Annotated in this window: 95 protein-coding genes and 1 tRNA gene (1 of these 96 running past the window's edge); 35 read left to right on the top strand and 61 right to left on the bottom strand. The window is 59.1% G+C overall.

Annotated elements, in window-relative coordinates; all coding sequences use genetic code 11:
• On the top strand, positions 1-908 hold the 3' portion of the coding sequence (locus tag BUB72_RS18570; protein WP_073138811.1) for an FAD-dependent monooxygenase. It extends 283 nt beyond the left edge of the window; the window shows 908 of its 1,191 coding nt (coding positions 284-1,191); the start codon falls outside the window, past its left edge; its stop codon occupies positions 906-908.
• A 10-nt stretch (positions 909-918) separates the two neighbouring features.
• Here the strand turns inward: BUB72_RS18570 and BUB72_RS00470 are convergent, their stop codons facing one another.
• The 23 genes from BUB72_RS00470 to BUB72_RS00360 all read right to left on the bottom strand — a co-directional run bounded on the left by BUB72_RS00470 (position 919) and on the right by BUB72_RS00360 (position 32,822).
• The gene (locus tag BUB72_RS00470; protein WP_073138808.1) at positions 919-2,550 is read right to left on the bottom strand and encodes a ComEC/Rec2 family competence protein; all 1,632 of its coding nucleotides are present in this window, start codon (positions 2,548-2,550) and stop codon (positions 919-921) included.
• Positions 2,547-4,760: a gluzincin family metallopeptidase gene (locus BUB72_RS00465; protein WP_073138805.1), complete on the bottom strand. Its 2,214-nt coding sequence runs from the start codon at positions 4,758-4,760 to the stop codon at positions 2,547-2,549. Before BUB72_RS00465 ends, BUB72_RS00470 begins: the two co-directional genes overlap by 4 nt.
• Positions 4,757-5,923 (bottom strand): patatin-like phospholipase family protein, encoded by a 1,167-nt coding sequence (locus BUB72_RS00460; RefSeq protein WP_073138802.1) that lies wholly within the window; start codon positions 5,921-5,923, stop codon positions 4,757-4,759. Before BUB72_RS00460 ends, BUB72_RS00465 begins: the two co-directional genes overlap by 4 nt.
• A 24-nt stretch (positions 5,924-5,947) precedes the next feature.
• Positions 5,948-9,841, bottom strand: a complete 3,894-nt coding sequence (locus tag BUB72_RS00455; RefSeq protein WP_073138798.1) for an eCIS core domain-containing protein — start codon at positions 9,839-9,841, stop codon at positions 5,948-5,950.
• 15 nt (positions 9,842-9,856) lie between these two features.
• Positions 9,857-13,279, bottom strand: coding sequence for a hypothetical protein (locus tag BUB72_RS00450; RefSeq protein WP_073138795.1), 3,423 nt, complete (start codon positions 13,277-13,279; stop codon positions 9,857-9,859).
• 13 nt (positions 13,280-13,292) lie between these two features.
• Positions 13,293-14,927, bottom strand: coding sequence for a hypothetical protein (locus BUB72_RS00445; RefSeq protein WP_073138791.1), 1,635 nt, complete (start codon positions 14,925-14,927; stop codon positions 13,293-13,295).
• Entirely contained in the window at positions 14,920-17,913 is a 2,994-nt protein-coding gene (locus BUB72_RS00440) for a baseplate J/gp47 family protein (RefSeq protein ID WP_073138788.1), read from the bottom strand. The genes BUB72_RS00445 and BUB72_RS00440 overlap by 8 nt, the downstream gene beginning before the upstream one ends.
• Positions 17,910-19,118, bottom strand: coding sequence for a baseplate J/gp47 family protein (locus BUB72_RS00435; protein ID WP_073138784.1), 1,209 nt, complete (start codon positions 19,116-19,118; stop codon positions 17,910-17,912). The genes BUB72_RS00440 and BUB72_RS00435 overlap by 4 nt, the downstream gene beginning before the upstream one ends.
• Positions 19,118-19,516, bottom strand: a complete 399-nt coding sequence (locus BUB72_RS00430; RefSeq protein ID WP_073138780.1) for a GPW/gp25 family protein — start codon at positions 19,514-19,516, stop codon at positions 19,118-19,120. Before BUB72_RS00430 ends, BUB72_RS00435 begins: the two co-directional genes overlap by 1 nt.
• On the bottom strand, positions 19,516-20,340 hold the full coding sequence (locus tag BUB72_RS00425) for a phage baseplate assembly protein V (RefSeq protein ID WP_073138776.1): 825 nt from the start codon (positions 20,338-20,340) through the stop codon (positions 19,516-19,518). The genes BUB72_RS00430 and BUB72_RS00425 overlap by 1 nt, the downstream gene beginning before the upstream one ends.
• 10 nt (positions 20,341-20,350) lie before the next feature.
• Positions 20,351-21,520, bottom strand: coding sequence for a phage late control D family protein (locus BUB72_RS00420; protein WP_073138773.1), 1,170 nt, complete (start codon positions 21,518-21,520; stop codon positions 20,351-20,353).
• On the bottom strand, positions 21,520-21,855 hold the full coding sequence (locus tag BUB72_RS00415) for a hypothetical protein (protein ID WP_073138770.1): 336 nt from the start codon (positions 21,853-21,855) through the stop codon (positions 21,520-21,522). The genes BUB72_RS00420 and BUB72_RS00415 overlap by 1 nt, the downstream gene beginning before the upstream one ends.
• A gap of 4 nt (positions 21,856-21,859) precedes the next feature.
• Positions 21,860-22,489, bottom strand: coding sequence for a hypothetical protein (locus tag BUB72_RS00410; RefSeq protein WP_073138766.1), 630 nt, complete (start codon positions 22,487-22,489; stop codon positions 21,860-21,862).
• A complete protein-coding gene (locus BUB72_RS00405; protein WP_073138763.1) occupies positions 22,479-22,691 on the bottom strand; it encodes a hypothetical protein in 213 nt (70 codons plus the stop codon). The genes BUB72_RS00410 and BUB72_RS00405 overlap by 11 nt, the downstream gene beginning before the upstream one ends.
• Positions 22,688-24,073 carry an ATP-binding protein gene (locus BUB72_RS00400; protein ID WP_073138760.1) on the bottom strand — a complete coding sequence of 462 codons (1,386 nt, stop codon included), beginning with the start codon at positions 24,071-24,073 and terminating at the stop codon, positions 22,688-22,690. Before BUB72_RS00400 ends, BUB72_RS00405 begins: the two co-directional genes overlap by 4 nt.
• Positions 24,070-25,029 carry a Pvc16 family protein gene (locus tag BUB72_RS00395; RefSeq protein ID WP_073138755.1) on the bottom strand — a complete coding sequence of 320 codons (960 nt, stop codon included), beginning with the start codon at positions 25,027-25,029 and terminating at the stop codon, positions 24,070-24,072. The genes BUB72_RS00400 and BUB72_RS00395 overlap by 4 nt, the downstream gene beginning before the upstream one ends.
• 1 nt (position 25,030) lies before the next feature.
• Complete coding sequence (locus BUB72_RS00390; protein WP_073138752.1) at positions 25,031-26,017, bottom strand: hypothetical protein; 987 nt, start codon at positions 26,015-26,017, stop codon at positions 25,031-25,033.
• Complete coding sequence (locus BUB72_RS00385) at positions 26,014-26,802, bottom strand: hypothetical protein (RefSeq protein ID WP_073138748.1); 789 nt, start codon at positions 26,800-26,802, stop codon at positions 26,014-26,016. Before BUB72_RS00385 ends, BUB72_RS00390 begins: the two co-directional genes overlap by 4 nt.
• On the bottom strand, positions 26,802-27,314 hold the full coding sequence (locus BUB72_RS00380; protein WP_073138745.1) for a phage tail protein: 513 nt from the start codon (positions 27,312-27,314) through the stop codon (positions 26,802-26,804). Before BUB72_RS00380 ends, BUB72_RS00385 begins: the two co-directional genes overlap by 1 nt.
• Positions 27,315-27,369: 55 nt before the next feature.
• Complete coding sequence (locus tag BUB72_RS00375; protein ID WP_073138741.1) at positions 27,370-28,965, bottom strand: phage tail sheath family protein; 1,596 nt, start codon at positions 28,963-28,965, stop codon at positions 27,370-27,372.
• A 527-nt stretch (positions 28,966-29,492) separates the two neighbouring features.
• Positions 29,493-30,464, bottom strand: coding sequence for a glucokinase (locus tag BUB72_RS00370; protein ID WP_073138737.1), 972 nt, complete (start codon positions 30,462-30,464; stop codon positions 29,493-29,495).
• A 5-nt stretch (positions 30,465-30,469) separates the two neighbouring features.
• The gene (locus BUB72_RS00365) at positions 30,470-31,783 is read right to left on the bottom strand and encodes a GH1 family beta-glucosidase (protein ID WP_073138733.1); all 1,314 of its coding nucleotides are present in this window, start codon (positions 31,781-31,783) and stop codon (positions 30,470-30,472) included.
• A gap of 10 nt (positions 31,784-31,793) precedes the next feature.
• Complete coding sequence (locus BUB72_RS00360) at positions 31,794-32,822, bottom strand: substrate-binding domain-containing protein (protein WP_073138730.1); 1,029 nt, start codon at positions 32,820-32,822, stop codon at positions 31,794-31,796.
• Between the two features lie 277 nt (positions 32,823-33,099).
• Between BUB72_RS00360 and BUB72_RS00355 the strand changes: the two genes are divergently transcribed.
• The 10 genes from BUB72_RS00355 to BUB72_RS00310 all read left to right on the top strand — a co-directional run bounded on the left by BUB72_RS00355 (position 33,100) and on the right by BUB72_RS00310 (position 44,297).
• A complete protein-coding gene (locus BUB72_RS00355) occupies positions 33,100-34,455 on the top strand; it encodes an ABC transporter substrate-binding protein (protein WP_073138727.1) in 1,356 nt (451 codons plus the stop codon).
• Between the two features lie 155 nt (positions 34,456-34,610).
• Positions 34,611-35,849 carry a carbohydrate ABC transporter permease gene (locus BUB72_RS00350; protein ID WP_245814677.1) on the top strand — a complete coding sequence of 413 codons (1,239 nt, stop codon included), beginning with the start codon at positions 34,611-34,613 and terminating at the stop codon, positions 35,847-35,849.
• 27 nt (positions 35,850-35,876) lie between these two features.
• Positions 35,877-37,001, top strand: a complete 1,125-nt coding sequence (locus BUB72_RS00345) for a carbohydrate ABC transporter permease (RefSeq protein ID WP_073138723.1) — start codon at positions 35,877-35,879, stop codon at positions 36,999-37,001.
• Between the two features lie 12 nt (positions 37,002-37,013).
• Positions 37,014-38,666 carry a beta-galactosidase BglA gene (bglA, locus tag BUB72_RS00340; RefSeq protein WP_073138718.1) on the top strand — a complete coding sequence of 551 codons (1,653 nt, stop codon included), beginning with the start codon at positions 37,014-37,016 and terminating at the stop codon, positions 38,664-38,666.
• A gap of 16 nt (positions 38,667-38,682) precedes the next feature.
• A complete protein-coding gene (locus BUB72_RS00335) occupies positions 38,683-39,780 on the top strand; it encodes an ABC transporter ATP-binding protein (protein ID WP_073138715.1) in 1,098 nt (365 codons plus the stop codon).
• A gap of 205 nt (positions 39,781-39,985) precedes the next feature.
• Positions 39,986-40,288: a hypothetical protein gene (locus BUB72_RS00330; RefSeq protein ID WP_073138711.1), complete on the top strand. Its 303-nt coding sequence runs from the start codon at positions 39,986-39,988 to the stop codon at positions 40,286-40,288.
• A 128-nt stretch (positions 40,289-40,416) separates the two neighbouring features.
• Complete coding sequence (locus BUB72_RS00325; RefSeq protein WP_083588508.1) at positions 40,417-40,959, top strand: peptide-methionine (R)-S-oxide reductase; 543 nt, start codon at positions 40,417-40,419, stop codon at positions 40,957-40,959.
• A gap of 73 nt (positions 40,960-41,032) precedes the next feature.
• Positions 41,033-42,838 (top strand): phosphogluconate dehydratase, encoded by a 1,806-nt coding sequence (edd, locus tag BUB72_RS00320; protein WP_073138708.1) that lies wholly within the window; start codon positions 41,033-41,035, stop codon positions 42,836-42,838.
• A gap of 66 nt (positions 42,839-42,904) precedes the next feature.
• The gene (locus tag BUB72_RS00315; RefSeq protein ID WP_073138705.1) at positions 42,905-43,546 is read left to right on the top strand and encodes a bifunctional 4-hydroxy-2-oxoglutarate aldolase/2-dehydro-3-deoxy-phosphogluconate aldolase; all 642 of its coding nucleotides are present in this window, start codon (positions 42,905-42,907) and stop codon (positions 43,544-43,546) included.
• Positions 43,547-43,592: 46 nt separating this feature from the next.
• Positions 43,593-44,297 carry an SOS response-associated peptidase gene (locus tag BUB72_RS00310; protein ID WP_073138701.1) on the top strand — a complete coding sequence of 235 codons (705 nt, stop codon included), beginning with the start codon at positions 43,593-43,595 and terminating at the stop codon, positions 44,295-44,297.
• An 80-nt stretch (positions 44,298-44,377) separates the two neighbouring features.
• On the opposite strand, the gene BUB72_RS00305 is transcribed toward BUB72_RS00310, so the two are convergent.
• The 5 genes from BUB72_RS00305 to BUB72_RS00285 form a co-directional block, all read right to left on the bottom strand.
• Positions 44,378-45,373: a hypothetical protein gene (locus BUB72_RS00305; protein WP_073138698.1), complete on the bottom strand. Its 996-nt coding sequence runs from the start codon at positions 45,371-45,373 to the stop codon at positions 44,378-44,380.
• Between the two features lie 91 nt (positions 45,374-45,464).
• Complete coding sequence (locus tag BUB72_RS00300; RefSeq protein WP_073140397.1) at positions 45,465-47,027, bottom strand: trimethylamine methyltransferase family protein; 1,563 nt, start codon at positions 47,025-47,027, stop codon at positions 45,465-45,467.
• Positions 47,028-47,248: 221 nt separating this feature from the next.
• Positions 47,249-48,400 carry a TPM domain-containing protein gene (locus BUB72_RS00295; RefSeq protein ID WP_073138695.1) on the bottom strand — a complete coding sequence of 384 codons (1,152 nt, stop codon included), beginning with the start codon at positions 48,398-48,400 and terminating at the stop codon, positions 47,249-47,251.
• 42 nt (positions 48,401-48,442) lie between these two features.
• Positions 48,443-49,237, bottom strand: a complete 795-nt coding sequence (locus tag BUB72_RS00290) for an isocitrate lyase/PEP mutase family protein (protein WP_073138692.1) — start codon at positions 49,235-49,237, stop codon at positions 48,443-48,445.
• Entirely contained in the window at positions 49,234-50,406 is a 1,173-nt protein-coding gene (locus BUB72_RS00285; protein WP_073138688.1) for a pyridoxal phosphate-dependent aminotransferase, read from the bottom strand. Before BUB72_RS00285 ends, BUB72_RS00290 begins: the two co-directional genes overlap by 4 nt.
• A gap of 246 nt (positions 50,407-50,652) precedes the next feature.
• Here BUB72_RS00285 and cysS point away from each other — a divergent pair, with 246 nt between their 5' ends.
• The 3 genes from cysS to BUB72_RS00270 are packed head-to-tail and all read left to right on the top strand — an operon-like array spanning position 50,653 to position 54,417.
• Positions 50,653-52,059 (top strand): cysteine--tRNA ligase, encoded by a 1,407-nt coding sequence (gene cysS / locus BUB72_RS00280; protein WP_073138686.1) that lies wholly within the window; start codon positions 50,653-50,655, stop codon positions 52,057-52,059.
• A complete protein-coding gene (cimA, locus tag BUB72_RS00275; RefSeq protein WP_073138681.1) occupies positions 52,056-53,675 on the top strand; it encodes a citramalate synthase in 1,620 nt (539 codons plus the stop codon). The genes cysS and cimA overlap by 4 nt, the downstream gene beginning before the upstream one ends.
• Positions 53,665-54,417, top strand: a complete 753-nt coding sequence (locus BUB72_RS00270; protein ID WP_073138678.1) for a squalene/phytoene synthase family protein — start codon at positions 53,665-53,667, stop codon at positions 54,415-54,417. The genes cimA and BUB72_RS00270 overlap by 11 nt, the downstream gene beginning before the upstream one ends.
• Here the strand turns inward: BUB72_RS00270 and BUB72_RS00265 are convergent.
• The 3 genes from BUB72_RS00265 to cobA are packed head-to-tail and all read right to left on the bottom strand — an operon-like array spanning position 54,414 to position 57,794.
• A complete protein-coding gene (locus BUB72_RS00265; RefSeq protein WP_073138674.1) occupies positions 54,414-55,646 on the bottom strand; it encodes an MFS transporter in 1,233 nt (410 codons plus the stop codon). The genes BUB72_RS00270 and BUB72_RS00265 overlap by 4 nt on opposite strands.
• Positions 55,647-55,662: 16 nt before the next feature.
• Positions 55,663-56,946: a cobyrinic acid a,c-diamide synthase CobB gene (locus BUB72_RS00260; protein ID WP_073138671.1), complete on the bottom strand. Its 1,284-nt coding sequence runs from the start codon at positions 56,944-56,946 to the stop codon at positions 55,663-55,665.
• Positions 56,943-57,794 (bottom strand): uroporphyrinogen-III C-methyltransferase, encoded by an 852-nt coding sequence (gene cobA / locus BUB72_RS00255; RefSeq protein WP_073140394.1) that lies wholly within the window; start codon positions 57,792-57,794, stop codon positions 56,943-56,945. The genes BUB72_RS00260 and cobA overlap by 4 nt, the downstream gene beginning before the upstream one ends.
• Positions 57,795-57,891: 97 nt before the next feature.
• Between cobA and BUB72_RS00250 the strand changes: the two genes are divergently transcribed.
• The 4 genes from BUB72_RS00250 to BUB72_RS00235 are packed head-to-tail and all read left to right on the top strand — an operon-like array spanning position 57,892 to position 60,941.
• On the top strand, positions 57,892-58,935 hold the full coding sequence (locus BUB72_RS00250) for a cobalt-precorrin-5B (C(1))-methyltransferase (RefSeq protein ID WP_073138668.1): 1,044 nt from the start codon (positions 57,892-57,894) through the stop codon (positions 58,933-58,935).
• Positions 58,932-59,669 carry a cobalt-precorrin-6A reductase gene (locus BUB72_RS00245; RefSeq protein WP_073138665.1) on the top strand — a complete coding sequence of 246 codons (738 nt, stop codon included), beginning with the start codon at positions 58,932-58,934 and terminating at the stop codon, positions 59,667-59,669. Before BUB72_RS00250 ends, BUB72_RS00245 begins: the two co-directional genes overlap by 4 nt.
• On the top strand, positions 59,650-60,273 hold the full coding sequence (locus tag BUB72_RS00240; RefSeq protein ID WP_073138662.1) for a DNA-3-methyladenine glycosylase family protein: 624 nt from the start codon (positions 59,650-59,652) through the stop codon (positions 60,271-60,273). The genes BUB72_RS00245 and BUB72_RS00240 overlap by 20 nt, the downstream gene beginning before the upstream one ends.
• Positions 60,270-60,941 (top strand): alpha/beta hydrolase, encoded by a 672-nt coding sequence (locus BUB72_RS00235; RefSeq protein ID WP_073138659.1) that lies wholly within the window; start codon positions 60,270-60,272, stop codon positions 60,939-60,941. Before BUB72_RS00240 ends, BUB72_RS00235 begins: the two co-directional genes overlap by 4 nt.
• Here BUB72_RS00235 and BUB72_RS00230 read toward each other — a convergent pair.
• Positions 60,907-61,422, bottom strand: a complete 516-nt coding sequence (locus tag BUB72_RS00230) for a hypothetical protein (protein WP_073138655.1) — start codon at positions 61,420-61,422, stop codon at positions 60,907-60,909. The two genes, BUB72_RS00235 and BUB72_RS00230, sit on opposite strands and share 35 nt — an antisense overlap.
• 229 nt (positions 61,423-61,651) lie before the next feature.
• Here BUB72_RS00230 and BUB72_RS00225 point away from each other — a divergent pair, with 229 nt between their 5' ends.
• Positions 61,652-62,236 (top strand): HNH endonuclease, encoded by a 585-nt coding sequence (locus BUB72_RS00225; protein ID WP_073138652.1) that lies wholly within the window; start codon positions 61,652-61,654, stop codon positions 62,234-62,236.
• Here BUB72_RS00225 and BUB72_RS00220 read toward each other — a convergent pair.
• Both BUB72_RS00220 and BUB72_RS00215 read right to left on the bottom strand, forming a co-directional pair.
• Complete coding sequence (locus BUB72_RS00220) at positions 62,233-63,135, bottom strand: cation diffusion facilitator family transporter (protein WP_073138649.1); 903 nt, start codon at positions 63,133-63,135, stop codon at positions 62,233-62,235. The two genes, BUB72_RS00225 and BUB72_RS00220, sit on opposite strands and share 4 nt — an antisense overlap.
• A gap of 9 nt (positions 63,136-63,144) precedes the next feature.
• Positions 63,145-64,104 (bottom strand): radical SAM protein, encoded by a 960-nt coding sequence (locus BUB72_RS00215; protein ID WP_073138646.1) that lies wholly within the window; start codon positions 64,102-64,104, stop codon positions 63,145-63,147.
• Between the two features lie 192 nt (positions 64,105-64,296).
• Here BUB72_RS00215 and zwf point away from each other — a divergent pair, with 192 nt between their 5' ends.
• Genes zwf through pgi form a run of 3 tightly spaced genes read left to right on the top strand, consistent with a single transcriptional unit; the run spans position 64,297 to position 67,993 of the window.
• Positions 64,297-65,748 carry a glucose-6-phosphate dehydrogenase gene (gene zwf, locus BUB72_RS00210; RefSeq protein ID WP_073138643.1) on the top strand — a complete coding sequence of 484 codons (1,452 nt, stop codon included), beginning with the start codon at positions 64,297-64,299 and terminating at the stop codon, positions 65,746-65,748.
• Positions 65,748-66,395, top strand: coding sequence for a 6-phosphogluconolactonase (gene pgl, locus BUB72_RS00205; RefSeq protein WP_073138640.1), 648 nt, complete (start codon positions 65,748-65,750; stop codon positions 66,393-66,395). Before zwf ends, pgl begins: the two co-directional genes overlap by 1 nt.
• Entirely contained in the window at positions 66,395-67,993 is a 1,599-nt protein-coding gene (pgi, locus tag BUB72_RS00200) for a glucose-6-phosphate isomerase (RefSeq protein WP_073138637.1), read from the top strand. The genes pgl and pgi overlap by 1 nt, the downstream gene beginning before the upstream one ends.
• On the opposite strand, the gene BUB72_RS00195 is transcribed toward pgi, so the two are convergent.
• The 7 genes from BUB72_RS00195 to BUB72_RS00165 form a co-directional block, all read right to left on the bottom strand.
• Positions 67,990-68,463: an acyl-CoA thioesterase gene (locus BUB72_RS00195; protein ID WP_073138633.1), complete on the bottom strand. Its 474-nt coding sequence runs from the start codon at positions 68,461-68,463 to the stop codon at positions 67,990-67,992. The genes pgi and BUB72_RS00195 overlap by 4 nt on opposite strands.
• A gap of 6 nt (positions 68,464-68,469) precedes the next feature.
• Positions 68,470-68,543: transfer RNA gene (locus BUB72_RS00190), tRNA-Gly, on the bottom strand.
• Between the two features lie 35 nt (positions 68,544-68,578).
• Positions 68,579-70,612, bottom strand: a complete 2,034-nt coding sequence (locus BUB72_RS00185) for an ASKHA domain-containing protein (RefSeq protein WP_073138630.1) — start codon at positions 70,610-70,612, stop codon at positions 68,579-68,581.
• A gap of 124 nt (positions 70,613-70,736) precedes the next feature.
• Positions 70,737-71,879, bottom strand: a complete 1,143-nt coding sequence (locus tag BUB72_RS00180) for a sterol desaturase family protein (RefSeq protein WP_073138627.1) — start codon at positions 71,877-71,879, stop codon at positions 70,737-70,739.
• 94 nt (positions 71,880-71,973) lie between these two features.
• Positions 71,974-73,056 (bottom strand): methyltetrahydrofolate cobalamin methyltransferase, encoded by a 1,083-nt coding sequence (locus BUB72_RS00175; protein WP_073138624.1) that lies wholly within the window; start codon positions 73,054-73,056, stop codon positions 71,974-71,976.
• Positions 73,057-73,069: 13 nt separating this feature from the next.
• Positions 73,070-73,993, bottom strand: a complete 924-nt coding sequence (locus BUB72_RS00170; protein ID WP_073138620.1) for a methylenetetrahydrofolate reductase — start codon at positions 73,991-73,993, stop codon at positions 73,070-73,072.
• A gap of 31 nt (positions 73,994-74,024) precedes the next feature.
• Positions 74,025-74,324: a virulence factor gene (locus tag BUB72_RS00165; protein WP_073138617.1), complete on the bottom strand. Its 300-nt coding sequence runs from the start codon at positions 74,322-74,324 to the stop codon at positions 74,025-74,027.
• A gap of 265 nt (positions 74,325-74,589) precedes the next feature.
• On the opposite strand from BUB72_RS00165, the gene BUB72_RS00160 reads away from it, so the two are divergent.
• Positions 74,590-75,732: a Ppx/GppA phosphatase family protein gene (locus BUB72_RS00160; protein ID WP_073138614.1), complete on the top strand. Its 1,143-nt coding sequence runs from the start codon at positions 74,590-74,592 to the stop codon at positions 75,730-75,732.
• A 73-nt stretch (positions 75,733-75,805) separates the two neighbouring features.
• Complete coding sequence (locus BUB72_RS00155; RefSeq protein ID WP_073138611.1) at positions 75,806-76,549, top strand: RlmE family RNA methyltransferase; 744 nt, start codon at positions 75,806-75,808, stop codon at positions 76,547-76,549.
• Here the strand turns inward: BUB72_RS00155 and BUB72_RS00150 are convergent.
• Positions 76,546-77,001, bottom strand: a complete 456-nt coding sequence (locus BUB72_RS00150) for a YaiI/YqxD family protein (RefSeq protein ID WP_073140389.1) — start codon at positions 76,999-77,001, stop codon at positions 76,546-76,548. The two genes, BUB72_RS00155 and BUB72_RS00150, sit on opposite strands and share 4 nt — an antisense overlap.
• A gap of 113 nt (positions 77,002-77,114) precedes the next feature.
• On the opposite strand from BUB72_RS00150, the gene guaB reads away from it, so the two are divergent.
• The 3 genes from guaB (at position 77,115) to BUB72_RS00135 (ending at position 82,136) form a co-directional block, all read left to right on the top strand.
• Positions 77,115-78,563: an IMP dehydrogenase gene (guaB, locus tag BUB72_RS00145; protein ID WP_073138608.1), complete on the top strand. Its 1,449-nt coding sequence runs from the start codon at positions 77,115-77,117 to the stop codon at positions 78,561-78,563.
• Positions 78,564-79,745, top strand: coding sequence for an RsmB/NOP family class I SAM-dependent RNA methyltransferase (locus BUB72_RS00140; protein ID WP_073138604.1), 1,182 nt, complete (start codon positions 78,564-78,566; stop codon positions 79,743-79,745).
• 84 nt (positions 79,746-79,829) lie between these two features.
• Positions 79,830-82,136, top strand: coding sequence for an ATP-binding protein (locus tag BUB72_RS00135; RefSeq protein WP_073140386.1), 2,307 nt, complete (start codon positions 79,830-79,832; stop codon positions 82,134-82,136).
• A 14-nt stretch (positions 82,137-82,150) separates the two neighbouring features.
• Here the strand turns inward: BUB72_RS00135 and BUB72_RS00130 are convergent, their stop codons facing one another.
• Complete coding sequence (locus tag BUB72_RS00130) at positions 82,151-82,765, bottom strand: hypothetical protein (RefSeq protein ID WP_073138582.1); 615 nt, start codon at positions 82,763-82,765, stop codon at positions 82,151-82,153.
• 179 nt (positions 82,766-82,944) lie between these two features.
• Between BUB72_RS00130 and recA the strand changes: the two genes are divergently transcribed.
• From recA to BUB72_RS00115, 3 genes are all read left to right on the top strand, one after another.
• Positions 82,945-84,057: a recombinase RecA gene (gene recA, locus BUB72_RS00125; RefSeq protein ID WP_073138579.1), complete on the top strand. Its 1,113-nt coding sequence runs from the start codon at positions 82,945-82,947 to the stop codon at positions 84,055-84,057.
• Positions 84,058-84,213: 156 nt separating this feature from the next.
• Complete coding sequence (gene alaS, locus BUB72_RS00120) at positions 84,214-86,862, top strand: alanine--tRNA ligase (RefSeq protein ID WP_073138577.1); 2,649 nt, start codon at positions 84,214-84,216, stop codon at positions 86,860-86,862.
• A 1-nt stretch (position 86,863) separates the two neighbouring features.
• On the top strand, positions 86,864-87,154 hold the full coding sequence (locus BUB72_RS00115) for a DUF1330 domain-containing protein (protein ID WP_073138574.1): 291 nt from the start codon (positions 86,864-86,866) through the stop codon (positions 87,152-87,154).
• Between the two features lie 72 nt (positions 87,155-87,226).
• On the opposite strand, the gene BUB72_RS00110 is transcribed toward BUB72_RS00115, so the two are convergent.
• Positions 87,227-89,635: a GcvT family protein gene (locus tag BUB72_RS00110; protein ID WP_073138570.1), complete on the bottom strand. Its 2,409-nt coding sequence runs from the start codon at positions 89,633-89,635 to the stop codon at positions 87,227-87,229.
• A gap of 100 nt (positions 89,636-89,735) precedes the next feature.
• Here BUB72_RS00110 and BUB72_RS00105 point away from each other — a divergent pair, with 100 nt between their 5' ends.
• Positions 89,736-91,067, top strand: a complete 1,332-nt coding sequence (locus BUB72_RS00105) for a DUF2254 domain-containing protein (RefSeq protein ID WP_073138568.1) — start codon at positions 89,736-89,738, stop codon at positions 91,065-91,067.
• 112 nt (positions 91,068-91,179) lie between these two features.
• On the top strand, positions 91,180-93,591 hold the full coding sequence (locus BUB72_RS00100) for a GcvT family protein (protein ID WP_073138565.1): 2,412 nt from the start codon (positions 91,180-91,182) through the stop codon (positions 93,589-93,591).
• 105 nt (positions 93,592-93,696) lie between these two features.
• Here BUB72_RS00100 and BUB72_RS00095 read toward each other — a convergent pair whose 3' ends face one another.
• The 6 genes from BUB72_RS00095 to BUB72_RS00070 form a co-directional block, all read right to left on the bottom strand.
• A complete protein-coding gene (locus tag BUB72_RS00095) occupies positions 93,697-95,001 on the bottom strand; it encodes a branched-chain amino acid ABC transporter permease (protein WP_073138562.1) in 1,305 nt (434 codons plus the stop codon).
• On the bottom strand, positions 94,998-96,008 hold the full coding sequence (locus BUB72_RS00090; RefSeq protein ID WP_073138559.1) for a branched-chain amino acid ABC transporter permease: 1,011 nt from the start codon (positions 96,006-96,008) through the stop codon (positions 94,998-95,000). The genes BUB72_RS00095 and BUB72_RS00090 overlap by 4 nt, the downstream gene beginning before the upstream one ends.
• On the bottom strand, positions 96,008-96,358 hold the full coding sequence (locus BUB72_RS00085; protein ID WP_073138556.1) for a hypothetical protein: 351 nt from the start codon (positions 96,356-96,358) through the stop codon (positions 96,008-96,010). The genes BUB72_RS00090 and BUB72_RS00085 overlap by 1 nt, the downstream gene beginning before the upstream one ends.
• A gap of 1 nt (position 96,359) precedes the next feature.
• Positions 96,360-97,043: an ABC transporter ATP-binding protein gene (locus tag BUB72_RS00080; RefSeq protein WP_425435144.1), complete on the bottom strand. Its 684-nt coding sequence runs from the start codon at positions 97,041-97,043 to the stop codon at positions 96,360-96,362.
• 149 nt (positions 97,044-97,192) lie between these two features.
• Positions 97,193-97,972, bottom strand: coding sequence for an ABC transporter ATP-binding protein (locus tag BUB72_RS00075; protein WP_073138549.1), 780 nt, complete (start codon positions 97,970-97,972; stop codon positions 97,193-97,195).
• A gap of 68 nt (positions 97,973-98,040) precedes the next feature.
• Complete coding sequence (locus tag BUB72_RS00070) at positions 98,041-99,234, bottom strand: ABC transporter substrate-binding protein (RefSeq protein ID WP_073138546.1); 1,194 nt, start codon at positions 99,232-99,234, stop codon at positions 98,041-98,043.
• 196 nt (positions 99,235-99,430) lie between these two features.
• Between BUB72_RS00070 and BUB72_RS00065 the strand changes: the two genes are divergently transcribed.
• Positions 99,431-100,519, top strand: coding sequence for a PQQ-dependent sugar dehydrogenase (locus BUB72_RS00065; protein ID WP_073138544.1), 1,089 nt, complete (start codon positions 99,431-99,433; stop codon positions 100,517-100,519).
• A 64-nt stretch (positions 100,520-100,583) separates the two neighbouring features.
• Here the strand turns inward: BUB72_RS00065 and BUB72_RS00060 are convergent, their stop codons facing one another.
• From BUB72_RS00060 to BUB72_RS00050, 3 genes are read right to left on the bottom strand one after another with little or no spacing between them, the layout of a single operon-like run.
• Positions 100,584-101,984, bottom strand: a complete 1,401-nt coding sequence (locus BUB72_RS00060; RefSeq protein WP_073138541.1) for a TRAP transporter large permease — start codon at positions 101,982-101,984, stop codon at positions 100,584-100,586.
• Positions 101,984-102,613 (bottom strand): TRAP transporter small permease subunit, encoded by a 630-nt coding sequence (locus BUB72_RS00055; protein WP_073138538.1) that lies wholly within the window; start codon positions 102,611-102,613, stop codon positions 101,984-101,986. The genes BUB72_RS00060 and BUB72_RS00055 overlap by 1 nt, the downstream gene beginning before the upstream one ends.
• Positions 102,614-102,667: 54 nt before the next feature.
• Positions 102,668-103,681, bottom strand: coding sequence for a C4-dicarboxylate TRAP transporter substrate-binding protein (locus tag BUB72_RS00050; protein WP_073138535.1), 1,014 nt, complete (start codon positions 103,679-103,681; stop codon positions 102,668-102,670).
• Positions 103,682-103,783: 102 nt separating this feature from the next.
• On the opposite strand from BUB72_RS00050, the gene BUB72_RS00045 reads away from it, so the two are divergent.
• Together BUB72_RS00045 and gloB are read left to right on the top strand one after the other, a co-directional pair.
• Positions 103,784-104,542, top strand: coding sequence for an HpcH/HpaI aldolase family protein (locus BUB72_RS00045; RefSeq protein WP_073138532.1), 759 nt, complete (start codon positions 103,784-103,786; stop codon positions 104,540-104,542).
• Positions 104,543-104,571: 29 nt separating this feature from the next.
• A complete protein-coding gene (gloB, locus tag BUB72_RS00040) occupies positions 104,572-105,327 on the top strand; it encodes a hydroxyacylglutathione hydrolase (RefSeq protein ID WP_073138530.1) in 756 nt (251 codons plus the stop codon).
• A gap of 392 nt (positions 105,328-105,719) precedes the next feature.
• Here gloB and BUB72_RS00035 read toward each other — a convergent pair whose 3' ends face one another.
• From BUB72_RS00035 to BUB72_RS18975, 8 genes are all read right to left on the bottom strand, one after another.
• Positions 105,720-108,986, bottom strand: a complete 3,267-nt coding sequence (locus tag BUB72_RS00035) for a DEAD/DEAH box helicase family protein (RefSeq protein WP_245814675.1) — start codon at positions 108,984-108,986, stop codon at positions 105,720-105,722.
• A gap of 225 nt (positions 108,987-109,211) precedes the next feature.
• A complete protein-coding gene (locus BUB72_RS00030; RefSeq protein ID WP_073138527.1) occupies positions 109,212-110,087 on the bottom strand; it encodes a GIY-YIG nuclease family protein in 876 nt (291 codons plus the stop codon).
• Positions 110,084-110,917, bottom strand: coding sequence for a hypothetical protein (locus tag BUB72_RS00025; RefSeq protein WP_073138524.1), 834 nt, complete (start codon positions 110,915-110,917; stop codon positions 110,084-110,086). The genes BUB72_RS00030 and BUB72_RS00025 overlap by 4 nt, the downstream gene beginning before the upstream one ends.
• 2 nt (positions 110,918-110,919) lie before the next feature.
• Positions 110,920-112,032: a restriction endonuclease subunit S gene (locus BUB72_RS00020; protein WP_073138522.1), complete on the bottom strand. Its 1,113-nt coding sequence runs from the start codon at positions 112,030-112,032 to the stop codon at positions 110,920-110,922.
• Complete coding sequence (locus BUB72_RS00015) at positions 112,029-113,561, bottom strand: type I restriction-modification system subunit M (RefSeq protein ID WP_073138519.1); 1,533 nt, start codon at positions 113,559-113,561, stop codon at positions 112,029-112,031. Before BUB72_RS00015 ends, BUB72_RS00020 begins: the two co-directional genes overlap by 4 nt.
• A 159-nt stretch (positions 113,562-113,720) precedes the next feature.
• Entirely contained in the window at positions 113,721-113,867 is a 147-nt protein-coding gene (locus BUB72_RS18725) for a hypothetical protein (RefSeq protein WP_175549099.1), read from the bottom strand.
• A gap of 39 nt (positions 113,868-113,906) precedes the next feature.
• The gene (locus BUB72_RS00010; RefSeq protein ID WP_073138516.1) at positions 113,907-114,311 is read right to left on the bottom strand and encodes a hypothetical protein; all 405 of its coding nucleotides are present in this window, start codon (positions 114,309-114,311) and stop codon (positions 113,907-113,909) included.
• A 278-nt stretch (positions 114,312-114,589) separates the two neighbouring features.
• Positions 114,590-115,255 carry a recombinase zinc ribbon domain-containing protein gene (locus BUB72_RS18975; RefSeq protein WP_073138512.1) on the bottom strand — a complete coding sequence of 222 codons (666 nt, stop codon included), beginning with the start codon at positions 115,253-115,255 and terminating at the stop codon, positions 114,590-114,592.
• Between the last annotated feature and the right edge of the window lie 88 nt (positions 115,256-115,343).

The following is a 115,343-nucleotide window of genomic DNA, read 5'->3' as shown; positions in this document are numbered from 1 at the left end:
AGGCACGTTGGGGAAACCGGTTTATCCAGATCCACCGTGCGGACCTGCATGACGCGCTGGCGCAAGCGCTGCGTGCGCAGCCCTCCGCGCAATTGCGCACCAACGCGAAAATCACCGGATATGTGCGCGAACGGGGCGGGGCCTCGGTTTATCTGGAGCGCGGTGATCGTGTGTTTGGCGACGTTCTGATCGGCGCAGACGGGGTGCGCTCGGAGATACGCCAGCAAATCTGCGGTGCGGACCGTGCGCGGTTCACCGGCAATGTTGCGTGGCGTGCGGTGGTGCCGGTCGATGCGTTGGGCGACAACGCCCCGCCACCGTTCGGTGTGATCTGGGCAGGTCGCGGCAAACACGCGGTGACCACGCGGGTAAAAGGCGGCACCCATGTCAATTTTGTGGGCATCGTGGAGCAGGACAGCTGGACCGAAGAAGGCTGGTCGATCCCCGGTCGCATCGAGGACGCTTTGGCGGATTTCGGCGAATGGCAGCCCTGCCTGCGCGCGGTGCTGGAGGCCTCCAGCGGGCTGTTTCGCTGGGCCTTATACGGGCGGCCGCCATTGGCCAAATGGTGCGACGGGCCGGTCACCTTGCTGGGCGACGCGGCGCACCCGATGTTGCCCTCCATGGCGCAAGGCGCGGTGATGGCGCTGGAGGATGCGGTGGTGCTGGCCGAAGTGCTGGATCAAGACAGTGACTGCGTGCGGGCGCTGCAAACCTATGAGGCACAGCGCAAGCCGCGTGTGACCAAGATCCAGCAACGCTCGGCGGCGAATGCGAGCATGTTTCACCGCCATACCGGGTTGGCACAGCTGGCGACCTACGGTCCGATGGCCGTGGCCTCGCGGCTTTCAGTGGGGGCTATCCACCGCCAGCAAGACTGGATTTATAGTTTTGATGCAGGGGCTTGAGAGATGTTCTTCAAGTTTCACCAGAGGCAGGTTCGGTATCCTCAACAAGATGCTCAATCGCGAATTCTTCGGCCTTTGTTGCTTTCGTAAACGCGGCCCACATCGCATCGAATTCTGCCCCTGAATGGGCGTCGTGGCGCTCCGGCTCATGCGGCTCGATCATCAACACCCGGGATTTTGTCTTGTTGATCAGCGCGTGCTCGATCGCCTTCATCGGGTGACGCCACGGGCGCGACTTGCCCCAAGCCCATGTTTTGTTCGACGGCACCATGGCGACGAAATCCTGCGCGTAAGCCCCTTGCGCCATCCAGTTGAGGTTGGCGTGCGGGCTATCCAACGTACCATTGAGCGTTGCGTTGTGAGAGCCGTGATGCCCGGCCTTGTAGAACGTGCAGCGCGCCAGCAGGTCTTTGGCGGTGACGGTGGAGCCATCAACTTGCCATGACAGGTCGGACCAAGACATCCATGATCCGCGTTGCGCGTCGCCCGTAAACAGCAGGGTGCGACCGCTCTTTTCCAGTTCAAAAGCAAGCACTAACGAGGTGTTGTTCACCTCGGAATTCAACCGCAACGCCAAGGCTTCGGCTTCGCCCATCCAGTCCCCGTCGATGCGTTGGTCCGCGTCGTCTTCTGCCAGATAGGTCCGTGAAAGGTAGGCCAGTTCCGGTGGCGCGTCTTCGGCCACACTGTCGGATATCTGGTCTTGCCGTATTACGAAACGCGGAGCAAAAGGCGATGATGTGGCGCCTTCTGTGCCACTGGCAAAGGCGGCGAACAGCCCTGCGCCAGCCTCGCCCATGGCGAAAGGCCCGATGTGGAATTCCTCGGATTGGTGCGGGTTCAGGCTGGTTAACAGCTTTTGATCGCGCGGCGGACCGAACGGATAGACCCGCACGCCTTTTACGCCTTTCAGGGGGAGCGGCGGGTCACCGGGGGACAGGAACTTGATCTCGCCTTTCACCATCGAGCGCAGCCCCGCAAGGCGTTCCTTGTAACGCTTGCCGCGGATTTTGGTGCTGCGCGCGGCGGCGAAGGCCTGTTCCGGCCCTGCGCTGATGTCGCGCGGGGCGACGCCCATTTCGATGCACGCTTCTTTTAGTACCTCCGCGCCGGTGCGGTGGCCGGTTTCCAGTTCCAGAAATTCGGCTATCTCGTCGGCCACACCGTCCGGTGCGCCCACGCCTTGCAACGCCCGCAGCTTTTCATGCGCCAGCGCCAAGGTTAACAGCTTGTCGCCATAAAGCTCGCGGTAGCGGTTGGCGTCCGCATCGGTGCCGTCCTCGGTCCATGCAAGCCACAGATCCTCGACATGGAACTTGGAGAACGGGTGGCTGTCGTCGCCCGCTTTGGGAAAGCCAGAAACGTGGTCTTCGTGTTCATGGGTAACCACGACCACGTCCAGCTTGCCGCCTGTGTCGACCCACAGCGCCTCGATCACCGCATCCATGTCGATGTCTTTGTCCTTCAGGTCGGCAGGGGTGCTGCCTTTCTTGCGCCCGCAGTCGATCAACATAAAGAACGGCTTGGCCCCTCGACTGCGTCGGAAAGTCAGCAGGAAGCAGTCGCCGTGTCCTTGGCGATACATGCGCACGCGGACGCCGGATTTCGGGGCTTTGATGCGGGGGGTGGGGGGCTTGGTCATCGGAAACCGTCCTTGATATGGGGCGGATGGTGCAGATCGGCGAACGCTGCCGCACGAGAGGAACGACCGGAGTAAAACGCATTGGCCGCCTGCGCGTCGGTGCCATCCACATAGGCGCGGCACGCAGTCAACCCGTCGGGATCGTCAACCGCATAGGTGGAGCGGATCAAGCGGCGGATTTTGAAGCTGCGGGCATCCACCAGAAAGGTCGTTCCGGCACGAAATTTGAAATCGCTGGCGCGGTCGGAATCTTTGGGGTCAATGGGCCGCGCATCCTCATGGGCTTGACGATCGGGATCAAAGTAGCCGCGCCGTGTCTGGATCACCTCGATGACATATTCGCGTTCCGGCTGGCCGCGCTGGCCCTGCCTGCGGGCAATGCGCACCGCCGAGACATGAAGCGAGGGCAGCAATGTTGTGCGGGACCTGCGTACGGTGGCAGGTGCGTCAGGTGAAAAAGTCAGGCCGGTCAGTTCGGCAAACCGAGGAGAGCTGGCAGAGTTCATCAGCAACCAGAGCAACCGCTGGTAATGGCTGGAAGCGTGGTAGACAATCTCGCGGTCGCGGCTGTCATCGACCTCCAACAGGTTCACATCCAGCTGCAACGCCCGTGCCGGTACCTTTTCCTTCACGGTCATGGTGGTGCTGGCATCATTGAAGCGGGTCAGGCGGTCATGGATCAGAATGCCGACCTGCTGGGCTTCGACTTGCGCGCGCTTCACCTCTTCTTGGTAACGGGCGCGGCGATCTTCGCCGTCAATGCTCATCGGGCTGGCGAAATGCGACAGCATCTTGCGGGGCTGGGACAGCATCAACCCCAGATTGGAGTGGATTTTGTCGAGCCAGCTCATGTCTTCCGAGATGCCACGCAGCGCCTGACGGTCGGCCTCGGCAATGTCCAGCGTTGGCCAGCACAAGGCCGGCTCTGAGATCGAGGCGATGCCTTCGGGCAGGATGCCCCAACTTGCGAACGCCTCGATAAACGCCGCGCGGTAACCTTGCGCGTCTTCGGGGAACAGGTCGCGGTCGGCGGTGATGATGGCGCGCAGATAGTCGCCGAAACTGACATTCACGGGCGGTGTATAGTCCATCGCGCGGATGCAAATGCGCATGACGCGGCGCGCGCATTGCGCGGCCTCGGAGGCGAGGCGGCGTTTCAGGTCAGGATCGATCGCCCCGTCACGCAACACGCCGGAGCCGTTCGAGGCGATGCGGAACAGATCGCCTACGCGGGTTTTGTAGATCGTCAGGAAGGCGCGGAAGACAGCCGCGACCAGCACCGCGCCACGGTCATGCGGACCTGTGGCGTCGCGCAGTTTGGTCGGGTCGGGTTCCTGCGCTTCCCAGACGCCATGTTCGTTCACGCTGCCCAGAAAATCGCGGAGCGAGCAGCCGCGCCCGACCGCTTGGCCGAATTCTTGGGCAAGCTCACCCAACAGGTTCTGGCGGCTCAGATCGCCTCGCGTTTTGGCGATTTGCTCCTCCAGCACCGAAGGGAACGAGAAAAGTTGGAACAGCGCGATGATGTCGGCGAAGGCTTCATGCAGCGCGCGCATGTCAGGATTGGCGTCCTCGGCGAAGGTCGGATGCAGCCCGTCGAGGATGGCATGCACCGTTTCGTGCACGATGATGTCGTGGCTCAGGCAGGTGAACACTGTGGTGCCTGACGGCGCGCTGGTGCTGTCTGGGCCTGCGGTGAAATAGCCGAACAGCAGCGCTTTCTTTGCGGGATGGTAATAAGCGTTGGCCTCGCGCAATGCGTGCGGATAGATGCGCAGACGGCGGGTGAAATCATAGGTCCATTCGGGGTCTTTGCCTTTGCGCTCGATCTTCTTCTCGGTGGGCGCCCATTGGACGACGCGGCCCAACGCCTCCTCGAAGGCGGCGATGGTGTTCATTGACACCGCATAGACCATTTGCTGATGAAATTGCGGGTTCTCGGGCGAGGGCGGCAGCCCGTCATTGAACATCACCGCATCATCATTGAGGTTCACCGGCGCATAGAACGCCCCGCTTGCGGGGTCGAAATCCACCACCTCCACATATTTACCTTTCGGCCCGTAGAAGGGTTTGCCCAGATCAGGCGGGTCCAGCTCGTAGGGCAGGGTAATCTTAACGGTGCGCGCGTTGCAGTTGGCAAAGCTGCGCGCGGTGGAGGGATCGAACGCGAAGACGTTCAGCCTGCGTGGCGGGCGGAACTCCGGCGTCATGGAAGCACCGGAGCCGCTGTTGGTGCGGGCGCATCGGGCAGAACGAACTGGCGGATCGTGCCATCCGCGTAGGAATAGCCTGCCAGCACCGCCGCGCGTTGGGTTTCGACCGGAAACTTTTTCAGTCGTGTCGCCATGTCGCCTGCCGTTTTCAACTGCGCAGGGCTGGCCTTGAAACCGTCCCAAGCAAGGTTATGCGTCGGTGTTTTGATGGTCCAGAACGCGCCGTTGCGTTCTTTCAGCCCGTCAGCCAACTGGTTGCGGAACATGTTGACCAGCATCCGCTCGCGCCAGTTCACCGACACATCAAGGAAGGTGTTGACCACGCGCATCATCATGCCCAGCCGGAATTGCGATACCATGGCGGGGTTGTTGGACCCTGCGTTGGAGGCAATCAGGATGCCGCAGCGCTTCCAGATCGGCTCCAACCCGATATTGTCATACACACCGCCATCGACCAGCACGGGGTTCTTGCGCAGCGCTTCGTTGTCATACATTGCCCCTGCGGGCGCGGTGACGGTCTCGCCGCTCAGATCAAGGCGCAGGGGGGCCAGAATGGGCGGAAAGCCGGACGATGCGGCGACTGCCTCGCTGAGTTTGATGTTGTGGGTGGTCGAGAAGAACGCCTTCCAGTCAGCCACATATTCCTTGGTGAACCGCACCAACCCGCCGGTTTGCAAATTCGCCGCGCAAAACAGGAAGCGGCGGCTGCCTGTGATGGTGTTCAGCTTTTTGTTGTGAAAGATATGCTTGTCATAGCTGCGGGCCAACTGGTTGCCCCCCGAGATGCCCGGCACAAATCCGAGGATCGAGACGCCCACGTCGATGTTGAGCGCCGTGGCGTCCATCAGTGGCTTGATGAAATGTTCGGTCATCGCCTCGTGGGTGGCGACGCCTTCGGACTTGCCGTTCCAGTCGATCTTGTCCCAGTTCATTGCCAAGATGCCCGTGGTGATCGAGCCGCCGGAGACCGAGGCAATGCGGGACGCCTTGGACAGAATGCCCAACTCGTTAAGCCGGATCACCGCGCCCGCATGAAACAGGGATGCACGGTAGCCACCGCCGGAAAACGCAAGACCGATGGCGGCGGGGTCATATTTGCTGTCGCGGCTCTCGGAGGAGCGGAAGAAGCCAAGGTCGGAGGAGGCGGGGGCTAGGGGCATGTTATTCTCCAAATTAATTTTGTTTTATTGGAAGAGCTTAACGGTCTCGGATTCCGCTTTTCTCAGGGAAACATAGAGGTTCTTTAATACAACTTTCATCTTGCGGTCGGCGCCGTCGGCGTCGGTATTGATCGCTTTCACCTTCGCGACCTCTGGCAAATACACCTCCCGCACGGCATCGGCGTGGGTGGTGGTGCGCGCTTCCAAAACACGCTGGATCGCGACACGCTTCTTGGCGACAAAATCAAGCCGGGCTTGCGGGACGCCCGATCTGACATACTCCGCCGCGTCGTTGGTAAAGCCCTTGGTGTCCACCGGTGCTGTTTGTGTGTCGGCGGGGTGCTTGACTGCCAAGGTCACCTCGGTCGCCAAGGGGCGGTAAATCGGCACGGCAAAGCCGTCATCATCTTTATAACCCAAAATCTTCGGCTTGTCGGCAAATAGCGGCGTCGCCTCGAGTTCCGCCAAGCGATCCAGACGCGATTGCAGCTTTGTTGTGGCGTTCTTGTCCGAGGCCAGTTTGACCGTCTGCTTCTCGTTTGGGTCGACGATTTTGTGGGATTTGGCCGCATGAACGAAGGACTTATCAAGGATGTGGTCATACTCGATAAAATCGCCCAAGCCTGCGGTGCGTGATCCGTATTTTTTGCCGATACCTTCGATTTTGATCAGGTTGTCGCCACCGGCCTGACCGCCCTCGAAATAGATGTCGCTGCCGTCTTTGGTGGCGACCTCGTCGATCTTGTGTTCGGGGCGTTTGGGCTGGATGCGGTCAAGCCCGTAAAGTGCGATGTTCTGCGCCTTCAGGTTGGCGAGACCTTTGCTTACTTTCGCCTTAACCGTCTCGGTCGCGGTGGGGTCGGAATTGTATATCTTCTGAACCTCCGCAGCCTCGGCGTTCAGCTGCGCCCTGATCGCGGATTTAACGTCGTTGATCCTTTCGGGGACGGTCTTCTTTTTCATCGCGCTGGCGACGATGGCGGCTGCGTTCGGCAGACCTTTGCCTTTAAGATTGATGTGGTTGCGGTGATAGAGCGCGATGGCAGGAAAGCCGCCCGCATCCGGCCCGATTTTATCACCGGTGGCTTTGCTGTTGAGCAAACCAAGCACAGGGGCGGCCCCTTTTTGAACGCTGGCATCCAGACTGGTGCCGGGCAACGGGTTCACACCGGATTTTTCAGCCTTGGCTTTGCGAGACGCGCGCAGGAATTGGGTATCGGGTTGCGGTGTGGCGGACAGATCGTTGAGCGTGTGCAGTTGCTCGAACACGCCCAAGGGGAAGCGCTTTTCGATGGTGTGGTCCAACTCGTAGAACCGCGACAGGTGAAAGCCTTTTATGGGGTCCTTATTCGAGGCGGCAAAAGTCAACTTGCTATAGGTGTCAACCTCACCCTCAAAGGTCTCCGAACGCGGCTCTTGCGCGCGCAGCAGCGCTTGGCCGTCTCCGTCGGTGTCAAGGAACGGGTCGGTTTCGATGTCGCGCCCCAACAATTCGAATTCCGCTGCTGCCTCTTCAAGTTCAGCGTGTAGGGCCGCAAATTTGGTTTTGTTGTTCTGCTTTTCGGATTGCGGGTCGAGCCCTTTGGTTTCCGCGGTCGTTTCCTCGGTGGATTCGTTGCTGGATTTCTCCAGCTTGTTGGATCGCTCGGTGGCGGTTTTGTCGTCGATATCCTTGGTCGCGTCGTTGGTGGCGGGGCCTTTGCCTTTCAGCGGTCCTTCCTCGCTGGCCATGTAGACCTCAATCTTGCGGCCAACTTTCTTGCCAAAGATCGTGTGAGGCGTGCGCCCGATCTTGAACGCTTTGGACGGCAGCTTGCGCTTGCCGTTCAGCTTGCCGATCAGTTTAGAGAACAGCGCCTTGGCCTTCTTGATCACGAAGGCGATCATCTTGCCCATCGCCTTTTTAACAGGCGCTTGCAGCTTGGTGATCACCGCCTTGATCTTCGACGAAATACCTCCAAGCCCCAAGGCTGCGGCGAGGAAAGCAATCACCACTGGCACCGTGCGCCCGATGGTTTGCTCGACAAAGTTGGCCGCCGCCTCGGTCTGGCCGCGCGCAATGGCCCCGACAGACGAGAAGATAGACTGCGCCACATCCATGATCTGTTGCAGCCGCTCGATGAAGGCCACGATCAGATCGTAGATGCCCAAGACCACCTTCACCACGGCCCCCACGGGATTGGACAAGCCTGCCAGCCATGAAATCCCCGCTTTGATCACCGTCGTGATCACCATGGTGGAGATGCCGCCGATCAGGGTGGCTTTGAAGTTCTCGATCATCTCCAGCATTTTCTGCCAGATGCCCGCGAAGCCTTCTTTCAACAGGACCCGCACGATCTCGACCGATTTTTCAATCAGCGCCACTTTGCGTTCCCCTGACGGGCCCAGTTGCTTGACCAGTTGCGCGCGGAAGGTGGCGTAGGTCAGGCCGAGGATTTGCATGACCAGCGACATCAGCCCTTTGAAGTCGAACTTGGCGGGCAGGGTGATCCCTGCGCCCGCAATGGCCCCGAACAACCAACCAAGCAGACCTTTCTTCAGGTGCTGCAAAATGTTGGTCCCGAATTTCATGAAGCCGCCGACGACGGCCTTGATCAGGTTTTTGGCAAAAGCGAGCGGGTTCTCGACGATCAGATCCAGAACGTCACCGGCTTGCTGGATGATCGCCCAAACCTTGTCGGCGTAAGGCCCCGCCAGTTTCAATGCGCCGCGCACGGTGAATTCCAACACCTTCTTGCCCACATCCACCGCGAAAGTGCCGATGTCACGGACAAGGGGCAGGAACTGCTCCATGATGAACTCTTTCGCGCCCAAAAGCGGCGGGCTGAGGGCTTTGGCGATCACCCCCTTGAGGCGTGACCATGTCAGGTTCAAATCGCCGAGGCGGGTTTGCACCCATTGGAACGCTTCCTCGACCATACGGGTCTCGCGCAACTTGTCGAACAGGACGGTGCCAAGCGGGTGCAGACCAAAGAGGCCACCCAGCAGGTTGGTGGCGGTTTTCAGCACCTTTTTGCCCGAGAACAGCGTGCGGCCCATGATTACCGTGATCAGCGTATAGCCCGGAACGTAGCGGGCGAGCGCCTCGATGGCGCCGCTGCCGAAGCCGCCAGCTTCAGGGGCTTCTTCGCGCCGGACGGGCTCGCAGCGCAGGGGCAGGGCCTCGGCCCCTTTGGTTTGTTGCACCACATGGGTCAACTCATGCGCCATCAGACGGGTATTGGTGGGGCTTTCCCCACGGCCAAGCCAGATACGGTTCTTATGGGCAAAGGCGCGCGCGCCGATGCGGGCGGCGGCGTCTTGGTCAGCGGGGCTATCATGCAGCCGCACATCTTCGAAACTGGTGCCGAAATGCGGCTCGATCCGCGCGCGCACGCCGCTGGGCAGCGGGCGGCCAGGGCCGGGATTGGCAACCAGCCGCGACACATCGGACGGGGCAGGGCCGCCCATGCGCCCGACGACCGCAGTGGGCGATGCGGAAGCCTGAAGTTCGCCCTCCGCCGCGCCGCCGGTGTCAACGGGCGCGCCGCTTTCGAGTTCCCCCATATCGGCGGCGTCCAGCCCTTCGGTCGCTACGTCATTTTCGGCGGGGAGGTCGAAATCCTGTTGGTCCGCAGGGGCCGGAACGTGGGTTAACTCGTCAAGGTTCGGCTGGGCCTCGGCGTCGCGCCGGAGGGCTGCGGCCGTTGCGGGGGCTGCGACGGCAACAGGGGCTACGCGCGCAGGTGTTGCACCGACAACGCGCGCAGCCATGGTTTCGGCTTCCCGCTCTGCCGGATCATTGACCGCGCCCACCGTCAGGCTGGGGCTCAACACAGGCGGCGCAGGGCGCAGGATCGCAGGTTGAGGTCTGCGTACAGGCACCACGGACCGCGAGGGCCGGGCCGTTCTTGTGACTGTGCGCGCCTTGGTTTTCATGACCCTGCCAGCACCCTACTTTTTCGGCTGACGCGGTTTGCGGGTGACCCCGCGCGGTTTGCGTGTGCCAATTCCCTTGCGCGTTGTGGTGGTCTGGCGCGTCGGCTGGGTGCGCGTTTTGACGGTTTTCTCTTTCGCCGCAGCCTCGTCCTTAGACGTCGGTGTTTTGGTCTCCATCTTCAGACGCGCCGGATTTTTGGCGAGGATATCCAGCTTGCCTTTGAGGACCTTGTCGGTTGCTTGTTTGATAATGACCGGCTCTTTTTCGACCACCTTTTTCTTGTCGACCTCTTTGATGCCGGAGATATCCAGATCACGCCCTTTCGGTAGGTCTTTGGTTCCCTTGGCGGGTTGCTTCTTGCCACCTTTGACATCCGTCAGCTTGCCGCCCTTTTCCCCAATATCAAGGATGAGCCGGTCTTGGTCCTTCGAGAGTATACCCAAGTCGCCCTTCAGCTTGTCGGCCAGTTTGCTTGTGTCGACCTTGAGCAGGCCTCCAAATTCGGCGAACCGGTTTTTGAACAGAGGGGGAGTTTGCTCAATCACCACGAACTCGACCGCGACGCCTTCGCGTTCCAGCAGCACGACCCGATCCCCCGGGCCAGGACGGCGGTTGAGCAGTGGGCGGCGTCCGTCGGCCATTTCGACCAACTGCGCCACATTGCCGATATCAAGCTTCTCGGCGAGTTCGAAACCCGCCTCCTTGAGCTCTTTCATCGCCTCGTCGTTTTTCATTCCCGTGACATTGAGGATGGGCGGGTTGAAGCCGCGTTGCCATTCGTTCAGCACCGCAGCGCCACCTCCACCTCCACCTCCAAGGAACGGTCCGCCAATCTGGTAATTGGTCGCGCCATAGGTTGGCTTGATCGGCCAGAGCGGCGTTTTCTGCGGCGGATCCCACGGGGCGGGACCAGCGGCGGCGAGCCACGCGCGCAAACGTCCCGACGGGCCATTGTCGGCGCGCAGGACTTCCTCGGTACACAGGTCCTTGAAGCCGGACAGGATCGTGCCGATCAAGTCACCGTTGTAGTAGCGCTGACTGCGCGGCGTGTTGGCTTGCTTGCGGCAACACATCATGCAGACCTCGCTGGCGACGATGCTGCCGGGTTTGTAGTTCGACAGCTCCACGCAGGCCAGGGGGATCAGGGTCCAGCCTTCGACCATGTCCGGACAGGCTGGCACCACGCGGTCGCAGAGGCATTCAAGGCGGAATTCCTCGTCCTTTTTCATAATTGCGGCATAGGCCAGTGTTTTGCTGACCAGAGCCAGTTGGCCGGACGTGCCTTGCAGCGGGCCGTTCGACAATTCCTTGTCCAAAGCGGCGTTGATCTCGCGCAGCTCTTCGGCTTTGCGTTTGGCCAAGGGGTCGCCTGCCTCCGACAGCCGTTTTTGGTATTCCTCGATCAACTCGTCGAGGATTTTCTGGGCGACGTTGATGGTTGATTTGTTCAACTCCGCGCCGGGCAGGGGGCGGATGTTGTTGCGCAGGCAGACGTGCAGCAGGGTCAGCACTTCCACGGCGTCTTTCCTGTCCGGCAGTTTCTCGAACAATTCGCTTTGGGTCAGGCTGCCACGCCCCTCAAGGCAATTGCGCACCTGATCCGACAGGGTCAGATCGGACGTGCGGTAAGCCAGTGCGGCGGGGGACAGGAAATACTTGGTCCGGCCGTCGCGCACGCCCAAAGACAGACAGATTTCGACGTTGCGCTTTTGGAGGTCCACGAAAGACTTGGCGTCTGGCAGAAACTGGCTTTCGTCAAACTTTGACAGCTGTAGCTGGTCGCGCTGGCGTTCGTGCAGGATGCCGTTGCGGTCAAGGGCAACTCCGCCGCTGATCTCGATCGTGCCGTCGCCCAGCTCGACCGACAGGCCGCAGACAACGCCCCAATCCATCATCGTGCGCATCATCAGTTGCAGCTGCTTGTTGTCGTCGGCACGGCACAGCGCGTTCAGCGCCTCGTCAACCGAGCGCGCGCTGCCCAAGGTTTCGCATTCCTCATCGGACGGATTGAAAGCAACATGGGTGGCGTTAATGTCGCAGACGCGGTCCAGCGCCTCTTGAACGGTTTGCGTCTCGCCCAGAAGGTCGCAATTCGGGTCCGCGTCATAGCTGATATGGCTGGCCGGCAGATCGGCGAGGGTGGGAAAGGACAAGCGGCGGCGCAGGGCGTCCGGCAACGGCTCCAAGGTTTCGCCATTCGAGAAGGCAATCGGGCAGAAGTGGTGCATCGGGCCAAGCGGCGGTTGCGCGCGGCCCAAGGGCGCGCCGTTCAGCAGCGCCTGCGCGTCTTCGGGGGCGTAACGGCGCAATTCGGCCAGCCAATAGTCGCCTGCAACCAGTTCGCGACCCTGATGCGTCAGGGTCAGGGTGAAGAACTCTGTGGTCAGGGTAATATCACGGGTGCTGACACGCGGTTTGGCGCTGGCGGCACTGGGGCCGGAGGGCCGCGTGCTGGTGTCCAGTGGCAGACGCACCATGCCGTCCCAGCGGCGCACATGGGTATAGCCCAGCTCGGAGGTGTCCTTGGGAAGCGTTGCATCGCTAGGGGTGTCAGAGCGTAAATCGGCGGTAAACGCCCCGCGCGCAGCAACATGGTCACTGGCGAAGTAGCCAAGTTGCGCCTCGGTCGTCTCGGAGAAATACTCATAGACCGCGTTGTCACGCTCTAGCGCGGAGCGGGTTTCCAGCGGCTCCACTGCTTCGGCATTCTCGGAGGACCAAGCCAGCCGGATGGCGGTCATCTCGCCGCGCTGATCGCGTTCCACCGAGACGACCTCGATGCGGACCAGTGCGTTCGGCAGCACCTTGTCGATGCTGATCAGATCGGCGCAGGGATCGCAGGCGTCCAGCTCGGTCGAGGCTTGAGCCAACTCCAGCGACATCACCGCAGTGCCGCGCGCCTTGAAGGCCGGATGTTGGTCAAGCGCTTTGGGCAGGTCTTCGAGGCTGCCCAGTTCGGGCAGGCATTTCAGCTGGACCATTGTGCGGGTCCGATACGACGTCTCCGCCCCGTGCAGGCCCGCATCGGCCAGATACAGGTCCTCATGCGCCATAATTGGCCGCTCCCACAGGTCGACATAGACCAAACCTTTGGTGGGGGGCGGGCCGTTGGGCAGGTCGGCTTGTGCCGCAAAGGCCGAGAACAGGTCGACGCCCTCTTTCTCGACATCCCCAAGGCGGAAATGACCTTGCTTGCCTTGCGCGAAGACGGTGCCGGATTGGAGCATTACCTCGTCTTCCTTGCCCAACGCGACCATTCCACCGACCGCAGGTACGCCGGAGCCTGCGAACGCAGCCCCTTGTGCTTCGTCGCGGTCCTGGTGGATTTGTCCGGCTTCGGTCAAATCGGCATCGGTGATCATCGCCCCTTGGACATGGGCGATGTTGGAATAGCGGTGCTCCTCGCGGAAGCTGAGCCTTGAATGAGAACCCTTCATCTGAAATCCCTCTCTATATGTCGCTGTCGGCGGAGCCCGAAATGGGTGGACTCAGGGCCAGCATGGGGTCGTAAAAAATGGCGATCTCCTGCCCGAGCGGCAGGAATTGTTCGAGCTTGTTCTTGAGCGCGCGCAGACTGGCGGCGTGGTACAGACCGTGGCCCGCGCCCATCTCGCCCTCATCCTCCGCGCCAGTGGTGATGGCGGCGGTGGTGTCGGTGTCGAGCACGGCGTATCCGGCCTCGCCATAGCGGGCGATGCGTTTGACGCAGTCCTTGTCGTCCATGTGCCAGCGATCGATGAACTGCGGCAGGGCGGTGGTGTTCGACCCACCGCGCGCATCCAGACAACGCCGCGACTTTTTGCGGCCTTCATCGCGTTGGGCAAACCGCGAATAGCGGATGCAACTGGGCGGAGTTTCCGCATCGGCGCAGATCAGCGTATCGGCGAGCGAGACGAACAGGCAGTCCGACGCATCCAGCCGCGCAAAATCAGCGCCTTCCATGACGGTGCAGTATTCCATCTGCCCGTGACGCCCGTCAGCGAGGATCAACTCGAATACCGAATTGACCGCGCGAAAACTCACGCCCCGCACCTTGGGAAGCGCCAATTGCACCGTGTGCGCGGCGCAATCAATGAACGTCACATTGGTATTGGCCGCGCCCTTGAGCGTGACGTCGCCCTTGTCGCTGACAAAGCGGATGCCTTCGAATGTCACCGCGCGGTTCGGAAGGTTCAGCTTGGCGGGTGTCTTGGCAATGACAGCAGGGCCGGTGATGCCGTCGCCCAATTGCGCCATGGGCAACAGGTCCTCCGCCCGCACGACAGAACCTTCCCTGAGCAATGCGTTGAGCTTCTTCTGCCCCAAAACCACCTCTGGCAACGCTTTGTGGAATATCCCCTGCGGCGGGCGCACATGGATCAAGGTGCGGCGCGGGTGTGGGCCGATGCGGCGCACGCGGTCTGGATCACGCAAGTCAGGGCTGCGCGCGGTGCTGTCATCATAGGCGCGCGGAAAGCACGAGACACCGTTCGGTGCCAGCGGGCGCCAGTAACTGTCGCGCGCATCGGGGTCGTGGCGGTCGGCCTTGAGCCGGTGGAGCGGGTTCGATCCGCCCTCATCCACGACCGCGCGGTCAAGTTTGCGGAAATCCGGCGTGACGACGTTGGACGGCTGCGCCGCGTCGGGGTGTTGCGTGAACGGCGGTAAATCCATGCGCGGCGTCTGCGCGGTCATGCGCCAGCCTTCTTTGGCAACGGTTTCGGTGCGGGCCACCACATCGCCAATATTGTCAATGGACGACAGCGTTCCTTTCGATTTGAACCACGCGACGGAGTTGTTCAGCTCGTCGGCGCGCGCCACAGGGTCGGGTGCTGTCAACTCTGCGCCCAAAAGCTCCGCCAGATAGGGCACAACCCATGGCTGGATTGCTCGCCCGTCATCCAAGGGTTCGGCAAAGCTGTCGGCATGGGCTTGTTCGGTTGTCATGCGGATCTGGTCGAGCAGGTGGCCAAAGCCGTGCAACATCGCTTCCAGATCGCCGAAATCGCCTTCGGTACCAGTGTCGCGATACCGGTATTCTTCGGGCAACTCGCGATAGAGGATGCGTCCGGCCCGTGAGCGGAGGTCATTGATGTTCTCAGTCATGGAGGCCTCGCACATTTACGGAAATCGAAGGTGCGCCGGAGAGGGTCGCCGCGGCGGAGTTTTCGCCGATATGGGCCACCTCGTTGGCGCGTGGAAAGATCGTGACGATCTGGTCGTCACGCACCATCACGCGCGGCAGGTCGCGGGGCGTGTTCGGGCCGTAATCGAAACGGGTGACGATGCTTGTGGCGACACCGGGGACGGCTTCGAGCGCGGCAATCGCCTCGGAGATATAGGCAGGCTGGCCAAAGTCGCGCTGTTTCAACGCGAAACGGGAACGCAGGGCGGCATCACACGCACCTGCAATGTCCGTGGCGTCATAGGAGGTGAGATCGGCGCGAATGTCGGCCCAGATACGCAAGTATAGCGGTGTGTAAGGTTCAAACGCCAGCGTGACCCCGGGCAAGACCCGACCGCCAAGCGCCTCTTGCAGGTCCAGTTTGAGCTGTTCGTTCAACTCTGCACCGCCTGCGGGCACGACATGGAGCCGCACCAGACGGGTGCGCCGCGCCGTGGCCACTTCATGCGCACGGGCACGCCAGATGGCGGCATGGCGGTTGCACAGCATTTCAGTGTCGCGCAGGGAGACCGCGCGCCCGTTTGACGACAGACGCGCAGGGGCGGAGGTGCGCAGGCTTTCCACCGGCTCGCGGTCGGCACCGCCCGAGGACGCGAAGGGCTGATAAACCGCCTTCACGGCGGCGTGCTTCTTCGAGGGCTCGACCAAGGAAAAGGGCGGCATTCCGGACCCGCGCGCACCGGTTCCGACACGGTGCCGCAACAAGGTGACGTTGTTGCTGCCGGTTGGCAGACGCCTGCGGAAATGGATGGTCAGAAATCCGTCCTCGCCCAAGGTGGAGGACCAACTGCGGGTCCCGTCAGCTGCCGGATTGATGTAATCCGCATAAGGCCAAACCTCGCCCTCCACGGCGACATCCAAGGCGGGCATGACGCCGCTTTCGGGCACGGGGGATGCGATGTGGCTGATATCGGCGAGTTGCAGCAGAAAGCTTTGGCGCATCTGTTCGCCATCGCCGGAGCCCAGCGTCTTTGGCCCTTTGCTTTCACCATGACCCGCAGTGATCGCGTTCAGTTGGAACACAGTATCACCACGGGTCATCGGCGCGATGGAGCCTGCAATTTCCAGACTGATTTCCACGCGCCCGCTGCCCAGCGGCTTGATCGTGGCAAGGCTGGCCTGCACGTCGGTCACGGCATCACTGATGATAAGCGGACGGCCGGGGCGCAAAATGTCCAACGCCGCGTCGGAGATGCTTTCGAGCGTGAGCAGAGCAAGATTACCAAAAGGCGCAGGGTTGTAGTCATGGCCGTCGGGGTGCAGGGACTTGCGCAGCGGGCCGATGAACTCGGATTGGTGCGGGGCAGGGATGTTCGCGTCGAACTCGACGTGGAACTGCCCCTTGTCCTGACGTAATCCGCGCACGCGCAGCGCTTGCATCGCCCCGTCGCGGCGATTGCGGCGAATAAAATATACGCCACGGCTCAAACCCTTGGGCAAGGCCCCTTGAAACGACGCGACGCGCGCGCTGTCTTCGCCCGTCACTTTCGGATCTTTCACCACTTTGGCCGATACGGATTTTTCGCCCTGCAATCGCATGTAGACGACATCGGGGCTATGGGGCGGTTTGAAGGTGTAGCCCACGAGCGGTGCACCGCTTTTGTCCGAACGGACCTCGCCCACGCCCTCACGGATAATCTCTAGCCCTTCCAGATCGTCCGTGTCGTCGCCCCAGACCTGTGCCACCACGTCACCGCCATTGATATAGAAGACGCGGTCGATCTTCGGGGTCGGACTTTGAAACACTCCCGGCTTGACGCTGGCCAGCGGTGTCAGCGGGACCAGCTCGAACGCGTCAGGCAGCTCCATGTCCTTGGGTATCGCTAGGGTCACGCGGCTTTCATTACGGTCCACGACGCGCAGGATGCGCGAGGCATTCCCGTCGCGCAGCTCCACAAGGTCGCTTTTCTGCAAGGCGTTTGGACGCTCTAATTCGACGACGCTGGTGTCTTCCGTGCTGCGGGGCAAGGCGCGCAGCACATCCGCCGGATCGCGCCAAAGCATCGCCCGCGACGTCTCCGGGCGGCGCGCCAAGCCTTGCGCGAAGGTCAGCGTCAGCACGCTGTCATCGCTTTGGTCACTGACATCTGAGAGGGTTACCACCTGACCCCTGCCATGACCCGCGACGATTGCCAGCTCTCCGGGGCTGATCGCGTCCGCGTCGGGGTTAAGCCAGTCGGCGTTCTGCGCGGGCAGGGGTGTGGTGTTCACGTCCCAACCGACCACGCGGGCGGCATTCAGGTCGGGATGCGCAAGCAGTTTGGAGAGGGTTTCGAAGATCAGCGGCTTTCCCGTGGCGGGCGTGTGCTTCATGGCCAGTCCTGCGGCGATTTCGGTGCTGTCAGCGTCGGGCTTCAACTCCAACGCGACCAGCGTGCTGGCAGAGGCGGCGGGCGTTGGTTGGTAGTTCACCAAGGCGGCCAGACGGCGCAGGTTGTCCCATTGCGTGGCGGTGCGCAGATAGCCTTCGTTGGCATAGGCGTTCAGATGGCCCAGCGTGACATGGCTGGCCCGCGCGAAGGCGCGCAAAATGTCCCAGGCGTAGTCGCCGTCGCTTCCGGCTTCATATTGCGCCCGAATACGCAGCCCGCGCTGGCCGCGGCTTTCCAGTTTTACGCCATCCTCGGTAGTGGGTGGCAAGGCTTGCGCCAACCGTTGCCAGACGAGCGCACTGCGCAAGGCATCAACATCGACCTCCGAGCGCGCCAGATCGGAGGTTTCGGTCAGGAACAGATCGCGCAAGGCCTCGGGCTGGCGCATCTCGACCGGAACGCCTTTGGCGTAAAGCCCCGTCAAAATCTCGCGCAGGCGTTCCAGCCAGATGGCGGCGTCGCCGTCGACATAGTCGAACCGGCTCATGCCAGCGCGGTTCCAGCGGGTCAGGTCGGTGGGCATCAGGTGGCTCATCCGGTTTCCCCTCCTTGGACGGTGATGCGGAACGCACCGCGTTCTGGGGCATGCGCGTCGCCGGCACACAGCAAATAGGTGTCTGGATCGACGGCGATGAAGCCTTCGGCGCTGCGATCCTCGAAGCTGCGCCCGACACGGCGGAAGCGGTTCAGGCAGGCCACGGCCACGCCTTCGATCTGCATTGCGGCCTCGATGATGTCGGAGGCATAAAGCGCCTCGCCAAACCCCAAGCGACCCGGCTCGAAGAAACCGCCCTGGTCGGAGGTGAAGACTTCGGCAACCGCTTGGCGCAATTCGGAGCGGAAGAAGCCGGGTTTTGCACGCACGGACAGGGTGACGTTGATCGGCGCTGCGCGGGCAGGTTCCAAGAACACCTCGGAGCCAATCATCCGGTAGGCGTCGATCAACACGCGCAGGATGGTCCGGCCCGTGAGTTTAGGTCCGATTGGGGGCAGGGCCAGATTGCGGTTGGAGTGGAATGTCACGATCTGCTCCCAAAGCTCCGCACGCAGGCAGTTGGGACGGGGTGCGTTCGCAGCCCCGTCATGCAGGGGCGCATCCATCGGCAAATCGTCCTCCAGCAAGGTGGCGATCAGGATCGAGTTCCACGCCCCCGACCAAACCAGCCGCGCTTGTGCCAGCGCCACCAGCGGGTGGCTTTGCACGGTCGCGCTGTGGTCGTCCAAGGTGACCATCCGGTGTTGCGCTGCGATCTGGCTGGGACCGTCTTGGCGCGCACGCTCCATCGCGGACGGCACCCGCAGCCAGTACTGCTCCAACGCTTGCGCGTCGGTGGGGTCTGCGTTCGCGGGGCGGTAAAGGCGATGTGCTTCTGCCAGTTCGGCGTCATCGGGTTGCCAGCCAATCATCACCAGCAACCTGCGCACGGAGCCTGGGCGGCGGGCGGTGTCCAGGAACCGCTCGGCCTGCACGCGGTCCAATGCGTGTGAGGCGCGGTCCAACGCGGCGGACAGCAGCTCGACAAGCACCACCTCCATATCGGCAGGGGTCCAGCGGCGACGGTCGGGGTAGCGCGACGCCAGTTCCTGCATCATAAACAGCCGGAAGCTATCATAGTCGCGGACTTTCCAGTCGAAATCATCCTCCACGCCGGGAATGGGCAGCGGCAACACCTGTTCGCGGGTTCCGCAATCGGGGCAGGTTCCGTCGAAAATCAGTTTGGCTGCGGCAAGGTCCGCCATCACGTCACCTCAAATCTATGGGTTTCTTCGCGGGCAAGCGCCGCGATGGTGTAGCTGATCTGGACCATCAACACCTCGGGCTGGTCCGGTGGCGCGCCGATATCGACGCGGATGGTTTTCGGGTCAACCTCTCCGGCCAGCGCTTCCGACAACGCGCCGTAAAGACGGTTTTGGGCCAGTTCCCACAAGCCCACGGCGTTCGGCTCGAACACATGCTGGCGTGCGCCGAAGCCGTATTCGGGGCGGAACACCCGCTCGCCCGGCGAGGTGAACAGAACCTGCTCCACCTGCTGGCGGATATGGTCGAACCTTGCGACCTGTGCGGCCCCGTTTTCCGTGATGCGAAAGGGGAAGGCCATGTAGCCGACACGCGGTAGGGTGCTTTCATATTGGGACATTAGCTTGCCGTGCTTTTCGTGGTTAAAACGGACGGGGTGAGAGGGACCAGCGGCGGCGAGGTCGGTGCGCCGATGGAGGTCGCGTTATGGGTGTGCGCGTTGAACAGCGACAGGAATGTGGAGCCCTTGATCAAAGGCTCCCCGCCCGATCCGGCGACCGTCACCATGGAGCCTTCGATATTCACAGTGGCGGAGGATTTCACTTCAACGCCGCTGCCTGACATGCTGATTTCATTGCCATTCGCATCCGTGCAGGTGATGCCGGAGGAGGTCATGACCAGCTCGTTCCCGTTGCCATCCGCGACCGTCAATTCACCACCCGCCGCGTCCAACGTCACCGTCGCACCCGCCGCATCGGTCAGGATCATGGAGCCGTCCTGATCCAATACCATCGAGGCATCAGCGGCGGATTTCAGGGTTAACACCTCGGTGCCGTCAGTGTCGTCGAGCGACAGCACATGGCCACTTTCGGTCTTGATCAGCTTCACCGCTTGGTCGGCATATTCTTCAGGCACTTCACCACCTGTGCGCCAGAACGTGCCGGTCCACATCGGGCTGGCGGCGTCGCCTTCCAAAAACTCCGCCACGACCTGCGATCCCACTGGCGGCACGGCGAGCATCCCGAACCCTTCGCCGCCACCATACGGGACAACGGGCAAGGCCCAGTCCGAGGTCTCGGTGCCCAGAACGGACGGGATCACCAGCTTGCAGCGGCCGCGCAGGTCGGGGTCTTCCACATCGGCCACAAAAGCGCGGTACTTGCCGAAATAGCTGCGCTGTTGCTTGCGGATCGTGCTCTCGAGGGCTTGGAAGATTTCGGACATTTCGGCCTCCTCAGAACAGGTTTTGGATGGCGGACAGGACTGGCGATAGCGGTGCCGCGCCCACGGCTTCGGTTTCACCCACGGCGTTGCGGATCAGTTGGAATTGCTGGCGATAGCCGTCGGGGGAGAACTGGTGCGTGACCGTATCCACGTAGTAGACGCCACCATTGCGTGACCCCACGCCGTCGACGGTCACCGTGCCGCCAACCCGCAGGACATGGCCGTAAAGCGTGCCGTCCAGCTCGCCATTGGCTCTGATGCGAAAGCTGGCCTCGTTGACCATGCCTTGGGCGCGGGCTTCGATCTCGTCGACAGTTTCGTCGCCTTCGCCCTTGATGCGGGCAATGGCGGGCGTGCCTAGCCCTGCGCCCTCCGATGCGGCGGGGTATTTGCCCAGCAAGGGCAGGTCGGCCACGGCTTCGCCGGTCACCGCTTCCGCGCCATCCGTCGCAGGGGCTTTTTCCCATGCCACGACATCGGGTTTGTTGGCCTCGTCGGAGACAGCGAAATTCAGGCAATTCGTAGCGCTTCCCGCATAGACCATGATCGGTGCTTGCGGGTCTGCCTCCAGCCGTTTGGGGCCGAAATAGACCTCGCCGCGCTCGAAGATCATCTCGAACCCGTTGGCCTTGGCGCGGTCTTGCAGCAAGGCAATCGGGGTGGAATCTTGCGTAAGCGCGCGGGCGCTTGCCCCGTCCGGCCCGTCGAGAAGCTTCAAGGGCAGGGGTTTGATCAACTCCTCCACAATGGCGCGGTCGGTCATGGGGGCGGTCTCGTCGCCCCACACCTTGCGTTGATGTTCGCGCGACAGGGCTGCACTGTCGTCGAGGCACTCGATCACCAGCTTCGCCTCGCCGCCATTTTGCGGGTAGCTGGGCTTCAATTCCATGATGTAGCCGCGAAACACTTCGTCGATATGGGTCTGGAAGTCGGCATTGATGACAATGGTTTCCCACCGCGCAAACAGCCCCGCATCGGCGGCCATGTAGTCGCCATTGGTGTCGCGGCGGTCGTCGATGGTGATCGACGCACTGGCTGCTTCCATGCGCGCTGCACGGACCTCAATGGAGGAGACCAGTGCGGCGAGCGAGCCGATATCCGTCTTGGCAGAGCCGACCAGTATTTCCACCGATGCGGCCTGCCGGAAACCGGGGTCAAGGAGTTGATCGAGCAAGCCCATCAACGCACCTCCCGCCGACGCGGGACAAGCAGCGTGGTGCCGGTTTTCTCGGCTGCGACTTCGGGCTTGTCTGGGTGGCCATCTGGCCCGTAAACCATATCTTCGGGGAACATCACCTCCGCGTTGCAATCCGCCATCCGCCGCCAATCCCTTGGATTTGCGTAGTAATTTTGCGCCATCTGGTCGAGACGGTCACCCACGGCGACGCTATGTTCCAGCACCGCTTCGGGGTTCGCGATTGCGCGCCCCCGCACGCCGCGAAAGCCGCGTGTGCCATCCTCTGGTGGCTCGAACAGGGCGGTGGTTTCGTAGTAGCTGCCTTTGAAAAATGCCATCGCGTTAGGCCCCCAATCCGGATGCGAGGTTCAACCCTGTGCCAATGGTCTGGCGCACCTTGTCGGCAAGGAAGAATGGGTTGGCGCTTTCGATCACTTGCATCGTCAGCCCCATTTCGGCGCGGTAGGGCATCAGGTTGGGCAGGTGCATCGTCTCTTTTTGGGTCACGCCTGTCAGGAACACCGGAAGCAGTTGCATCCCCCACGCGAATACCAGCACCGAGGCGGTTTCATCCCGCTCGAACGCCCGCGCGCCGGACAGGCCGAGCGAGGCCAGCACTTTCACACCGCCGGGACCTTGTGCTTTGGGTTCCGCCATGGAGCGGAGCGTGTCAATCTGCGGCTGTACGCCAAAGGTTTTGGCGATTGCGTCCCCGTCATTCAGCGCGTCGGTGGCATCCAGCAGGATGGTGACCGAGAAGCTTTCCGCCTGCATTTCAACGCCTTGCGCGACGCGGGAGGTTTCCAGCGGCGACAGGAAGTCATAGCCACCGCGCGACCCCGGCGCATCGCCGGTTTTGACCGTAACAGTGCGCGAACGGCTGATTTCTTGCGGGTTGAACTTGAAGACCAGCGCCAGCGGCGGGATCGTCAGCCCGTATTCGAACAGCATTCCTTTGGTCTCAACCGCCATTGCGCCCGCCTTTCAAGCCGGAGGTGACCTGACTGGCCAGAACCGCGCCCCTTTGCCCGTGGCTTTGGATTGTGATCGGGCCATTGGGTTGTGCGCCCTTGGCCAAGGCTTGGCCCACGGCTTCGGCAATGGCGCGGGCGTCATGGGACGCGGTCGCAGCCATCGAGGCAGGAAGTTTCACAGTGAGGCGCTTTAGCTTCATGTCGTAACCTTTAGATAATCAGCAAGATATCCGATTTCAGATGGGCGAACTTGCCTTGTGTCTTTGGTCAGTTCGGCCCAGATCGCGCGGGCAATATGTGGCAAGTCGATGGTGCCAGTGTCTGCATAGGCCAGCACGGCGGCATAGGTCGCCGCATTGGCGATGGAGCCGCCGGACAAACGGACCGCCGCGCCAAGGGAGTCCAACTTGACCCGCGTCGCGAGCGGCGCTTTGGGGGGCAGAAGCACCTTCCACAAGGCAGCGCGCGCTGCGTCGTCGGGCGTCGGGAAATCCACAACCAGTTGGAAGCGGCGCAGGAAGGCGGGGTCTACGTTGGCCCGCAGGTTGGTGGTCAGGATCACGGGACCGGAATGCCGCTCGAACCGCGCCAGCATGTGGCTGACCTCAAGATTTGCGTAACGGTCACGGGCATCGCTAACCTCGCCACGCTTGCCCAGAAGCCCGTCCGCCTCGTCGATTTGCAGGATGGCGTTGCGGCCCTCCAGGCTGTCCAAAAGCGCGTTGAGGTTCTTTTCGGTCTCGCCGACATATTTCGACATGATCCGCCCCAGATCGAGGCTGTAGAGTGCCCAAGGCTCTCCCGTTCGCTCGCCCAGCTCCGTTGCCAGCACGGTTGCCGCGAAACTTTTGCCAGTACCGGACGCGCCCGAGAACAGCGCCAGCGGGCCATGCACAGCGCGCGCACCCCAATCGCGGGTCATGGCGTGGCGGTGTTCCACCCAAGCGCCGAACTCGCGGAGCTGGCGTAGGGTCGGGGCGGGCAGCACCAGTTGATCCCATGCGCCGCGCAAGGTCGAAAGGGACGCGCCGGGCGGGGGGGACAGTTCAGGGTCGCGATCCAGCATCGCTCTGATCAAAACGGGGCCGGGGCGCAGGGTCTGGGACGGTGTCGTGCCTTCGATTTTCAGCAATCCGGATGCCACCAAAGGCGATGTGGGGGTCAGACGGGCGATCAATGCGGCGATCTCGTCGCTGGTTTCCAGCATCAGCAGCTCTTGAACAAAGGCCAAGCCGGGCCAAGGTGTGCCAAGCTGGGGCTGCAAGGACTGGATGCGCGGGGCGAAGGCGGGACGGGCCACGGGGGCCAAAGCCAAGGCCATCAGGTCCAGGTCTTGCGGCGTCAGTTGCTCCAGCACATCGCCGGAAATCATCGCGCTGAGCCCTTGCCAGCTGCCCGCCGCGCGGGTTTCGGAGACGCTGGTGGACAGGGCGGCGAAGCGGTCTGCGAAGTCGTCATCAAGGGCGGCACCCGTGCGCATGGCTTCAGCCAATGACAGCATGTCGTGCAGCCGTGCCCATTCCAGATCCATGGCGGAGGACAGCAATTCGGCGGTTGCGGGGGTCGGGGCTTCGATATTCATGTCACCACCACCCGAACTGTGTTTCCTGCGGGCATGTCCGCCCCGTCAGGCCGCACGATAAGCGTTGCCACGTCGCCGCTGGCCGCACTGTCGAGTGCCACCGCTGCGGTCGGTGTGTCTAGGTCGAGGGCCATGGCCGCAGCGCTCGCAGCTTGGGCCGCTTGCGACTGGGGCGTTCCGTCGGCGCGGGTCCAAGCCACTGTGACTTGAACGGCCTCGCCCTCAGGGCCGGCGATGGCGAGTTGCACCTGTGCCGCGCCGGCTGGGACGGTGACATCGGAGCTTAGCGCGTCGCCGGAGCGGATCATCGAGAACGGAAGCCAGTTCACAGGCGCATCCGGTGCGGTGATAGCGATGGGGGTTGCGCCGATTTCAGCGTCGGGCAAAACGTCCGCGCCCAGATCCAGAACCACGCTTTGCACAGGGGATGGCGGTGTCAGGTAGGCCAGTGGCTCAACCGGGATGAGGGCCAGCTCGTAAGCCACTGATAAACGGTAAGAGATTTCACTGCCTTGGATGGACCAGATATGGTTCATCTCCTCCATCTCGGTGGCTTGCAGCACGGCTTGAAGGCGGTACTGGCTGACCTCGGGGGCCGGAACACCACCGGGCAGGATGGTCGGGATCACGGGCTGCGATTGCAGCACGCGCACCGCATGGCCAAGCACCCGTAAGTCCTTGTCCTTGATCGCCGCATCAGTGGCGTTGGAAAAGGCGGTCAGCAGCACATGGGCGCGGATGAATGTCGGCTCGTTCGGGGACAGATCGGGATGGATGCCAGACGGTGAAATCCGGTAGCAAAAGACGTTAAGGACGGCTTTGTCCGACCCTTTGGCCTGGTCCGCCGCCGCGCTTGGGCTTTCGACGGTGACGGTCACATCCTGCGTGAAGTTCGCCGCCAAATGATCTGCAAAGCCCTGCATGGCGACGGAGAGGGAACTTGCGTCAATCGCCATCTCAGACCCCCCCTAGATAGCGGCGGCGCGCCATCGCGGAGAGGTCCGCCATGGGGGCTGCGGGCGCTGATGCGCGGGCGGGTTCGTGGATGACCACGTCGACCTGATCTATGACCACCTTGGCGGGGCCTTCGGCTGCGAGCAGTGACTGCTGTGGTGGGTCAAATCGGGCAGGAGGCTGCGGGTCCGGCTCTGTGGAGCTTGGCTCGACCTGATCGAATTGCGCGATGGCCGGCTCAGCCTGCGGCAAGGGTCCGGCTTCGGTCATGGGCGGTGCGACCGGTGTCGCGGTGGAAGCGCCCATCGGTGCGCTCGCTGCTTGCTCGCGGCGCAACGTCATCGCGGGTGGCTGGTCATCCATGCTGGAAAGCGCGGCAGGCTTCGGGCTGTTCTGCGCCGATAGCTGCTGGTCATCCGGCGGCGACATGCGGGCAAGTGGCTGCGCCTCTTCTTCCATGCGGCGCAGGGGTTGCGCGTCGTCTTCCTCCGCGCGGTGCAGGGGTTGCATATCGTCCTGCGCTGCGCGCGCGGCCTGCGTGCGGTGCAACGGTTGCACCTCTTCATCCTGAGTTCTGTGCAGCGGTTGCGCTTCCTCCAAATCCTCTGCGCGGTGGAGCGGTTGCGCTGCCTCTTCCTCCTCAAGGCGGTGAAGGGGCTGCGCCTCATCTTCAACTTTGCGATGCAGGGCTTGCGCCTCGTCCTCCGGCGCGCGGTGCAGCGGTTGCGCGTCCTCGTCCTTCGTGCGGTGCAACGGCTGAGCGGGCTCCTCTTCCTCCGTTCGCTGCAACGGAGCATGTGGAGCGCGATGTAACGGGCTGGCCTCGTCGCCTTCGTCGGTACGTCGCAAAGGTTGCGCCTCTTCGTCGTCCGTCCTGCTCAAGGGGTGCGCCAATCCGGCAGGATCGCGTTGACGGGCGATGCCTTTGGGCCGCGCCAAAGCACTGGTGTTATGACCCGCACGGGGCAGAAGGCGGGTCAACAGGCTCATCGGCGCGCCCCTTCGGCTATCAGACTGGCGTAGGCTTTGCGTCGGCCTGTGGGCAGATCAAGGATCGCGTCCTCGCTCCAATGATAGGCCGAGGCCAAGGAATGGACATGGCGCAGCACCGCTGTCGCGTCCGGAAAAGCGAAGCTGAGCGGGTCAATCCGGGCCGTCGTTTCGGCCTCGCAGGTGGGGCAGAGGGTGGTGAGCGTGTCAGGAATATCCGGTGTTGCGGCGTCCAGCTGCGCGTCGATCAATGCCAGATCGGACGCGGTGAATTGCTCGGCTTGGGTCACCGCATCCGGCCCCAGTCCACAGGTTGCCGCCAGAACCCGCGGGGCGTCGGAGCTCTTGACGCGGGCCAAGGCCCGCTCGGTTGACCCGTTCGGTACCTCGAAGCGGCACGGGCCAAGCGAGGTGTCGACTTCGACAACCGGAAACGCGGACGGGATATCCGAGCGCGGGGTGTCGGCCAGCGAGACGGACAGATCATAAGCCTCCCCGCAGGACGTACAGCTGGCCTGAAACCAGCGCATGCCCGGCAGGAAGGACAGTGCCGCGCGGATGAGACACCACGCACGGGCACCGGTGGCCAGACGGTCGACGAGATCACTGGTTACTGGCAGGCCACCGATGGTTGTAAAGACCGCACCCAAAACGCCGCTCACCTGCTCGGGGCGGGTCGGCAGGCGTAAGGCGCTGGCCAAAGCAAGTTCGACCCGCCCCGTCAAGGCACGGGGGGTTGCTGTTGGGAAGCCAACGGCAAGGGTAATTGGGGCGCGGTCGGGCATTAGGACTCTGCGGGCTCGGCCACAGCGGCGTCACGGGTGAAACCTTCATAGGCGAGGGTAACAGACTGAATTCCAACGGCATTCATGCTGTTTGAGTCCAGTTCAGGGAGGGCTTGGTATTCGGTTACGAAGGCCCGACGAAGCACATAGGAAATGGCCGGTGTGCCTTGCAGGTTCAGCACATTGATCACCACGTCGCGGCGGAAGTTCAGAAGGCTCATGCCTGCGTCACCATCGGCCACGTTGTTGACGGAATTGGCCCATTCTTCGAACGCGGGGTCATGGCTGAGGCCTTGCTCCAGCGTGACGTTCTCGAACTTGGTGCCGCCGGGCATGGCGCGTTGGTAGCTGGGATCACCGGCAGCGCGCCAGTTGACCACCTCGGTGGTCTTTTTCAGGGCGCCCATCTTCGACAAGCCTGCGATGGTTTTACCACCGATCACAACTTGGAACTTGAAGGTCCGGTAAGGGTCATAGCGGTGGGCATTGGCAGGAAACATAGGGGCTGGCATTGGATAAAATCCTTTTTCGGAAATGCTTTAGGTCTGAAAGTTCACGCTGTCGGCCCTAAGCCGTCTGCCCGACTTTCTGGCTGATCTGGACAACGACAAACTCGGCGGGTTTCAACGGCGCGAACCCTACGGCAACCCGCACGATACCTGCATCAATGTCGCCTTGCGTCATGGTGGAGCCCAAGCCGCAATTGACGAAATAGGCGTCGCTGGCTTTTTCGCCCTGAAAGGCGCCAGAGCGGTGCAGCCCATCCATGAAGTTGCCGACCGAGGCGCGTAATCCGCCCCAAAGCTTGTGATCGTTCGGCTCGAACACCACGGCCTGCAAGGCATTGTAGAGGCTTTCACCGATCATGTTTTGCGTCCGTCGGACCGAGATATACCGGTATTGCGGTTTGGCCTTCGTCGCGGTGGTGCGTGCACCCCAAATGACCGTCGGGCCGGTGATGGAGCGCAGGCAGTTCACACCCCATTCGTTGAGGTTGTCCTGCACGCCATTGCCGATCAGCCGTTCGGGGCCGAACGTGCCACGCACACCGGCCTCCAGACCTGCGGGGGCTTTCCAGACGCCGCGGGTGCCATCAATCCGCGCCCACATGCCTGCGGCCACGGCAGCAGGGCCAACGGGGAAGCTGCGGGGTTGGTCAGGGGCAAGCTCCGCGTCGAAATGCGGGTTGCCGATATTGACGCGCGGGTAATACAGCGCGGCATAGGGCGAGTTGGTGAAAACCGCGTCCTTGGCTTCCTTGGGTGTGGTGATCGCCGCGTCGCCCGGATCGACGATGACCATCCGGTTTTGCATCTTTTCGGAATGGCCGATGGCTTCCTGATAGATGACCTTGCCGGCGGTATCGGGTTTTACATCAGGCAGCACGATGATGGAGACATCACGGTAATCCTCAAGCTGTCCCAGTGCTTCGGTATATTGCGCCTTTGCGGGGGCTGCGGTGTCTGCACCGCTTGTGGTGATGTCGCTCACCTCTTTGTCAGATGAAGGCATGTCGACATCGGCACCGAACGCGACCTCAATCAGGGTAGAGCCCTTCTTGATGGTTTCGGTTGCCAGATCGGTCGCGGCTTTCAGCTTTGCGGCGGCAGTTCCGTCGCCAACTTCCCACTCAAGGCCGGTAAAGCTCTCGATGACCTGATCAAGTTTTTTGGTCCCATCGGGCTGGGCGGCCCATGTTCCAACGGTGATGGAGAAGGTCTTGGCGTCCTTGTCGCTGGACATCGTCACCATGAGATCGTTAGCCCATGTGCCGTTGTCCTTGGCGGTGACCGCCACCGATTTCGGGTCCGTCGCGCCGGATATCTTCAGTTGAGCGGAGGCTTTGGTGCCACCCGACCCTTGGACCGGAACGATATAGGCCTTGGTGCCGCCATTGGCGAAATAGGCGTTCACCGCCAACCCGAAGTAATCCACTTTGTCTGCCGCAAGGTTCTTCACCCCGCCTGCCGATCCGTCACCAGGTCCAAACAGCGTGGTGTATTGAGACGGCGAGGTGATGAAGGTGGGCGTGCCGCCGGATTTGGTCACGGGCGCGCCGCGCCGCACATGACCGATAAAGGCTGTGACGGAGGTCGAGGCCGCTTCTATGGCCAACGCATTTGAGGGGACGTGTTCGATGTAGACGCCGGGGTGTTGATACATGGGGCTCTGGCTCCTTGGCAGCATGAATGTCAGCAGTTTTGGTCCGGCCCCGAGCCGTCAGGCACGGAACAGGTGGCATTAGATTGGTTTGCCGGTACGGCGAAGCCCGCAGGTCCTCTGGTGTGGGGGAGAACCACACAAGAGGACCAAACGCTGCGGCACGAATTGGGACGGTGCTGGGGGGCACCTGAGCGTGCCGTAACGCGGAGCTTGCGGTGCCCGACAGCCTGCAAAGGGGTAATCCTCGTCGAAAGCAGTGCGGCCGGGCGGCAAGTAGAGTTACGTCATAAAAATAAGCGGTTCACTCTTCGCTTATGACGAAAACTCTGCGATATTCCCCGTAGATCGGGCAAGACCCAAGTTAACCTTACGTTAAGCGTCGGTGGTTAATGTCATTAAAAACAGTGTGTTAGTTGGCGTGAATAAGATGTGAAAGCAAATTCACACCCGTGAGGACGCTGGTTTCGAGGGTTTTAGGGCAACTACGTGGCGTAGGTCGCGACGCCTGGAGACTCACCAAGAAGGCGTCATTCCAAGCCTGCCAGATAGGTCGCGCAGCCTGTCAGCGCCGCAAAGTCATCTTCAATGACACCAACCTCGAAGTTGTGCATAAACCCCGCGAAGCGCCCTTTGTCGCGGAAGGCCTCGGCAAAGCCCAAAGGCACGAAATGCCGCGCAAAAGCCCGCGCTACGCCGCCAGAGAAGAAAACACCGCCAAAAGGCAGATGGATCAAAGACAGGTTCCCTGCGACTGTGCCAAGCATCCGCACGAACATCTCGGCCGCTTCGCGCGCCCGCGGGTCGGTGCCGTTTTCAAACGCCGCCATGATTTCGGCCGCGCGGGCTTCGCGCGGGTCGTTCGCCTCGATCCCCAACCACGCATAGACCCGCTCCAGCCCGCGGCCGGAGATCATGTCTTCCACGGCGGGGAAACCATGGGCGGTTTCGAAATACTGGGCCAGCCGCAGCTCGCGGTCGGATCGCAAGGGCAGGTTGGCGTGACCACTTTCCGATGGCGGGACATGCCGCCCGCCACGGGTTTCGTAGACGGGGGCGATGTTGAACCCGGTTCCGACCCCGATGACCAGTTTCGTGGCGTTCGGGTCGTGCTTGGCCTCGGCGGAGGCGATTAGTTGCGTCACAGCCCCGTCTGGCAACGCCCCCAAGGCGTGACCTTGGGCCTGAAGATCATTTAACAGGCAAGTGGTTTCGGAGCGGGTGGCGCGTGCCAGCGTTGCCTCGTCCAGTTCCCAATCAAGATTGGTCATCGAGCCGCGCCCGTCTTTGACCGGACCCGCTAAGGCCACGCAAGCGGCTTTGCAGTCAACCTGCTGCGCGTCGATATAGGCGTTCAACACCGACTCCAGCCCCGGGTAGTCCACATTGGCGTAGCGGGTCACGGTTTCGGTCAACAGCCGGGTGCCCTCCGCCAAAGCCACGCGGGTGTTGGTGCCCCCGATGTCGGCGACGAGGGAATAGGTATTTGCTGGACGGTTCATATCGGTCAGGCTTTCAATGCGCGTGCAAGGGCGTGGTAAGAGGCTTTTGGGGTGCGTTCAAGCGTATCGAAGTCGACATGGATCAAACCGAAGCGCTTCTCGTAGCCCAAAGCCCATTCGTAATTGTCCATCAGGGACCAGAATGTATAGCCTTTGAGCGGTACCCCGTCGGCAATCGCGTGTCTGGCGGCACCCAAATGCTGGTCGAGGTAGTCGATGCGCGCCGTGTCGGGTTTGTCTGGCGTGTCGGGATTGGCCATACCGTTTTCGGTTACGTAGAGCGGCAAGCCTTTGGTGTAGTGTTCATCCACCCATGTCAGGAAATGACGCAAGCCTTCTGGGTATATCTCCCAGCCCATCTGGGTTTTGGGCAACGGGCCCTCCACCTCTTTATGGGCTGGCCATGCACCATCGGTGGCAGCGATACGCTTGCAAGAGTAGTAGTTCAGCCCGAGCCAATCCAGCTTCTGACCGATCAGCGGGAAATCGTCCTGCCAGCCCTTTGGCATATGAGGCTCCAACCCTTCCATGACGGCGTCGGGGTAGGCGCCTTTGAACAACCCACCCAGAAAGAAGCGGTTGTAGTAGCCGTCATATTGCATTGCCGCGTCGTGGTCGGCTTGGCTGTCGCTTGCGGGGTGGGCGTATTCAAAATTGCACACCGCACCGACATTCTGGACGTTCAAATCCCGCAGAACCTCGACCGCGCGGCCATGGGCGCACAGGACGTGGTGCATTGCATGGGCCGTGGCGCGGATGTCGCGCAGTCCGGGGGCGTGGTGACCAAGGAAGTGGCTGAGCCAGCCGACGCACCAAGGCTCGTTAATCGGCGCGACCGAGAACATGCGGTCCCCGATGCGGTCCATGATGATGCGGGTGTAGTCGCCAAACCACTTCGGCAGGTCAGGATTGCGCCAACCGCCCAAATCGGCCAGCGCGGAGGGCAGCTCCCAGTGGTAGAGCGTCGCCATGGGTTTCAGGTTGCGCTCCAGCATGGCGTCCACGAGGCGGTCATAGAAGTCGAGGCCCTGTTGATTTGGCGCGCCGCGCCCGTCGGGCATGACCCGCGCCCAAGAGGTCGAGAAGCGGTAGGCGTCCAGACCCATGGCCGCCATTAGGTCCAGATCCTCCTCGAAGCGGTGGTAGTGGTCACAGGCGATGGCGCCGTTTTCAGCGCGCACCACGTTGCCCGGTGTGGCGGCGAAGTCGTCCCAATGGGTGCGTCCGGCCCCGCCAAAGCTGTGACCCTCGATTTGATAGGCCGAGGTCGCGGCGGCGAACAGGAAACCTTCGGGGAAGTCTGCGCGGGTGTACTGCATGTGCGAGCCTCTAACGGGTTGGGGCAGGGCCAGTGGATTGCCCCACGACAAGCTCGGCCTCCCACAGTTCATGGACGGGCTCAGTGGTGCGGCCTTCGATCTGGTCCATCAACATCTCGCCGCAGCGCCGTCCGGCGTCGCGCACCGACGAGCGTGTAGCTGTGAAAATCGGGGAGCCTGCGCCGTTCGGCAGATAGGAAAGTGCGTCATCGAAACAGATAATAGACACGTCTTTTCCAATGGTTAGGCCGCGTTCTTCAACCGCACGGCGGACGCCGAGGGCTGGGATCAACGAGGAGGCGATCACGGCAGTGGGTGGGTCACTCAAGTCCAGCATGTCGCGGGTTTTGGCGTAGCCGAAAGGTTCGGTCATCTCGAACGCATGGGTGAGGTCGGGATCGACCTTGATCCCGCGCGCTTCAAGGGCCGTGGTGTAGCCGTCGCGCCTGCGCATCGCGAAATCCATCTCCTCAATCCCGTTGATCAGGCCGATGCGGGTGTGACCCAAGTCCAGCAAGAAGTTGGTTGCACGGTGAAGGGCAGAGCGGTTGTTTACGTCCAGCCAACTATAAGGCGTGGTGCAATCGCTGGAACGCCCGTGGACAACGAAGGGCAGACCCAGCTGGTGCAAAAGCGGGAGGCGTTCGTCATCAAGGCGCGGCCCATGCACGATGACGCCATCAACCTTTCCGGTGCTGGCCAGCCGCTCGTAGGCTTCGATTTCATCCGCGTCATCCACCACTGACACGCGCATGTCATAACCGCGGCGGGCATAGGATTCACCTGCACCGGCGATGAAGTCCGAGAACACGCAATTCACCATCTCATGCTGGTTCGACAGGGGAATGACATGGCCGATCGACATCGTTCGACCTGTCGCCAGACTTTTGGCGCGGGTGTTCGGATGGTAGTTATGGGTTCGTGCAGCCTCGGTCACGCGAAGGCGGGTGGCTTCCTTGACCTCGGGGTAGCCGTTCAAAGCGCGGCTGACTGTGGTTTGAGACAGGCCGAGAAGGTCCGACAGTTCACGTAAATTCATCTGACGGCCTCCATTACGATTTTCAAAGCGCTTTGAATATTTATACAATTATTAGGGGGCGTTTGGCGTGCGGTCAAAGGGGATTTGGTCGCTGCGTCGCGGAATGAGTGTTCGCATGTGCAGAAAAGATAAGGAAAACATTACCTCGCCAATACGATTTGTTGACTTAGGCCGGACGCTAGGTCACTTTTAAGTTTATCCAAAGCGCTTTGGAAAATGATTCTCAAACGCGCGAAAGATACTTAGGCGCAGCACGCGCTGAAACTGGGAGGATTTTATGAAACTTAGCCTATACACCTCGGCGGCCATCATCGCGCTGAGCAGCTCATCCGCATTTGCCGACGGCCATCTTGCCTTTGGCTCCGAAGGCGGTGACTTTTCATGGGACAGCTACAACGCGTTTGCAGAGGCTACCGATCTGAGCGGTCAATCGCTGACCATCACGGGCGCGTGGACCGGAAACGAGAAAGAAAAAGTCGAGAAGGTCATGGCTTACTTCAACGCGGCGACTGGCGCTGACGTGACCTATTCCGGCTCTGACAGCTTCGAGCAGGACATTGTTGTGTCCGCGCGCTCCGGCTCCGCGCCGAACCTGGCCGCGTTCCCACAGCCCGGTCTGGCCGCCGATATGGCCAGCCAAGGCTTGTTGACGCCGCTTGCTGACGGCACCGCCGATTGGGTCGCCAACAACTTCGCGGCAGGCCAGTCATGGGTTGATCTGGGCACTTACGCTGACAAAGACGGCGCTGACCAGATGTACGGCTTCTTCTACCGTGTCGATGTAAAGTCGCTGGTTTGGTACGCGCCCGAAGCGTTTGACGAGGGTGGCTATGACATTCCAGAGACGATGGAGGAGCTGAAGGCCCTGACGGACCAGATCGTCGAAGACGGCGGCACACCTTGGTGTATCGGTTTGGGATCTGGGGCTGCAACCGGTTGGCCTGCGACCGACTGGGTCGAAGACATGATGCTGCGCACCACCTCGCCAGAAGACTATGATGCGTGGGTCGCCAACGAGATGAAGTTCGACGATCCCAAAGTGATCGCGGCCATTGAAGAGTTCGGCGCTTTTGCCCGCAATGACGCGTATGTTGACGGCGGTGCCGCAGCGGTGGCCAGCACGGATTTCCGTGACAGCCCTGCAGGTTTGTTTGCGATCCCGCCGAAATGTTACATGCACCGTCAGGCGTCGTTTATTCCGGCGTTCTTCCCTGAAGGCACCGAAATGGGCGAGGACGTCGATTTCTTCTACTTCCCGGCCTACGCAGACAAGGACCTTGGCAAACCCGTTCTCGGAGCAGGGGCGCTGTTTGCGATCACCAACCCGTCCGACGCGGCCAATGCGTTCATCGAGTTCATGAAGCTGCCAATCGCGCATGAGTTGTGGATGACCCAAGGTGGCTTCCTGACAGCGCATGCGGGGGTCAATCTTGCGACTTATGCCGATGACAGCTCGCGGGCGCAGGGTGAAATCCTGCAAAACGCCACGACGTTCCGTTTCGACGCATCCGACTTGATGCCGGGCGAAATCGGGGCAGGTGCGTTCTGGACCGGCATGGTGGATTACGTGACCGGAGCAGACGCTGCCGATGTCGCGAAGGGTATACAGGACCGCTGGGACGCAATCCAGTAAGCCCTAGACAAAAACGAGGACGCGCGGCGCACTCTGCGCGTCCTTCATGCTCTGACTGAGGCGACGCTGTCGCCGTCTAAACTGCACAACGTTATAGACATCTGGCGGGCGCGATCTGCGTTTCACCCTTGCCCATCCACCCGGAGGACTGACCCATGTCACCGCTGTTCCAAGGCATGCTAACCATTCTCATCGGTGTCGGCGGCTGCGTCGGATACTTCCTGTTGTCGAACCTGTTCATCGACAAGATTTTGTTCCGCCCCGTTGCCCTTGATGAAGCATCCGTTCTCAAACGCCGCAAGATCGGCCTTGCCGCGGTTGTTATTCTGCTTGTGGTTCTGGCGACCGGCGTGGTGTTTATGCTTGGGGACATTCTTCCCCAGAGTTTCGTCAACATTCTGATCACTCCGGTGGCGAGCATCGTGGTGCTGGGTCAATGGCTTGGCGGTGCGTGGGGTGTCGTTCTTGTGGCACTTCTCATGGCGGCGCTGATGATCTTTTCCCCTTGGGCCTGGCTGCCCAAACGTGCAGTCACCTTGGGCGAGAATATCAACCGCGCCAACATCATCCGCCCGTGGTTGTTCCTGTTTCCGGCGCTCTCGGCGCTGAGCCTTTATCTGCTTTATCCGGTGGTGGGGTCCTTCTACCGCTCGCTGTTCAATCGCAGCGGTGATGACTTCATCGGGTTCGGCAATTACAGCACAATGTTTGCTGATACCGGTTTCCAGACTGCGCTTTTGAACAACTTCCTATGGGTGCTGGTCGTGCCTGCGGGGGCGACGTTCCTTGGGTTGCTGGTGGCCCAGCTTACCGACCGGTTGGTCTGGGGCAACATTGCCAAGTCGATTATTTTCATGCCGATGGCGATCTCTTTTGTCGGCGCGTCGCTGATCTGGAAATTTGTCTACGCCAACAATCCCGATATCGGCCTGATCAACGCCATCCGCGACAGCTTTGGCGCGGCCCCGCTGGACCCGCTGCAACTGCCGTTCTGGAATAACTTCTTCCTGATGTTCATCCTCGTGTGGATCCAAACGGGCTTTGCCATGGTGATCCTTAGCGCCGCGTTGCGCGGCATACCCGAGGAGACCATCGAGGCCGCCATCATCGACGGCGCCAACCCGTTCCAGATATTCTTCAAGATCAAGGTGCCGCAGATCATGGGCACCATCGTCGTGGTGTGGACCACCATCACCATCCTTGTGCTGAAAGTGTTCGACATCGTCTACACCATGACGGGAGGCAATTTCGGCACCGAAATCCTGCCGAGTTACATGATGAGCTACATGTTCCGCGATGACGGCCGCGCCACAGCGGTGGCCTTCGTGATCATGATTATCGTGCTGCCCGTGATGATCTGGAACATTCGCCAAGCCCGTGCGGAGATGAAATAATGGCCCGCGACCATAAGGAAGCAAATTATGGATAATATTGCCGGAACCAAGCCCGCCCTATCATGGGCCGTGAATATCTCGGTCGTGTTGCTGGTCGTCTTGTGGTTGATCCCCACGGTGGGCCTGCTGGTATCGTCGTTCCGCGACCGCGACCAGATCAGTGCGACCGGCTGGTGGTTGTCGCCGTTTCCGGTGTCGCAAAACTATCAGGCCAAAGCGCCCGCAGATGACGCGGAAATTAACGGTGGTGTAAACGTCATTACCGGCAATGTGTTTGAAGACGGCAAAGGCAAAGTGGCCCGCTTTGGGGGCAAACGGGCGGCCCCGACTGAATTCAAAGCAGGGGAAACAGCGCAGTTGACCAAGGACCGGACGTTGACGGTGCATTCCGACGGCTCCTACGTCTATACCTCGCCCGCCGAGATCACGCGTGACCCGTCGATCTATTATGCGGCTTCCAGCCCGCCGGAATTCTCGCTCGACAATTACCGGACCATCATGGCCTCCGACAACATGGACCGCGCGTTTATCAACACGCTGACGGTGACCATTCCGGCCACGATCATTCCGATCCTGATCGCCGCCTTCGCCGCCTATGCGCTTGCGTGGATGGACTTCAAGGGCCGCGGCTTCCTGATCGCACTGGTCGTCGGCCTGCTTGTCGTGCCGTTGCAACTGGCGCTGGTGCCGCTGCTGACGCTGCATAATAAGGTGGGCATCGGGCAGAGCTTCCTTGGCATCTGGATGGCGCATACCGGCTTCGGGTTACCCTTGGCGATATACCTGCTCAGAAACTACATGGTCGGCCTGCCGCGCGACATTATCGAGAGTGCCAAGGTGGACGGGGCCACGGACTTTCAGGTGTTCACAAAAATCGTGCTGCCGCTGAGCTTCCCCGCGCTGGCGAGCTTCGCCATTTTCCAGTTCCTGTGGACTTGGAACGATCTGCTGGTGGCCAAGGTCTTTCTACCGTCGAACTCGGAGTCGTGGGTGATGACGGTCAAGATCGCCGACGACCTGTTAGGGTCCAAGGGTGGCGACTGGGGTATTCTTGCGGCGGCGGCTTTCATTTCGATCGCCGTGCCGCTGATCGTCTTCTTCACAATGCAACGCTATCTGGTGCGCGGTCTGCTGGCCGGCTCCGTCAAATAACAAGAGACCGACATGAGCAAAATCGACCCGAAACTAAACGCCACAACGGCCGCCGACAAGGACTGGTGGCGCGGGGCGGTGATCTACCAGATTTATCCGCGCAGCTTTCAGGACAGCAATGGCGACGGGGTGGGGGACCTGCTCGGCATCGTCTCGCGCATTCCTTACATCGCATCCCTTGGCGTGGACGCGATCTGGATCAGCCCGTTTTTCACTTCGCCGATGAAAGACTTCGGCTATGACGTCAGCGATTATTGCGATGTCGATCCGATGTTCGGCCAACTCAGCGATTTCGACGTGCTGATCGAGGCTGCGCATGAGCGCGGGTTGAAGGTGATGATCGACCTTGTGCTGTCGCACACTTCCGACCAGCACCCTTGGTTTCAGGAAAGCCGTGCGAGTCGCGACAATGAAAAGGCTGACTGGTATGTCTGGGCCGACCCCAAGCCGGATGGCACGCCTCCCAACAACTGGCTGTCGATCTTCGGCGGGCCTGCGTGGCACTGGGACGCGCGGCGCGAGCAGTATTATCTGCACAACTTCCTCGCTTCCCAGCCCGACCTGAATTTCCACAACGTGGACGTACAGGATGCATTGCTGGACGCGACCCGCTTCTGGCTGGATCGCGGTGTGGATGGCTTCCGGCTGGATACGATCAACTTCTACTTCGCCGACAAGGAATTGCGCGACAACCCCGCGTTGCCGCCAGAGAAGCGCAACGCCAATATCGCACCCTCGGTGAACCCGTATAACCATCAAGAACACCTCTATTCCAAGAACCAGCCGGAGAACCTCGCGTTCCTCGAACGCTACCGCGATCTGCTGGACGAATACCCTGCCGCCGCCTGCGTGGGCGAGGTCGGCGACGCGCAGCGCGGGCTGGAGCTTCTGGGCGAATACACCGCGGGCGATGACCATGTGCATATGTGCTACGCGTTCGAATTCCTGTCCGCCGAGAAGCTGACCGCATCCCGTGTGGTGGAAACCATGACGCGTCTGGACGCGGCCGCGCCGGATGGCTGGGCCTGCTGGGCGTTCTCCAACCATGACGTGATCCGTCACACCACGCGTTGGAATCTGACGCCAGCGGCGCATCGCTGCTACACCACGATGATGATGGCCCTGCGCGGCTCGCTGTGCCTGTATCAGGGCGAGGAGTTGGGCCTGCCGGAGGCCGAAGTTGCCTTCGAGGACCTGCAAGATCCCTATGGCATCGAGTTCTGGCCCGAATTTAAGGGGCGTGACGGCTGTCGCACGCCGATGGTCTGGGAGCCGTCCAACCAGAATGGCGGCTTCTCCGCCGCGCAACCTTGGTTGCCGGTGAGCCACGACCACGTCATGCGCTCGGTCGAGACGCAGGAACATGATCCCGCCGCCCCCTTGCACCACTACCGCCGCGCGCTGGCCTTCCGCCGCACGCATCAGGCGTTGGTAAAGGGTACACACGCAGACCTGACCGCGGACGGCGACGTGCTCAGCTTCACGCGCAGCCACGAAGGCGAGACCATCTTCTGCGCCTTCAACCTGTCGGACACGCCGTCCACGCTGGATATGCCGGCAGGCGATTGGGTCGCTATCGGGACGGAGCTTGGCTCCACCGGTGCGGCGGCGGATGGAAAACTGCATTTAGGGCCGTGGCAGCCATGCTTCGTGCTGCAACGGTAACGGGGAGGAAACGACCATGGCAGACCTGAAACTCACGGATGTCGGCAAGACCTATGGCGGCGCGGTCGAGGTGTTGAAAGACATCAACCTCGACATCACCACGGGCGAGTTGATCGTCTTCGTCGGCCCCTCCGGCTGCGGCAAGTCCACGCTGCTGCGGATGGTCGCGGGGCTGGAGAAGATCACCGCCGGCGAGTTGCAAATCGACGGTGAGGTGATGAACGACGTCCCCCCCGCGCAACGTGGCATCGCCATGGTGTTCCAAAGCTACGCGCTTTATCCGCATATGACGGTGCGCGACAATATGGCGTTTGCGTTGAAGTTGGCGAAGAAAAGCCCGTCCGAGATCGACGAGGCCGTGAACCGCGCGGCGAAAGTGCTGCAACTGGACGACTACCTTGACCGCTTGCCCAAGGCGCTGTCCGGTGGTCAACGCCAGCGGGTTGCCATCGGTCGCAGCATTGTGCGCGACCCGAAGGTTTACCTGTTCGACGAGCCGCTCTCCAACCTGGATGCGTCCTTGCGCGTCGCCACCCGCATCGAGATTGCGCAGCTTAAAGAGAGCATGCCGAACTCTACGATGATCTACGTGACCCACGATCAGGTGGAGGCGATGACGCTGGCGTCGCGCATCGTGGTGCTGGCGAACAAGGGCATCGCGCAGGTCGGCTCCCCGTTGGAGCTGTACGAGACGCCTGAGAACGAATTCGTCGCGCAGTTCATTGGCTCTCCGGCGATGAACCTGATGGCAGGCGAGGTTGTGGGAACCGGCAAGGTGACCACCGTGGCGCTGCCCGAGGGCAAGGGCACCATCACTGCCAATATCCCGACCAATGCGGATGACATGGGGCTTAAGGTAAATGTCGGCATCCGCCCCGAGGACATGATCGCGACAGACGGCGACAACTACGCCTATGCCGGCACGGTCAATATCGTCGAGGCTTTGGGCGAAGTGACGCAGCTCTATTTCGCCAAATCGTCGCCCGAGCACGAGCCGGTTATTGCCAAGCTGCAAGGAATCCACACAGGCGTGCGTGGGAAGGTCATTAGCATGACGGCAGACCCGTCGAAGGTGCACCTGTTCGCGGATGGCAAATCGCTGCTCTATCGCTGATATCGACGATCAACCTGACATTCGGGGGCGAAAGTTTGATCACAATCATCGGCTAAATTGGCCGTTTTGCGCGCGTTTCCGCGTGTAACCTGTTGGTTTGAAGCGCAACTACTCTGTTATCCAGAATTGCTGCCGCGCGGGCGCAGGGGCGTGCTACACTGTTAGGTGCTCAAGACATAATAATAACAAAAACTGGAGACACCCAATGAAATTTTTTATTACAACACTCGTTGCCACAATTGCCTTCGCTGCGCCTTCCTTCGCTGAAAGCCATGCGTCAAGTGTCGAAGAATTGCTCGCCATGAGCAACAATTCAGCCGCCGAAATCATGCTGAACGACAGCTCCATGGGCGACGTCGACGCGGCGCAGATGCGGTTCGCTCTGGGCAACATGAGCGCAGCCGAGCGCGAGGCATTCTTCTCGTCCGATACAGCATCGCGCAAGCAAATTCTGGCAGCTCAGATGAAGCTGATGGAAAGCGACAGCGCCGCTGAAATGAACAACTGATCACCGCAGTTGCCAAGTTGGCGAGCGGGCAAGCTGATTGCTCGCTGACGTGACACCTTAAATTCGAAAACCTGAATGCCTGTCTCGCCGAGGCAAGGCCAAGGCGTGCTGATGGAAAGTGAAAGCCCATGTCGATGATAGTCAAAACTGAATTGAACCGCCGCGGATTTTTTGCGTATTCCAGCGCAGCAGCGTTAACCGTTGGCGTATCCTCTAGGGCGATGGCGCTCGAAGCGGAGGGCGCGTCCGACTACCAATACGAAGTCATCCGCACAGAAGCAGAGTGGCGCGCGCAACTCAGCGAGTTCGACTACGCTATCCTGCGCGAGGGAAAGACTGAAAAGCAAAAATCCAGCCCGCATTGGAACGAAACTGCCGAAGGTATCTACCACTGTAAGGGCTGTGACCTGCCAAGCTATGATGGAAAATGGAAAGTTGTCCTGAAAAAAGGCTGGGCCTTTTTCTATCACGCCGTTCCCAACAACGTGTTGACGGGAATAGATGGGATCATCCCGCCGGAATACGGAGATTCCGCAGCCGGTTTCGCCGCGCTCATCGAGACTCATTGCCGCCGCTGTGGTAGCCATTTGGGCCACCTGTTGATTGTCGAAGGCATCCAGACCCACTGCATCAACGGCGCGTCGCTGGTGTTCAAGTCAAGCACCACCTGATCCGCGGACAGCATTTTCAGGTTTACTGTTAGCGCTAACGAGCGTATGTCATATCTAACCTACGGAGGTCGATATGCAGCTCAACGCCACAATCCAAGACGTCACCCAGCGGATCATCGCGCGCTCTAAAAACAGCCGCAGCACCTATATGGCCCGCATGCGTCAAGCCGCCGAAGAAGGTCCGCGTCGCGCGCACCTGACCTGCGGCAACCAAGCCCATGCCTACGCGGCGATGGAAGATGACCAAGAGCCGATGCTTGACGGGCAGGGTGGCAATATTGGGATCATCACTGCTTATAACGACATGCTTTCGGCGCATCAGCCGTTCAAGGATTTCCCCGACCTGATTAAAGCCACCGCCCGCGCCAATGGCGGCACGGCGCAGGTTGCGGGCGGCGTGCCTGCCATGTGCGACGGTGTCACCCAAGGCCAGGTCGGCATGGAGCTGTCGCTGTTTTCGCGCGACGTGATCGCGCTGGCTGCTGGTGTTGGCCTTAGCCACAACACCTTCGATGCCGCTGTTTATCTGGGCGTGTGCGACAAGATCGTGCCGGGCCTCGTCATCGCCGCGGCCACTTTCGGCTACCTTCCCGGTATCTTCCTGCCCGCAGGTCCTATGCCCTCCGGCTTGCCCAACGACGAAAAAGCCAAAGTCCGTCAGAAATTTGCCGCCGGTGAAGTTGGTCGCGACGCGCTCATGGCCGCCGAGATGGCGTCTTACCATTCCCCCGGCACGTGCACCTTCTACGGCACCGCCAACTCCAACCAGATGCTGATGGAGTTCATGGGGCTGCACCTTCCGGGTTCCAGCTTCGTCAATCCCGGCACTGACATGCGCGACGCACTGACCAATTACGGGGCAAAACGCGCTTTGGAAATCACCAACCTTGGCAATGACTATACGCCAGTGTGTGACATCCTTGACGAGAAGACATTCGTGAACGGCCTTGTCGGCCTGATGGCGACTGGCGGCTCCACTAATCTGGTGATCCACATCATCGCTATGGCCCGTGCAGCAGGTGTACTCCTTGATTTGCAAGACCTGTCCGACATCTCGGATGCGACACCGCTGATGGCGCGGGTCTATCCGAACGGCTTGGCCGACGTGAACCATTTCCACGCGGCAGGCGGGCTGACCTATATGATCGGCGAGCTGCTTGACGCAGGCTTGTTGCACCCTGACACCCGCACCGTGATGGGCGATGGTCTTGGCCTGTACGCCCGCGACCCGAAGCTGCGTGACGGTCAGCTGACATGGGAAGACGCGCCGCGTGAAACCCAGAACGACCGTATCTTGCGCCCCGCGTCGGACCCATTCGCCCCAGAAGGCGGGTTGAAGCAACTCACTGGTAATCTGGGTCGTGGCGTCATCAAGGTCTCGGCGGTCGCGCCCGAGCGTCACATCATCGAGGCCCCCGCGCGTATATTCCAGACGCAAGACGAGGTGAAAGCGGCCTTCAAAGCAGGCGAGTTCACTTCCGACACCATCGTCGTGGTGCGCTTCCAAGGTCCCAAATCCAACGGGATGCCGGAACTTCACGGCCTGACGCCGATCCTTGCCGTGCTGCAAGATCGCGGTCTCAAGGTGGCGCTGGTCACCGATGGTCGGATGTCCGGCGCGTCCGGCAAGGTGCCCGCGGCCATTCATGTCTGCCCCGAAGCCGTCGATGGTGGTCTTATTGGCAAGCTGCAAGACGGTGACGTGATCCGCCTTGACGCGACACAAGGCACGCTGGAGGTTCTGACCCCCGACGTGCAATCGCGCGCCTCGGTCATGCCCGATCTCAGCGACAATTCCCATGGTATAGGGCGCGAGCTGTTCTCGATCTTCCGTCAAACCGCTGGCATTGCTGCTGACGGGGCAGGGGTCGTGGTCTAAACTACCTTACAGTTTATAAATCTCTCCGCCGAAGGCCCCTCCGGCTCACCACAAAGGACATCACACATGACTCCACTCCAAGCCAGCCAACTCGCCCGTGACATCTGCGAACTTGCCCCGATTGTTCCCGTGCTTGTGGTCGATGATGCAGATCATGCGCAGCCTTTGGCGAAAGCACTGGTCGCAGGTGGTTTGCCTGCGTTGGAGGTTACATTGCGCACGCCCGCAGCGCTCGAAGTTATTGCCGAAATGGCCAAGGTCGAGGGCGGTGTGGTTGGCGCAGGCACGTTGCTGACGCCTGAAGACGTTCACGCAGCTATTGATGCAGGTGCAAAGTTCGGCGTCTCTCCGGGGGCCACCGACCGTTTGCTCGACGCCTGCGAAGAGGCAGGCTTGCCGCTGCTCCCCGGCGTCGCCACCGCAACAGAGGCCATGCGGTTGCTGGAGCGTGGCTACACCATGCTCAAGTTCTTCCCCGCCGAGGCATCCGGCGGCGCACCGGCGCTTAAAGCCATCGGCGCGCCGATCCCGCAGGTCAGCTTCTGCCCCACAGGCGGTGTGAGCCCGTCCAATGCGAACGACTACCTGAGCCTGTCCAATGTTGTCTGCGCCGGTGGCTCTTGGGTCGCCCCGAAAGACAAGGTGCAAGCCGGAGACTGGGACGGGATCACCGCGTTGGCCAAAGCTGCCGCAACCCTTTCGCGCTAGGGCGTCCTAACTGGACAAATCCCGGCAAACTTCTCATGCTTGGGTCATGTGTGGAAGATTGATAGGTGGCGGCCGTACTCAGGCTGAGATGACGGCGATCGTGGAGGGCTTCGTTTACCCGTCCAAACCGATCAAAATAGAAGCGGACGCACCCGACCCGGAGATTGGCTATAACATTGCTCCGACGCAGCAGGTCTGTTTGCTTTACCCGCAGGAGGGCCAGCAACTGGTCTCCACCACCGCCCGCTGGTGGTTGGTGCCGCTGTGGCACAAGGGCAGCGTTCAGGACTGGAAAGCCACGACCTTCAACGCAAAGATTGAAACGGCCCATGAGAAACCGACCTTCCGGAATGCATGGAAGGATGGTCGCTGTCTGATCCTCGCGACCGGCTACTACGAATGGAGCGGGACCAAAGCGAACAAACAACCCCATCGCATTTATGTGGAGCAGAACCAGCCGGTGATGCTGTTCGCGGGACTGCAATCGCAGCGCAAGGATGGTGTCAGGACATGTACGATACTGACAAGGGAAGCCTTGCCGGAAATATCAGACCTTCACCCCAGAATGCCTGTCATCCTCAATGGTGAAGAAGCGGAGCAATGGTTGGGGCACACCGAAAATGACGCGCAAATCCGGTCCAGCTTTGGTACGCATTGGGACGGCAGGTTCCGACATCATAAAGTGGCCAAGTTCGGGGCCCGTGATGATGGGCCGCAACTGATCGAGAGTATTGAAAACACGCTTCTTTAACGGGCTTCGCCTCCGCAAACCCTACGGTCTGAACAAATCCCGACAGCTGCGACCGCAAGCAACGGCCTGAGCACGCAGGATTAAGACTTAATGAACCATGTGATCGCGGTCTCATATCCGAGGTTTTGCAGCAAAAAGATTTTCGAGGACCAAGCTGCGGGGCAGACGATCAATGCAGCCCGATTGCCGCGTTCTTTCAGGGCCGCCTCGGCGGCATGCAGGAGGGCTGCGGCGGCGGGGCCGTCCTCTTCCAAGCTATCGGGGGTTTCATAATCTGTGTGGAAATAGTCATCAACGAACCCGATGCCTGTGACGTCATGGGCGGTTGGGAAATGTAGTGCGGAAGCTGGTTGCGAGATTACGTAGCCTTCAAAATAGCCCTCTGCCTCCGAGGCGAACATATCGCGGTCCGCAAGGGTCAGACTGCGGGTCATCCAAGCGCCGAACCGCGCGTCGGCGTCGGGATGGGGTTTCCAGAAGTCATTGAGGTCATACAAAACCTGACGGTTAACCGCACTGGACGCGACGATCGCCTCCACGTCATCGGCGTCTGCCTTGCGGACATCTTCAGACGTAGGCGCATCGGTCAGGTCCGACTTGGCATAATACAATGTCAAAGGCGCATAATCAGCCGCTTGGTACACAGCCTCCCAAGCGCCACCTGATGTAGAGGAGCCGAGCAGAATTTTCGCACCAGCCTCGACCAGATCAGCCTCTGCCGCTTCCAGCAGGGCTTTGGCAGTGTCGGCAGGCGCTTCATCGGCGACAAAGCAGTCTTCCATGATCAATCCGGGCGGGCCAAACTCACCCGCATAAATCGGCGGAACAGGCAGCAGGATGGTATGGGTGAGGCCGACAACAGTGCCTCGGTCCTCTGCTAATAACCATTGCTGCCGGAAGGGCGGCGAGGTTATTTCCATCGCGGATTTGATCGTTGATGTGACTTTTTCCAGCGCATCAGGTGCCAAGGTCCACAGGATCGGATCCGTGGTCTGCCGTTGTTTGGCGTCCTGAACGAGCAACGCGCCCATGGCGTCAATATCTGCCAGTTCGGCTGGGCGTATCGTTACGGACATATCAGCTCCTGTTCGCGAGGCTTCATCGCCCGAAGCGTACTCTCAGATAGGCCGGACTTAAAGCCTGTCGCCTCGACCTTATGCCACGTGTTTAGAGCTTCAAATGAACCTTGAACCGCGACCGGATCGCCACATCCACGGTCGGATCAAACTCTGCCAACGACCGCTCCGCCAGAATGGCGTCCTTCTTCGCTGTGGTGTTTTCCAAAAGGTCCGGTTTGTCCTTCTCGGCCCATTCCTTTGGGGAGGTCCGGTCACCCAAACTGGGGTATACGTAGTCGGTTTCCATCCGGCTCAGTGTTTGATCCGCACCCAGATAATGCCCGACGCCCTTGGCCCCATCGACACCCAAGCAGGTGGCGCGCATCACATCCAGCGCCAGCGTCTCCTCGGACACTTCGATCCCGCGCACGCAGCGCAGGGCCTGCCCGATCAGATCATCGCCCAAGATCAGGCTTTCGTGGCAAAACCCCAGCAAGGAGGCATGCATGCCCGCCGCCTCATAGACCATGTTCAACCCTGATAGCCCTGCCATCACGTTGGAGCACATCTGCTCCCAACCCGCCTGCATGTCGGGCAGTTTGGAATCGGACGCGCCCGCCGCAGCCCCGCCGGGGATGCCGTAGAAGTGGTGCATCTGCGCGCAGCCCGCCGTGAGTAACGCCTGCTCGCCAGAGCCGACCGACATCGCCCCCGTGCGCAAGTCCAACCCGAACGGCCACGTGCCGAACACCGCCGGATGACCCGGCTTGATGGCGTTCACATAGACCACGCCCGCCAGGCATTCCGCCACCGCCTGCACAATCGCGCCTGCCACGGGCGAAGGTGCCGTGGCACCAGCCATACCAGCCGACAACAGCAGCACAGGCATGCCACCCGCGATGCATTCCTCCATCACGCGGCAGGCCTCGGTGGCGAATTTCATCGGCGGGACCACGAAACAGTTGGAGTTCGACAAGAAGGGCCGCGCCCGCCATGCCTCCTCGCTGCCCGCGATCAGGTGCAACATCTCCAACGCGCCTGCGACGTAGTCCGGCTCGGTAAACGAGGTGCCGATATGTTTGGTCGTGCCACGACAGCAGGCGTAGATGGTGTTTAAATCCATCTCGTAACTGTCGGCGATGTCGCGGCACACCATGGGACGTTGCAAAAAGTGGATGTTGTCCAGCCGGTCCGCAATGCGGGCGGCGTCGAACAAGTCCTGAACCGTGCTTTCGCGGTAGTCGCGGCCTGCGACGTCCACCACATGCACTGCGGCGCCCGCGGTGCCGAAATGCACTTTCTTGCCGTTCAGGTGCAGATCATTGACCGGATCGCGTCCGCATAGGGTGATGTCCTTGCACGCCACCGCCAGCATGTCTTCGACCAAAGCGCGTGGGAAACGGATGCGGCCGTCGTCGCCCAAGATCGCGCCAGCACCCGTCAGAATTTTGATGCCGCTTTCGGGTGCGTCGGCCAAGCCGATTTCCTCCAATGCCGTCAACGCGGCCTCGTGGATATTGGCGATGTCGATGTCGGACAGGACGCGCAATTGCCCACCCTCCAGTCCGGCCCGTACGGGGCGTTTGTCGGTGGCAAGGGGGGCGGCCCGCATGGCGCGGCGCGCGGCGCGGCCTCCGGCGCGGCGGGGGGAGCTTGGGGTCTCGTCGTTCATATCGAGGGCTTTCGGGCAGAGGTCAGGGCAAGGTTTGCGGTCAAACCTGCACTGGTCGCCCTCGTGCGGCGCGGCCTCGGCGGGCGCCAATCGTGCGCGCCACCAGAACGTCAATGCATTCAAGGTGCTGCATTTATTTCCTCCTGAAGCCAGTTTTGGCCTCGGGAGGATGTCATTCTGTCCTGTTTGCGCCAGTCCGGCCTGTTTGCGTCATCAAAACGCTACCAGCTGCCGGAGGACCCCCCACCAGACGAGCTCCCGCCACCGAATGACGACGAGGAAGAGCTACCACTAAAACTGGAAGAAGAACCGCTGCTGGAGTTGTTCTGCGTCACGCGCGGGATTGATTTTTTCTCCGTTGCGGTATGCCCGCAGTTGCGGCAGGCATGATCAAGTTGGGCGATCCCCATGCTGATGGTGCTGGGATGCGACAGAACCGTTCGCGTGGTCTCGTAGGTGTGGTAGCTGCATTCCGGGCAGGCGGCGTGTTTGGAGAACATCTTTGGGTAGCCGATCACCGTGACATGCTCGTCGTCGGGGCAGAACCAGACACCGTAGTCTTTTGACTTGATGCGTTCTTCAATCAGCTGGCCGTGGTCCAGATACTGGTCTTCCTGTGCCTCACCCAGCCGCAACATCATCTTCCCACATTGCGGGCATTTGCGGGGCCGGTAGCGTTGGACACCGCGAAAGCCAAAGAAGCCTGCAACGGCGGTCATTGCCGCGATGATCAGCGACCCGATAGGGTTGCCATCAAAGAACGCCAGAGCGCGGTCGAGAAGTCCGGTGCTGCGCGGCTCCGGCGCTTGCTCGCGAATTTGCGGGGCAGGGCGGGTTACTGGTTGCGTTTGCGGGGCTGCCGTTGTGGCGGGCTTGTCGTCGGGGTGCTGTATCTGGCTCAGCGTGGCGCGTGTGCCAGCCAGAATGCCGTCGGCCACACGGCCTTCTCGGAAGGCGGGGATGATCTCGCTTTGGATGATCCGTGCTGCAATGCCGTCTTGTCGCGCAGGGTATCCGGCCCCGAGGGCAATACGAATTTCACGGTCGTCAATCGCCACCAAAAGCAGCAGGCCGTCATTGCGGGCCGCATTGCCGATACCCCAGCCGTTGAACAGCTCCTTGGCAAAGCTGCCGATATTGGCCGATGGCAGGTAGTCCTCGCGAGAGCGGATGGTCACAACGGTCATTTCGCGGCCCATCTGGTCGCGGGCGGCTTGCAGGACTGCGTTAATCTGAGCCTCGGCTTCGGGGCTTAGGATGTCCGCAAAGTCGTTGGTCAAGACGGTGTAATGCTGCGGATAGGGGAGCTTTTCTTGTGCCGAACAAACTCCCGGCACCAGCGCGAACACCAGCACAATCAGAAACCGAACCATGAAAATTCCCTCGTCACATGTCTTTTGACGTCCAGATGCCCGCTAACCTATGAGCTTGTCCACCTCTGAACCGGAAATTGCGTTGCTCAAATGTGTGAAATCGCCATTTCCGAACATCGACAGACCAGCGTCATGGATCACACGATGCGTCGCCCGTGCCAAAGCCGAGCCAAGCGAGATACGCGCGGCTCCCAGAGCTGCGTATTCCGCGATAGAGTGTTTGGAGTAGGCACCCGCTACCAGCACGTTCACCGGCTTGTCCGTCGCGTCGATAACGCGCTTCAGGTCTTCCATGCTTTTGGGCATCGGCACATACAAACCGTCCGCACCGGCGTCGTCAAAGGCGCGGATGCGCCGGATCGCCTCATCAATGTCGTAAGCCCCGGTCATCACGCCATCAGCGCGCGCCACGAAAAAGAAGTCGTCCTTCAAGGCCCGTGCCGCGCTGGACGCGGCGCGTACCCGCTCCACGGCCAGATCGAAGTCATAGACGCGATTTGAGGCTTCGATGGTGTCCTCGATGCAGATCCCCGCCAGTCCGATCTCACCGGACAGCCGCACCGTCTCCGCGCAGGTCTCCGGCGCTTCTCCGAACCCGTCTTCGAAGTCGCCGGACACGGGAACACTGACCGCGGCGATCAAATCCTGCGCATGGGCCAGCGCCACGTCGCGCTCTACCTTGCCGCCGTCGGGCTTGCCCAAGGTGAACGCATGGGCGGCCGACGAGGTGCCGATCGCCTGCGCCCCCAACGCCGCCAGCATCTTGGCCGAGCCTATGTCCCACGCATTCGCCAGAATAAACGGGTCGCCCGGTTTGTGCATCTCGCGAAATCTCATGGCTGTATCTCCTTGGCAAAGCCCACGAGCGTCTTCAAGGACGCCTCGAATGTGCTGTCCTCAACGGTCATTGCCACTCGCACATGGCCCGCTGCCGCGGCACCAAAGCTCTCGCCCGGCATCACCGCGATGTGGTGAGCCTCCAGCAATCTGTCTGCAAAGTCTTCACCGCTCAACCCCGTGCTGCGTACGTCCAGCATCATATACATCGCGCCTTCAGAAGGCACCAAGCCGACGACGTTCTGCTCCGCCAGAATATTTTGGCCGATGGCGCGGCGGCGTCGGAAGGGCTCCGCTACCTTCTCCTCCAGCGCCAGCCCTTCGCCCAAGGCGAACACCGCTGCGTCCTGAATATAGCCCGGCACGCCATAGGTCGTGTGGGTCGCCAGTGTGATCAGGTTGGCGATCACGTCCTCCGGCCCGACAATCCAGCCGATCCGGCTGCCCGTCATCGCATGGCTCTTCGACATGGAGCCGACCACCAAGGTCCGCTCCGCCATCCCGTCCAGCGTGCGCGGGCTGATATGGGTGCCGTCCCACACCTGCGTGTCATACACCTCGTCCGAGATGCACCACATGTCATACTCGCAACACGCCCGCGCGATCCCTTCTACGGTATCGCGCGAATAGACCACGCCCGTGGGGTTGTTCGGTGTATTCACCAGCAGGGATTTCGCACCAGCAGACTTTGCCGCAATGTCCGAGAATGTCGGCTGGAACGCGTTCTCCGGCAGGCACGGCACCGCCCTTGGCACCGCCCCCACGCTGCGCACGGTGCCGGGGTAGGTGGCATAATAGGGGTCGCAATAGAGCGCCACGTCGCCCTCGTCGCACAGCGCATGATGGGCCGAGAACAGCGCCGACTGCCCGCCGGGGGTCACCATCACGTTGTCGCGCGTTGTATGCACGCCTGTCCGCGCGGTCAGCCGCGCCGCCACCGCGTCGCGCAAGGCATCGGTGCCGGGCACCATCGCATAGCCCGTATGCCCGCCGCTGGCGCTCCGGTGCATGGCGTCCAGAATACTCTGGTCGGTGCGAATGTCATGCTCGCCAATCGTCAGCTCGGTCACGCCGACGCCTGCGGTAATCATCCGCCGCGCTTTGTAAAACACGTCCCACCCGTCGGAGCCGCCACCTGTCAGCCCCTGTATCCTGTTCGACATATCCATGCGTGCCTCCCTCAATGATCCGCGCAAAGGGCCAGCCCGCGCCGCCCGTGTCAAATCGAAATTTGTGATAGCCCTTAAAACCGCACTCGACCGGACAGGCTCGACCTGCTACCAACGCCCTATGACGACACGCACCATCATTTGTTGCTGCATTACCATCTGAGATTTCTCAGGCGGGTCGTTTTGCGTTTTCCATCTTAGGTCAGTTTCGCTAAACCCGCCGCAACACCCGCGCGCGAGGCCAAAATGACGATCAAGATCTACAACACCAAGACACGGCAGAAAGAGGTTTTCAAACCGCTCGTTGACGGCAAAGCGTCGATGTATGTCTGCGGCCCCACGGTCTACGAGCGCGCCCATCTGGGCAATGCCCGTCCCGTGCTGGTCTTCGACATGCTCTACCGCTTGCTGCGCCATGAATACGGCGTGGAGAATGTCAGATATGTGCGCAATTTCACCGACGTGGATGACAAGATCAATGCCCGTGCCGCCGAAACAGGCCGCCCGATCTCAGAGATCACCGACGAGACGATCGGGTGGTTCCTTGACGATATGGGCGCGTTGGGCGCGCTTGAGCCGACCGACACGCCTCGTGCCACCCAATACATCGCGCCGATGATCGCGATGATCGAGGACCTGATCGCCAAGGGCCACGCCTACGCCGCCGAGGGTCACGTCCTGTTCAAGGTGCGCAGCTACAAGGATTACGGCAAGCTGTCCGGCCGCTCCGTCGACGACATGATCGCCGGCGCTCGGGTCGAGGTGGCACCCTATAAAGAGGACCCGATGGATTTCGTCCTGTGGAAGCCGTCCTCCGACGACTTGCCGGGCTGGGACAGTCCATGGGGCAGGGGCCGTCCGGGCTGGCATATCGAATGCTCCGCCATGGCCTACGAGCTGTTGGGCGCGGCATTTGACATTCACGGCGGCGGCAACGACCTGACCTTCCCGCACCACGAAAACGAGATCGCTCAGAGCAGATGCGCAGGCCACGATTTCGCGAATGTCTGGATGCATAACGAGATGCTACAGGTCGAGGGCAAGAAAATGTCCAAGAGCTTGGGCAATTTCTTCACCGTTCGGGACTTGCTGGACCAAGGCGTGCCGGGCGAGGTGATCCGGTTTGTGATGTTGAGCACGCACTACCGCAAGCCGATGGACTGGACGGAGAAGAAGCGGGTTGAGGCAGAGAAGACGCTGCGGAAGTGGGCAAGACTTACGTTGGATGTCGAAGCCTCGCGAAATCTCCACCCAGATGTACTCTCAGCGGTTTCCGATGATCTCAATACTCCGGGTGCGTTCTCAGTTTTGCATCGGCTCGCAGGGTCTGGGCAGAAATCCGATCTTGCGAATGGACTTATATTTTTGGGTTTTGAAGCAAAGGATTTGGCGCAGTTTGAGGATGACGCGACTGGATTTAAGTTCACACCGACGATCCACGGCAACGAAAATGCTGATGTGATTCAATGCCAGACGGATCGTATTCTTGAACTTTGGAAGTCGTTTCGAAGCAGCGAAGAATGGAGCGAAGCAGATCGGCTACGAACACTTGCCGAGGAAAATGGTCTCTTGCTAAAATATAGCAAAGACGGCTCCTATTGGGCTGAAAGAGGCCCCAACTTCGACTCCTCCAAGCTCGAGGCCCTCAAATGAGTCCTCGCGAACACCTCACCCTGTTCGACACCACCCTGCGCGACGGGCAGCAGACGCAAGGGGTGCAGTTTTCGACCCCTGAAAAGATCGAGATCGCCAAGATGCTCGACCAGCTTGGGGTGGATTATATCGAAGGCGGCTGGCCGGGGGCGAACCCCACCGACAGCGAGTTTTTCTCCAACGCGCCTAAGACTTCCGCCACCATGACCGCTTTCGGCATGACCAAACGCGCGGGGCGATCGGCGGAGAATGATGATGTTCTGGCCGCTGTCCTGAACGCCAATACCCCCGCCGTCTGCCTTGTCGGCAAGACCCATGACTTCCACGTGAAAACCGCCCTCGGTATCACCCTCGACGAAAACCTTGAAAACATTGAGAAAAGTTTTCAGCATATTGTCAGCCAATCCCGCGAAGCCCTGTTCGACGCGGAGCATTTCTTCGACGGCTACAAGTCCAATCCCGACTACGCCCTGTCCTGCATCCACGCCGCCTTCGACGCAGGTGCTTTAGTGGTTTTATGCGACACCAATGGCGGCACCCTCCCTGCGGAAATCACTGAAATCGTGGGAAAAGTCATCGCCAGCGGCATACCCGGTGACCGTCTTGGCATCCACACGCATAATGACACCGACAACGCCGTCGCAGGCTCCTTGGCCGCCGTAGACGCAGGCGCGCGCCACATCCAAGGCACCCTGAACGGTCTGGGGGAGCGGTGCGGCAACGCCAACCTGACTTCCCTGATCCCGACGCTGCTGCTGAAAGAGCCGTACAAGTCCCGCTATGCCATTGGTGTCAAAGCAGAAAACCTGCACTTGCTGACACTGGCCTCGCGCAAGCTGGACGACATCCTGAACCGCGTTCCCAACAAACACGCGCCCTATGTGGGGGCTTCCGCGTTTGCGCATAAGGCAGGCCTCCACGCGTCAGCAATCCTAAAGGATCCAACGACGTACGAGCATATCGACCCTGCCGTCGTCGGCAATTCCCGCATCATCCCGATGAGCAATCAGGCGGGGCAGTCCAACCTGCGTAAACGCCTTGCTGAAATGGGGCTGAAAGATATTGATACCAATGCCTTGCCGCGAATTCTTGATGTGATTAAGCAGCGCGAGGATGACGGGTATTCCTACGACACCGCCCAAGCCTCGTTCGAGCTTTTGGCCCGCCGTGAACTCGGCCTTTTGCCAAAGTTCTTTGAGGTGAAGCGTTACAAGGTTACGGTGGAACGGCGGAAGAATAAATACGACAAGATGATCAGCCTGTCCGAGGCCGTCGTCGTGGTAAAAGTGGGCAGAGACAAGATGTTGTCGGTGTCTGAGAGCATGGACGAAACCGGCTCTGACCGTGGTCCGGTGAACGCCTTGTCCAAAGCGCTGGCCAAGGATTTGGGGCCATATTCTGCGATGATCGACGACATGCGGCTGGTGGATTTCAAGGTCCGTATCACCCAAGGCGGCACCGAGGCCGTGACCCGTGTCATCATCGACAGCGCTGACAGCAAGGGCCGCCGCTGGTCCACCGTGGGCGTATCGCCAAACATTGTCGATGCGTCTTTCGAAGCACTGCTGGACGCGATCAACTGGAAGCTGGTGCAAGAGGGTGCGCATGTCTCTTGAGGCCTGCCGCTCCCTCGTGGAACGTGCTGATCCTGAACGGTTTTCCGCAGCACAGCTTGGTACCGAAGCCGCGCAGAAGGTGCTCTGGCCACTCTATGCGATGAATGTTGAGGTCAGTCGCGCGCCATGGGTCACCCAAGAGCCGATGATCGCCGAAATGCGCCTGCAATGGTGGCGCGACGCGCTGGAGGAAATTGCCGAAGGCAAACCGGTGCGCGGGCATGAGGTCACCACGGCGCTGGCCGCGTCTATCGGGGCGGGGGAGGCATTGCAGCTGGATCGTCTGGTACAGGCGCGACGGTGGGATATCTACAATGACGCGTTTGACGACGAGGCCGCATTGCTTGGCTATCTTGACGACACGGCAGGCGGCTTGATGTGGGCGGGGGCTTCGGCTCTTGGCGCGCCTGTTGATGTGCGGGGCGAGGTGGTCGCTTTCGCCCGCGCCGTCGGACTTTCCCGCTTTTTGAAAGCCGCACCTGAATTGGAGGCTCGTGGTCGCCGACCGCTTGTCGACGGGCGGCCTAAAGCCATCGCAGCACTCTGCATTCGCATTTTGGCGGAGATGCCCAAACAATCTGCGCTGAAGCGCCGCTTGGGGCGTGATGCGGCGTCGGTTTTAACTGAAGGCTGGCAGGCGCGGGCGCTTCTAAAGCAAGCCATTTCCAACCCGACGCGTGTTGCAGATGGAACGCTGGGGCTCAGCGAATTTGGCAAGCGCTGGCGGTTGCTCTTCAGTTAACGTGCTGATTTTGGCCGTAAGGCCAGCCAGATCAGCGCGCCGCCCGCCAAGGTCAGGAACGGGATCATCGCGATGTTGACCGCGTTCCAGCCCTCGACCGCGGAGCCGCCGGAGCAGTTCATCAACCCGCCCGAAGCCAATGACGCGAGTGTGACACAGCCGAACACAATCGAGTCGTTGAGACCCTGCACCACGCCCCGCTCGGAGACAGTGTGCGACGAAGCCAACATCGTCGTTGCGCCGATGAAGCCGAAATTCCAGCCAAGACCCAGTAGGATCAGGGCGATGAAGAAGTTGGCAAGCGTCACTCCGGTCAAGGCCACTGCTCCGGCAAGGCCGAGGATCACAAGACCGGTGGCGACAATCTTTTCTACACCGAAGCGGTTGATCAGGTGGCCGGTGAAAAAGGACGGCACGAACATTGCCAGCATGTGGGCTGACACGATGTCGTTGGCGCTGTCTGCCTCAAAGCCGCAGCCCATGACCGCCAGCGGAGTGGAGGTCATCACGAGGTTCATCAACGCGTAGGAAACCATGCCGCAAATGATCGCCACAGCCACGCGCGGGGTCTTGAGCAGTTCCAACTTGGAGCGGACAGCGTCGTTGGTTTTCGCAGCAGCCAATGCGGCGGCGTTGGGCAGGTCCAGCAGGAAGAACAAGAACAATCCGACCAAGTTCAGCACCACGATGGCGACATAGCTGCCGAGGAAAGGAATGACGCTGAAGTCAAACATGACCTTGTTAAGCTGCGGCCCGATGATCGCCGACATCAGCCCGCCCGCCATCACATAGGAAATCGCTTTGGGACGGAACTGCTCGGACGCACCGTCGGCAGCGGCGAAGCGGTAGAAACCTTGCGCAGACATATATATGCCGCTGATATAGCTGCCTAAAAGCAGCATCAGGAACGAGCCAATATAGAGGCCGTAGCCCGCGACTGCTGCCCCCAAAGCGCCCGCAAGTGCACCAATGATAAAGCCGTTGCGACGGCCTTGGCGCTGCATCAACGGGCTGATCCATGGCGCTGTGGTCATCGAGCCGAAAACGATCATCGAAATCGGTAGCGTCGCGAGGCAGGGGTTTGGCGTTAGCGTATTGCCGACAAGGCCACCCACCACGAACAGCATTGGCATCTGGCTGCCAAGAATGGCTTGAGCACCGACAAGAACCGCCACATTGCGGCGGGTGCGGGGGTCGGAGCGGGCGGGGGCATTGGTTGCGTCAGTCATGCGCTTATCGCTACGCCTAGTTTTGAGGGGTGTCCAGACGGTCGATGACATGTGCAAAAGAGCCGCAGACCCGCCCCTGACGCAGGCCCATGGGAGGGAGCGTCGTGCCTTCGGCGTCCGTGGCATGGAACAGTGGGGCACCTTGGGCTTTCAACGTGGTTGCGTAGTGAAATTCATGCCCTTTGAAGTGTCCGGCCATTGGGCCATCGCCGGCGTTTAAATTCCGGTAGCCCAGATGCAGCTTCCGCTCGGCAAAGCTGGTTTGCAACGCGAGGAGTCCAGCCATCTTGTGCACGGTACCCTCGGCGTCGGTCAGGGTTTCGCCCAACATCATGTAACCACCACATTCTCCATATATATCAGAGGCCTGTGACGCTTCTCTCAAGCTGTCCATAAAATTAGAATTAGTTGCAAGACGTTCCGCATGCAGCTCCGGATACCCGCCGGGTAGAAATACAAAATCGCATGCAGGTACGGCCTCGTTCTTTAGCGGCGAGAAGGTGTGGATCGTGGATCCAGCGGCTTTCCAATCCTCCAGCATGTGAGGATAGGCAAAAGCGAACGCCTCGTCCTGTGCTACGGCGATGCGGGCATAGGGCAAAGCTCGGGTGGGGTGAAACTCTGTTCTGGTGACGGGGCTTGAGGGGAGGGCGTCCATATTAACATGCGCCTCAACCAAGTCTGCGATGTCGTCTAGCCATTGGTCGAGGTCCGGCCGCTCGGACGCCTGCACCAACCCCAAATGTCTGGACGGATGGCCAAGATCAGCGCGGCGTGGCAGGGCACCCAAAACAGGCAGCTCGCTTGGGAAATGACGTCGCAGCATGGCTTCATGGCGCGGACTGGCAACCTTGTTGAGGATAACGCCCGCGACTGTGACGCCTGGGCGGTGCCGCGCAAAGCCCTCGGCAATTGCCGCCGCACTTTGCCCCATGCCGGAGCCGTCAATCACCAGAACGACCGGAATTCCAAGGATTTCAGCGACATCTGCGGCGGAGCCTTTGCCGTCGGGCATAGCGCCGTCAAACAATCCCATTGCACCTTCGACGACCAGAAAATCATTTCCGAGACCTTGCGCCAGACTGCGGATGCGGCCGGGCTGCATGGCCCACGCATCCAGATTGACGCACGCTTGCCCGCATGCGGCCTCATGAAAGCGTGGGTCAATATAGTCAGGGCCGGACTTGGCCCCGCGCACCGCACCGCGCCGCGATAAGGCGCGGAGCAGTCCCAGTGTGACAGTGGTTTTGCCCGTGCCCGATGCGGGGGCGGCGATCAGCAAGCCGTGGCCGGGGATCATGCGCTTTCGGCCGGACGGCCTCGGCCCAAGGGGTCCAGATTTCGCGGGGCCTCACCTGCGATCTGTCCTTGCCAGTCCAGCACCTGCCGCATCGCGACAGCGCGACCAACGCAGATAATTGCCGGTGGCTCGGCACCGGACGCTTCGATGTCGGCGACGCAGGTGCCAAGAGTGGTTTCCAGCACCTGCTGATGCTCGGTCGTGGCAGTGGTGACAATCGCAACCGGTTCGGTGGCGGGTCGGCCTGCGGCCAGCAGTTGCGCCGTGATATGGGCGATATGCTTCATGCCCATGTAGATCACGATGACCTGTGACCCTTTGGAGATAGCCTGCCAGTCAAGACTGCCCGTGGCGTTGCCGGATTGGTCGTGGCCCGTCACAAAGGTTACCGACTGGTTCACGTCACGGTGGGTGACAGGGATGCCCGCATAGGCCAGCCCGCCAATGCCCGCGCTGATGCCGGGGATGATCCGGATAGGGACGCCATGTTGAACGAGGGTTTGGGCCTCTTCGCCACCACGCCCGAACACGAAGGGATCGCCGCCTTTCAGCCGCAAAACACGTTTTCCCTCACGCGCCAGATCGACCAGTCGCAGAGAAATATCGCGCTGCTTGGCCGAAGGTTTGCCACCGCGTTTGCCTGCGTAAATATGTTCGGCCTGAGGGGCCCAGTCTAGGATCGCCTCCTGTACCAGCGCATCGTAAATCACCACATCCGCCTGCCGCAGCGCGTTGAGCGCGTGCAAGGTCAGCAGGCCGGGATCACCGGGGCCTGCGCCGCACAGCCAGACCCAGCCGGGCTGCAAAACAGGCCATTGGCCTTGGGGAAGGGGCATCGAGTCGCTCATGGGGCCTTTATGACCCGTAACCCGCCCGTGCAAAAGCGAAAGAGCGACGCCGCAATGGCCATTGGCGGCGCGGGGACGTGACGCTAAGGTCGCGCGCATGACTGACGACACCCTTCCCAAATTGCGCCGTGGCTGGACCACGGGCGCGTGCGCTACGGCGGCCACCAAGGCCGGGCTGCAAATATTGTGGGGCGGCACGGTGCCACCGGACGTGACCATTACCTTGCCCAAAGGGGAAACACCTGTCTTCGCGTTGGCTTCGGTAGTTCAGGGTGAAGGCTGGGTCGAGGTTGGCATCGAGAAAGACGCAGGCGACGATCCTGATGTGACCCACGGCGCTATCATTAAAGCGCGGGTTGCGCCCTCGACGGGTGGCGTGAAGTTTTGCGCCGGAGAGGGCGTCGGGATCGTCACCAAGCCGGGTTTGCCGATCGGCGTGGGGGAGCCAGCAATTAACCCTGTGCCGCGTGCCATGATGGACGAGGTGGTCGCCGAAATGGCCAGCGAATTCGGACAGATGCCGGATGTGGAGATTACGGTTTCCGTGGTGAACGGGGCCGAAATTGCCAAGAAAACGTGGAATCCCCGTTTGGGCATTGAAGGCGGCTTGTCGATTTTGGGAACCACGGGGGTGGTCAGGCCGTTCTCGTGCTCTGCCTGGATCGCCTCGATCCACCGCGGGATAGACGTTGCGCGTGCCGTGGGTTTATCGCATGTGGCGGGCTGCACGGGATCGACCTCGGAGCGGGTCGTTCAAGACATGCTGGATTTGCCGGATCACGCGATGCTCGACATGGGGGATTTTGCAGGCGGGTTGCTGAAATACCTGTCCCGACATCCTATCGAGCGGATCACCATCGGCGGTGGCATCGGCAAAATCACCAAGCTGGCACAAGGTGCGCGGGACTTGCATTCCAAGAGGTCGCAAGTTGATTTTAAGGCGCTGAATGAATGGGTTAAAGCAGACATTTCAACCTCCAACACAGCGCTTGAGGCCGTAACAATAGCACCTGAATTGGCCGCGCGCGTCGCGCAAGAGGCATTGCAACAAGTGAAACTGATATTGAAGGACGCCCCTGTGCAGCCGAGCATCGTGATCATCGATCGTGCGGGCACGGTTCTGGCGACGGCGGGGCTATGAGAATTCTACTTCTGGCCGGTACCAGCGAGGCGCGCAATCTGGCGCATGCGTTGGTAGAACGGGGCCATCAGGTCACCGCGTCATTGGTCGGGGCGACCCGTGCGCCGCGCGATCTGGGATGCGAGACACGGATTGGCGGATTTGGGGGCGAACAGGGTTTTCGCGACTGGCTGGCAGCGCATCCCGTTGATCTGGTCATTGATGCGACACACCCGTTCGCTGTTCAAATCACTGACCGCACGGCGCGTGTTTGCGCGGACGTGAAGCTTGAGCATCTGCAATTGCGGCGCGATCCTTGGGGGCCGGCTGACGGTGACAACTGGACCTTTATTGACCATCCCGCGCAGGCAGAAAGCGTGATCCAAACCGGATCAAAGGTGTTTTTGGCAACGGGCCGGCAGACCTTGGAGCAGTTCGCCGGCTTGTCGTCGTGCACGTTGATATGCCGCCAGATTGATCCGCCCGAAGAACCGTTCCCGTTTGAGAACGGAGAGTTTCTGGTCGGGCGACCACCGTTTTCGATCGAAGACGAGGTGCAGCTGTTCACCAATCTGAAAATTGACTGGTTGGTGGTCAAGAATGCGGGCGGGGTGATGTCACGCTCCAAACTGGACGCAGCCCGCCAGATCGGCCTGCCCGTATTGATGATCAACCGGACAGCGCCGCCGGACGGCCCGATTGTCACGAGCGTGGACGCGGCTTTAGAGTGGCTAGATGCGCATTATCAAGGGTGATCGTTGCGTCGCGGAAGGCGCGGCATGGCTGGCCGAGCGTGAGCCACGGTTTGCGCAGGCCTTAACGCAGGTGGGAAAACTGCCCTTGAGGCTGAAGCCGGAGGGGTTTTCGGAGCTTTTGTCGGCGATAATGGGGCAGCAGGTCTCGATTGCCTCTGCGGCGGCCATTAACGGGCGGTTGCGTGACGCGGGATTGATCGACGCGCGCGCGGTTGCTGCGGCCAGTGAGGACGAGCTTCGAGCTTGTGGTCTCTCGCGGCAGAAAATCCGCTATGCCCATGCGCTTGCCACGTCCGGCATTGATTTCAATGCGTTACGCGACAAAAGTACGTCGGACGTCATACAGACACTAACGGCTGTGCCGGGCATCGGCTCATGGACGGCAGAGATCTACGCCATGTTCTCTCTGGGCCATGCGGATGTGTTCGCGTCGGGTGATTTGGCCTTACAGGAGGCGGCACGCATCTTGTTTGAATTGCCGGATCGCCCCAAAGAAAAAGAGATGCGCCAGATGGCGTTGGACTGGTCACCATGGCAAAGCGTTGCCGCCCGCATCTTGTGGGCCTATTACAGGGTGGCAAAAGATCGAGAAGGGATCACATGACACGGGTTTTGGAAAGCAGCCGCAAGGCATCGAAATCGGGCGAGGACAGCTCGCTGGTGATCTTTCTCCACGGATATGGCGCGGATGGTGCCGATCTGTTGGGTCTGGCGGACCCGTTGTCGGAGCATTTGCCGGATACCGTATTCGTGGCCCCGAACGCGCCGGAGCAATGCACAGGCAACCCGATGGGTTTTCAATGGTTCCCGATTCCTTGGATTGACGGCTCCTCCGAGGAGGAATCCGAGCGTGGCATGATGCAGGCGGTCGAGGACTTGAGCGCCTATATCGACGCGACAATGGAAGAAGAGGGCGTGTCAGAGGCCGAGACCATTTTGGTCGGGTTCTCGCAAGGGACCATGATGGCCCTTCATATCGCACCACGTCGTGAGGACCAGTTCGCGGGCGTCGTCGCGTTCTCTGGTCGCCTGTTGCGCCCCGAACTTTTGGCCGATGAGGCGAAATCCAAACCACCGGTGATTTTGATCCACGGTGATCAGGATGACGTCGTACCACCCATCTCCATGCCGGAAGCCGGCGACGCGCTGCAAGAGGCGGGGTTTCCCGTTTATGGTCATGTCATGAAGGGCACCGGTCACGGCATCGCGCCAGACGGCCTTGGCGTGGCGTTGTCGTTTATTGGGCAGCAGCTTGGGCTAGACCTTGGTTGAGATGCGTAGTGGCGCCTTTAAGCAAAGCTCTGGAATACAATTTATGGAGTGGCAACAAGGCATTGAACAGGAAACCTAACCTCCCTGTTTTCTTGTCTGCCGTGACGGCGGAGCCGAAATAAAGACGCGTACCATCACGCACCTTATCGACCATGAACCACGATCTTGTCTTGGAAGCCATATCGCACATCAGCAGTTGGTTTTCAGTGCGTACTTCTACAGTCCATGCGGCAAACGCCACGGTGCGGCCATATGCGATGTCGGAAGCATCCTTGTCCGTAGACGGGCGTTTGACGGCGTATTTCAGGATGACTCGTTCGCTGCGAAACAATGGGGCTGTGTAGAACGCTTCGATGAATTGCGGAAGTTCAACGGTCCCGGGGACGGTGACCATAAAGCAATCAGTATAATGGCCCGCGCCGTTTTCATAGCGGCGCAACAGCGCGTCTTCGGGTAGGGGTGGCGTCGAGATAGATGGCATTTTGTGATCCCTATCGATGCGTGAGTTGAGCCTAGCGAGTCTGGCTGCTTAATCCGCTGTGCAGAATCGTCACATGCCCGTCACGCAAGGAGGCCATGCTCCCGCCGTGACCTGCCATATGGCGGGGCTTGTCAGGTGAGAATAACGATATATAGTTTTTTCAGGACTGGGGCGGGGCTCCCCGCTCTGGTGTTCGCAACGGCACTACAGAGCAGGAGACCTCTTCTCTATGGACGGCGACTTCAGGCATGATTTTGTACATGAGCCGGGGTGTTTGAAGCACAATCCGGCATTGGTGCTTAACGCAGACTATCGGCCCTTATCCTACCTTCCATTGTCATTATGGACGTGGCAGGAGGCGGTGAAGGCGGCGTTTTTGGATCGCGTCACAATTCTGAGCGAGTATGACGATGTTGTCCGCTCCCCCTCGATGGAAATACGCATTCCCAGCGTCGTGGTGTTGAAGGATTATGTGAAGCCACAAAAGAAGGTGGCTTTCACGCGGTTCAATCTGTTTCTACGCGACGAATTTTGCTGCCAGTATTGCGGTGCGCGGGGTGATTTGACCTTCGATCACGTCGTGCCGCGCGCCCATGGTGGGATCACCTCGTGGGAAAACGTCGTGGCGGCGTGCTCCAAATGCAACCTGCGCAAAGGGTCACAATGGTTGCACCGCTCCGGCATGTCTTTGCGCAAGCCGCCGGGTCGGCCAAGCGCGGGGCAGTTGTTGAATGTCGGGCGTAAATTCCCGCCAAACCACCTGCATGAAAGCTGGATAGATTTCCTGTATTGGGACGCCGAGCTTGAAAGCTAGGCGTGGCCGATGGTTTCAGCACCCACGCAGGCATCAGACGGGTGTTCGAGTTCCAGAATGATTTCGGATATGCCGTGGTTCTTTTTAAGAAGTATTTTCAAGGATTTACGAACTGCAATTGATGTATCCGACGTCACGATATGCGCGCTTAAAGCTGTCTGATCCTCTTCCATTTGCCAGACATGCAGATGGTGCACATCCTCGACACCGACATGGTCGCGGATGTCCGACAGCAACGCCTCCATATCCAATTGCGGTGGCGTGCCAAGCATAAGGACGCGGATCACAGGGCCGATTTCGCGGATGGATTGCCACAGGATGTAGCCCGCGATCAGGAAGGTAATTAGCGGATCAATCAACGGCCAGTCGAACAACAGGATTGTCGTACCGGCGATGATGACCGCAACGGAGCCCAACGCATCCGCGAGATTGTGGAGAAATGCGGCCCTGATATTCATCGACGATTTGGACATTGAATAGGTAAGCGCCGCGGTCACGAGATCCACGACCAAAGCTGCAACCGCGATCCATACGACCAACCAGCCGTCGACGGGGCTGGGGCTCCAGACGCGCAGGGTGGCCTCATACAGAAGATACAGGCCGATCACGATCAGCGTTGTGTAGTTGATCAGCGCAGCGACGGTTTCGGCGCGTCTGTAGCCGAAGGTCATCGAGGCGTCAGCGGGTTTACGACCGATTTTGCGCGCCGCAAAGGCGATGATCAATGCGATGGCGTCGGAAAAGTTGTGAAGTGCGTCGGCGATCAACGCGAGACTGCCCGACAAGATACCACCGACAACCTGCAAAACGGTGAGGCCCATATTGACGGCAATGGCCCAAGCCACCCGCGCGTCGCCGTCCTCCGGACTTATGTGGTGGTGATGATGGTCATGTGGCATGGCAGGTGTTTAAGCTGAACAGCTGGCCCCGCCAAGGACGCAAAACTTCGCACAATGCGGGTGGTTCAGCTTCACGTCAGTCTCGGCCTCTTCCAGCGTCGTTCCCAGTTCGAATTCCGGCGAATAGGCGAGCAGGGTGCAGGCAAGAACAGCCGGTTTGTCAGCCCCCTTGCGCTTGACAACCATGCGCGACGACGAACACATCACCGCATCAGGCGACTTGCCCAGTATGTCCCAACACTCCGTGGTGATCTCCGGCACCTCGACGGTTTCATCCATTTCGGGGAAAAGAACCGTAGAAGCAGGGTCCTGTGCGTCGATGTTGAAGTCATATTTTGCAATTATTCCAGCATACCCAGCGCGCGCGGCTGCGTCGCTTTCGGCCCAAACGGACCGGCCTGCAACGGCCATGCGCGCACCTTGATCGCGGAGCCACTCCATGCCCTCGATGGTCTTTGCGAATGCATCTTTGCCGCGCTCTTTGTCATGCACCTCTGGCGACCAATGATCGAGCGAGATGCGGAAGGTCAGTTTGTCACCGAATTCTGTGATGAGCGCAGTCAGCGCCACGCGCACGGTTTTGCGCATCATCGGGCGCATCGCGTTGGTTAGTATCAGGACGTCATAGCCCCGCGTCAGAGCGGCGCGGGTCATATCGGCCATGTCCGGGTTCATAAATGGCTCGCCACCGGTGAAGGCAATCTCGCGAACACCCCATCTGCGGGTTTCCAGCTGGTCGAGATAGTCCTCCACTTCTGAGGTGGTTAAGTAGACTAGCGCATCGTTGCTGGGCGACGACAGGATATAGCAGTTCTCGCATTCGATGTTGCACAGCGTACCGGTGTTGAACCAAAGCGTTTGCGGGTTTGACAAGGCCACCGACGCACGGGTTTCGCCCTTTGCAGTGACGAACGGGTCCGTGAATTTGCCCGCATTTGCCTGCAATGCGGCGTCAATTTGGTCTTTCATCCAGTCTTCTCCATGGCCTGCCTGCTATGGCTAGCGTGTTGCGGTGTGAAGAGAAAGTGCTCAAAGTATCATCTGACACGGTTGTGACCAACGTGTGGGGTGTTAGAATATCGTGGAACAATTTTCACTGGAATTGTGGCTTCGTTAGCGCTAACAGGTTGGCAACGTCATACCGGAAAGAAGGGTATCCCGATGGTCTCACGCGTCATTCCTGTAGAGAGCTTTGATCTTGTGATCTTTGGCGGCACCGGTGATCTGGCGCGCCGAAAAATCCTGCCGGGGCTATATCGTCGTTTTTTGGCAGGGCAGATGCCCAAAGATGCGCGCATCATCGGGGCCGCACGAAGCGAGCTTGACGATGACGGCTTCAGAGCACTCATACGCGAGTCTATTGAAGAATTCGTACCGGAAAAGAAGCGCAAACCGAAAACCGTGGACGCGTTTCTGGCACAGCTGCATTACACGCCAATCGACGCGAAAGGCTCTGGTGGCTGGGAAACGCTTGCCAAACTCGTGCGTAAGGATGTGGTTCAGGCGTTCTATTTCTCGGTGGGGCCAAGCCTGTTCGGTGATCTGGCGACGCGGTTGCACAAGCACAAGATCGCGACGCCGGACAGCCGTATCGTGGTTGAGAAGCCTTTTGGCCGCGATCTGGAAAGCGCCAAAGCGCTAAACGCTGTACTGGCGGACAGCTTTGACGAGCACCAGATTTACCGCATCGATCACTATCTTGGCAAAGAAACCGTGCAAAACCTTATGGCCGTGCGTTTTGCCAACATGCTGTTCGAGCCGCTCTGGAATGCCCAGTATATTGACCATGTGCAGATTACGGTGGCCGAGACAGTGGGCGTCGGGGGACGCGGGGGCTACTATGACAAATCCGGCGCAATGCGGGATATGATCCAGAACCACCTGATGCAGTTGCTCTGCTTGACCGCGATGGAGCCTCCATCGCGGTTCGATCCCGACGCGGTGCGCGACGAGAAGCTGAAAGTGATCCGCGCGCTGGATCCGGTGCCGTCCGAGAATATCGTGCGTGGTCAGTATGCGGCGGATAAGGATCAAGCGTCCTATATTGAGCATTCCGAGAACCCCGCGAGCAAGACCGAGAGCTTCATTGCGATGAAGGTCGATATCTCCAACTGGCGCTGGAAAGGCACACCGTTCTACTTGCGCACGGGCAAGCGACTTAAGGGACGAATGTCGGAGATCGTGGTTCAATTCAAAGACGTGCCGCACTCCATCTTTGAGGAAGATGCAGGCAGTAAAGCCAACGTGTTGGCGATCCGCCTGCAACCGGACGAGGGGATGGACCTTCGTGTGACCATCAAGGAGCCGGGGCCGGGGGGCATGCGCTTGGTCGACGTGCCGCTGGATATGACCTTTGCCGACGCACTCGGGCCGGAAGGCGCGGATGTACCGGACGCTTATGAGCGGCTGATTATGGACGTGATCCGTGGTAACCAGACCTTGTTCATGCGCGGCGACGAGGTCGAAGCAGCTTGGGCGTGGACTGATCCGATTATCGAAGGCTGGCAGAACCGTGGCGATAAACCGGTTCAGTACGAGCCGGGAACAACGGGTCCTGAAGATGCGTTGATGCTGTTGCACCGCGACGGGCGCCGCTGGCGGGAGATTAAATAATGGAATTAATCGAATATCCGGACCGCGATCTGATGATGATCGACCTCGCCAATCATCTGGCGGGGGAGTTGAACGAAGCGTTGATGACCCATGATCAGGTCAGCTTTGCTGTGCCGGGCGGCTCGACACCCGGTCCGGTGTTTGATGCCTTGTGTGCAGCCGACCTTGATTGGAGCCGCGTGACCGTATTGGTCGGGGACGAGCGGCGGGTGCCTGCGGACCATGAGCGGTCCAATGAGCGTATGATCCGCGCGCGTCTTCTGACGTCGCGGGCTGCGGCTGCGAATTATGTGTCGATCAGGCCGGATGGGGATACGTTGCCCGATATCTCGGCGCATCTGCCTTTGTCGGTTCTTGTTGTGGGGATGGGGGCTGACATGCATACCGCATCGCTGTTTCCGGGCTCGCTTGACCTGGAAGCCGCGTTGGCCTCTAATGCGCCGGACCTGATGATGGTCGAGGCCTCTGACGGGTTGGAACCGCGCGTGACACTGAGCGGTCGCGTGTTGGAGGAGGCCATGAGCAGCCATGTTCTGATCGCTGGCAAAGAAAAGCGTGAGGCACTGGATCGTGCCACCCACGCAACCCGCATGGAGGCCCCGATCCGGACCGTCCTTGCGACTGCAACAGTACATTGGGCACCGTGATGAATTGGACAGACCTGAAAACCCGTGCCGAACAGCGCGCAACGCTCGCAGATCTTTTCGGGGAAAACCCCAGCCGTGCGCAGGAGTATTCCGTGCAGCATGGCGACATGCTGTTCGACTACTCCAAAACCCAGATTGGCGTGGAGGACCGAGCGTTGCTTTTATCAATGGCAGCGAACGCTGACGTTGCGGCACGGCGCGAGGCCATGTTCTCGGGCATGAAGATTAACGAGACCGAAGGGCGTGCAGTGCTCCATACTGCGTTGCGCAACATGAGCGACGGTGCAATCGAGGTCGACGGCGAAGACGTCATGGAGGGCGTGCGCGAGACCCGCGCGCGCATGGCTGATTTCGCCGAGGCTGTGCGATCTGGCGCTGTCAAAGGGCAGGGCGGCGCGATCACGGATGTGGTCAATATCGGCATTGGCGGCTCGGACCTTGGCCCTGCGATGGCTGTGCTGGCACTGGCACCGTATCACGATGGGCCACGGGTGCATTTTGTTTCCAATGTGGATGGCGCGGATATCGCGGATACGCTGCGCGGGCTCGATCCTGCGACGACGCTGGTCATCGTGGCCTCGAAGACCTTCACCACCATCGAGACGATGACCAATGCCAGAACCGCGCAGGAATGGATGGCGACGCGCGTTACCGACACTGGTGCCCAGTTTGCAGCGCTATCGACCGCCGAAGAAAAGACGACCGAGTTCGGCATAGCGCCGGAGCGGGTGTTCGGGTTCGAGGATTGGGTCGGCGGGCGCTATTCCTTGTGGGGCCCGATTGGGCTGTCGCTGATAATTGCCATCGGCGCGGATGACTTTGATGCCTTCCTGCGCGGGGCCTATGACATGGATTGCCATTTCGGCGACGCGCCGCTGGATCAGAACCTGCCAGTGATGCTGGCTTTGGTCGGGGTTTGGAACAACCAAGGCTGCGGCCATGCAACTCGCGCGGTGCTGCCCTATGATCAACGCCTGACGCGGCTTCCGGCATATTTTCAACAACTTGAAATGGAGAGCAACGGCAAATCTGTGGCGATGGACGGCTCGACCTTGGAGGTGAACTCCGGCCCCGTCGTTTGGGGCGAGCCGGGGACCAACGGGCAGCACGCCTTCTATCAATTGATCCACCAAGGTACGCGGGTCGTGCCATGCGAATTTATGGTGGCGCGGGAAGGTCATGAGCCGGAGCTTGCGCATCAGCATGAGTTGCTAGTGGCGAATTGTCTGGCCCAATCAGAAGCCTTGATGGTAGGCCGCAGCCTCGAAGAAGCGACGGCGATCATGGCCAAACGTGGCCTGTCCGGAACGGAACTGGATCGCCAAGCGCGTCATCGGGTATTTCCGGGGAACCGCCCGTCGACCACGCTTGTCTATCCAAAGCTAACGCCGTTTGTGCTGGGCCAGATTATAGCGCTCTATGAACACCGTGTGTTCGTGGAAGGCGTAATGCTGGGGATCAATTCCTACGATCAATGGGGCGTGGAACTTGGCAAGGAACTGGCCAATGCGCTGACGCCGGTGCTGCGTGGGGAGGCGTCGGAAGAGGGCAAAGACAGCTCGACCCGATTGCTTCTGAGCTACCTTCGGTCGAACTAGGCGTCGGTTGCGCCGTCACGGGTCTTTAGCATGTCTCGTAGCTCGGGGCTGATTGCGCGTTTGGTGCCGTCCGCGTTCAGCAGCACGATGATGGCGTGGGACGTGGTGCGCAAACTGCCACCGGACCACACGGCATAGTCCATCTTGAAGCTGGAGGTGCGCAATACGCTGGCCCGCCCCGTCACGATGTAATCCTCGGCCAGTTTCATTTCGGCGAGGTAATCCACCTGCACCTGACGCAAGACCAATTGCGGAGCATCCGCCCCCGAGTAGCCAATGCCATAGGCTTGCATATACTGGATGCGAAAGCTCTCGAACCAAGCCAGATAGGCCGCGTTATTGATGTGACCCAAGGGATCCAACTCGCTGAAACGTGTGCGGTCTGCGACCCCGAAAGCCCAAGGTTCCGGTATTCCAAGCGCACGCAACGTATCGGCGTCCAGCGGGGTATGATAGGGAATATTTTTCATAAGATTTGGAGCGGGTAACGAGAATCGAACTCGTAACTAAAGCTTGGGAAGCTGCCGTGATACCTTTTCACCATACCCGCCTTGAGCTTTGAGTTAAGTGAGCCGCGCGATGGCGTCAAGAGCGTCTGCGCCTGCGGCGACCGCCTTCTTTGTCCCCGCCACCTGTGTTGAAGTTCACCTCGGGCAGGGTCACGATAGAGTTCAGGATCGGGAACGGCTCCACCGCGTTTGGAATGTTTGACGCGTTTACGAAATGCTCTTGGAACCGTGGCTCGATGGCGGTTTCGATCTTGTGAATATTGTGAACCGTTTCTTCGATTTCCCTGCGAGCCTTTGTGTTCAGCAACGCAATACGCGCTCCTGTGCCTGCGGCGTTACCGGCAGAGGTGACCTTGTCGAGCGGCGCGTCGGGGATCATTCCCAGCACCATGGCGTGTTTCGGGCTGATATGCGCGCCGAACGCGCCGGCCAACACAACGCGGTCGACCTTGTCGACGCCGAACTTGTCCATCAGCAGCCGCGCACCGGAATAGAGCGCGGCCTTGGCCATCTGGATTTCGCGGATGTCGCGATTGGTGACGGTGATGGGCCGCTCGGGGTCGTCATGCACCATGTAGCTATATGTTCTTCCGTCTAGAAAACAACGGCTTGTGCCGGTTTGTTCAGGTGATCCGATCAGGCCAGGTCCATCGACGATGCCCGCCAGTCGCATCTCGGCCACCATTTCGATAATGCCGGAGCCGCAGATGCCCGTGATGCCGGTGCTGGCGATGACCTCGTCAAAGCCGTCCTCGTCGGACCAGACATCGGAGCCGATGACGCGGAAGCGGGGTTCCTTGGTCACGGGGTCTATTTCTACGCGCTCAATCGCGCCGGGGGCGGCGCGCTGGCCGGAGCTGATCTGTGCGCCCTCAAAGGCCGGTCCGGTCGGCGAGGAGCAAGCCAGCACCTTGTTTTTATTCCCGAGCAGGATTTCCGCGTTGGTGCCGACATCGACGACAAGCACAAGGTCGTCGGATTTATCAGGGGCTTCGGACAAGGCCACAGCAGCGGCGTCCGCGCCGACATGACCCGCAATGCAGGGCAGCAGATAGACGCGGGCCGCAGGATGAAGGTTGAGGCCTAACTCTATGCCTCGCAACGATAAAGACTCAGATGTAGCAAGCGCGAAAGGTGCCTGACCCAGCTCGAACGGGTCGATGCCAAGGAACAGGTGGTGCATCACCGGATTGCATACGAACACGGCGTCCACGATCAGATTGCGGTCGATACCGGCTTCCGACGCGATGTTGACGAACAGCGCGTTCATGCCCTCGCGCACGGCTTGGGTCATTTCCTCGGCCCCGCCGGGGTTCATCATGGAATAGCTGACGCGGCTCATCAGGTCTTCGCCGAAACGGATTTGCGGGTTCATGATCCCTGAGGACGCCACGACCTCGCCGGTGGCAAGGTCACACAGATGGCCCGCGATGGTGGTGGAGCCAAGATCGACCGCCAGCCCGTAGACAGTGCCTTCATAGAAGCCCGGCCAGATATGCATGATGCGCGGCCCGAACATGGCGTCACCCAGATGCACGGCGCAGGTGACTTTCCAATCTCCCTTGCGCAAGGTCGGTTGCAAGATTTTCAAAAGACCCAGATCGGCCTCCAATTCAGGCAGATCCCAGTCATGGCGCAGCGCTTTGATCAGACGTTCCAGATCGCCGGAGGGTTCGTGCATGTCGGGTTGCTCCACCTCGACATAAAACAGCTTTGTGGACGGGTTCAGGGTGATGTCCCGCGCTTCTGCACGTTTGCGGACGACCTGACGGTGGACCTGACTGCTTTCAGGGACGTCAATGACGATGTCGCCTTTGACCTGCGCCTGACAGCCAAGGCGGCGGCCTTTGGCCAACCCGCGCTTGTCGTCATAGCGTTGCTCGACGCTGTTCCAATCGCTTAGAGCGCCATCTTTGACCGTAACGCCGTGTTTTGGGAATTCACCATAGGACGGCGTGATCTGGCACTTAGAGCAGATACCCCGTCCGCCACAGACCGAGTCCAGATCAACACCCAGTTGGCGCGCGGCCGTCAACACCGGAGTCCCAACCGGAAAATGCCCGCGCTTGCCGGAGGGGGTGAAGATCACGAGTGGGTCTTTGTCGGACATGGGCACACCGAAGCAGTTGTTTCTGCTTAGAGTTGTAGGGCTTCGGCCCCTGTCCGCAATGGCTGTCTGCGACCTGATCTTGCAAGAATACGCATGGTTTTCATGAATGGGATCAGGTCAGCGCCTATTCCGCCTCGGGCACCTTCTTTTTGGTGAACGGGTGCAGGAACTGTTTCACGAATCCACGTGGAACCTGCTCTCCCGCCACGCCGTAGCGTTGAGGCCAGCGGCCTTCGGGCATGTGGTAGGTGCCGAACAGGCGGTCGAGGATCGGGAAGTGGATGGCGTAGTTGACGTCGATGGCCTCGCGCTCGGCGCCGTGATGCCAGTGGTGGAAGCGGGGCGTGGCGAAAGTGCTCTCGATAGGTTTCAGGTTCCAGCCGATGTTGGAATGGATGAAATGGGAATAGAAATACACGATCAGAACATAGGCCTGAATGGCCGCCGGATCGAAGCCCAGTGTAAACATCGGAATCGCAGTGAAGCCGCGCAGGATGGCGATTTCAATGAAATGCATGCGCGAGCCCGCCAGCCAGTCCAGCTTCTTGGCGGAATGGTGAACCGCATGGAACCGCCATAGCGCCGGAACGGTATGGAACAGGCGATGCACCCAGTATTGCACGAAGTCGGAGAACAGGATGATCAGGAAAAGCTGCACGACGAAGGGCAGGGCGAAGATCCATTCCTGAATGCCGCTCATGTTGAAATAGCCAGTGATCAGGTTCGACGGCATCAGCGTCAGGAAAGTCAGGACCTGCACCATCAGCGAGGACACGAGGTAGTAGAACATATCCTCCTGCCATTCGGGTCGGAAGACGGTCTGGTTTTGGTCCTGCGGGAAATAGCGTTCCAGCGGGACGAAGAGGAAGCCGAGGAAGACGACGTTTAGAATGAAGAAGTCGAGGCCGAAATAAAGCGGTGCTGTCAGGGTGGAACCGTCATCCGGCGTCCCGATCAGCGAGACTATGACGATCATGAACAGCGCCGTCCAACCAAGGATTTTGTCACGGGACAAGAGCAAGGATAGCAACGCGAAGGCGTAGCCGACGAGCAGCACCACTTGCAGCAGCAATTGAAGATGCGCTTGGGTGACGACCTTCGACAGATCGGGCGTCGAGAACAGGCCTGGGAAATACATGACCGCAAGAATGGCCGCCGCGGTAAGGCCTGCCAACAGCGCCCCGCCACCCGACAGCCAGCCGCTGCCAAAGGGGCGATCCTCGCGCGGGCGTTCTAGTTCTGTTTTCAGACGGCGGATAAATGACACGGGATAAAACTCCTTAAAGAATAGCAGGGTTTTGCCGCATCTTGTCAGTCAGGCAAAGCGAAATATGCCGCTTTGCCTGTTGTTTTGGCTTGGATTAGCCCCGACGGCGACGCCCACCTGCGCGGCCACCACGGGCGGCAGCGTCAGAGCCGTCTGCGTTTTTGGGCTTGTTGAAGTTGATCCAAGCACCGCCGGACGGGTCTTGGTTCATCAGGAAGTTGGCGGCCCGGATCGCCTCCATTTCCTTACCGGGTTGCGGCTTGGTGGAGCCGAGGCCCGTCAGTTGCGCCAGCAATTCGGGGTCAATGTCGTCTGGAACGATGATGCCAGCCTTCGCCAGCGCGTCCAGCTTTTCCTGCATCTTGATTGGACCGACGGGTAGGGCGACGGGGTTCATGATGGCCGATGTCATGCCAGCAGCCATTGCCATTGGCAGGAACGCATTGTTAACGCCGTGACGGTTGGGCAGGCCGAACGAGATGTTGGACGCGCCGCAGGTGGTGTTCACGCCCAGCTCTTCGCGCAAACGGCGCACAAGGGTGAAAACCTGCAAGCCCGCGGTGCCCATCGCGCCGATGGGCATAACCAGCGGGTCAACGACGATGTCATGTGCGGGGATGCCGAAGTCAGCGGCACGCTCGACGATCTTCTTAGCGACGGCAAAACGCACGTCGGGGTCTTCGGAAATGCCGGTGTCGTCGTTGGAAATTGCCACGACGGGGACATTGTATTTCTTGACCAGTGGCAGGACCAGCTCAAGACGTTCTTCTTCACCCGTGACGGAGTTCAACAGCGGGCGGCCTTCAGCAGCAGCAAGGCCGTTTTCCAACGCGCCGGGAACGGAGCTGTCGATGCACAAAGGAATGTCGGTAACCTTCTGAACACGCTCGACAAGTTCCTTCATCAAGGTCGGCTCGACGAAGTTGTTGTCGGCGTAACGCGGGTCCTCGGCCATTTTGTTGGAGAACACGGCGCCGGAGTTGATATCGAGAATGTTCGCGCCCGCCAGCGTTTGGGCAATCGCATCGGCTTCGACGCGGGAGAAGTCGCCTTTTTCCAGCTCCTCGTTGAGGATCTTGCGCCCTGTCGGGTTGATCCGCTCCCCGATCACGCAGAACGGTTGGTCAAAGCCGATAATGGCGGTTTTGGTTTTGGATTCGACGATCGTGCGGGTCATTAACTGATCTCTCTTATGCTTGGTCTGCTGGAACGCCGGAGGCGCCGCCATTGGCGATGGCCCAGTTGGCGTTGGTCTTGATGCCGCCAAGCGGGAAGAAGTGAACGGATTCGATGTTGAAGTTGGGGTTTGCAGCCTTGTGCGCGGCGAGGGTGTTGATCACCTCGGTCGGCTCGTAAGGCAACAACAGTTTGGTGACGTCCATGGCGCGCTTTTGCAGCACTTTCAGGGACGGGCCGACGCCGCAGGCGATGGCGAACTTGATCAGCGTTTGCAGTTTGGCAGGGCCGGCGATGCCGATATGGACGGGTAGGTCGATGCCTGCCGCCTTGATGGAGTTCGCCCAAGCGATAATCGGGTCGGCGTCAAAGGCGAACTGCGTGGCCAATGCCATTTTGGCATCAGTCGTTTCCGAGAACTTCTGTTTCCAAGCAAGAGCTTCATCGACGTTCTTCATGCCGCCTTTGGGGTCGATGTCGCGGTTGCCTTCAGGGTGACCCGCGACGTGCAGGCGGTCAAAGTCACCAAACAGACCGGTTTCCAGCAGCTGCATGGAGCTGTCGAACTCACCGTGCGGCTGCGCTACGCCACCGGCCAGTAGCAGCGCCTGATTGACGTCAGCCTCGCCCTGATAGCGGGAAATCCAGTCGGACAGGGTGGCCTTGTCTTTGATGATGCGCGCAGGGAAGTGCGGCATTACCTTGTAGCCGTCGCGGTTCAGACGGGCGGCGGTGGCGACCATTTCCTCGATCGGCGTGCCTTCGATATGCGCGATGTAGACGCGGGTGCCTTCGGGCAGCAACTCGCGGAAGTCTTCAACCTTCTCGGCGGTGCGGGGCATCACCTCGATGGAGTAATCCTTCAGGAAGGTTTCCACCTGTGGGTTCACCGTGACCTCTTGAGCCGGTGCGGTGCGTTTAAAGTTCAGCAAGGCCATGAGCCCCTCCCTAATGCGCGTTGTGATCGTGTCAGGCGGCATTGCCGTCATTCGCGATCAGCTGCTTGATCCTGTCGGTGTCGTATTCGGCCTCCAGCCGCGCCGCTTCGGCTTTTGCGACCTCTTGAGGGTCGCCATCGACTTCGTAAGGTGCAGCCTTCCGCCAATCGGCCAGATAGGCATCGGCATCCTTGGCACCAACTTTCATTGCCGCGCGGTCGATGGCCTGCTCGAAGCGTTCTTCCAGCTGGACTTTATGGCCGCGACGGCCTTTGCCCACGATGACCTGAGCAGGAATGTCGCGCCAGTAAACTATTGTCACATCAGGCATGGGGTCGAATCCTTCGTATTGCGCGCCGTTTTACCGACACTAGGCGTCTGAGGGCGGTAGCCGAGGTGCGTTTTCGACATTTGAACAAGGCAGAGCGACCCTGATCCGTCGCGCCCTTAGCTAAGGGGCTTTGCGAATAGGGGCCAGCTATCACCCGTCTCATATTTCTCATGGTTTTTATGAGGTTGGAACAAGGTCTATGCTTGCTTCAAAGCGTTAGCACTCCTACGTTGGGGGTAACCCTGAGTTTAGGAGGCCCTGCGCCATGGCGAAACGTCCGCCGCACAGTGCGGGCCCGTTCGTCAAACCGGCCCTTGTGCCGACCGCGCGGCCCGCGACACAGCCTGCACCCGCAGGCAAACCAGACCCGGCTGACCTCTATGCGGCGCTGGATCTTGGTACCAATTCATGCCGGATGCTGATTGCCCAACCCAAAGGCAGCCAGTTTCACGTCGTCGACAGCTTTTCCAAATCGGTGCAGCTTGGAGCGGGGCTTGAGAGCACTGGCAAGCTGTCGCGCAATTCCATGGCGCGCACGGTCGGGGCGCTGAAGATTTGTCAGAAAAAACTGCGCCACCATGAGGTGAAGCGTATGCGCCTCGTCGCGACGGAGGCCTGTCGGCGCGCAACCAATTCGGAAGAATTCCTGAAGCTGGTGACCCGTGAGACGGGGCTGGATCTGGAGATTATCAAGCCGGAGGAGGAAGCCCGCTTCGCGGTGATATCCTGCGCGCCCTTGGTGTCTGTGAATACCGAGCAATTGCTGGTTGTCGACATTGGTGGTGGCTCCACCGAGTTGGTGTGGATCGACCTGAGCCGTGTGCCCAAAGTGGATCGGCCGCGCGCAATCATGCGGCTGCACACGGGGTTTGACAGCAAGGACAGCGAGTTTCCGGCCGCCAAAGTGGTGGACTGGATATCGGTGCCGTTGGGCGTTGCAACTTTGCGCGACCAGTTCAACGATGTGAATGATGACGGGGCGCGGTTCGCGTTGATGTCGTGGTTCTTCGAGGAGAATCTGGCCGAGTTCACGCCGTATATCGACGCGGATCAGGTCAGGGCGGGGTTCCAGATCGTCGGCACGTCGGGGACCGTAACCACCGTGGCCGCGTCCCATCTAGGGTTGAAGCGTTACGACCGTAATAAGGTTGATGGGCTTCGGATGACATCGGACCAGATCGACCACGTAATCCAGAGCTACCTCCATATGGGGCCTGAGGGCCGCCGCACCGATCCGCGTATCGGCAAGGACCGACATGCACTGATCATGTCGGGGGCGGCAATTTTGCAGGCTTTGCTGCGGGTTTGGCCCACCGACCGCTTGTCTGTGGCGGATCGTGGCTTACGTGAAGGACTCCTCTATGCGCAGATGTCGAGTGACGGGGTGTTGGAGGAAGGGCCTTACTAAGCTGGCCTTTGCGCGTCAGGAGGGGTAGGGAAGCCTCCGGCGGGAATATTTTTACCAAGATGAAGTTGAGAGCATGGCCAAATCACCAACCGGACCAAACGGCAGTAAGGCTGGAAACACCTCGGGGCGCGGGCAGCGCGACCTGAAGGTGAAGGTGAAATCTGCGCGCGGGCGCACCATGTCGTCGACGTTGTGGCTGCAACGCCAGTTGAATGACCCTTATGTCAAACGCGCCAAAGCCGAAGGGCTGCGCGGGCGGGCTGCGTTCAAGATTTCCGAGATTGACGACAAGTACCGCTTCCTGACGCCGGGCAAGCGGGTGGTCGACCTTGGCTGTGCGCCGGGAGGATGGTGCCAGATCGCCGCCAAACGTGTGAACGCGTTGGGCGACCGCGTAGGCAAGGCGCAAGGTTATGTGCTTGGGGTCGACATCCAAGAGGTCGAGCCGATTCTAGGTTGCGAGTTGCACGTTCTGGATTTTCTGGACGAAGGCGCTGACGACAAGGTGAAGGAATGGCTTGGCGGGCCTGCTGATGTCGTGATGAGCGATATGGCGGCGGCGTCCTGCGGACATAAGCAAACCGACCACATGCGCATCATCGCGCTCTGCGAGGCAGCGGCCTATTTTGCCTTTGACGTGCTGGAAGAGGGCGGCGTTTTTGTTGCCAAAGTTCTGGCTGGTGGCGCTGAGGGCGAGTTGCAGCACATCCTGAAACAGCGTTTCAAGAAAGTGGCGAATTTCAAGCCGGGTGCCAGCCGGTCCGACAGTTCCGAGAAGTTCGTGGTAGCCCAAGGGTTTAAGGGGCGCGACGTCTAAAGACCTTCGCGCTTGAGCCGTTGCAACTCGCGGTCCAGCGCGTTGAGAAACTGCGAGCGGTCCTTGTTGGAGAACGGTGCGGGTCCGGATGTTTGCTCAAGCCCCGCGCGCAGGTCCGCCATGATGGCGCGGGTCGCAATAGCCCCACCGATATTGGACGAGTTGAACGGCTTGCCCGTTGGCCCCAGAACCGTGGCGCCGACCTCGATGCAGCGACCTGCCAGCAGGATGTCGGCGGTGATCACCACGCAGGATGGCGTGGCGTTTTCGGCGATCCAGTCATCAGCGGCGTCAAACCCGTCTGAGACCACCTGCATGGAGATCAGCGGATGGTTCGGCGTGCGCAGGTAGCTGTTGGCGACCAAGGTTACGGGCGTGTTCAAACGATAGGCGACCTTGAAGACCTCCTCTTTGACGGGACAGGCATCTGCATCGACGAGAATAGAGGGCATATTTGGTGCTCCGGACGTGTTTGCGTCCCTTTGCCACAAAATCTGCCCTTTCGCATCCGAGAAATCCATGAAATAGGAAACTGCCAAACGAACCCTCCCCAAGGAGTACCCCCATGGAGATTCGCGAGGCCCTCACCTTTGACGATGTGCTGCTTGTTCCAGGCGCATCCAACGTGCTGCCATCGACGGCGGACACGCGCACTTTTGTGACCAAATCAATTGCCATGAATATTCCGTTGCTGTCCTCGGCAATGGACACCGTGACCGAAGCCCGCATGGCGATCGCCATGGCGCAGGCGGGCGGGATCGGTGTGATCCACCGCAATCTGGATTTGGAAGAGCAGGCGCGTCAGGTGCGGCGCGTGAAGCGGTTTGAAAGCGGGATCGTTTATAGCCCGATAACCTTGACCTCGGATCAGACTCTGGCGGACGCCAAGGCGCTGCAAGAGCGCTACAACGTTTCCGGATTTCCTGTGGTGGATGCCAAAGGGCATGTGCTGGGCATCGTCACCAACCGCGACATGCGCTTTGCCAGTGATGACAAGACGCCTGTTTCGGCGATGATGACCAATGAACGGCTGGCGATGCTGCGCGAACCTGCTGATCTGAGCGAGGCAAAGTCGCTGATGGAAAGCCGCCGCATCGAAAAGCTGCTTGTTGTCGACGGCGATGGCAAGCTCACCGGACTTCTGACCCTCAAAGATATCGAGCAAGCCGTGCTTAACCCGCAGGCCTGCAAGGATGAGCTTGGTCGTTTGCGGGTGGCTGCAGCAACCACGGTAGGAGACGCAGGCTTTGAGCGCTCCGAGGCGCTGATTGATGCGGGCGTTGATTTGGTTGTGATCGACACGGCGCATGGTCACTCCGAAGGTGTGGCGCTTGCGGTTGAGCGGGTTAAGAAACTGTCCAACAAGGTACAGGTTGTAGCGGGGAACGTCGCGACAGCTGAAGCCACACGCGCGCTGATTGGCGCAGGTGCGGACGCGGTCAAAGTCGGGATTGGCCCAGGTTCGATCTGTACCACGCGCATGGTCGCGGGGGTCGGTGTGCCGCAATTAACTGCGATTTTGGATTGTGCATCCGGGGCCGGTGACGTGCCGGTTATCGCGGATGGTGGCATCAAGTTTTCCGGCGATTTCGCCAAGGCGATCGCGGCAGGTGCCAGCTGTGCCATGGTCGGCTCGATGATTGCAGGGACGGACGAGTCCCCCGGGGAAGTTATTTTGTATCAAGGCCGTAGCTTTAAAAGCTACCGTGGTATGGGGTCGCTTGGTGCCATGGCAAATGGCTCTGCTGACCGCTATTTCCAGAAGGACGCGGCGTCTGACAAGCTGGTTCCGGAAGGCATCGAAGGACAGGTTCCCTACAAGGGATCGGCGAGCGCCGTTGTCCACCAGATGGTAGGCGGGTTGCGGGCTGCTATGGGGTATACCGGATCGGCGACGATCAAAGATATGCACGAGCGGGCCAATTTCGTGCGCATTACCGGTGCGGGGCTGAAGGAAAGCCACGTGCACGACGTCCAGATCACGCGTGAATCCCCGAATTACCGGGTCGGCTAGATGACCCCTGCGGCGCGCCTGTCGGCGGCGATTGAGGTGCTTGACCAGTATTTGTCAGGCACCGCCGCCGAGAAGGCTCTAACCAACTGGGCGCGGCGTTCGCGCTTTGCCGGATCCAAAGATCGCGCGGCGGTACGTGATATCGTGTTCGACTGCCTGCGCAAGCGGGGGGCATATGCGCGGTTAGAATTGACGGGGCGCGGTTTGGTGATTTGCCATGCTGCTGCGAAAAGCACGTCAGTTGAAGAGGTTAGCGACCTTTTCTCGGGTGAGGGGCATGCCCCATCCGCGTTGGTGGCGGAGGAGAGAGTAGCGCTGATTTCAACCTCGCCGAGGGACTCGGTTGAAGCGGTCTACAACATGCCGGAATGGCTGAGCGAAGAGCTGAAAACGTCTGTCGGGGCTGGTGCTGAGGCGATTGCAAGCGGATTGACCGAGCGCGCTACCACGTTCCTGCGCGTTAACCTTTCGCGATGGTCTTTGAAAAACGCCATTGGCCTGCTTGCGAAGGACGGCGTTATCGCGATCCCGCACGATTTGGCGAAGACTGCATTGGAAGTTGTTGAAAACCCAAGAAAAATCGCGGCGAGTACGGCGTATATTTCGGGGCTGGTCGAGCTGCAGGATGCGGCCTCTCAATCCTTGTGCGAAGGCCTTCCAGCGGCCAACAGAATGCTCGATTACTGCGCAGGCGGCGGCGGTAAAGTGTTGGCTTATGGCGATAAAAACAAAGCTGCGTTGTTTGCCCATGATGCCAATCCGCAACGATTGCGGGATTTGGGGCCACGCGCGAAGCGGGCGGGTTTGAAGGTTCAGGTATTAACAACGGAAGCTTGCAAGACTGCGGCACCGTTCGATCTGGTGTTGTGTGACGTCCCGTGTTCGGGGAGTGGTGCCTGGCGGCGGTCGCCCGAAGGCAAATGGGCGCTTACCCACGATGCGTTTGCCGATTTACTGGTCGTTCAGCAGGAAATACTGCGTGAAGCTGCACCTCTGGTGGCCCCTGATGGCGTTCTGGCTTTCGCAACATGCTCTGTGTTCAGGCGTGAAAACGAAGATCAAATCGCCAAGTTTTGTGATGACAATGATGGCTGGCACTGCTCGTTTGAACGCAGATATTCACCGCTGGAAGGTGGGGACGGGTTCTATATTGCTTACTTGACGAGACCCAAACCAAGTTAATAGTCGAGCCTAAGTCGCCCGTTAAGGAGCAGTTAATTGTTCTGGGGGATGGTCTTAGGGATTGATTCTAACGGGAGTGCAGGTTTGGACCAACTGGTGGAGGCAAGCGGCGCTGCACGTCGGATACGCAGTGGATATGCATCGCGCTCCAAGCTTCCGGTGCTTCTTGCAGTAGTTTTCGGAATGTCGTTGCTCTTTGTCCCTGACGTTCGCGGGCTTCTGATTGGTCTGGTAATCAGCGGTTTCGCGGGGATTGCCGTGGTTATGATACAGAAACGTACAGCTCAAGACGTTCCAACAGCGGCGTCCGTTGAGGATTTGATTGCCTATGAGGAACGGGCCGTTTTTGTGACGGACTCCAGCGGGGTTGTTCTGTCCAGAAACGCGGCAGCTCAAAAATTACTGCCAACCGCCGACGGTGAAGCGCTGGAACAGGTGCTTGCTCAGCTGATGAGCAATGCAGGCGCAATCGTGTTCCGTCTTCAGGCCAAAGCGCAAAAAACCAACGCAGCGCATGAAGACGTTGTTACGCGTCGCGGAAGTTTTCGCATCTCGGCGCATCGGGTCGCAAATTCCGAAGATATTATCTGGCGGGTTCATAGCCAGACTGACCAAGCGGGCAAGGGGCACGCTGCTGAACGACTTTCGCTGCCGATGTTCACCGTTGGCGGGTCGGGGTCTGTTTTGTTTATGAACGAGGCGATGCGAAAACTTGTTGGTGGTCGGGTGAAGTCACTGAGTAGCATCTTCACCGAGGTACCGACGACATCTGGTGAGCATGCCGTCGTCAATAGCCCGAACGGTCTTGTTGATGTTATGGTGGTCATCTTGGAAAGCGCTTTGGGCCGCACCGAGTTTTTCCTAGCACCTATTTCCGACGTCATTGCCGCGAAAACAACGATGGCGCAGTTGGAGGATTTCCCGATCGCGCTGCTTGAGCTTGAGCGGGACGGGCGGGTGCGTGATTCCAACCGTATCGCGCGGGCTTTGCTGGCGCTTGACGACGATCCGGCCGACAGCTTGAACGACTTGATCGAGGGGCTTGGCCGTCCGGTGAGCGATTGGCTTGCTGACGCGGCCGAAGGTCGGGGGCTGCACCGTCCCGAAGTTTTGAAATGTCGGCGCGGTTCTGACGAAATGTATGTTCAGGTTACGCTCGGCCGTGTGATCCATGATGGTGAAGTCTCCCTGATTGCGCTTATCAATGATGCCACCGAGCTCAAGTCCTTGGAAAAGCAGTTTGTGCAGAGCCAGAAAATGCAGGCAATTGGTCAATTGGCAGGCGGCGTTGCGCATGATTTCAATAACTTGCTGACTGCGATTTCGGGTCATTGCGACTTGTTGATGCTTCGCCATGATTCAGGCGATTCCGATTACGCGGACCTTGAACAGATCAACCAGAACGCCAACCGCGCAGCGTCGTTGGTAGGCCAGCTTCTTGCGTTTTCGCGCAAACAGAACCTTCAGCTTGAAGTTCTGGATATGCGGGACACGCTATCAGACCTGACGCACCTGCTGAACAGGTTGGTTGGTGCACAGATTTCACTGACATTGCGGCACGATCCGAACCTGATGTCGGTGCGCGCGGATCGTCGGCAGTTGGAACAGGTGCTGATGAACCTCGTGGTGAATGCACGTGACGCATTAGACGGGCAAGGCGAGATCAATATCGAAACGCGCAATGTCAAACTCACGTCTGAATTGCGACGCGACCGCGCGGTGGTTCCTGCCGGTGACTATGTTCTGGTGAAAGTCAGCGATGACGGATGCGGCATTCCGGTCGAAAAGCTCCCCAAGATATTCGAGCCGTTTTACACGACCAAGAAAACGGGCGAGGGGACAGGCTTGGGCCTGTCGACAGCCTACGGGATTATCAAACAGTCGGGCGGGTTTATCTTCGCGGACAGCGAATGGGAGCGGGGAACCGTCTTCACAATTTACTTCCCGACTCATGATAAACCCATTGAGATTGCCAAAGTGTCGGAACCGGCTCCAATCCTTTTGGACGTGGGGCCCGCAGACGGTGTTGTGCTTCTCGTCGAAGATGAAGCGCCGGTCCGTGCCTTCGCAAGCCGCGCGTTGCAATACCGTGGATTTCAGGTCGTTGAGGCCGATTGCGGCGAGACGGCGCTTGATCTTCTCGGGGACGAGGCACTGAATATCGATATCGTGCTGACAGATGTCATTATGCCGGGCATGGATGGACCCACCTGGGTCAAAGAAGCCCGCAAATTACGCCCGCAGTTGAGGGTCGTCTTCATGTCCGGCTACGCGGATGGCAGCACGGTGGAAGAACAGCTCACCATTCCGGAATCTGCGTTTTTACCGAAACCTTTCTCGCTTGATGAACTGACGTCAACAGTGCGACGTCATCTAAGCTCTGCTGCCTGACCGGCCCAAAAGGCTTAGGCAATCGAGAGCGGGCCATCCTGCAGCGCTTGATAAATCTCGAAATCGAGCGCGCATGTTTTGCGTAACTCCGCAGACAAGGTCGGCGACAGCGAGATTTCTTGTTTTGGCGATTGGTTAATTGATTTGAGACTGATTTGTCGATCCAGCCGGTCTTCCAGAAACCGGATTGCTGCGGCAAGGTCGTGATAAGAGAACAGGTGATTGATCAAGAGATCGCCGCTTTGGTCTGTCACAAAGCGGGATTGCTGGCCGACATTTGCAAATGCAGGTTGCGCGTCTGCCAGATAGGCAGCGACAAAGTCGTCAAAGCTAAGACTTGCCGTGCTATTCGGATGGCCGTTCAAAGCCGGTCGTTGCCGATAGCGATACCAACTTCCCAACCACTCCACCGGTTCGCGCATTACAGCCATCGTCTCGAGTGGTGGTAAATTCCCGCGCTCAAAAAGCTGGCGATATTTAGCTTCAAAACTGCGGGCGTTGGTGTGCTTGATTCCCGGTGGGTCGCGAAAAATGACCGATGCTTTCGGGCCAAGTGCGTTCTCGAGGGCCGATGTTCCGGTTTTAGGAACAGCAAGAAAGGCCAGCCGTTCTTTAAAGAATATCATCATCTACTGTGCGCCTGCCTGTTTTTATTGAGTTTTAAACTACTCCTTAACCCTGCTCCGGAAAAGATAGCTAAAGATTTTACTTGAAGTGTTCTCTTTTTGTGCTCATACATCCGAGAACAAGAGGCGAACATAAGCAGTCATTGCCGCATATAGGGCGGTGTGAAATAAGGGACGAAACCATGGCAACAGCAGAACTCCTCAAAATGAACCCTAAAGATCAGAGCAATAAACAAAAAGCGCTGGATTCGGCGCTGGCGCAGATCGAACGACAGTTCGGCAAAGGTTCCATCATGAAGCTGGGCGGCGAAAATGCCATTCAGCAAATGGAGTCAATCTCGACGGGGTCGCTGGGCCTGGATATCGCGCTTGGTATTGGCGGTCTGCCCAAAGGGCGGGTGATTGAGATTTACGGCCCCGAGTCGTCGGGCAAGACAACGCTTACTCTGCATTGTGTCGCAGAAGCGCAGAAAAAAGGTGGTGTTTGCGCGTTCGTCGATGCCGAGCACGCGTTGGATCCGCAATACGCACGCAAGCTTGGTGTTGATCTGGACGAATTGCTGATCTCGCAGCCTGACACGGGCGAGCAGGCGCTGGAAATCGTTGACACATTGGTGCGTTCAGGGGCCGTCAGCATGGTTGTTGTCGATTCCGTTGCGGCGTTAACGCCGAAATCGGAACTTGAAGGCGATATGGGCGACAGTTCCGTCGGGGTGCATGCACGCCTGATGAGCCAAGCCATGCGGAAGCTGACAAGCTCGATCTCGCGCTCCAATTGTATGGTGATCTTTATCAACCAGATCCGGATGAAAATCGGGGTTATGTTTGGCAGCCCTGAAACGACGACTGGCGGTAACGCCTTGAAATTCTATTCTTCGGTCCGCCTCGACATCCGCCGTATCGGCGCCTTGAAAGATCGTGACGAAGTTGTCGGCAACCAGACCCGCGTGAAAGTGGTGAAAAACAAGGTGGCCCCGCCGTTCAAGCAGGTTGAATTCGACATCATGTATGGCGAAGGCATCTCCAAGATGGGCGAGTTGCTTGATCTGGGTGTCAAAGCTGGCGTGGTCGAAAAGTCGGGGTCCTGGTTCAGCTATGGGGATGACCGGATCGGGCAAGGCCGTGAAAACGCGAAAACTTTCCTGAAGGAAAACAATCGCATCGCGTTGGAGATTGAAGACAAAATCCGCGCAGCGCACGGGCTAGAATTCGACATGCCTGAAATTGAAAAAGAAGCTGCGATCGAAAAAGACACCTTGTCCGATGATGATACGGACGGTCTGATCGAAGGATAACACGGCAGCAGGGTTACGCCCTGTGATGTCGGGAAATTCTAAAGGACGGCTTTCGGGCCGTCCTTTTTCGTTTCACAGCGGCATTTCGCAGGGGATGGCTTTACCTGCACGACGTGGGGGGATATTTGCTGGTGCAAACAATGCAAAGTGATCCTTATGCCCAGCCTGAACGATATCCGCTCGACCTTCCTGCGCTACTTTGAAAAGCAGGGCCATTCGGTGCAACCTTCCAGCCCGTTGGTGCCACGCAATGATCCGACATTGATGTTTGCGAATTCGGGAATGGTTCAGTTCAAGAACCTGTTCACCGGGGTTGAGACGCGGGATTACAAACGGGCGACGACAGCACAGAAATGCGTACGCGCAGGTGGCAAGCACAACGATCTGGACAATGTCGGCTATACCGCGCGGCACCACACGTTTTTCGAAATGCTGGGGAATTTCAGCTTCGGTGATTATTTCAAAGACGAGGCAATTGCGTTCGCTTGGGAATTGATCACCAAGGATTTTGGCATCGACAAGGACCGCCTGACGGTCACTGTTTACCATACCGATGACGAGGCCTACGACATCTGGAAGAAAATGGGCGTGCCGGAGGACCGGATCATCCGTATCGCCACCTCCGACAATTTCTGGCAAATGGGCCCGACTGGCCCTTGTGGTCCTTGCACCGAGATTTTCTATGATCATGGCGACCATATTTGGGGCGGCCCGCCCGGCAGCCCAGAGGAAGATGGCGACCGCTTTATTGAGATATGGAACATCGTTTTCATGCAGAACGAGCAGTTCGAGGACGGCTCCATGCGTGCGCTTGATATGCAAAGCATTGATACCGGAATGGGTCTGGAACGGATTGCCGCGCTGCTTCAAGGAAGCCATGACAATTACGATACCGATCTGTTCATAGCGCTGATCGAGGCGTCGGCCAATGCCACCTCCACTGATCCGTTTGGCGATCTTAATGTGCATCATCGGGTGATTGCAGACCATTTGCGCTCGACCTCGTTCCTGATTGCGGATGGCGTGATGCCGTCCAATGACGGGCGCGGGTATGTGCTGCGCCGGATCATGCGTCGCGCGATGCGACATGCGCATTTGTTGGGGGCGAAAGACCCTGTGATGTATCAGCTTGTTCCGTCACTGGTGGGTCAGATGGGGGCAGCGTATCCGGAACTGGGTCAGGCGCAGGCATTGATTGAAGAGACTCTGCGCGCAGAAGAAACGCGTTTCAAGCAGACGCTGGAGCGCGGATTGCGCTTGCTGGACGACGAGTTGGACGGGTTGGCCGAGGGTGCCGAGTTGCCGGGGCAGGCCGCGTTCAAACTCTATGACACCTACGGGTTTCCGCTGGATCTGACTCAGGATGCCTTGCGCGAAAAAGGACGGAGCGTCGACACGGACGGCTTCGACGCGGCTATGGCTGAACAGAAAGCCAAGGCCCGCGCATCTTGGGCCGGGACGGGCGAGGCTGCCGATAGCACCGTCTGGTTTGATGTTGCGGACAAGCACGGGACGACCGATTTTCTGGGATATGACACCGAGAAGGCGGAAGGGCAGCTGCTGGCCATTCTGAAGGACGGCGCGCTGGTGGAGGCTGCGACCGCAGGCGAAACGGTGCAGCTGGTCTTCAACCAGTCACCGTTTTACGCCGAGAGCGGCGGTCAGGTTGGCGATAGCGGAACAGTCAAGACGGATACTGGCTCAGGGACCGTGACTGACACGCGCAAGGCGGCGGGTGTGTTTATTCACTTTACTGATGTGACGGACGGCGTGCTGCGCGTCGGCGCGGGAACGGAACTGGTTGTGGACCACGCGCGCCGGAGTTCGATCCGTGCAAACCACTCGGCCACGCACCTGCTGCACGAAGCCCTACGCGAAGCCTTGGGGGATCATGTGGCGCAGCGCGGGTCATTGAATGCAGATGACCGTTTGCGGTTTGATTTCAGCCACAACAAGGCCTTGTCCTTGGACGAACTGCGTCAGGTCGAGGCGGATGTGAACCGCTTCATCCGTCAGAACAGCACGGTTGAGACGCGGATTATGACACCGGATGACGCGCGTGAGATTGGGGCCCAAGCGCTGTTTGGCGAGAAATATGGTGACGAGGTGCGGGTGGTCTCCATGGGGCGCGATGCAACGGGTAAAGGCGCTGACGGGCAGACCTATTCGATCGAGCTGTGTGGCGGAACGCATGTGAAACAGACCGGTGACATCGGGATGTTTGTGAGCTTGGGCGATACTGCGTCCAGCGCGGGCGTGCGCCGGATCGAAGCTTTGACAGGGCAGGCGGCGTTTGACTATCTGAGCGCCCAGGATGCGCGTTTGGCGCAAACGGCTTTGACACTGAAGGCGTCGGCGGAAGACGTGCCTGCCCGTGTCAAAGCGCTGCTGGAGGAACGCAAGGCCTTGTCAAACGAGGTTGCAGCTTTGCGTCGCGAATTGGCCATGAGCGGCGGTGCGGCTCAGGTGGCGGATGAAGATATCGGTGGGACGGCATTCTTTGCGCAAGTGCTATCGGGCGTATCTGGCAAGGACCTTCCCGCGCTGATCGACGAGCACAAGGCGCGGATGGGGTCTGGCGCGGTGCTGTTAATCGCGGATGCAGACGGCAAAGCGGCAGTGGCGGCTGGCGTTACGGATGATTTGACCGCAGACTTATCGGCGGTCGATCTGGTGCGCGCGGCAGTGGCCGAGTTGGGTGGCAAAGGTGGCGGTGGCCGTCCAGCCATGGCACAAGGCGGCGGCGCGAGCGCCGAGAATTCAGACGCAGCAATCAGCGCGGCCAAGGCCGTCATTGGAGGATAGAATGCCAACAGCTTTATGGATCGCCCATGTGAAGGTCACCGACGCGGAGCGCTATGCCAAATACGCGGCGGGCGCCACGGCGGCTATTGCCGATCATCAGGGTGTGTTTCTGGCGCGCAACGGGGCGTATGAACAACTGGAAGGCAACGACCGCGCACGGAATGTCGTGGCACGGTTTCCGTCGTTGCAGCGCGCACATGAATGTTATTATTCAGAGGCTTATCAGGCAGCCTTAAAGTTTGCAGAAGGTGCCGCAGAGCGGGACCTGATGATCGTTGAAGAGTTGGATTGACCCCGAAAAGGGGTTTTCTTTGAAGCCCGCCGGGGATGCCTCCGGCGGGAATATTTCTGCCAAGATGAAACCCTAGCCGCGCATGCGAGAGCCGTCAGCGTCGAATGGAGGCGTTGAGATAAGCGTTGCAGCGCGTAGGGATCCTAAGATCTCGATCTCGACCTTTAAGCCGTCTTTTGCCTGATCGCGTGGAATGAGCGCGAGTGCGATGGATTTGGCCGAATGGTGCGCATAGCCACCTGATGTGCAGAAGCCTTGCACCGTGCCGTCAATAAAGACCGGCTCGTAGGCCATGACATCGGCATCATCCGCGTCAATTTCGAAGGCACAGAGTTGGCGGTCTGGTGGAGTTGCGCGCTCGGCCTCGGCCGCTTTGCGACCGATGAAGTTGGTGTTTTTCTTGAAGCTGATAAAACGGTCCATACCGGTTTCGGCCGCAGTGTAATCGGGGGAAAATTCCGACAACCATGAGCCGAAGAACTTATCGAGCCTGAGCGACATCATTGCGCGCATGCCGAACGGGGTCAGGCCTTTGGGTCGGCCTTCAGACCAGAGCGTTTGCCAAAGCTGGCGCTGATCCATGGGGTTGCAGTAAATCTCGAAGCCCAGATCGCCGGTGTAGCTGACGCGTTGCACGCGGCAGGCGACTTGTCCCACGGTCATCTCGCGCACATCCATGAAGCGCATGGAGGCGACATCATCGCGGGTGCAGGCTTGCAGGATGTCGCGTGACAGGGGGCCTGCGATCTGGAAACCGGTGAGTGTGTCGGAGATGTTTTCGACCCTCACATCGTCCAGCGCATTCTGCTCAAACCACCGCATGTGGTAAGATTGCGAGCCATAAGAGGCCGTGAGGTAGAACTCGGTTTCTGACGCGCAGGAGACGGTGAAATCTCCGATCAGACGGCCCTTATGGGATAGCATCGGGGTGAGTGACAAGCGACCTTGGGTCGGGATGCGGCCCGCCATGATACGGTTCAGCCATGCGCGCGCACCCTCGCCGGTGACGCGGAATTTGCCGAAGTTTTGCACCTCGTTGATGCCTGCCTTGCTGCGCACGGCTTTGACCTCGCGCGCGGTGGCGTCAAAGGCGTCGGAGCGGCGGAAGCTTGGGGTTTCGAATGTCGGCTCGTCGCCTTGGGCGAAGTAGTTGGCGACCTCCAGCCCGAATTGCTGGCCCCAGACAGCGCCCATTTCCGTGAAAATGTCGTACATCGGCGTCGTGCGGTGGGGGCGTGCGGCGGGAAGCTCCTCGTTCGGGTAGCTGACCGAGAAGCGGCGCTGGTAGTTTTCAATCACCTTGGGCCGCGTGTAGCCCGGTGTGATCCAGTTGCCGAAGCGGGAGACATCCATGGCGAACGTGTCGCGCTCGGTCTCGCCCTCGATCATCCACTGGGCCAGCATCAGGCCGACACCGCCGCCTTGCGAAAAGCCGGCCATGACACCGCAGGCGGACCAATAGTTACGCAGGCCCGGCACGGGGCCGACCAGTGGATTGCCGTCGGGTGCGAAGGTGAAAGGGCCGTGGACGACGGTTTTGACACCTGCGCGTTCCAGAACCGGAAAGCGCTTGAAGGCGAAGGTGATGCTGTCTTCGATCTTGTCGAAATCATCGGGCAGCAACTCGTGACCGAAGTCCCATGGCGTGCCGTCGATGGCCCATGGTCGGCAAGGTTGTTCGTAGAAACCGATGCACAACCCGCGGCCTTCTTGGCGCAGATAGGACTCACCTGCGGGGTCCATGACATGCGGGTGCTCGGTATCGCGCTCGTAGATTTCCGGGGTTTCCTCGGTCACCAGATACTGGTGCTCCATCGGATGAAGCGGTAGGTAGACGCCCGCCATGGCCCCGACTTCACGCGCCCACAGACCGCCTGCATTCACGACATGCTCGGCGTGGATGGTGCCTTTGTTGGTCACCACATCCCATGTGCCGTCAGGGCGCTGCGTCGTGGCCTCTACTTTCACATGTGTTTCGATGGTCGCGCCGCCCATGCGGGCCGCCTTGGCGTAGGCATGGGTCGTGCCGGAGGGGTCGAGATGGCCATCAAGCGGGTCATACAACCCGCCGACGATGCCATCCAGATTGGTGATCGGTGCGATCTTGGCGATCTCCTCTGGCGACACGATTTCCGTCTCCAGCCCCATATAGCGGTGCTTGGCGCGCTCGGCCACGAGCATGTCGAAGCGGTCTTTGTTGTCGGCCAGCGTCACGCCACCGACGTGATGCAGCCCGCAGGACATGCCGGTGATTTCTTCCAACTCGCGGTAGAGCTTGATCGTGTAGCCTTGCAGCGCCGCCATATTGGTGTCGCCGTTCAGCGTGTGGAACCCGCCCGCTGCGTGCCATGTGGAACCGGAGGTCAGCTCGGAGCGTTCTACAAGCATGACATCGGACCAGCCAAGCTTCGTGAGGTGATACAAGACGGAACATCCGACGACACCGCCGCCAATGACACAGACACGGGTGGTAGTTTGCATGGAAGTTCCTCACTATTCGTTTTGAACTACTGTAAGAAATAACGACCCGCCGAATTGCATGAAAGCGACGCGGAATGTCGATTAAGGCCGAGGCTCCGATATGGAACAACTAAAGTCAGTTATCAGCAATTTTACGGCGTGGCCAAAGACGTTGCTGCGGTTTGCAGGGGAGCTGTGGCGCGAGCTTTGGGTGCGGGTCGTGGTCATGGGCTGCTTTGCGATTGTGGCTTTGGGGTTAGCGCAGACAATCGGTCATTTCCTGCCAAGCGAGCTTAACGGATATGTTTCGGGCAAAGCGGCGGACCGTTTACTGAGCATCATCGCCAACGCGATGCTGGTGGTCACGACGTTTTCGCTCACTGTGATGGTGACGGTCTATCGCAGCTCGTCGACGCAGTTCACCCCGCGTTTGCACCGGTTGATCATTCAAGACCCGACCACCCAAAACACGCTGGCAGCCTTTATCGGCGCCTATGTGTATGCGTTGATCGGGATCATTATGCGCGAGCTTGGCGTTTTTGCTGACGAGCGGGCGGCGGTGCTGTTTGCGACCACGGTGTTGGTGCTGGCCTATGTCGTCGTCTCGTTGATCCGCTGGGTTTTGCACCTGCAAACATTCGGCAGTTTGATGGATACAACGCGCCAAATCGAAGCGATCACCTGTGAGCAGTTCGAAGCACGTCTGTCCAAACCCTGCCTTGGGGCGAACCCATGGACGGCGGATGTTCAGGTGCCGGACGGAGCCGAAACTGTTCGGGCGTCAGAGACTGGCTATATCCAACAATATTACGAGGAATCGCTGGATCAGGCGGCGCGGGCGTGCGGGGTGGATATCTACATTTGCGCCGCTGTTGGCAGCTTCGTGATGAAGGGCGAGGCGATCGCATATTGCGTTCCCAAGGGCGACGCGGACAACTCCGATGAGGGCGATCTGGTCGACATCGTCCGCTCGCATATCCAGATCGGCGATGTCCGAACCTACGATCAAGACCCCCGGTTCGGTTTGATGGTCTTGGGGGAAATCGCGTCCAAGGCCCTGTCGCCGGGGATCAATGATCCGGGAACGGCTATTGATGTCATCACCCGCGTCGCGCGGGTTTTATCGCTGTATCAGGACGAAACGAAATCGAAAGAGCCGCCCGAACATGACCGCCTGTGGGTGCGCCCCCTCGATCCTAAGGATTTGGTCGAGGACGGGTTTGGCGCGCTTGCGCGGGACGGCTCGAAGCTCATTGAGGTGCAGCAACGGCTGCAATCGGCCCTGTCGCGTTTGATGGAACATGATTGCCCCGAAATGGCGAAGGCTGCGCGGATTGCGGCCTGTCTCGAGTTTCGGCGTGCGAAAGCATCACTGCAGTTCGAGCCGGATGTCGAGCGTCTGCGCCGCTCCACCGCGCGTGTGGTTCTGCAAGAGGTTGAGGGCGACGAATAGCGCTACGCTTAAGTGTGATTTGTCGCAGTGGGGAAAGTTTTGTCGTCTTGGAGGGATGACCAGCCGGACCCGAACGGCCACTCTTGCGGGAACCGGATAAGGATTTGGACCCATGAAGACCCACGCGCAGGCTGTTGTTATCGGGGGCGGCGTTATCGGCTGCTCGATTTTGTACCACCTGACGAAGCTGGGCTGGACCGATGTTGTGCTACTGGAGCGGGACGAGTTGACCTCCGGCTCCACTTGGCATGCGGCGGCAAATATTCACGGGCTGCATGACAACAACAACATTACCCGTATCCAGAATTATACGATGGATTTGTATAACGCATTGGAGGCCGAGACGGGCCAATCCTGCGGGGTGTTCCAACCGGGGTCTCTGTATCTGGCACAAACCGAAGCGCGTGAACACCAGCTGCGTTTGCAGGCCGCGAAGGCCGAATATTACGGGTTGAACTTTTACGAGGTGGACCGCGCTGAAGCGGAGCGATTGCATCCTCTGGTCAATTACGACGGCATCCGTTGCATCATGTATGAGCCGTCCGGTGGCAACGTGGACCCATCTGGCGTGACCAATGCCTATGCATCCGGCGCGCGGCAAAACGGAGCGGAGATTTACCGCTTCACGCCTGTGACGGCGACGGACCAGCAGTCTGATGGCACATGGGTCGTGAAAACGCCCAAAGGCGATATTGTGACGCCCGTTGTGGTTAACGCGGCAGGTCTTTGGGGGCGCGAAGTTGCCGCGATGGCAGGCATCGCGTTGCCGTTGCAGCCGACGGAGCATCAGTATTTCGTGACCGAGACCATTCCGGAGATCGCCGCACTGGACCGTCGCTTGCCCTCGGTCGCGGATCGCGACGGGGAATACTATTTGCGCCAAGAAGGGCAGGGCCTGTTGGTGGGGGCCTATGAAAAAGACGTCCGGTTCTGGGCCGAGGACGGCACACCGCAGGGCTTCGGCCACGAGTTGTTCGCCGACGATCTGGAGCGGATCGAGGACAATATGATGCGCGCCATCGACCGCGTACCGGTTGTTGGCACCGCAGGGATCAAACGGGTGATCAACGGCCCGATGATCTGGTCGCCGGACGCGAATGCATTGTTCGGTCCGGTGCCGGAGTTGAAAGGCTATTTCTGCTGCAACGGCATCATTCCGGGGTTCTCGCAATCGGGCGGGCTCGGATCTTTGACAGCGGAATGGATTGTTACAGGCGAGCCGCATCTGGACATGTTCCCGTGGGATATGGCGCGTTTCGGGGCTTGGGCGGACAAGAAATTTACCAAGGCGAAAGTTGGCGAACAATATGCCAACCGCTTTTCGATCCACTTCCCGAACGAGGAACGCTCGGCCGGGCGTCCCGCACGGGTGCGTCCGATCTACGAGACGCAGAAAGCCATGGGCGCGGTGTTCGGGCTGAATTACGGCTGGGAGCATCCTTTGTGGTTTGCTGACACGCCCGGCACTAAGGACACCAACGGGTTCACGCGCCAGAACTGGTTCGAGCCTGTCGGCGCAGAGTGCCGGATGTTGCGGGACAAGGCGGGGATTATCGATATCTCCAACTTTGCGAAATACAGCGTCACAGGGCAGGGGGCGTCGGACTGGTTGAACGCGATTTTTGCCAATAATATGCCCAAAGCCGTGGGGCGCTCCTGCCTGACGCCGCTGATCGGTGTGCGGGGCGGGATCGCGGGCGATTTCACCGTGACCAAACTGGACGACGAGGACTTTTTGATCATCGGTTCCGGCATGGCGGAGCGGTATCACCTGCGCTTCTTCAATATGGTTGAGCGTCCTGATACGGTTAGTTTCGAGAGCCAGACCGAGGCTATGTGCGGCTTCAACGTTGCGGGGCCGGAAAGCCGTGCGATGTTAGAGCGCTTGACCAACGCATCACTGGCGACGGAAGATTTCCCTTTCATGCGGTCCCAGACGATCACCCTTGCAGGGGTGGATTTGATTGCGCTGCGAGTGTCGTTCACGGGCGATTTGGGATGGGAGTTGCATTGCAAGAGCGAAGACCAGCAGCGGTTATATGATGCGTTGATCGAGACGGGCCGCGCCTTCGGGGCCGGACCTGTCGGATCGCGCGCGCTGATGTCGCTGCGAGTTGAAAAGGGCTATGGCAGCTGGTCGCGTGAATACAGTCCGGAATACTGGCCGCAGGAAGTTGGCTTGGACGGGTTGATCAAGATGGACAAAGAGTTTTTGAACAAAGCCGCATATGCGGCGCTCAAGGACAATGCGCCGCGCGAGAAATTGAGCATCATCGAAGTGTTGGAGGTGGAAGAGGCTGACGCGACGGGCGGTGAGCCGGTGTTTCTGCCGGATGGAACGCCGGTCGGGCGGGTCAGCTCGGGGACCTACGGCTACTCAGTTGGCAAGTCTTTGGCACTCGGGTTTTTGAAGGGCGTGGGGGCCGGGGCGGAGGTTGATGTTATGATCCTTGGACGCCCGCATCGCGGCGTGGTTCTGGCAGTGCCTCCGTTTGATCCGGACGGGAAAAAATTGCGGGCATAGCATATGTTTGCCAGTCGGGTTTTTGAGTATTTTTAACCAAATGGAAACACGCGCCCCTGATTGAATCGGGGGCGCGTTAACCTTAATGCCGCGTGAAGACCGGTATCATCTTTCGGGGATCAAGCCGCGCGGGCTGAACCGGAGCACCAGAAGAAGCACCACGCCCATCGTGAGCAGGCGCATATGTGCGGCGCTGTCGATAAGATGTTGTTTCAGCCAGAAGCCGTCGGACATGCCCGCCGTGATCAGTTGCATCAGGGCAAGGCCCATAGGTTCGACCTGAACCCATAAGAACCAGATCAGGAATCCGCCCAGCACCGAGCCGAAATTGTTGCCGGAGCCGCCGACAATCACCATGACCCAGATCAGGAATGTGTAACGCAATGGCTGATATCCGGTCGGGGTGAGTTGGCCGTCCAGCGTCGTCATCATCGCCCCTGCGATACCGCATATGGCGGATCCGAGGATGAACACCTGCAGGTGGCGCGCGGTCACGTCCTTGCCCATGGCCTCGGCGGCGACTTCGTTGTCGCGAATGGCGCGCATCATCCGGCCCCAAGGCGAGCTGAGGGCCTTCTGGGCGAGAAAGAGCAGGATGATCAAAACGATCGCGAACAGTGCCGCATAGACAAGCTTCACATAGAGCGTTGACGCGGTTGCAGGGTCGAGGCCCAGACCGGCTGCTGTTTCTACAAAGCCCGCATCCTCTTGTAGGTCAATTTCGTAAGGCACGCCGGTCGGACGGGGCAGGCCCACGACGTTTTTGACGCCGCGGGACAACCAGTCCTCGTTTTTCATGACCGCGATGATGATTTCAGCGATGCCGAGGGTTGCAATCGCCAGATAATCGGAGCGCAAGCCGAGGGCGGTTTTGCCGATGATCCAGGCCGCACCCGCGGCCAGCAAGCCCCCCACAGGCCAGGCAACCAGGATCGGCAAGCCCAGCCCGCCGAGATAGCCTGTCGCTGCGGGGTTCACGGCCTCTACGGCCTCGACACCACCATCGAAGACGAAGCGGAACAGGAAAAAGCCCCCGATGAGGGTGGCCAGCATAGTCAGCGTGCGGGGCCGTCCGGCGGGCAGCTTTTGGTGAACCATGATCGCCGCGATGACCGTACCAGCACCCAGCAGCAGGCCGGCCAGAACGCGGACGCCACCGACGCTCCATTCTTCGGCGTTGGCGGGCATTGCGGTGATGACGGTGGCAAGGCCGCCAAGGGCGACGAAACCCATGACGCCCACGTTGAACAGGCCAGCCAGACCCCATTGCAGGTTAACCCCCAAGGCCATAATGGCCGAGATCAGCCCCATATTCAGGATCAGCAGCGCCGAATTCCACGACTGGGTGAACCCCGTGCCGATGATCAGGAACCCTACGAAAACGAAAAGCAGTGCATCGCGACGGGTCATACGGATTGTCCTTTCAGCAGGCCGGTCGGTTTGAACAGCAACACAATAATCAGGATCGAGAAGGACACGGCGAACTTGTAATCCGTGCTCATCAATTGAAGCAGCCCATCGGGGGCCAGCGCTTCGGGCATCACATAGGTGGCGACCTTTTTAAACGCGTAGGTGACGGTCACCTCGGAGAACGCGATGACGAAGCCGCCCGCGATGGCGCCCAAGGGATTGCCCAAACCTCCGACGATGGCCGCGGCGAAAATTGGCAGCAGCAGCTGGAAATAGGTGAACGGCTTGAAAGACTTGTCGAGCCCGTAAAGCGTGCCTGCAACGGTCGCCAAAGCGGCGACGATTAACCATGTGTAAAGGACGACGCGTTCGGGGTTGATGCCCGACAGCAGCGCCAGATCCTCGTTGTCGGAATAGGCGCGCATGGACTTGCCGGTGCGGGTTTTGTTGAGGAACCAGAACAGGATTGCCACGACGATCACAGCGGTGACGACAGTGATCCCTTGGGTCGTCTTGATCGCCAGGCCTTCGTCCAGGCCTGTCATTACTTTGAAGTTCCGGGCCGAAATAATGAACCGCTCACCATCGGCAAAGCGTTGGTCGTCGGGGCCGATGATGAAACGCGTCAGGCCGTTCATGATGAACATGACGCCCAGCGAGACCATCACCAGAACAACGGGTTTAACCTTTCGTTGCCGGTAGAATTGGTAGACCACCTTGTCGGTGCCCACCAGAACCAGACCCGTCAGCACGATGCCGAAGGGCAGGGCGAGCAATGCCGTCGGAAGTGGGCCGAAGCTGATCCCGACGCTTTGGAAGCCCCATGTGATCAGAATGACGAACATGGTACCGATCGCCATGGTGTCCCCATGGGCGAAATTGGAAAAGCGCAGGATGCCGTAGATCAAGGTTACCCCAAGCGCACCGAGCGCTAGCTGCGCGCCGTAAGCGGTACCGGGCACCAGTACGAAATTGGCAAAGGCCACAATGGCGTTCAGAAAGTCCATCAGTCTGCCCCTTCGCAGTTGCCGAGATAGTTCACCATCAACGGCCCGTCATAGAGATGTGTGGAGTAGCGTGCGGTGCCATCTGTCGCGCGGCTCATCAGGTGAAAGGCGCTTTCGGTCACGCCGACATAGATGCGAACGGCGTCACTGCCGCCAACGCTGACGGGGAAGCTTTCGGCGTCGCTCACCAACAAGGTTGCGCCGTCTTTTTGCTCTATCGCAACGCTAAAGGCGCTGTCAGCGCAGGCCTCCGCCTCGAAACATTCGGTGGTGAAGGTGCAGGTGTCCGCCAGCACGGGGGTGCCGAGAAGTGCGGCACATGAAGCGAGGGGTATCAGTATCGGTTTCATCTCATCCCCCCAAAAAGCTTTTGCGAACTTCGGGGTCGTGCAGCAAGGCCTGTCCGGTATCGGTGAAGCGGTTGGCACCTTGAACCAGAACGTAGCCTTTATCCGCAATTTCAAGCGCTTGTCTGGCGTTTTGTTCTACCATGAGGATGGAAATGCCGGTGCGGGCGACCTCGATGATCCGGTCGAACAGCTCGTCCATGACGATGGGAGAGACGCCCGCTGTTGGCTCGTCCAGCATCAGAACCTGCGGTTGGGTCATCAACGCGCGGCCCACGGCCACTTGCTGGCGCTGACCGCCAGACAATTCACCCGCCGGTTGCAGGCGCTTGTCGCCTAGGATCGGAAATAGCTCGTAGACCTGCTGAATGGTCTTCTGGATGTCGTCGCGGCGCAGGAAGGCGCCCATCTCCAGATTTTCCTCGACGGTCATAGACGTGAAGATGTTAGAGGTCTGCGGCACGAAGGCCATCCCCTTGGCCACGCGGGCTTGCGGGGTCAGGGATGTGATGTCCTCGCCATTCAGGCGCACGGCCCCTTGGCGGACGTTCAACATGCCGAAAACGGCCTTCATCGCAGTGGACTTGCCTGCGCCATTGGGGCCGACGATGACCGCGATCTCCCCCTTGTTCACAGCGATGGTGCAATCGTGCAGGATGTCGGGTCCTTGGCCGTAGCCACCGGACATGGCGTCGCCAATCAGATAGGGCTCGTCAGGTGCGCCTTTGGTCGGGGCGTGTTTGGTTTTTTGCGTCTCGATTGTGCCGCCAACTGCTTTTGTTGGATTCTTGCCCAAGGACGCATCCTTGTTGCCGCGGCCGGAGTAGCTGTCATTGCTCATGCGTTTGCGACCTTGTTCTTCAGACCGGTGCCCAGATAGGCCTCGATCACGTGCTCGTTGGCTTTGATCTCGTCGAGCGTGCCTTCTGCCAATACGCGGCCCTCAGCCATACAGATCACAGGGTCGCAGAGGCGACCGATGAAATCCATGTCATGCTCGATCACGACGAAGGTGTAGCCGCGTTCCTTGTTCAGGCGGATGATCGCGTCGCCAATGGTGTTGAGCAGGGTGCGGTTCACGCCTGCGCCGACCTCGTCCAAGAACACGATCTTGGCGTCGACCATCATGGTGCGCCCCAACTCCAGCAGCTTCTTTTGCCCGCCCGAGATATTGCCCGCCCGCTCGTCACTGATGTGGTCGATTGTCAGGAACTCCAGCACCTCGTCGGCCTTGGCCGCCAGCGCCCGCTCTTCATCCGCAATCCGTTTGCGGCCGAACCATGTATTCCACAGCTTTTCGCCAGACTGGTTGCCCGGCACCATCATCAGGTTTTCGCGCAAGGTCATGGAGGAGAACTCATGCGCAATCTGGAATGTCCGGAGCAATCCTTTGGAAAACAACGTGTGCGGCGGCAGTCCGGTAATGTCTTCGCCGGCCATCGTGACCTTGCCGGAGGTTGGTGGAAGTACGCCCGCTATCACGTTGAAAAGGGTGGTTTTTCCTGCGCCATTTGGTCCAATCAATCCGGTGATTGATCCTTCCTGAATGGTCAGGCTTGCGCCATCAACAGCGTGAAAGCCGCCGAAATGTTTGTGTAAGTCGTCTACGACGATCATTTTTGTCTCCCCCTAGCAAAACAGCCCGGAATTGCTCCGGGCTGTCTTCAATTCTTCGTCGTTGGAACCTAGCGGTACTTGACCACTTCCAGCGCGCCATCGGTGAAGGTCACTTGGCGGTAGTTGCCAGCAGACTCGCCCGCGCCGATCAGCTCAACTGCCGACGCGCCGACATAGTCGATATCTGTCCCTGCTTTGAGCAGTTCCAGCGCCTTGGCCAATTCACCTGGGTAGATCTTCTCACCCGGAGCGTTGGCAACGTCCATGACCTTGTCTTTCAGTGCAGAGGAGTCAGAGGACCCGGCAGCCTGCATCGCCAGCATGATCAATGCCGCCGCGTCATAGCTTTCTGCCGAGAAAGGCGAGGTCGCATTGAACGCGTCGCCAATCAGCTCTTGGTACTTCTGCGCGCCGGGGCTGTCTGTGCCCGGGTTTTGACCTGTAGAGCCGTTGATCTCTGCGCCAAAGTTCTCGACCAGCTTGTCGGAGATCATGCCGTCAGGGAAGTGGAACGTGTCGAACGCACCGGAATCCAATGCTGCACGCACAATGCCGGAGCCGCCTTGGTCCACATAGCCTGCAACGACCAGACGATCACCACCAGCAGATGCCAAAGCACCAACTTCAGCGGAATAGTCGGCTTTGCCGTCTTCATGCGCGGCAGAAATGGTCACGGTGCCGCCAGCAGCTTCGTAGGCGGACTGGAACGCATCGGCCAGACCTTTGCCGTAGTCGTTGTTGGTGTAGGTCAGAGCGACGGATTTGATACCTTCCTCCATCAGCACTTCAGTCATCACAACGCCTTGGCGGGCATCGGACGGGGCGGTGCGGAAGAACAATCCGTTATCTTCGGCAGTGGACAGGCCCGGGGATGTCGCGGAGGGCGAAATCATCACGGTGCCGTTGGCCAGAGCCACGTTGGACAGGATCGCGCCGGTGACACCGGAACAGTCGGCGCCCATGATGGCGTTGACCTTGTCGGACGTGACCAGACGTTCCGCAGCCGAAGTTGCAGCGGCCGCGTCGACGCAGGTGCTGTCTGCGCGGATACCTGTGACGGTTGCGCCGTCCAGCAGCATGCCGGATTCAGACACTTCCTTGATCGCAGCTTCAGCGCCGCCAGCCATCTGTTGAGCCAGCGATTCCAGCGGGCCGGTGAAGCCCAGAATGATGCCGATTTTCACGTCTTTGGCGTGACCGTCAGCGAATGCAGCGCCAGCCAAAAGGGCCGTGGCGGTTGTTGCAAGCAGCAGTTTTTTCATGAGTGATCTCCCTGATCGTAACTTTTTATGGACTGAACACTACGCAGCGATTCCCTAAAAGAAAAGGGGGCTTGGAAGGCTTTCCTCTACGGCAGGTTGAAGCGCGAAGCCGTGGTGGCTCTTCACGATCAGGTTAGCGGGATGGATGCCGTCGAGGGCTGTGCTATCTTCCTGACAAATGCTTGTGGAGTGATCAATGAACCCGAAAATACTCGCAGTTTCCGCCCTTTTGGCTTTTGCCCCGCCCGCGCTGGCGCTCGACAGCAGCGCCGGTAACTTGAAGGTCACCAAACTTGCCGACGGGTTTGACGAGCCTTGGTCCGTCGAAGCCCTACCAAACGGCGGGATTCTGGTCAGCGAGCGCGGGGGGGCGCTCACGCATCTGCGCGCCGATGGAAGCCGCGTTCAGGTAAAAGGCGTACCGAAGGTGGTCGATCGCGGACAGGGCGGGCTGCTCGACATCATGATCCCGCGTGATTTCGAGACCTCTCGAGAGGTGTATCTGAGCTATGCCAACAGGGATGGGGCCAGCTACGGGACCGCGCTCGGTCGTGGCAAACTGAACTCTGACGGAACAGCCCTTGTCGGCTTCAAACGCATCTTCCAGCAAGCGCGCGGAAGTGATGCCGCCAAGCATTTCGGCTCGCGCATCGTCGAAGCACGCGATGGCACGATCTTCCTGACCATCGGTGAGCGTGGCGAACGCCCCAAAGCGCAAGACCTGCAAAATCACAACGGCACCGTCGTGCGCCTGCGCCGCAGCGGCGTGGTGCCGCCGGACAATCCGTTCATCGGTCTGCCCGGGGCGGAGCCGGAGATATATTCCTACGGTCACCGAAATGCCCAAGGCGCGGCGCTGGATCTGAACGGCAACCTCTATGTGGTCGAACACGGTGCGCGCGGCGGGGACGAATTGAACGCCATCAAACCCGGTGGAAACTATGGCTGGCCGGTGATCAGCTACGGGCGTCACTATTCCGGCGCTAAAATTGGCGAAGGGACGTCCAAGGACGGAATGGAGCAACCCGATCGTTACTGGGACCCGTCAATCGCCCCGTCGGGTCTGATGATCTACTCGGGCAAGCTCTGGCCAAACTGGAAAGGCGACTTTTTCACGGGCTCGTTGAAGTTCGATATGATCTCGCGCCTGGATGCCAAAACGCTCAAGGAAGAGCGCTTGCAATCCACCCAGACGGGTCGTGTCCGTGACGTGGTCGAAGGCCCGAACGGTGAAATTTGGTTCCTGTCGGTCAATGACGGCGCGCTTTACCAGATCACCCCGTAAACCAACCTATCGACCGCAGCACACCCCATGTCTCCATTTGGTTCCAAATACTCAAAAACTGACATCACCCCGCAAGGGACGGCAGCCAGAGAACGATCCCCGGAAAGGCCACCAAAGCGGCGATGGTCAACCCGTCGGCGATGAAAAACGGCGTCACGCCTTTGAACACGTCCTGTACGGTCAGATCGTCCCGCACACCGGCCACAACGAAACAGTTCAGCCCGATGGGCGGCGTGATCAGACAAAACTCGGCCATCTTAACCACCAATATCCCGAACCAGATCGCGCACATGGTGCCGGACATACCGAAGGTGCTCTCTGCCGCTGTCACGGCCTCGCCACCGTTCAGCGCCATGACCGCCGGATAGACCACCGGCAGGGTCAAGAGAAGCATCCCAATCGCGTCCATGAACATGCCCAGCACGGCGTAGGCCAGCAGGATGCAGACTAGGATCAACATCGGCGATGTCTCAAGCGAGGTAATCCAGTCCGAAAATGCGCCCGGCAAATCGGCAAACCCAAGGAAGCGCACGTAAATCAGCACCCCCCAGATGATGGTGAAGATCATCACCGTCAGCTTGGCCGTCTCAATCAAAGCCTCTTTTAACTGGGTCATCCGCATCCCGCGGTAGAGCGCCATCAGGAACACGATGAACGCGCCGACGGCACCGCCCTCGGTCGGGGTACCCCACGCGTCACCGAACGGGTTGTAGACGAAGAAGATGATAATCACGACCACCGCGACGATGGGTAGGGCAGGTGGCAGGGACTCGAACCGCTCGCGCCACGTGAAGCCGGATACCGGCGGGCCTACATTTTTGAACACAACGGCAATCCCGATGATCAGGAGCGCATAGATCACGGCCGAAAACGCGCCGGGAATGAAGCCCGCGAGCAGCAGCTTGCCCACGTCCTGCTCCACAATGATCGCGTAAATCACGAGGATGGCCGAGGGCGGGATCAGCGACGCCAACGTGCCGCCCGCAGCCACGACACCCGCGGCGAATTGTTTGTTGTAGCCGATCTTCAACATCTCGGGGATCGCGATGCGGGCAAAGACCGCAGCGGTCGCAACAGAAGCGCCGGACACGGCGGCAAAGCCTGCGGTGGCGAACACGGTCGATACCGCCAGCCCGCCCGGAACCCATGCGATCCAGCGTTTTGCAGCCTCAAACAGCGCCGAGGTCAATTTGGCGTAATAGGCCAGATAGCCGATTAGGATGAAGGTCGGGATCAGGCTCAGCGCTTGGGAAGACACCTTGGAGTGGGGCACTTGCCCCGCGATTTTCACGCTGATCTCGATGGATTTCCAAAGCCGGTCGGGGGCGTAATCGAACCCGTTCCAGCGCAGCCAAATCAACCCAAGCAATCCCGCCATTGCAGCGGCAAAGGCCACCCGCATGCCCAGAACGACCATTGCCAGCATGAACCCCGAGACCCACAGGCCGATGGTGATTTCATCCATCAGTCTGCCCCCTCAAGCTGCTCGGCTTCCAAACGGGCCTGTTCGGCGACCGTCAGTATCAACGGCACGGCGACGGGGTTTTCAAGGTTCAGGACAAACGCACGAGCGTAGCCCCATGCTTGCAAGACTAGTCGCAGGGCCAATACCGAAAACGCCACGGGGATCAGCAGCTTTGAGGGCCAGATCGGCAGGCCGATGTCGATGGAGCTGTCACGGCTCCAGAGCGGCTTGCTCATATCGAAGCTGCGGTCGAAATGGGCCCAGCTGCCCCAGATAAGTGCGATGATGAGGATAAGGATCAGCAGCACGGAGATCAGCTCGAACAACCACATCGCGCGGCCTCTCAGGGCCGAGATCACGATATCCATGCGGATATGTCCGCCCGCGCGCTGCACGTAGGACACGCCCATGAAGGCGATCAAAGGCATGGCGGCTTCGATGTAATCGACATAGCCAGACAGCGGCGCGTTAAAGAACTTGCGCCCCGTGACCGAATAGGCCGCCAAAAACATCAAGGAAAAAACCGCAAGTCCCGACACCAACGCGAAGAAGCGCTCCAGTGGTACCAATGCGCGGTCGAGCCTGCTTAGAATGCTGGAATCTTCCAGCACTGCGGCTGATCCGGCCATATAAACTTCCCCCGAATAAAGATGCGGCGCCCGCAATAGGGCGCCGCTTTGTCTTTAGCTGCCGCGCGTGTCGGCGAGCGTTTTGATCACGAGGTCATACAGCTCCTGGCCCGGAATGCCTTGGGCTTCCATGTCGGCGATCCACGCATCACGCGCCGGATCGGCGGCCTTGGCGCGGAACTCGTCGATCACGGATTGGTCGATCTCGACTTTCTGCACGCCCTTTTCTTCCAGAACCGAATCCCACTTCTTCAGCAGCTCGCCATAGTTGGCGAGGTAGTGGTCCAGTGCCTCGGGGATCGAGCTGTCGAGCGCCTCGCGTTCGACGTCAGACAGCGACTCGTAGGCGTCGATGTTGACGACCACAGGGCAGTTCACCGTGCCGGGGTTCAGGTTGGCGGTCCACCAGTCGGCTTGGTTGATGGTGCCGAAGGACAGGTGCGCGTGTTGCGCGAAGGCCACCGTGTCGACCACGCCGGATTCCATCGCTTGATAGGCCTCGGTCGCGGTCACCGATGTCGGGACAGCGCCCGCAGCTTCGAAGGCGGCACCAAGACCGCCCGTTGCCCGAACGCGCATGCCTTGCATCTTTTCAAGGGTGTCGCGCGGCTCACCGGTGCCGACGATGTTGTATTGCGGCATCGGCGAGGTCATCAGCAGCTTCGCATTCCACTGTGCCATTTCTTCAGTGGCAGCGGGGTGCGCGTAAACAGCGCGCGAAACGGCAACTTCTTCCTCTAGATTGGACACACCAAGGAACGGCAGCTCCAGCACAGTCACCACGCGGTTTTTATCGGGGTGATAGCCCGCACAAAACTGCGCCATCTCGAACGCGCCGATGGAGATGCCGTCAAGGTTCTCGCGGTTCTTGGACAGGCCGCCATAGCTGACATTCATGGTGAATTCGCCGCCGGTCTTCTCGGAAACCAGTTCGGCCAGCTTCTCCACATGCTCGGTAAACGCGCGGCGTTTGCCCCAGACAGAGACATTCCATTCCGTCGCCGCAGCTTCGCCGACGAATGCAAAGGTAAGAGCCACCACCGAGGTGGTTTTCAAAAGTTTATTCATAGAGTCCTCCCAGACAGGATGTATTTCATCCATTTTTGTGAGACAGAGCATGTGATTAATTGCCCTCGGGTTCAACCCGTTTTGTTGCGAAAGGTTTGTGTCATGGCATCACTGAAATCGAGGCTCTGCTCGGGACTGGTTCAGCGCGGGGTGTGGCTTGGCCTTGGAAATGCCGCCAGTGCCGAGATTGCCGCGACCGCGGGCTTTGACTGGTGCCTGATCGACGGCGAACACGGCCCTTACGACATTGCGGCCATAGCCGAACAGGCGCGGGTACTCGGGCCGGAGGCCTGCGTGCGGGTTCCAAAAGCTGAAGTCTGGATGATCAAGCAAGTGCTTGATCTGGGGCTACACACGGTGGTGGTGCCGATGGTCGACACACCCGAGCAGGCCGATGAAATGGCCTGCGCCATGCGCTACCCGTCGAAGTCATTCCCGCAAGGCACCCGTGGGATCGGGGCGGCTTTGGTGCGGGCGTCCGGTTACAACCATGACACCGATTACATCGCGCAGGCCAACGATCGTGTGTGCCTGATCGTTCAGATCGAAAGCGTCACCGCGTTGAAAAACCTCGACGCGATTTGCGCGGTGGAGGGTGTTGACGGCGCGTTTATCGGTCCTACCGATCTGGCGGCCTCCATGGGCTATTTGCACGATCTGGATGCACCGGAAGTGCAAGCAGCGATCGACGACGCGTTGCGCTGGATCGCGGCGTCTGGCAAGATCGCGGGCGCGTTAAGCTTCAAGCCGGAGCGCGCCGCGCATTATGTAGAGATGGGGGCCACGATGGTGGCCGTTGCCTCGGATGTGGCGCTGCTCAGCGCTGCCTTGCGTGACTGCGCCAAGAGCTTTACGCCTTAACACCCATCTTACACTCCGGAGGCCGTTCCGTGCTGCAAATCCACCAATTCCCCCATCCGCCCCTCGAAAACTATGGGGTGTTGATCCACGACCCTGACACGGGCGAGACCGCGGCAGTCGATGCAGGGCACGGCCCGTCCTATCTGGCTGCGATCGCGGAAACCGGCTGGACGCCGACCCAAATCTGGGTGACGCATCACCACCATGACCACATCACCGGGTTGCTGGCGTTGAAAGAGGCAAGCGGGGCCACGGTTTACGGCCCTGCGGGCATTGACGGGGTTGACCGCGTTCTGGCCGGCGGTGACAGCATGTCTTTCGCGGGACGAAAGGTCGATATCATCCACACCCCGGGGCACACGATGGATATGCTCAACTTTCATATCGCATCGGAAGGCATTGTTTTCACAGGGGATACATTGTTCGTGATGGGCTGCGGCCGCCTGTTCGAAGGGGCGCCATCGGATATGTGGGCGAGCCTGCAAAAACTGATGGCTTTGCCCGAGGAAACCAAAGTCTATTGCGCGCATGAATACACGTTGTCGAATGCAAGTTTTGCAGTCTCCGTTGACCCGAGCAACATGGCACTGCGCAATCGCGCTATCGAGGTGGAGCAACTGAGAGAGCAGGGCGACCCGACCGTCCCGTCCACCATAGCGGCGGAACTTGCGACCAACCCGTTCTTGCGCTGCGCTGATCCGTCGCTTCGTGCGGAGCTTGGGATGGAGCAGGCTAGCGACGCTGAGGTGTTCGCCGAGTTGCGTCGCCGTAAGGATAATTTTTAACGTAAACTGGAAGCTAAAGTGGCGGGCCAATCGAGATAAAAGTGGGCACCTCTATACTATTGAAATAAAGGGACCTTTTCCTTGGTCGGACCGCAGGGGAGCTTCATTATCTCCGCAGCGTCGTCGTGCTGAAGAGCTCGTAGAACTTCGAAGGGAAGAATTCGAACCGAGCAAACTGGCGGAATTCCGAATGGATATTCGCAATCAAGTTCTTGTCGAAACCGGAGTAAGTAAGCAGCAAGCATTCGTCGCAGTAGATCGCGCCATCCGGCGCCTCTTACTCAGAGAAGCCAACTGATGTTGGATCAAAAACTCTTGTTCAGGTCAAAGGATTACTTATCAACTTCCAGTTTGAGGAATCCGCCCTGAAGTGTCGCCCGTTTTTTGACAGATCAGGACGCAACGACTTGGTTCAAACGTTCAACGATCTCGATAAGCTCTCGTATTTGAGGTTTACGAAAGACCCCTACGACGCCCATATCGTCAATGTCAGTGAAAGGGCTTTCGTAAAACAATCTCGGGTCAACAGTTCCGTTTTCCGTCAAGAAATCTACAAGCAAATCCATGAACTCACTTTGATCTGCTGACAACGAATTCTCCGAAGCAAACTCGGAAAAAGCTTCTTTTGCGGCCGCTCGGTCCAATCCCGTCAATTGACGTAAGAAACCGGCCAGCCCTACAGAATTTTCTATTTCTTCCAACTCTTCTCGATCCGAAACCCCAAGCTCCACTAACATCGCTTCAAGTTCATCAAGGTCTTGCTGAGTGATGGGGCGGCCGCGACGAATTTTTTGGAGAGCTATATGATCTGCATGATCATCGATGAATCGGCGGACTTTCATCTTAAAGCGTGCTTTATCGAAGCCGGTTCCGACCTCCGGCAGCGAGATCTCGTCGCCACTTCCTATCTCGTCTTCGAAGTCAGTGATCACGACCTTGCGTTCTGTAGGCTTAATCAGACCCGCCAATAAACGCAGGCGTTTCCGAATATCTTCGAGAATTTCGATCGTAACATCAGTCCAAAAATCATCGGTCTGAACGTCCAGAATCAATGGCATTTCTCTTGCTACGACTGGAACATTCGAAAGTGTCTCCAACGCAGAGGCGAACTTAATGATCCGACGCTGAAGAGCGGAAAATTCGGCGTCGCCCTGAAGCAAAAGCAGCTGGGCGTTCAATATAAGAAGATCAAATTGCTTGGCCGGCAGAGGGTCATCTTCAAAAGACGTAGGCAGTCCTGCAATTTCTTCGTTGAGCGTAATTCGGGCGTCGAGATCGATCGCATCCCAGCTCTCTGGCTTTTGGAACTTTTCTACAGAACGTCGCTTCGACCGGACTAAGAAATTTTCCAAGTTCATCCCACGAACCTCGTCAAATAGACGCGTCTTTACATCGGAAAGAATAGCCACATGTGGCTCATCCGCGGATTGAAGTGCACCAACGAGCTCAACTCTCGTCACGAACAGCCGCTCACCGATTGGACGAGCAACTGGGGCATCGATAGCCGCAGGGTTTTCGCGGAAAAATTCCAAGTTTTGACAAAAGTCGAAAATCAGAAATTCTTCCTTGTCCTCATTGGGCCCAAACAAGTCAGGCGATAAACGGGTTCCACGGCCGACCATTTGCCAAAACTTCGTTTTTGACCGGACGATTTTGAAAAACACGAGGTTTACGACTTCCGGGACGTCGATCCCCGTGTCCATCATGTCGACAGAAACAGCGATGTGAGGCGCCTTTTCCGCTTCCGAAAAATCATCGATCAGTGACTGAGCATAGGACACGCTGTAGTCGACCAATTGCGCAAATTTTCCTTCGTAGTGCGGGTAATTTTGATTGAATCTCTCAACGATGAATTGGGCGTGTCTGCTGCTCTTTGCGAAGACGATTGTTTTGCCGAGCCTATCACCTCCGGCAACTTTGATGCCGTTCTCCATCAAGTGCTTTAGGACCTTGTCGACGGTATCCTTGTTGAACAGCCATTTGTTCAGATCCGAAGAGTCAACGCGGTCAGGGATGCTACCTTCCTCATCCCATTCGAGATTGTCCCACTCGTCTTTTTCTTCTTCAGAGAGTTGATCATACTCTATGCCGTCGCGTTGAAATTTCAGAGGCACCGATATCGACTTGGGGGGGACAAGAAATCCATCAGCCACCGCATCGTCCAGATCGTAAGCGTCTGTCGGCACACCTCGCTCCAGCTGGAAAAGCGAGTATGTGTCACGGTCGATTTCGTCTCGTGGGGTCGCGGTAAGCCCGATCAGAAGGCTGTCAAAGTATTCAAAAATTGCGCGGTATTTTCGGTATACTGATCGGTGCGCTTCATCGATGACGATCAGATCAAAATGACCGGGTCCAAAACGTTTCTCGCCGCCTTTAACTTCATCGATCAAGCCCATCATAGTAGGGTAAGTCGACAAAAACACCCTTGCACCTGCATGGTCATTTTTCGCCGGATCATGCTTTTCCAGGAGGTTCGCACTGGGCGCTGATGGCATGTGCGTCTTGAAAGCTCCGTGCGCTTGTTTGACCAAGGCGACTCGGTCAGCAAGAAACAGAACTCGACGCACCCAGTTTGCGCGCATGAGCTGATCAATCAATGCGATGACGGTCCGCGTTTTCCCGCTTCCGGTAGCCATAACAAGCAGTGCCTTGCGTTGACGGTCTTTTTCAAACGCTTCTCCAACGCGTCGAATCGCACGCTGTTGGTAGAACCGACCAGCGATATCTTCATCGACGTTGATTTTTCCAAGTGGCTTGCGAGTGCCGCGACGTTGATGAAGCAGAACCAGTTCATCCTTTTTCAAGAACCCTGAGACTTGCCTTGGCGGATACATTTGATCATCCCAGACCCAATGATCGTAGCCATTCGTCGTGAATATCACCGGTCTCCGGCCATACATCCTTTCAAGACAGTCGGCATAGAGTTTGGCTTGCTGTTGCCCAGTTCGGCTATCTTTCTTGGTTCGCTTTGCTTCAACAACTGCCAATGGTTTGCCGTCGTCCCCCCAAAGCACGTAATCGACAAACCCGTCACCCGACTGGCTCGGCATCCCCTGAACTGGAAATTCACGGTCTCGCTCCTGATCAAGCGGCCACCCTGCTTCAGCCAGCAGTAGATCGATAAATGCATCTCGGGTTGCGGCTTCATTGTAGTCATGATCGTCGGTGACGGCTTGGTTCGCTGAGCGCGCAGCAGCCACTTCAGCGCGCAGACGGGCCAATTCCTCTTCAAGTGCCTTTCTGCCATCCTCGGAGGCTCTGCGGGCCTCTTCTGCAGCTTCCAAGGCCTTCTGAGCCGCTGAATGCTTGTCACCGAGGTCTTTGATCTGCTGCACGGTGCTCGCAGTGATGGTTAGCGTCTTTTCCAGCTTCCCAATATCAAACGTCAGAGCCGGATTGGGCTTGGCACCGGTCGCGTAGGTCCGCGCGATCCAGTAACAAACATGAAAGAGTTCTCGGACTGTTGTGGCCGCATCCTGCGGACTGATTTTTTTGGCGCTGTCGTGCGCGGCACGGTTGCCCTGGTCTTTGATGTAGCGCGCTTTAGTTACAATCTTCGGCCCAGCGAGCTTCTCAAGAGTCGGTTCAGCGATCAGCGCCGCCAGCGTGCGATCATAAGGATTTCGCAACGCTGGGTCGCGTCGATAGAGCCACTTCAATGCGATCTCAAGCGTCAGTCGCTAATAAAAACATGCGCCACGTGGGTCCGACAGCGCAGCGGCCTCCGCCTTTTGCGCAGGCCCCAAGAGATTGGGAAATTCTTCCGAAAGAAACTGAAATTGGCTCATATCAATTCACCCAAAATAATTCACAAGAACGGTGGAAAATTGTCCACAATCCAATAATCATTGTCTTGCCATAAGCGTTCACCACAAGTCACAGCCTTACCCTCTCATCGTCGCCAACCTCGCCAAGACATCCATGGCGTCCAGGCCGACATAGATTTCATTGTTGTTCACCTCGGTGCGAAACTTGGCGAACACTTCGCCTAAAGTCGCCTCGGCTTTGACCGCATTCTGCACTGAACCCATTGGCTGTGCGGTATGGAGCTGCCATTGTTTTTCATCGCTGAGCCGGTATTTATTGAAATGCTCGACACGTTCGTTCGGGGTGGAAGAATGACCAATTTTCAGGTTTTTGGTGCCCTTGCCCAGTGTCGCTATGTAGACGTAGTTCAATTCGTCACTGTCGATAGGCTCGACGCTATACCCCTCAATTCGAACTGGGTGTTTCTGACGCAAAGCCAGGTTCCGTTGCTGCATCGATGTGAAACGAAACTCAGCCATTGGGATTTCGTTGCCTTGCGCTTTCATGATGCCAAGCAGGCTACCGGCGAGTTCCTCGTTCACGTGTTCAACTGAACTGACCGACTTCAGTGTGTGGGTTTTCGCATCATATCCATCAAGCTCACGAAAAAGCGGCGCATCCAGAATTTCCCATGTTCGAATAGGTTGAAGAGCATAAGGCCACTGCAGGTCCCAGTCCGTTGCATTGACCTTGTAGTCCGTAAGCAAAGCGTTTTGCCGCGTAACCTGCCAAGCGGACTTCACACGCCCTTTGAATTCTTCAGGGACGATCACATCATGGCCTGGGCTACTGCTCACGACGCCAAAGACTATGTCGCCTTCCTTGACCATATTTCTGGCCATCGACCTGCCGCTCTTGCTGCTAAAGGTCAAAGGCCAGCCGATTTTTTTAACGGCTCCTTCTAAGTCGTCTTTGCCATGGGAGGCATAAACGTAGGTGAAAAAGACGTTCATGCTTCACCCGCCGCGTATATGACATCTGCGTTGAACTTGTCAGAGACATAAGGGACAAAGGCGGTCAGCATCACCGATAGTGCAACAAGGTCTTTCATTTCAATTGGTCGCAACGCACCGCTTCCTGCTCCGTGGCCGACACCAGGGAAAGCGCGAAACCCATATACCTTTTTTGCCGCCTCTCGAACGGTGGCGTGAGGCCAGACGTCCAATTCATCGCATATCTTTCCAAGCGTCTTCTGTTTCGCTTCCGGATGCAAAGCAGCCAGTGCCTCAAGAAGGTTGAATTGCTTGTTGAAACATGTCGCCATCCGCCCTTCGGTCGCGCCATGCCCTAAGTCACCAAATGCCTCTTCATAATCTCGGAGCAAACCACTCAGAGCTGGGTCCGCAGATGCAGCGCTTTTAAGGTCATTAACCAGTCGAGCAAACATTCCAGGCAGCGTTGGGTTGAGCTGGAAAGAGCGCCGCAGATCATATCGCACGCTATAACGTCCAATGAACGCGTCGACCAAATTGAAATAGCGGTTGGCCAGAGCGTCGCCACCGAAGTCTTCAATGATGTCGAACGCTTCGGTCAGAAACGCAACAAGTGCAACTTCGCCCTTGATCTGGGCTGACTTCGTGCCGCGAAAGGCCGCGCGTGATTGATCCACGTCATCAACGATGGCGGCAAGTTCCGTTGCGGCATCGAGGCGGTCGACAAACACCGTTTCCAACTCTCGAAAAAGCTCAACGAAAAGATCGTCGGGCGCTTTGGGGTGATCAGAAAGCGGCTTCCAAACACGACGCCACATCTCAGGCCAAACGGGTAGGAACTCGCCCTTCATAGTCAGAGTTCTCCTCGGAAGGCACGGTGCTGGAGAGAGGCGAAGAGCTTTTCAGATTGACTGAGCAAACCCGCCTGTGTTCCGATTATCGAACGCCTTTGATCTAAGGCAGCAACGAACTTCTTTTGGAGCGACTTTGGCGGCAGCCTCACTGGAATTCTATTTAGTTGTTTTTGGTTTAACTTGGGTTGAGCGCTACCAGTTACGAACGGCTTCAAATCAATACTCTCGAGGTGATACTGAAGAAATCGTAATTCTGATCTGCCATTGGGACGCAAAACATGCGCATGGTTATTTACCCAAAATTTCCCTTCAGCCGTGAAGGCTATTGGCGAGCTTCGAGCGAGAAGATTTGCACCATCCTCACCAACAAGCAGATGTGTTCCTTCGAACAAGAATTCATCGACAAAATCAATTATTCCTGAAGCGCCGTAGTATGGGACATTGCCCTTGCGCTTCTCACGATCTGCCTTTTTCAAGGGGATACGCTTGCCGTCAAGATTTTCTGCCAACTCACCCAACGGAACTATTGGCCAAGATTCCCAATCCTGCGCGCGAGGACCAAACATCTCATGAAAGATCGCTTGGCCGAGGGTGTTAAGTTTGTCGAGGGCGCGGGTGCGGAGGCGGCGCAGGGTGTCCGCCTGATCCAATATCCCCGCAATCCGCTTCTGCTCCTCCAGCGGCGGGAGGGGTATTGTGATCCGTTCAAGGTCGGCTTTGTTAAAGCCAGCCTGTGCGGCGCGTCCGCCAAGATTGAGAATGAAGCTTTGAAATGCGTCTGCTCGCAAGAAGTGTGCGAAGTAGGCGCGGTCTAATCGTTCCAAGTCGGGAATGGTTTTGACCAGCGCGACATTGTAAGCACCTTCAAGACCGGACAGTATTTTGCCGAGCGATGCCCCATACCGTGCGATCATAATGTCGTCAGCAGTGCACTTCTTAAGAGTTTGTTTGTCCGGAACATAGACTGCTTTTTTATCGGTTTTGAAGTCTTGGATCTGCAAAAGGCGAACATAACCTTCGTTTGGCTCTTCGATAAAAGTGCTTTTTGGAGGCTGTGTTCCCCCTTGGATATCGCAGATGTCAAGAAACTGAACAAATTGGGCAGTCGTCATCCAAGCATCCCCTCAAGCTTATCCAGCCCTTTGGCGATCTTTTCTTCGATCTTGCGCAACTCCTCGATGATGTCCTTGGGGTCATCATGCTCGACCTCTTCGTGCTCGATCTCTTTGTAACGGTTCAGGGACAGGTCCCAGCTGCCAGTGGCGATGATCTCCTTGGCTGGCACCATAAAGCTTTGCGCGGTGCGGGGGCGCTCTGCCTCGGCCTCCAGTTCGCCCCATCGCGCCAGAATGTCCGGCAGGTTGTTCTTGGCGTGCTCTTCTTCGGTCAGCGTTGCCGTAACGCCCAGCTTATCCTCATCCAGCTTGGGCGTGCGTTTGTCGTCCAGCGTGTAGCCGTCCTCGGCCATGTCATAAAACCAGACGTTGTCGGTGCCGCCGCTGTTGGTCTTGGTAAAGATCACGATGGCGCAGGACACGCCCGCATAGGGGCGGAACACGCCCGAGGGCAGCTTGATGATGGCTTCAAGCTGGTGATCCTCTACCAACATGCGCCGGATGTCCTTGTGCGCCTTGGAGGAGCCGAACAGCACCCCATCAGGCACAACCACCGCAGCCCGCCCGCCGGTGCGCATAAGACGCAGGAAAAGCGCGACAAACAGCAGCTCGGTCTTTTTGGTCTTCACGACCTTGAGCAGGTCCTTGGCCGTGGTGTCATAGTCGAGCGATCCGGCAAAAGGCGGGTTGGCAAGGATCAGGGAATAGCGGCCTTCGTCTTCGCCGTGTTCCTCTGCCAGGCTGTCGCGGTAGGAAATGTCAGGGTTATCGACCCCGTGCAGCGTCATGTTCATCGCGCCGATGCGCAGCATGGTGCTGTCAAAGTCAAAGCCGTGGAACATGGTATTGTGGAAGTGGTCGCGTTGTTCCTTGTTGCGCAGCAATTCGGGGTGCGTTTCGCGCAGATATTCCCCAGCCGCGACAAGGAAGCCGCAGGTGCCCGCCGCAGGGTCGCAGATCGTATCCGCCGGCTTGGGCGCCATCAGGTGGACCATCAGCTGGATGATGTGGCGCGGTGTGCGAAATTGGCCGTTTTGGCCGGCGCTGGCGATCTTGCCGAGCATGTATTCAAACACGTCGCCCTTTGTATCGCGGTCGTCCATGTCGATCTCGTCGAGCATCTGAACAACTTTGGCGAGCAGGTTCGGATTGGAAAACCCAAGCCGCGCGTCTTTCATGTGGGTGCCGTAGGATGATCCCTGTTCGCCCAGATCACGCAGGAAGGGAAAAACGTGTTCATCCACGATGCGCATCATCTCTCGCGATTCAAAATTCTTGAAACGTGACCAGCGGAGGTTTTCGAAAGGCTCATCCTTGGGGTCGTTGCCTTCTGGGAAAATCCGGCGCTCCATCTCGATGCCAAGTGTCTCGGCTTTGCTTTCTTCCCTGGTGTGCAACTCATCGAGGCGCTTGATGAACAGCAGGAAAGTCAGCTGTTCGATGACCGACAAGGGGTTGGAAACTCCGCCAGACCAGAAGGCGTTCCAGATTTGATCGATTTGCGTGCGGATGGCGCCTGTCAGCATGTTGGCTCAATTCTTTGAATTATTTGTTTGAGACCAGACTATTGACCACCTCGTCCTTGCGCAATCAGTGATTGAAGGAAGTGGACGCTAAATTCCTGACCTGCATTCGGAAAAATCTACGGAACAGAGTATGTTCGTTGCTGAGACGAGTAAGGAATTTCAGTCCGGTTCAAGCTTTGCCAAGATTGTCCCGGCGAGCCACGCCCATCCCTGAGCTTGAAGATCATCGATCTTTGACATTTCGGCCGGTTTTTTCCCTTCAGTCCATCGATGCCGCCATCGGAAAAAGCCGGTGGCGGTCATCAAGAAATTTTCCTTTTGGGACTTGGCGAAGTTACGAGCGGCCTATGCTTGTGCCAACTTGAAATTAGCCCAACTCAACGCTGTTAATCGGTCCTTGAGCACCTCGTGGGCCTCTATGAGCCTCTTGTAGCGTTCAGCAGCCTTTCTCATTAGCTCGAGATCTCGGTCGAAGATGATGTCTTCGTCAGTATGACGCAGGAAAGTATGATCGCCGTAACCGGGGCTTCTCTTGTTCATCGAAGTTCGAAGGGCACGTGCCACCACCTTGATTGTCTCGAGCTCCTGGATGCAGAGAATTTCTCCCGTCAATAGACGTTCCAGTAGGCGGCGATAGTCTTTGGCAAGATGCGGCGGCATCTCAATGTTGGTAAGCTCACATGCTTCGCCGAATGCGCGCCCCAGACGCAAGCATGAGTATGCTAATTCATCAACTGATTTTTGGGTCATTATGCTTTCCCTTTGTTTTTGGGCGCGACGTGAATGTCAGCCCATACAAGCAGCCAGCTGAAGAACGGCTGACCGTCGCTCGCGTCAGGCAGCGAGCAGCTCTTCCAAGAGCGGTAAAATAAAATAACACAGGTTGCCGTGCTGTCCGCGCTCGGCGGAGTCCATGCCTACAATTTTCAGGGCGACTCGAAACTGACTTAGTTTTTTTCTTTAGTGCGACATCATGTTCCGCGGAGCTCGTGGGGTTCACAGGCTCCCCCACGACACCGTGAACATGATTATGCGGCTTCAAAGCGGGGAATGATCTCGATCCTGTCACCATCGACCCGGACTTCGTCGATGAATGCGCGCAGGTAAGATTTGCGGAACGTCATAGGTCCCGTGGTAATCCTTGCACTAAGAAATTCAGCGAACTCGTTAAGCTGATCAGGGGTTACGGAAATACGTTCGCTTTTGAGCACCGCCAAACGGTCGAGTTTGGCCGCAATGATATCACGCTCATCTTTGACCCTTTTGAAACGGGCAACAAATTCCGGATCATCGAGGTCGGCCATTCCCGTCTCGACCATCCGATACAGCCGAGCAACAGCGCTATCCGCATCGGATTTCTCACGCGCCAGCTCATTTGACCTTCTTCGTGCCTCAAAATCACGAGCATCGTTACGTTCGGCCAATTCCAAAAGAACACCTTCGCAATGCTCTCTGTTGATAATAGCCTCAGTGGCAACGTTCGAAATCAAATCATCGAGCTCGGCCATAGGCAGACTTTGACCCTTGCAGACTGATTTGCCTTTCCGCGCTTGTGTGCTGCACGTGTAATAGCGATATCTCCCGCTCTTGCCCGTCCGAAGTATCAAACCGGACCCGCATTTAGCGCATGTGGCCAACCCTGTCAGGAGGACAGGGCTGTTGACTTTTCGCGGCGCGGTTTTCCGAGCCCACATTTCCCAAGTGATCGCGTGATTTAGCTTCGTTTGTCCGTTTTTTTGTGTTACATTACAGCATGTTAACTTGCGTTGGAGGCTGCAATGC

Origin of the sequence: Litoreibacter ascidiaceicola, assembly GCF_900129235.1 — a bacterium.
GTDB classification, from domain to species: domain Bacteria; phylum Pseudomonadota; class Alphaproteobacteria; order Rhodobacterales; family Rhodobacteraceae; genus Litoreibacter; species Litoreibacter ascidiaceicola.
The sequence above is the reverse complement of the archived record's forward strand: the minus strand, read 5'-3'. Positions and strand labels throughout refer to the sequence as shown.

What these genes read in the sequence shown, in the direction of transcription:
- BUB72_RS00470 (WP_073138808.1), bottom strand. Translation starts at nt 2,550, where the DNA reads ATGACCAAGCCCCCCACCCCCCGCATCAAAGCCCCGAAATCCGGCGTC.
- BUB72_RS00465 (WP_073138805.1), bottom strand. Translation starts at nt 4,760, where the DNA reads ATGACGCCGGAGTTCCGCCCGCCACGCAGGCTGAACGTCTTCGCGTTC.
- BUB72_RS00460 (WP_073138802.1), bottom strand. Translation starts at nt 5,923, where the DNA reads ATGCCCCTAGCCCCCGCCTCCTCCGACCTTGGCTTCTTCCGCTCCTCC.
- BUB72_RS00455 (WP_073138798.1), bottom strand. Translation starts at nt 9,841, where the DNA reads ATGAAAACCAAGGCGCGCACAGTCACAAGAACGGCCCGGCCCTCGCGG.
- BUB72_RS00450 (WP_073138795.1), bottom strand. Translation starts at nt 13,279, where the DNA reads ATGAAGGGTTCTCATTCAAGGCTCAGCTTCCGCGAGGAGCACCGCTAT.
- BUB72_RS00445 (WP_073138791.1), bottom strand. Translation starts at nt 14,927, where the DNA reads ATGACTGAGAACATCAATGACCTCCGCTCACGGGCCGGACGCATCCTC.
- BUB72_RS00440 (WP_073138788.1), bottom strand. Translation starts at nt 17,913, where the DNA reads ATGAGCCACCTGATGCCCACCGACCTGACCCGCTGGAACCGCGCTGGC.
- BUB72_RS00435 (WP_073138784.1), bottom strand. Translation starts at nt 19,118, where the DNA reads ATGGCGGACCTTGCCGCAGCCAAACTGATTTTCGACGGAACCTGCCCC.
- BUB72_RS00430 (WP_073138780.1), bottom strand. Translation starts at nt 19,516, where the DNA reads ATGTCCCAATATGAAAGCACCCTACCGCGTGTCGGCTACATGGCCTTC.
- BUB72_RS00425 (WP_073138776.1), bottom strand. Translation starts at nt 20,340, where the DNA reads ATGTCCGAAATCTTCCAAGCCCTCGAGAGCACGATCCGCAAGCAACAG.
- BUB72_RS00420 (WP_073138773.1), bottom strand. Translation starts at nt 21,520, where the DNA reads ATGGGCTTGCTCGATCAACTCCTTGACCCCGGTTTCCGGCAGGCCGCA.
- BUB72_RS00415 (WP_073138770.1), bottom strand. Translation starts at nt 21,855, where the DNA reads ATGGCATTTTTCAAAGGCAGCTACTACGAAACCACCGCCCTGTTCGAG.
- BUB72_RS00410 (WP_073138766.1), bottom strand. Translation starts at nt 22,489, where the DNA reads ATGGCGGTTGAGACCAAAGGAATGCTGTTCGAATACGGGCTGACGATC.
- BUB72_RS00405 (WP_073138763.1), bottom strand. Translation starts at nt 22,691, where the DNA reads ATGAAGCTAAAGCGCCTCACTGTGAAACTTCCTGCCTCGATGGCTGCG.
- BUB72_RS00400 (WP_073138760.1), bottom strand. Translation starts at nt 24,073, where the DNA reads ATGAATATCGAAGCCCCGACCCCCGCAACCGCCGAATTGCTGTCCTCC.
- BUB72_RS00395 (WP_073138755.1), bottom strand. Translation starts at nt 25,029, where the DNA reads ATGGCGATTGACGCAAGTTCCCTCTCCGTCGCCATGCAGGGCTTTGCA.
- BUB72_RS00390 (WP_073138752.1), bottom strand. Translation starts at nt 26,017, where the DNA reads ATGAGCCTGTTGACCCGCCTTCTGCCCCGTGCGGGTCATAACACCAGT.
- BUB72_RS00385 (WP_073138748.1), bottom strand. Translation starts at nt 26,802, where the DNA reads ATGCCCGACCGCGCCCCAATTACCCTTGCCGTTGGCTTCCCAACAGCA.
- BUB72_RS00380 (WP_073138745.1), bottom strand. Translation starts at nt 27,314, where the DNA reads ATGCCAGCCCCTATGTTTCCTGCCAATGCCCACCGCTATGACCCTTAC.
- BUB72_RS00375 (WP_073138741.1), bottom strand. Translation starts at nt 28,965, where the DNA reads ATGTATCAACACCCCGGCGTCTACATCGAACACGTCCCCTCAAATGCG.
- BUB72_RS00370 (WP_073138737.1), bottom strand. Translation starts at nt 30,464, where the DNA reads ATGAACCGTCCAGCAAATACCTATTCCCTCGTCGCCGACATCGGGGGC.
- BUB72_RS00365 (WP_073138733.1), bottom strand. Translation starts at nt 31,783, where the DNA reads ATGCAGTACACCCGCGCAGACTTCCCCGAAGGTTTCCTGTTCGCCGCC.
- BUB72_RS00360 (WP_073138730.1), bottom strand. Translation starts at nt 32,822, where the DNA reads ATGAATTTACGTGAACTGTCGGACCTTCTCGGCCTGTCTCAAACCACA.
- BUB72_RS00355 (WP_073138727.1), top strand. Translation starts at nt 33,100, where the DNA reads ATGAAACTTAGCCTATACACCTCGGCGGCCATCATCGCGCTGAGCAGC.
- BUB72_RS00350 (WP_245814677.1), top strand. Translation starts at nt 34,611, where the DNA reads ATGTCACCGCTGTTCCAAGGCATGCTAACCATTCTCATCGGTGTCGGC.
- BUB72_RS00345 (WP_073138723.1), top strand. Translation starts at nt 35,877, where the DNA reads ATGGATAATATTGCCGGAACCAAGCCCGCCCTATCATGGGCCGTGAAT.
- bglA (WP_073138718.1), top strand. Translation starts at nt 37,014, where the DNA reads ATGAGCAAAATCGACCCGAAACTAAACGCCACAACGGCCGCCGACAAG.
- BUB72_RS00335 (WP_073138715.1), top strand. Translation starts at nt 38,683, where the DNA reads ATGGCAGACCTGAAACTCACGGATGTCGGCAAGACCTATGGCGGCGCG.
- BUB72_RS00330 (WP_073138711.1), top strand. Translation starts at nt 39,986, where the DNA reads ATGAAATTTTTTATTACAACACTCGTTGCCACAATTGCCTTCGCTGCG.
- BUB72_RS00325 (WP_083588508.1), top strand. Translation starts at nt 40,417, where the DNA reads ATGTCGATGATAGTCAAAACTGAATTGAACCGCCGCGGATTTTTTGCG.
- edd (WP_073138708.1), top strand. Translation starts at nt 41,033, where the DNA reads ATGCAGCTCAACGCCACAATCCAAGACGTCACCCAGCGGATCATCGCG.
- BUB72_RS00315 (WP_073138705.1), top strand. Translation starts at nt 42,905, where the DNA reads ATGACTCCACTCCAAGCCAGCCAACTCGCCCGTGACATCTGCGAACTT.
- BUB72_RS00310 (WP_073138701.1), top strand. Translation starts at nt 43,593, where the DNA reads ATGTGTGGAAGATTGATAGGTGGCGGCCGTACTCAGGCTGAGATGACG.
- BUB72_RS00305 (WP_073138698.1), bottom strand. Translation starts at nt 45,373, where the DNA reads ATGTCCGTAACGATACGCCCAGCCGAACTGGCAGATATTGACGCCATG.
- BUB72_RS00300 (WP_073140397.1), bottom strand. Translation starts at nt 47,027, where the DNA reads ATGAACGACGAGACCCCAAGCTCCCCCCGCCGCGCCGGAGGCCGCGCC.
- BUB72_RS00295 (WP_073138695.1), bottom strand. Translation starts at nt 48,400, where the DNA reads ATGGTTCGGTTTCTGATTGTGCTGGTGTTCGCGCTGGTGCCGGGAGTT.
- BUB72_RS00290 (WP_073138692.1), bottom strand. Translation starts at nt 49,237, where the DNA reads ATGAGATTTCGCGAGATGCACAAACCGGGCGACCCGTTTATTCTGGCG.
- BUB72_RS00285 (WP_073138688.1), bottom strand. Translation starts at nt 50,406, where the DNA reads ATGGATATGTCGAACAGGATACAGGGGCTGACAGGTGGCGGCTCCGAC.
- cysS (WP_073138686.1), top strand. Translation starts at nt 50,653, where the DNA reads ATGACGATCAAGATCTACAACACCAAGACACGGCAGAAAGAGGTTTTC.
- cimA (WP_073138681.1), top strand. Translation starts at nt 52,056, where the DNA reads ATGAGTCCTCGCGAACACCTCACCCTGTTCGACACCACCCTGCGCGAC.
- BUB72_RS00270 (WP_073138678.1), top strand. Translation starts at nt 53,665, where the DNA reads ATGTCTCTTGAGGCCTGCCGCTCCCTCGTGGAACGTGCTGATCCTGAA.
- BUB72_RS00265 (WP_073138674.1), bottom strand. Translation starts at nt 55,646, where the DNA reads ATGACTGACGCAACCAATGCCCCCGCCCGCTCCGACCCCCGCACCCGC.
- BUB72_RS00260 (WP_073138671.1), bottom strand. Translation starts at nt 56,946, where the DNA reads ATGATCCCCGGCCACGGCTTGCTGATCGCCGCCCCCGCATCGGGCACG.
- cobA (WP_073140394.1), bottom strand. Translation starts at nt 57,794, where the DNA reads ATGAGCGACTCGATGCCCCTTCCCCAAGGCCAATGGCCTGTTTTGCAG.
- BUB72_RS00250 (WP_073138668.1), top strand. Translation starts at nt 57,892, where the DNA reads ATGACTGACGACACCCTTCCCAAATTGCGCCGTGGCTGGACCACGGGC.
- BUB72_RS00245 (WP_073138665.1), top strand. Translation starts at nt 58,932, where the DNA reads ATGAGAATTCTACTTCTGGCCGGTACCAGCGAGGCGCGCAATCTGGCG.
- BUB72_RS00240 (WP_073138662.1), top strand. Translation starts at nt 59,650, where the DNA reads ATGCGCATTATCAAGGGTGATCGTTGCGTCGCGGAAGGCGCGGCATGG.
- BUB72_RS00235 (WP_073138659.1), top strand. Translation starts at nt 60,270, where the DNA reads ATGACACGGGTTTTGGAAAGCAGCCGCAAGGCATCGAAATCGGGCGAG.
- BUB72_RS00230 (WP_073138655.1), bottom strand. Translation starts at nt 61,422, where the DNA reads ATGCCATCTATCTCGACGCCACCCCTACCCGAAGACGCGCTGTTGCGC.
- BUB72_RS00225 (WP_073138652.1), top strand. Translation starts at nt 61,652, where the DNA reads ATGGACGGCGACTTCAGGCATGATTTTGTACATGAGCCGGGGTGTTTG.
- BUB72_RS00220 (WP_073138649.1), bottom strand. Translation starts at nt 63,135, where the DNA reads ATGCCACATGACCATCATCACCACCACATAAGTCCGGAGGACGGCGAC.
- BUB72_RS00215 (WP_073138646.1), bottom strand. Translation starts at nt 64,104, where the DNA reads ATGAAAGACCAAATTGACGCCGCATTGCAGGCAAATGCGGGCAAATTC.
- zwf (WP_073138643.1), top strand. Translation starts at nt 64,297, where the DNA reads ATGGTCTCACGCGTCATTCCTGTAGAGAGCTTTGATCTTGTGATCTTT.
- pgl (WP_073138640.1), top strand. Translation starts at nt 65,748, where the DNA reads ATGGAATTAATCGAATATCCGGACCGCGATCTGATGATGATCGACCTC.
- pgi (WP_073138637.1), top strand. Translation starts at nt 66,395, where the DNA reads ATGAATTGGACAGACCTGAAAACCCGTGCCGAACAGCGCGCAACGCTC.
- BUB72_RS00195 (WP_073138633.1), bottom strand. Translation starts at nt 68,463, where the DNA reads ATGAAAAATATTCCCTATCATACCCCGCTGGACGCCGATACGTTGCGT.
- BUB72_RS00185 (WP_073138630.1), bottom strand. Translation starts at nt 70,612, where the DNA reads ATGTCCGACAAAGACCCACTCGTGATCTTCACCCCCTCCGGCAAGCGC.
- BUB72_RS00175 (WP_073138624.1), bottom strand. Translation starts at nt 73,056, where the DNA reads ATGACCCGCACGATCGTCGAATCCAAAACCAAAACCGCCATTATCGGC.
- BUB72_RS00170 (WP_073138620.1), bottom strand. Translation starts at nt 73,993, where the DNA reads ATGGCCTTGCTGAACTTTAAACGCACCGCACCGGCTCAAGAGGTCACG.
- BUB72_RS00165 (WP_073138617.1), bottom strand. Translation starts at nt 74,324, where the DNA reads ATGCCTGATGTGACAATAGTTTACTGGCGCGACATTCCTGCTCAGGTC.
- BUB72_RS00160 (WP_073138614.1), top strand. Translation starts at nt 74,590, where the DNA reads ATGGCGAAACGTCCGCCGCACAGTGCGGGCCCGTTCGTCAAACCGGCC.
- BUB72_RS00155 (WP_073138611.1), top strand. Translation starts at nt 75,806, where the DNA reads ATGGCCAAATCACCAACCGGACCAAACGGCAGTAAGGCTGGAAACACC.
- BUB72_RS00150 (WP_073140389.1), bottom strand. Translation starts at nt 77,001, where the DNA reads ATGCCCTCTATTCTCGTCGATGCAGATGCCTGTCCCGTCAAAGAGGAG.
- guaB (WP_073138608.1), top strand. Translation starts at nt 77,115, where the DNA reads ATGGAGATTCGCGAGGCCCTCACCTTTGACGATGTGCTGCTTGTTCCA.
- BUB72_RS00140 (WP_073138604.1), top strand. Translation starts at nt 78,564, where the DNA reads ATGACCCCTGCGGCGCGCCTGTCGGCGGCGATTGAGGTGCTTGACCAG.
- BUB72_RS00130 (WP_073138582.1), bottom strand. Translation starts at nt 82,765, where the DNA reads ATGATGATATTCTTTAAAGAACGGCTGGCCTTTCTTGCTGTTCCTAAA.
- recA (WP_073138579.1), top strand. Translation starts at nt 82,945, where the DNA reads ATGGCAACAGCAGAACTCCTCAAAATGAACCCTAAAGATCAGAGCAAT.
- alaS (WP_073138577.1), top strand. Translation starts at nt 84,214, where the DNA reads ATGCCCAGCCTGAACGATATCCGCTCGACCTTCCTGCGCTACTTTGAA.
- BUB72_RS00115 (WP_073138574.1), top strand. Translation starts at nt 86,864, where the DNA reads ATGCCAACAGCTTTATGGATCGCCCATGTGAAGGTCACCGACGCGGAG.
- BUB72_RS00110 (WP_073138570.1), bottom strand. Translation starts at nt 89,635, where the DNA reads ATGCAAACTACCACCCGTGTCTGTGTCATTGGCGGCGGTGTCGTCGGA.
- BUB72_RS00105 (WP_073138568.1), top strand. Translation starts at nt 89,736, where the DNA reads ATGGAACAACTAAAGTCAGTTATCAGCAATTTTACGGCGTGGCCAAAG.
- BUB72_RS00100 (WP_073138565.1), top strand. Translation starts at nt 91,180, where the DNA reads ATGAAGACCCACGCGCAGGCTGTTGTTATCGGGGGCGGCGTTATCGGC.
- BUB72_RS00095 (WP_073138562.1), bottom strand. Translation starts at nt 95,001, where the DNA reads ATGACCCGTCGCGATGCACTGCTTTTCGTTTTCGTAGGGTTCCTGATC.
- BUB72_RS00090 (WP_073138559.1), bottom strand. Translation starts at nt 96,008, where the DNA reads ATGGACTTTCTGAACGCCATTGTGGCCTTTGCCAATTTCGTACTGGTG.
- BUB72_RS00085 (WP_073138556.1), bottom strand. Translation starts at nt 96,358, where the DNA reads ATGAAACCGATACTGATACCCCTCGCTTCATGTGCCGCACTTCTCGGC.
- BUB72_RS00080 (WP_425435144.1), bottom strand. Translation starts at nt 97,043, where the DNA reads ATGTCCGGTGGCTACGGCCAAGGACCCGACATCCTGCACGATTGCACC.
- BUB72_RS00075 (WP_073138549.1), bottom strand. Translation starts at nt 97,972, where the DNA reads ATGATCGTCGTAGACGACTTACACAAACATTTCGGCGGCTTTCACGCT.
- BUB72_RS00070 (WP_073138546.1), bottom strand. Translation starts at nt 99,234, where the DNA reads ATGAAAAAACTGCTGCTTGCAACAACCGCCACGGCCCTTTTGGCTGGC.
- BUB72_RS00065 (WP_073138544.1), top strand. Translation starts at nt 99,431, where the DNA reads ATGAACCCGAAAATACTCGCAGTTTCCGCCCTTTTGGCTTTTGCCCCG.
- BUB72_RS00060 (WP_073138541.1), bottom strand. Translation starts at nt 101,984, where the DNA reads ATGGATGAAATCACCATCGGCCTGTGGGTCTCGGGGTTCATGCTGGCA.
- BUB72_RS00055 (WP_073138538.1), bottom strand. Translation starts at nt 102,613, where the DNA reads ATGGCCGGATCAGCCGCAGTGCTGGAAGATTCCAGCATTCTAAGCAGG.
- BUB72_RS00050 (WP_073138535.1), bottom strand. Translation starts at nt 103,681, where the DNA reads ATGAATAAACTTTTGAAAACCACCTCGGTGGTGGCTCTTACCTTTGCA.
- BUB72_RS00045 (WP_073138532.1), top strand. Translation starts at nt 103,784, where the DNA reads ATGGCATCACTGAAATCGAGGCTCTGCTCGGGACTGGTTCAGCGCGGG.
- BUB72_RS00030 (WP_073138527.1), bottom strand. Translation starts at nt 110,087, where the DNA reads ATGAACGTCTTTTTCACCTACGTTTATGCCTCCCATGGCAAAGACGAC.
- BUB72_RS00025 (WP_073138524.1), bottom strand. Translation starts at nt 110,917, where the DNA reads ATGAAGGGCGAGTTCCTACCCGTTTGGCCTGAGATGTGGCGTCGTGTT.
- BUB72_RS00020 (WP_073138522.1), bottom strand. Translation starts at nt 112,032, where the DNA reads ATGACGACTGCCCAATTTGTTCAGTTTCTTGACATCTGCGATATCCAA.
- BUB72_RS00015 (WP_073138519.1), bottom strand. Translation starts at nt 113,561, where the DNA reads ATGCTGACAGGCGCCATCCGCACGCAAATCGATCAAATCTGGAACGCC.
- BUB72_RS00010 (WP_073138516.1), bottom strand. Translation starts at nt 114,311, where the DNA reads ATGACCCAAAAATCAGTTGATGAATTAGCATACTCATGCTTGCGTCTG.
- BUB72_RS18975 (WP_073138512.1), bottom strand. Translation starts at nt 115,255, where the DNA reads ATGTGGGCTCGGAAAACCGCGCCGCGAAAAGTCAACAGCCCTGTCCTC.